The organism is Alteromonas sp. W12 (assembly GCF_001924945.1).
Taxonomy (GTDB): domain Bacteria; phylum Pseudomonadota; class Gammaproteobacteria; order Enterobacterales; family Alteromonadaceae; genus Alteromonas; species Alteromonas macleodii.
In genome coordinates this window covers 1-115,343 of the sequence record NZ_LQXH01000013.1, presented here as the reverse complement: position 1 = coordinate 115,343, position 115,343 = coordinate 1, and the positions used below count along the sequence as shown (strand labels likewise).

The 115,343-nt window shown below is 44.8% G+C and carries 98 protein-coding genes; 63 read left to right on the top strand and 35 right to left on the bottom strand.

The genetic code is table 11. The annotated features are described in order from the left end of the window. Positions 1–84 precede the first annotated feature (84 nt). Complete coding sequence (ppc, locus tag AWH61_RS19050; RefSeq protein ID WP_014950801.1) at positions 85–2,706, bottom strand: phosphoenolpyruvate carboxylase; 2,622 nt, start codon at positions 2,704–2,706, stop codon at positions 85–87. A 233-nt stretch (positions 2,707–2,939) separates the two neighbouring features. On the opposite strand from ppc, the gene bamJ reads away from it, so the two are divergent. The 14 genes from bamJ to AWH61_RS18980 all read left to right on the top strand — a co-directional run bounded on the left by bamJ (position 2,940) and on the right by AWH61_RS18980 (position 19,430). After that, on the top strand, positions 2,940–3,560 hold the full coding sequence (gene bamJ, locus AWH61_RS19045; RefSeq protein ID WP_014950800.1) for a BamJ family beta-barrel-assembly machinery protein: 621 nt from the start codon (positions 2,940–2,942) through the stop codon (positions 3,558–3,560). Positions 3,561–3,859: 299 nt separating this feature from the next. Then, entirely contained in the window at positions 3,860–5,038 is a 1,179-nt protein-coding gene (gene fabV / locus AWH61_RS19040; RefSeq protein ID WP_014950799.1) for an enoyl-ACP reductase FabV, read from the top strand. A gap of 512 nt (positions 5,039–5,550) precedes the next feature. Next, a complete protein-coding gene (locus AWH61_RS19035; RefSeq protein WP_075177952.1) occupies positions 5,551–6,891 on the top strand; it encodes a Na(+)-translocating NADH-quinone reductase subunit A in 1,341 nt (446 codons plus the stop codon). 3 nt (positions 6,892–6,894) lie between these two features. Beyond that, positions 6,895–8,097: an NADH:ubiquinone reductase (Na(+)-transporting) subunit B gene (locus AWH61_RS19030; protein WP_014950797.1), complete on the top strand. Its 1,203-nt coding sequence runs from the start codon at positions 6,895–6,897 to the stop codon at positions 8,095–8,097. Beyond that, on the top strand, positions 8,087–8,851 hold the full coding sequence (locus AWH61_RS19025) for a Na(+)-translocating NADH-quinone reductase subunit C (protein WP_014950796.1): 765 nt from the start codon (positions 8,087–8,089) through the stop codon (positions 8,849–8,851). Before AWH61_RS19030 ends, AWH61_RS19025 begins: the two co-directional genes overlap by 11 nt. Positions 8,852–8,861: 10 nt before the next feature. Then, entirely contained in the window at positions 8,862–9,494 is a 633-nt protein-coding gene (locus tag AWH61_RS19020; RefSeq protein ID WP_014950795.1) for an NADH:ubiquinone reductase (Na(+)-transporting) subunit D, read from the top strand. A 3-nt stretch (positions 9,495–9,497) separates the two neighbouring features. Beyond that, on the top strand, positions 9,498–10,106 hold the full coding sequence (gene nqrE / locus AWH61_RS19015) for an NADH:ubiquinone reductase (Na(+)-transporting) subunit E (RefSeq protein WP_014950794.1): 609 nt from the start codon (positions 9,498–9,500) through the stop codon (positions 10,104–10,106). A gap of 20 nt (positions 10,107–10,126) precedes the next feature. Beyond that, positions 10,127–11,359, top strand: a complete 1,233-nt coding sequence (gene nqrF / locus AWH61_RS19010) for an NADH:ubiquinone reductase (Na(+)-transporting) subunit F (protein WP_014950793.1) — start codon at positions 10,127–10,129, stop codon at positions 11,357–11,359. A gap of 135 nt (positions 11,360–11,494) precedes the next feature. Next, a complete protein-coding gene (locus tag AWH61_RS19005) occupies positions 11,495–12,520 on the top strand; it encodes an FAD:protein FMN transferase (protein WP_075177930.1) in 1,026 nt (341 codons plus the stop codon). 9 nt (positions 12,521–12,529) lie between these two features. Then, on the top strand, positions 12,530–12,763 hold the full coding sequence (gene nqrM / locus AWH61_RS19000; protein ID WP_014950791.1) for a (Na+)-NQR maturation NqrM: 234 nt from the start codon (positions 12,530–12,532) through the stop codon (positions 12,761–12,763). 302 nt (positions 12,764–13,065) lie between these two features. Then, complete coding sequence (locus AWH61_RS18995) at positions 13,066–16,656, top strand: FG-GAP repeat domain-containing protein (RefSeq protein WP_075177929.1); 3,591 nt, start codon at positions 13,066–13,068, stop codon at positions 16,654–16,656. 278 nt (positions 16,657–16,934) lie between these two features. Next, complete coding sequence (gene dinB, locus AWH61_RS18990) at positions 16,935–18,008, top strand: DNA polymerase IV (protein WP_014950790.1); 1,074 nt, start codon at positions 16,935–16,937, stop codon at positions 18,006–18,008. A 219-nt stretch (positions 18,009–18,227) separates the two neighbouring features. After that, complete coding sequence (locus tag AWH61_RS18985; protein WP_014950789.1) at positions 18,228–18,476, top strand: DUF1653 domain-containing protein; 249 nt, start codon at positions 18,228–18,230, stop codon at positions 18,474–18,476. Between the two features lie 63 nt (positions 18,477–18,539). Further along, positions 18,540–19,430 (top strand): MBL fold metallo-hydrolase, encoded by an 891-nt coding sequence (locus AWH61_RS18980; protein WP_014950788.1) that lies wholly within the window; start codon positions 18,540–18,542, stop codon positions 19,428–19,430. A 217-nt stretch (positions 19,431–19,647) separates the two neighbouring features. On the opposite strand, the gene AWH61_RS18975 is transcribed toward AWH61_RS18980, so the two are convergent. Continuing rightward, positions 19,648–20,655 (bottom strand): LacI family DNA-binding transcriptional regulator, encoded by a 1,008-nt coding sequence (locus tag AWH61_RS18975; protein ID WP_075177928.1) that lies wholly within the window; start codon positions 20,653–20,655, stop codon positions 19,648–19,650. A gap of 67 nt (positions 20,656–20,722) precedes the next feature. Then, entirely contained in the window at positions 20,723–21,256 is a 534-nt protein-coding gene (locus AWH61_RS18970) for a gluconokinase (RefSeq protein ID WP_249922688.1), read from the bottom strand. Positions 21,257–21,494: 238 nt separating this feature from the next. On the opposite strand from AWH61_RS18970, the gene AWH61_RS18965 reads away from it, so the two are divergent. The 3 genes from AWH61_RS18965 (at position 21,495) to AWH61_RS18955 (ending at position 27,531) form a co-directional block, all read left to right on the top strand. Continuing rightward, on the top strand, positions 21,495–22,835 hold the full coding sequence (locus AWH61_RS18965) for a GntP family permease (protein WP_075177926.1): 1,341 nt from the start codon (positions 21,495–21,497) through the stop codon (positions 22,833–22,835). Between the two features lie 92 nt (positions 22,836–22,927). Next, positions 22,928–24,562, top strand: a complete 1,635-nt coding sequence (locus AWH61_RS18960; RefSeq protein WP_083606001.1) for a trehalase family glycosidase — start codon at positions 22,928–22,930, stop codon at positions 24,560–24,562. Between the two features lie 65 nt (positions 24,563–24,627). Next, positions 24,628–27,531, top strand: a complete 2,904-nt coding sequence (locus AWH61_RS18955; RefSeq protein WP_075177925.1) for a TonB-dependent receptor — start codon at positions 24,628–24,630, stop codon at positions 27,529–27,531. Positions 27,532–27,622: 91 nt separating this feature from the next. On the opposite strand, the gene AWH61_RS18950 is transcribed toward AWH61_RS18955, so the two are convergent. Both AWH61_RS18950 and AWH61_RS18945 read right to left on the bottom strand, forming a co-directional pair. Beyond that, positions 27,623–27,862 (bottom strand): VF530 family protein, encoded by a 240-nt coding sequence (locus AWH61_RS18950; protein WP_075177924.1) that lies wholly within the window; start codon positions 27,860–27,862, stop codon positions 27,623–27,625. A gap of 69 nt (positions 27,863–27,931) precedes the next feature. Continuing rightward, on the bottom strand, positions 27,932–28,837 hold the full coding sequence (locus tag AWH61_RS18945; protein WP_075177923.1) for a sterol desaturase family protein: 906 nt from the start codon (positions 28,835–28,837) through the stop codon (positions 27,932–27,934). 87 nt (positions 28,838–28,924) lie between these two features. On the opposite strand from AWH61_RS18945, the gene AWH61_RS18940 reads away from it, so the two are divergent. Next, on the top strand, positions 28,925–29,596 hold the full coding sequence (locus tag AWH61_RS18940; protein WP_014977456.1) for a Crp/Fnr family transcriptional regulator: 672 nt from the start codon (positions 28,925–28,927) through the stop codon (positions 29,594–29,596). Between the two features lie 87 nt (positions 29,597–29,683). Here the strand turns inward: AWH61_RS18940 and rutR are convergent, their stop codons facing one another. After that, on the bottom strand, positions 29,684–30,358 hold the full coding sequence (rutR, locus tag AWH61_RS18935) for an HTH-type transcriptional regulator RutR (RefSeq protein WP_014950781.1): 675 nt from the start codon (positions 30,356–30,358) through the stop codon (positions 29,684–29,686). 309 nt (positions 30,359–30,667) lie between these two features. Here rutR and rutA point away from each other — a divergent pair, with 309 nt between their 5' ends. From rutA to AWH61_RS18890, 9 genes are all read left to right on the top strand, one after another. Next, on the top strand, positions 30,668–31,756 hold the full coding sequence (gene rutA, locus AWH61_RS18930) for a pyrimidine utilization protein A (RefSeq protein WP_014950780.1): 1,089 nt from the start codon (positions 30,668–30,670) through the stop codon (positions 31,754–31,756). After that, positions 31,756–32,490, top strand: coding sequence for a pyrimidine utilization protein B (gene rutB, locus AWH61_RS18925; RefSeq protein ID WP_039231260.1), 735 nt, complete (start codon positions 31,756–31,758; stop codon positions 32,488–32,490). The genes rutA and rutB overlap by 1 nt, the downstream gene beginning before the upstream one ends. 132 nt (positions 32,491–32,622) lie before the next feature. After that, positions 32,623–33,006, top strand: coding sequence for a pyrimidine utilization protein C (gene rutC, locus AWH61_RS18920; RefSeq protein ID WP_014950778.1), 384 nt, complete (start codon positions 32,623–32,625; stop codon positions 33,004–33,006). A 58-nt stretch (positions 33,007–33,064) separates the two neighbouring features. After that, positions 33,065–33,913: a pyrimidine utilization protein D gene (gene rutD, locus AWH61_RS18915; RefSeq protein ID WP_212667581.1), complete on the top strand. Its 849-nt coding sequence runs from the start codon at positions 33,065–33,067 to the stop codon at positions 33,911–33,913. Between the two features lie 175 nt (positions 33,914–34,088). After that, a complete protein-coding gene (locus AWH61_RS18910) occupies positions 34,089–34,709 on the top strand; it encodes a malonic semialdehyde reductase (protein WP_075177922.1) in 621 nt (206 codons plus the stop codon). 22 nt (positions 34,710–34,731) lie between these two features. Continuing rightward, positions 34,732–35,262 (top strand): flavin reductase, encoded by a 531-nt coding sequence (locus AWH61_RS18905; RefSeq protein WP_075177921.1) that lies wholly within the window; start codon positions 34,732–34,734, stop codon positions 35,260–35,262. A gap of 19 nt (positions 35,263–35,281) precedes the next feature. After that, the gene (locus AWH61_RS18900) at positions 35,282–36,772 is read left to right on the top strand and encodes a CoA-acylating methylmalonate-semialdehyde dehydrogenase (RefSeq protein ID WP_075177920.1); all 1,491 of its coding nucleotides are present in this window, start codon (positions 35,282–35,284) and stop codon (positions 36,770–36,772) included. Positions 36,773–37,083: 311 nt separating this feature from the next. Continuing rightward, positions 37,084–39,402 carry a TonB-dependent receptor gene (locus AWH61_RS18895; protein WP_075177919.1) on the top strand — a complete coding sequence of 773 codons (2,319 nt, stop codon included), beginning with the start codon at positions 37,084–37,086 and terminating at the stop codon, positions 39,400–39,402. 344 nt (positions 39,403–39,746) lie between these two features. Further along, complete coding sequence (locus tag AWH61_RS18890) at positions 39,747–41,249, top strand: NCS1 family nucleobase:cation symporter-1 (RefSeq protein WP_075177918.1); 1,503 nt, start codon at positions 39,747–39,749, stop codon at positions 41,247–41,249. A 127-nt stretch (positions 41,250–41,376) separates the two neighbouring features. On the opposite strand, the gene AWH61_RS18885 is transcribed toward AWH61_RS18890, so the two are convergent. Next, on the bottom strand, positions 41,377–42,111 hold the full coding sequence (locus AWH61_RS18885) for a helix-turn-helix domain-containing protein (protein ID WP_075177917.1): 735 nt from the start codon (positions 42,109–42,111) through the stop codon (positions 41,377–41,379). Between the two features lie 131 nt (positions 42,112–42,242). Between AWH61_RS18885 and AWH61_RS18880 the strand changes: the two genes are divergently transcribed. From AWH61_RS18880 to AWH61_RS18865, 4 genes are all read left to right on the top strand, one after another. Then, entirely contained in the window at positions 42,243–42,647 is a 405-nt protein-coding gene (locus tag AWH61_RS18880; RefSeq protein WP_075177916.1) for a hypothetical protein, read from the top strand. Positions 42,648–42,800: 153 nt separating this feature from the next. Then, positions 42,801–43,637, top strand: coding sequence for a DUF2145 domain-containing protein (locus AWH61_RS18875; protein WP_075177915.1), 837 nt, complete (start codon positions 42,801–42,803; stop codon positions 43,635–43,637). After that, positions 43,621–44,091, top strand: coding sequence for an inner membrane protein YiaA (gene yiaA / locus AWH61_RS18870; protein WP_075177914.1), 471 nt, complete (start codon positions 43,621–43,623; stop codon positions 44,089–44,091). The genes AWH61_RS18875 and yiaA overlap by 17 nt, the downstream gene beginning before the upstream one ends. A gap of 173 nt (positions 44,092–44,264) precedes the next feature. Next, entirely contained in the window at positions 44,265–45,356 is a 1,092-nt protein-coding gene (locus AWH61_RS18865; RefSeq protein ID WP_075177913.1) for a hypothetical protein, read from the top strand. A gap of 18 nt (positions 45,357–45,374) precedes the next feature. Here AWH61_RS18865 and AWH61_RS18860 read toward each other — a convergent pair whose 3' ends face one another. Then, entirely contained in the window at positions 45,375–46,235 is an 861-nt protein-coding gene (locus tag AWH61_RS18860) for a hypothetical protein (RefSeq protein WP_249922687.1), read from the bottom strand. Between the two features lie 435 nt (positions 46,236–46,670). On the opposite strand from AWH61_RS18860, the gene AWH61_RS18855 reads away from it, so the two are divergent. Continuing rightward, complete coding sequence (locus AWH61_RS18855) at positions 46,671–47,504, top strand: class II glutamine amidotransferase (protein WP_075177911.1); 834 nt, start codon at positions 46,671–46,673, stop codon at positions 47,502–47,504. A 237-nt stretch (positions 47,505–47,741) separates the two neighbouring features. Here AWH61_RS18855 and AWH61_RS18850 read toward each other — a convergent pair whose 3' ends face one another. Continuing rightward, positions 47,742–48,788, bottom strand: a complete 1,047-nt coding sequence (locus AWH61_RS18850) for a LysR family transcriptional regulator (RefSeq protein ID WP_075177910.1) — start codon at positions 48,786–48,788, stop codon at positions 47,742–47,744. A gap of 167 nt (positions 48,789–48,955) precedes the next feature. On the opposite strand from AWH61_RS18850, the gene AWH61_RS18845 reads away from it, so the two are divergent. Beyond that, positions 48,956–49,471 carry a lactoylglutathione lyase family protein gene (locus AWH61_RS18845; RefSeq protein ID WP_014950763.1) on the top strand — a complete coding sequence of 172 codons (516 nt, stop codon included), beginning with the start codon at positions 48,956–48,958 and terminating at the stop codon, positions 49,469–49,471. A 123-nt stretch (positions 49,472–49,594) separates the two neighbouring features. Here the strand turns inward: AWH61_RS18845 and AWH61_RS18840 are convergent, their stop codons facing one another. From AWH61_RS18840 to AWH61_RS18825, 4 genes are all read right to left on the bottom strand, one after another. After that, on the bottom strand, positions 49,595–50,236 hold the full coding sequence (locus AWH61_RS18840; RefSeq protein WP_075177909.1) for an MBL fold metallo-hydrolase: 642 nt from the start codon (positions 50,234–50,236) through the stop codon (positions 49,595–49,597). Positions 50,237–50,239: 3 nt separating this feature from the next. After that, entirely contained in the window at positions 50,240–51,652 is a 1,413-nt protein-coding gene (locus AWH61_RS18835) for an APC family permease (RefSeq protein WP_075177908.1), read from the bottom strand. Beyond that, positions 51,649–53,349, bottom strand: coding sequence for an amidohydrolase (locus tag AWH61_RS18830; protein ID WP_075177907.1), 1,701 nt, complete (start codon positions 53,347–53,349; stop codon positions 51,649–51,651). The genes AWH61_RS18835 and AWH61_RS18830 overlap by 4 nt, the downstream gene beginning before the upstream one ends. Positions 53,350–53,446: 97 nt before the next feature. Continuing rightward, entirely contained in the window at positions 53,447–54,487 is a 1,041-nt protein-coding gene (locus AWH61_RS18825) for a serine/threonine dehydratase (protein ID WP_075177906.1), read from the bottom strand. A 195-nt stretch (positions 54,488–54,682) separates the two neighbouring features. On the opposite strand from AWH61_RS18825, the gene AWH61_RS18820 reads away from it, so the two are divergent. Beyond that, positions 54,683–57,661, top strand: coding sequence for a putative bifunctional diguanylate cyclase/phosphodiesterase (locus tag AWH61_RS18820; RefSeq protein WP_075177905.1), 2,979 nt, complete (start codon positions 54,683–54,685; stop codon positions 57,659–57,661). Between the two features lie 11 nt (positions 57,662–57,672). Then, positions 57,673–58,047, top strand: coding sequence for a PH domain-containing protein (locus AWH61_RS18815; protein WP_039216362.1), 375 nt, complete (start codon positions 57,673–57,675; stop codon positions 58,045–58,047). Between the two features lie 236 nt (positions 58,048–58,283). On the opposite strand, the gene AWH61_RS18810 is transcribed toward AWH61_RS18815, so the two are convergent. Continuing rightward, entirely contained in the window at positions 58,284–60,497 is a 2,214-nt protein-coding gene (locus AWH61_RS18810) for a S9 family peptidase (protein ID WP_075177904.1), read from the bottom strand. A gap of 70 nt (positions 60,498–60,567) precedes the next feature. Here AWH61_RS18810 and AWH61_RS18805 point away from each other — a divergent pair, with 70 nt between their 5' ends. The 8 genes from AWH61_RS18805 to AWH61_RS18770 all read left to right on the top strand — a co-directional run bounded on the left by AWH61_RS18805 (position 60,568) and on the right by AWH61_RS18770 (position 71,515). Beyond that, positions 60,568–61,191: an NAD(P)H-binding protein gene (locus tag AWH61_RS18805; protein WP_014950755.1), complete on the top strand. Its 624-nt coding sequence runs from the start codon at positions 60,568–60,570 to the stop codon at positions 61,189–61,191. Between the two features lie 140 nt (positions 61,192–61,331). Continuing rightward, positions 61,332–62,150, top strand: a complete 819-nt coding sequence (locus AWH61_RS18800) for a tRNA1(Val) (adenine(37)-N6)-methyltransferase (RefSeq protein WP_075177903.1) — start codon at positions 61,332–61,334, stop codon at positions 62,148–62,150. A gap of 13 nt (positions 62,151–62,163) precedes the next feature. Then, complete coding sequence (locus AWH61_RS18795; RefSeq protein WP_014977436.1) at positions 62,164–62,652, top strand: YgjV family protein; 489 nt, start codon at positions 62,164–62,166, stop codon at positions 62,650–62,652. 294 nt (positions 62,653–62,946) lie between these two features. Next, entirely contained in the window at positions 62,947–63,519 is a 573-nt protein-coding gene (locus AWH61_RS18790; protein WP_014950752.1) for a hypothetical protein, read from the top strand. Next, positions 63,497–65,722, top strand: a complete 2,226-nt coding sequence (gene bcsA, locus AWH61_RS18785; protein ID WP_075177902.1) for a UDP-forming cellulose synthase catalytic subunit — start codon at positions 63,497–63,499, stop codon at positions 65,720–65,722. The genes AWH61_RS18790 and bcsA overlap by 23 nt, the downstream gene beginning before the upstream one ends. Continuing rightward, positions 65,719–67,995: a cellulose biosynthesis cyclic di-GMP-binding regulatory protein BcsB gene (locus AWH61_RS18780; protein ID WP_075177901.1), complete on the top strand. Its 2,277-nt coding sequence runs from the start codon at positions 65,719–65,721 to the stop codon at positions 67,993–67,995. Before bcsA ends, AWH61_RS18780 begins: the two co-directional genes overlap by 4 nt. 29 nt (positions 67,996–68,024) lie before the next feature. After that, a complete protein-coding gene (locus tag AWH61_RS18775; RefSeq protein WP_249922686.1) occupies positions 68,025–69,095 on the top strand; it encodes a family 8 glycosyl hydrolase in 1,071 nt (356 codons plus the stop codon). Next, positions 69,092–71,515, top strand: a complete 2,424-nt coding sequence (locus AWH61_RS18770; RefSeq protein ID WP_075177899.1) for a cellulose synthase subunit BcsC-related outer membrane protein — start codon at positions 69,092–69,094, stop codon at positions 71,513–71,515. Before AWH61_RS18775 ends, AWH61_RS18770 begins: the two co-directional genes overlap by 4 nt. A gap of 39 nt (positions 71,516–71,554) precedes the next feature. Here AWH61_RS18770 and AWH61_RS18765 read toward each other — a convergent pair whose 3' ends face one another. The 5 genes from AWH61_RS18765 to AWH61_RS18745 all read right to left on the bottom strand — a co-directional run bounded on the left by AWH61_RS18765 (position 71,555) and on the right by AWH61_RS18745 (position 76,935). Then, a complete protein-coding gene (locus tag AWH61_RS18765; protein ID WP_075177898.1) occupies positions 71,555–72,967 on the bottom strand; it encodes a collagen-binding domain-containing protein in 1,413 nt (470 codons plus the stop codon). 181 nt (positions 72,968–73,148) lie between these two features. Continuing rightward, a complete protein-coding gene (locus tag AWH61_RS18760; RefSeq protein WP_014950746.1) occupies positions 73,149–73,559 on the bottom strand; it encodes an ExbD/TolR family protein in 411 nt (136 codons plus the stop codon). 142 nt (positions 73,560–73,701) lie between these two features. After that, positions 73,702–74,490 carry a CLCA_X family protein gene (locus AWH61_RS18755; RefSeq protein ID WP_014977431.1) on the bottom strand — a complete coding sequence of 263 codons (789 nt, stop codon included), beginning with the start codon at positions 74,488–74,490 and terminating at the stop codon, positions 73,702–73,704. 25 nt (positions 74,491–74,515) lie between these two features. Continuing rightward, positions 74,516–75,052 (bottom strand): flavodoxin FldB, encoded by a 537-nt coding sequence (gene fldB, locus AWH61_RS18750; protein WP_014950744.1) that lies wholly within the window; start codon positions 75,050–75,052, stop codon positions 74,516–74,518. Positions 75,053–75,069: 17 nt separating this feature from the next. Then, a complete protein-coding gene (locus AWH61_RS18745; RefSeq protein ID WP_075177897.1) occupies positions 75,070–76,935 on the bottom strand; it encodes a metallophosphoesterase family protein in 1,866 nt (621 codons plus the stop codon). A 271-nt stretch (positions 76,936–77,206) separates the two neighbouring features. Here AWH61_RS18745 and AWH61_RS18740 point away from each other — a divergent pair, with 271 nt between their 5' ends. Continuing rightward, positions 77,207–78,328: a hypothetical protein gene (locus AWH61_RS18740; RefSeq protein WP_075177896.1), complete on the top strand. Its 1,122-nt coding sequence runs from the start codon at positions 77,207–77,209 to the stop codon at positions 78,326–78,328. A 101-nt stretch (positions 78,329–78,429) separates the two neighbouring features. Here AWH61_RS18740 and msrA read toward each other — a convergent pair whose 3' ends face one another. After that, complete coding sequence (gene msrA / locus AWH61_RS18735; protein WP_014950741.1) at positions 78,430–78,975, bottom strand: peptide-methionine (S)-S-oxide reductase MsrA; 546 nt, start codon at positions 78,973–78,975, stop codon at positions 78,430–78,432. 224 nt (positions 78,976–79,199) lie between these two features. Here msrA and AWH61_RS18730 point away from each other — a divergent pair, with 224 nt between their 5' ends. The 3 genes from AWH61_RS18730 (at position 79,200) to AWH61_RS18720 (ending at position 82,043) form a co-directional block, all read left to right on the top strand. Then, positions 79,200–79,595, top strand: a complete 396-nt coding sequence (locus AWH61_RS18730; protein ID WP_014977428.1) for a thiol-disulfide oxidoreductase DCC family protein — start codon at positions 79,200–79,202, stop codon at positions 79,593–79,595. Then, on the top strand, positions 79,585–80,310 hold the full coding sequence (locus AWH61_RS18725) for an SDR family NAD(P)-dependent oxidoreductase (RefSeq protein WP_075177895.1): 726 nt from the start codon (positions 79,585–79,587) through the stop codon (positions 80,308–80,310). The genes AWH61_RS18730 and AWH61_RS18725 overlap by 11 nt, the downstream gene beginning before the upstream one ends. Before the next feature lie 311 nt (positions 80,311–80,621). After that, positions 80,622–82,043, top strand: a complete 1,422-nt coding sequence (locus AWH61_RS18720; protein WP_014950738.1) for a sodium-dependent transporter — start codon at positions 80,622–80,624, stop codon at positions 82,041–82,043. 115 nt (positions 82,044–82,158) lie between these two features. Here AWH61_RS18720 and AWH61_RS18715 read toward each other — a convergent pair whose 3' ends face one another. Together AWH61_RS18715 and AWH61_RS18710 are read right to left on the bottom strand one after the other, a co-directional pair. Beyond that, positions 82,159–82,971, bottom strand: coding sequence for an NAD-dependent epimerase/dehydratase family protein (locus AWH61_RS18715; RefSeq protein ID WP_075177894.1), 813 nt, complete (start codon positions 82,969–82,971; stop codon positions 82,159–82,161). 166 nt (positions 82,972–83,137) lie between these two features. Beyond that, positions 83,138–83,968 (bottom strand): DUF2884 family protein, encoded by an 831-nt coding sequence (locus AWH61_RS18710; protein ID WP_075177893.1) that lies wholly within the window; start codon positions 83,966–83,968, stop codon positions 83,138–83,140. Positions 83,969–84,314: 346 nt separating this feature from the next. Here AWH61_RS18710 and AWH61_RS18705 point away from each other — a divergent pair, with 346 nt between their 5' ends. After that, positions 84,315–84,506 (top strand): hypothetical protein, encoded by a 192-nt coding sequence (locus AWH61_RS18705; protein WP_014950735.1) that lies wholly within the window; start codon positions 84,315–84,317, stop codon positions 84,504–84,506. Between the two features lie 76 nt (positions 84,507–84,582). Here AWH61_RS18705 and AWH61_RS18700 read toward each other — a convergent pair whose 3' ends face one another. From AWH61_RS18700 to yihG (AWH61_RS18690), 3 genes are read right to left on the bottom strand one after another with little or no spacing between them, the layout of a single operon-like run. Beyond that, entirely contained in the window at positions 84,583–85,920 is a 1,338-nt protein-coding gene (locus tag AWH61_RS18700) for a mechanosensitive ion channel family protein (protein WP_014950734.1), read from the bottom strand. Between the two features lie 3 nt (positions 85,921–85,923). After that, on the bottom strand, positions 85,924–86,817 hold the full coding sequence (gene yihG / locus AWH61_RS18695; protein ID WP_014950733.1) for a 1-acylglycerol-3-phosphate O-acyltransferase, YihG family: 894 nt from the start codon (positions 86,815–86,817) through the stop codon (positions 85,924–85,926). Further along, the gene (yihG, locus tag AWH61_RS18690) at positions 86,814–87,728 is read right to left on the bottom strand and encodes a 1-acylglycerol-3-phosphate O-acyltransferase, YihG family (protein ID WP_039231212.1); all 915 of its coding nucleotides are present in this window, start codon (positions 87,726–87,728) and stop codon (positions 86,814–86,816) included. Before yihG (AWH61_RS18690) ends, yihG (AWH61_RS18695) begins: the two co-directional genes overlap by 4 nt. A gap of 113 nt (positions 87,729–87,841) precedes the next feature. Here yihG (AWH61_RS18690) and fghA point away from each other — a divergent pair, with 113 nt between their 5' ends. Beyond that, positions 87,842–88,684 carry an S-formylglutathione hydrolase gene (gene fghA / locus AWH61_RS18685; protein ID WP_075177892.1) on the top strand — a complete coding sequence of 281 codons (843 nt, stop codon included), beginning with the start codon at positions 87,842–87,844 and terminating at the stop codon, positions 88,682–88,684. Positions 88,685–88,761: 77 nt separating this feature from the next. On the opposite strand, the gene AWH61_RS18680 is transcribed toward fghA, so the two are convergent. From AWH61_RS18680 to AWH61_RS18665, 4 genes are read right to left on the bottom strand one after another with little or no spacing between them, the layout of a single operon-like run. Further along, complete coding sequence (locus AWH61_RS18680) at positions 88,762–90,882, bottom strand: putative bifunctional diguanylate cyclase/phosphodiesterase (protein WP_014950730.1); 2,121 nt, start codon at positions 90,880–90,882, stop codon at positions 88,762–88,764. 9 nt (positions 90,883–90,891) lie between these two features. Continuing rightward, a complete protein-coding gene (locus tag AWH61_RS18675; protein WP_014950729.1) occupies positions 90,892–91,377 on the bottom strand; it encodes a Rab family GTPase in 486 nt (161 codons plus the stop codon). A gap of 12 nt (positions 91,378–91,389) precedes the next feature. Continuing rightward, positions 91,390–93,156: an OmpA family protein gene (locus AWH61_RS18670; RefSeq protein ID WP_075177891.1), complete on the bottom strand. Its 1,767-nt coding sequence runs from the start codon at positions 93,154–93,156 to the stop codon at positions 91,390–91,392. Between the two features lie 3 nt (positions 93,157–93,159). After that, positions 93,160–93,711 (bottom strand): hypothetical protein, encoded by a 552-nt coding sequence (locus AWH61_RS18665; RefSeq protein ID WP_075177890.1) that lies wholly within the window; start codon positions 93,709–93,711, stop codon positions 93,160–93,162. A gap of 414 nt (positions 93,712–94,125) precedes the next feature. On the opposite strand from AWH61_RS18665, the gene dusA reads away from it, so the two are divergent. The 10 genes from dusA (at position 94,126) to AWH61_RS18615 (ending at position 103,591) form a co-directional block, all read left to right on the top strand. Further along, positions 94,126–95,100: a tRNA dihydrouridine(20/20a) synthase DusA gene (gene dusA, locus AWH61_RS18660; protein ID WP_222936674.1), complete on the top strand. Its 975-nt coding sequence runs from the start codon at positions 94,126–94,128 to the stop codon at positions 95,098–95,100. 192 nt (positions 95,101–95,292) lie between these two features. Next, complete coding sequence (locus AWH61_RS18655) at positions 95,293–95,580, top strand: hypothetical protein (RefSeq protein WP_014950725.1); 288 nt, start codon at positions 95,293–95,295, stop codon at positions 95,578–95,580. Between the two features lie 332 nt (positions 95,581–95,912). Next, on the top strand, positions 95,913–96,581 hold the full coding sequence (gene pspA, locus AWH61_RS18650) for a phage shock protein PspA (RefSeq protein ID WP_014950724.1): 669 nt from the start codon (positions 95,913–95,915) through the stop codon (positions 96,579–96,581). Positions 96,582–96,642: 61 nt separating this feature from the next. Then, positions 96,643–96,843: a PspC domain-containing protein gene (locus AWH61_RS18645; protein WP_014950723.1), complete on the top strand. Its 201-nt coding sequence runs from the start codon at positions 96,643–96,645 to the stop codon at positions 96,841–96,843. Beyond that, complete coding sequence (locus AWH61_RS18640; RefSeq protein WP_075177888.1) at positions 96,843–97,205, top strand: hypothetical protein; 363 nt, start codon at positions 96,843–96,845, stop codon at positions 97,203–97,205. The genes AWH61_RS18645 and AWH61_RS18640 overlap by 1 nt, the downstream gene beginning before the upstream one ends. Before the next feature lie 154 nt (positions 97,206–97,359). Further along, positions 97,360–98,352, top strand: coding sequence for a DUF2333 family protein (locus tag AWH61_RS18635; protein WP_014950721.1), 993 nt, complete (start codon positions 97,360–97,362; stop codon positions 98,350–98,352). A gap of 3 nt (positions 98,353–98,355) precedes the next feature. Beyond that, positions 98,356–99,111 carry a TIGR04219 family outer membrane beta-barrel protein gene (locus AWH61_RS18630; RefSeq protein WP_014950720.1) on the top strand — a complete coding sequence of 252 codons (756 nt, stop codon included), beginning with the start codon at positions 98,356–98,358 and terminating at the stop codon, positions 99,109–99,111. 199 nt (positions 99,112–99,310) lie between these two features. Further along, complete coding sequence (locus AWH61_RS18625; protein ID WP_075177887.1) at positions 99,311–101,134, top strand: assimilatory sulfite reductase (NADPH) flavoprotein subunit; 1,824 nt, start codon at positions 99,311–99,313, stop codon at positions 101,132–101,134. Next, positions 101,134–102,855 (top strand): assimilatory sulfite reductase (NADPH) hemoprotein subunit, encoded by a 1,722-nt coding sequence (gene cysI / locus AWH61_RS18620; RefSeq protein WP_075177886.1) that lies wholly within the window; start codon positions 101,134–101,136, stop codon positions 102,853–102,855. The genes AWH61_RS18625 and cysI overlap by 1 nt, the downstream gene beginning before the upstream one ends. Then, positions 102,845–103,591, top strand: coding sequence for a phosphoadenylyl-sulfate reductase (locus AWH61_RS18615; protein WP_014950717.1), 747 nt, complete (start codon positions 102,845–102,847; stop codon positions 103,589–103,591). Before cysI ends, AWH61_RS18615 begins: the two co-directional genes overlap by 11 nt. Here AWH61_RS18615 and AWH61_RS18610 read toward each other — a convergent pair. Then, positions 103,588–104,424, bottom strand: a complete 837-nt coding sequence (locus tag AWH61_RS18610; protein WP_083606004.1) for a TIGR03899 family protein — start codon at positions 104,422–104,424, stop codon at positions 103,588–103,590. The genes AWH61_RS18615 and AWH61_RS18610 overlap by 4 nt on opposite strands. A 214-nt stretch (positions 104,425–104,638) precedes the next feature. Between AWH61_RS18610 and AWH61_RS18605 the strand changes: the two genes are divergently transcribed. Next, entirely contained in the window at positions 104,639–106,864 is a 2,226-nt protein-coding gene (locus AWH61_RS18605) for a bifunctional diguanylate cyclase/phosphodiesterase (RefSeq protein ID WP_014950715.1), read from the top strand. Here the strand turns inward: AWH61_RS18605 and AWH61_RS18600 are convergent. Then, positions 106,861–107,439 carry a uracil-DNA glycosylase family protein gene (locus AWH61_RS18600; RefSeq protein ID WP_014950714.1) on the bottom strand — a complete coding sequence of 193 codons (579 nt, stop codon included), beginning with the start codon at positions 107,437–107,439 and terminating at the stop codon, positions 106,861–106,863. The two genes, AWH61_RS18605 and AWH61_RS18600, sit on opposite strands and share 4 nt — an antisense overlap. A 114-nt stretch (positions 107,440–107,553) precedes the next feature. Between AWH61_RS18600 and AWH61_RS18595 the strand changes: the two genes are divergently transcribed. Next, entirely contained in the window at positions 107,554–107,859 is a 306-nt protein-coding gene (locus tag AWH61_RS18595) for a hypothetical protein (RefSeq protein WP_014950713.1), read from the top strand. Positions 107,860–107,915: 56 nt separating this feature from the next. Here the strand turns inward: AWH61_RS18595 and sthA are convergent, their stop codons facing one another. Both sthA and AWH61_RS18585 read right to left on the bottom strand, forming a co-directional pair. After that, positions 107,916–109,337 carry a Si-specific NAD(P)(+) transhydrogenase gene (gene sthA / locus AWH61_RS18590; protein ID WP_014950712.1) on the bottom strand — a complete coding sequence of 474 codons (1,422 nt, stop codon included), beginning with the start codon at positions 109,335–109,337 and terminating at the stop codon, positions 107,916–107,918. Between the two features lie 179 nt (positions 109,338–109,516). Then, a complete protein-coding gene (locus tag AWH61_RS18585; RefSeq protein WP_014950711.1) occupies positions 109,517–110,644 on the bottom strand; it encodes an acyl-CoA desaturase in 1,128 nt (375 codons plus the stop codon). 341 nt (positions 110,645–110,985) lie between these two features. Here AWH61_RS18585 and fabR point away from each other — a divergent pair, with 341 nt between their 5' ends. Then, positions 110,986–111,582: an HTH-type transcriptional repressor FabR gene (fabR, locus tag AWH61_RS18580; protein ID WP_014977408.1), complete on the top strand. Its 597-nt coding sequence runs from the start codon at positions 110,986–110,988 to the stop codon at positions 111,580–111,582. Positions 111,583–111,702: 120 nt separating this feature from the next. On the opposite strand, the gene trmA is transcribed toward fabR, so the two are convergent. After that, positions 111,703–112,800, bottom strand: coding sequence for a tRNA (uridine(54)-C5)-methyltransferase TrmA (trmA, locus tag AWH61_RS18575; protein WP_083605999.1), 1,098 nt, complete (start codon positions 112,798–112,800; stop codon positions 111,703–111,705). A gap of 176 nt (positions 112,801–112,976) precedes the next feature. Here trmA and AWH61_RS18570 point away from each other — a divergent pair, with 176 nt between their 5' ends. After that, the gene (locus tag AWH61_RS18570) at positions 112,977–114,290 is read left to right on the top strand and encodes a DUF5610 domain-containing protein (RefSeq protein ID WP_075177883.1); all 1,314 of its coding nucleotides are present in this window, start codon (positions 112,977–112,979) and stop codon (positions 114,288–114,290) included. Between the two features lie 79 nt (positions 114,291–114,369). Here AWH61_RS18570 and AWH61_RS18565 read toward each other — a convergent pair whose 3' ends face one another. Further along, positions 114,370–114,834: an RNA recognition motif domain-containing protein gene (locus AWH61_RS18565; protein WP_014950707.1), complete on the bottom strand. Its 465-nt coding sequence runs from the start codon at positions 114,832–114,834 to the stop codon at positions 114,370–114,372. Between the last annotated feature and the right edge of the window lie 509 nt (positions 114,835–115,343).

Genomic DNA, 115,343 nt, shown 5'->3' with positions numbered 1-115,343 from the left:
GCCTTTTTTGCATTTAAGACATTACAAAAAAAAGCCTGCTCAATGAGCAGGCTTTTCATTATAACGTTACGCGTTCATTGGGCTCTAGCCTGTATTACGCATACCAATTGCAATACCCGCGATGGTAACCATCATGGCACGCTCTAGGCTGGTGTTTTGTGCATCGTCACCGGCTTTACGGATACGATCCAGAAGCTCAATTTGCAGGTAGTGAAGGGGCTGAAGATATGCTGCGCGGATCTCCATAGACTCTTTACCCTGCGGGTCGTTTTTCATGATGTCGCCGTCACCGGTTATTGCCAACAGCGACGAGATGCTTTCTTTAAGCTCGCTACGCAATGCTTCTCCAAAGTGTTTAAGCTCTTTGGGTACCAAGCGCTCATCATAAGCTTCACTGATACGCGGATCGGCTTTATGGAACACCATGTCCAGCATTGAAAGACGTGAACGATAGAACGGCCATTCGCTGAACATCTCGTTAACCACTTTTTCATTTTCCGGTGTCTTCACGCTATCGATAGCGCGCATAACGCCTAACCAACTTGGCAGAACCAAACGGGTTTGTGCCCAGGCAAATATCCATGGAATCGCACGTAGGCTCTCAATACCACCTTGTGGCTTACGCTTCGCTGGGCGACTACCTAGTGGTAGTTTGCCTAACTCTTGCTCTGGCGTTGCAACACGGAAGTAAGGTACGAACTCTTTATCGTGACGCACGGTTGCACGGTAGTTATCGCGACCTTGGGCTGCCATTGCAGTTATAAGCTCTCGCCATTCTTCTTTTGGTGCCGGAGGCGGGAATAACATGGCTTCAATTATGGCGCTGGCGTAAATACCTAGGCTGCGTTTAGCCAGCTTAGGCATACCGAATTTATAGCGAATAGTTTCGCCTTGCTCAGTTACACGGAAGCCGCCGTCTAGCGAGCCAGGAGGCTGAGAGTAAATGGCAGCATGTGCTGGCAAGCCACCACGACCAATTGTACCGCCACGGCCGTGGAATAGCGTCAGGCTTACGTCAAACTCATCAGCAATCGCAACCAAGGCTTCTTGTGATTGGTATTGAGCCCAGCCCGCAGCAAGTGCACCTGCGTCTTTGGCTGAATCTGAATAACCAATCATAACGAATTGACGACCTTTAACGTAACCGCGATACCAGTCGATAGACAGAAGTTTGCGCATTACGTCAGGCGAGTTGTTTAAATCGTCTAGCGTCTCGAACAATGGCGCCACTGGCATTGGCCAATCTACACCACTTTCTTGAAGTAGCAGCTGAACGGCCATAACGTCCGATGGCTCACTGGCCATAGAGATAATATAGATACCAAAACCGTGTTTGCTGTGCTTCGCAATTACCTTACAGGTATCAAGCACTTCTTTCACGTCATCAGACGCATCCCATTGAGCAGGGAATAGCGGGCGTTTTGAGCCAAGCTCGCGCAATAAGAACGCTTGCTTGTCGGCTTCGCTCCACTGAGCATAATCACCAAGACCTAGGTAGCGTGTTAGTTCGCTGAAAACGTCTGCATGACGCTCAGAGTCCTGACGCACGTCAAGGCGCAGAAGGTGAATGCCAAATACACGAGCACGACGAATAGTGTCTAGCAGCAGACCGTTTGCTACAACTTGCATTCCACAGTCTAACAGTGACTGGTAGCAAAGCATCAGTGGTTCAATTAGCTCATCATCACTTTCAACCCAGTTTGAAGTATCTGGGTTTTTACCTGCTAAGTAGTCGCTAATGCCATCGCGGGTTGCGATGAACTTGTCCACAAGTGGACGAAGAAGGGCGCGGTATGGCTCGTTGGCGTCGCCGACTTTTTCGCGTAACGCGTCGTTGCAGTCGTACATTGAAAGCTCAACTTGCAAGCGATCAAGATCAATCGCGAAAAGCTTGGCCGCACGTTTTCTAGCAAGTAATAATACTTGCTCAGTCACTTTTGACGTTACAAATGGGTTGCCGTCTCTGTCGCCGCCCATCCAAGAGCTAAACTGAACGGGAGACGCATCTAGTGGCAGTGATACTTCGTAATCTTCATTTAGGCGACCATCAAGCTCGCGCATGAAGTCTGGCACTGCTTCCCATAATGAGTTTTCAATAACAGAGAAGCCCCAGCGTGCCTCATCAACAGGTGTTGGACGTACTGAACGAATTTCTTCAGTGTGCCAAGCCTGTGCAATAAGGTCAGCAATACGGGTTTCAATTTTCTTACGCTCAACATCATTAAGCGACTCTTGGTGAATAGCCTGAAGGCAGTTCGCCAATTCTTTATGTTTGTGAATAAGTGTACGGCGCGTAACCTCAGTTGGGTGCGCGGTCAGTACAAGATCGATGTTCAGTTTTGCAACCGCATCCTGCACTTTTTCAGCTGTTAATTCAGCTTTATCTAGGTGTTTAAATAGTGCATCAATAGACGCATCAACATTCATTGCCGCATTGTATTCTTGCTCAGCAATGTTGCCCAAATTCAAGAATTGTGCGAATGCACGGCCAACAGTAAGCAAATCGCTGTCAGACATTGTTTTGAAAGTTTCTTTCAGTTCTTCGCTACATGTAGCGTCTCCCTGATAAGAAGCTCGGCCGCCTTTACGAATCTTTTCAATACGGTCTAGCCACTCTTGACCCAATTGATTTTTGATTGTTTCACCTAAGGTTTTACCTAGGTATCGAACGGTATCTTTCAGTTCAGCATCGTAGTGTGTTTGCATGCTATCCTCCTAAATATATGGCCTTAACCATACTGTGTCCTTTGCGACTTGTCTAACCACTTTCGGTTATAATTTACAACATTTTGATACTTTTGCACCCTAGTTAACATTGCTCAAAGCAAGATATTTTGTGGTGTGATACACTCTTGCACCGGAAAATGCAGAAACATTCTCGCGTTATGCGTTTTGTTTGAAATTTGTACTGCATTTGTAATTTAATTTCAGGAGTTCTTGTGACTGATACATTCAATACAGTAGAAACCCAAGCAAGTTACGGCATTGGTTTTCAAATGGGTCAACAATTACAATCAAATCCGTTTGACGGACTAGCGATTGACGCTGTTGTAGCTGGCCTAAAAGACGCCTTCGCAGGTCAAGCGCCTCAGGTTGATAACGACACACTACGTGATGCGTTCGGCGAAATTCACAAGCGTATGCAAGCGGCTAAAGAAGAAGCTAGCAAAGCGGTTATTGAAGAAGGCACAAAGTACCTTGAAGAAAATGCGAAGCGTGACGAAGTAACCGTTACTGAATCTGGTCTTCAGTATGAAGTTATCGCTGAAGGTGACGGTGAAACACCAGTTGCGGCTAGCACTGTACGTGTTCACTACCACGGTACACTTATTAACGGTACCACTTTTGACAGCTCTTACGAGCGCGGCCAGCCAGCTGAATTCCCAGTAGGCGGCGTAATTAAAGGTTGGACTGAAGCACTTCAACTTATGAAAGTAGGTGCTAAGTACCGTTTATACGTGCCACATGATCTTGCTTACGGTGAGCAAGGTGCGGGCGCAGCTATTGCACCATACAGCACGCTTATCTTTGACGTAGAGCTTCTAGACGTTCTAGGTTAATGTGTTGTTTACAGGTGTGCAGTTCTGTACACCTGTGTTCCATCTTTTCTTATTCATAGTTCATAGCGTTTAAAAAATTAGCCCGCACTTCGTTAAATTTAGCGTTATGGCCTAATGTTTCTTTTTCCTATCTCTTTTCTTCTCTGTCTTTTCTCGTAAATACAAAGCAAACCTAAATTTGGCACGTTGTTTCATTGGTGTCGCCTTGCGTTTGCGATATGCTAGGTTTCATCTGCTCCGAGTTGTTATCAGTGGCTTCGGCATTACAATAGCCCCACGCTCAAATAAGGAAAATTATTATGGTTATCAAGCCTAAAGTGAGAGGCTTCATTTGTACAAACGCGCACCCTGTTGGCTGTGCAACGGCGGTTGACGAACAAATTGCTTATGTAGAAGCAAAAGGCGACTTAGGCGAAGGCCCTAAAAATGTATTGGTTATTGGTAGCTCTACGGGATACGGCCTAGCATCACGCATTACTTCTGCGTTCGGCTATGGCGCTAAAACGCTGGGTGTGTGTTTTGAAAAAGCACCAACGGAACGTAAAACGGGTACTGCCGGTTGGTACAACACCGCTGCATTCCACGAAAAAGCCAAAGCAAAAGGCTTGTATGCAGAAACTATTAATGGCGATGCGTTTTCCGATGAAATCAAAAATGAAACCATCGAAAAAATCAAAGCTGAAATGGGCAAGGTTGATTTGGTCATTTATAGCCTTGCATCCCCGCGTAGAACCGACCCAGAAACAGGCGTAACGTATAAATCTACGCTTAAGCCTGTAGGGCAGGCGTACACTACGAAAACCTACGATACTGATAAAGACAAAGTGCATGAAGTATCGCTAGAGCCAGCCAACGACGAAGAAATCCTTAACACCATCAAAGTGATGGGCGGTGAAGATTGGGAACGTTGGATGGACTTTTTACGTGAAGCCGATGTGCTTGCTGAAGGCTGTAAAACCACCGCATATACCTATATCGGTAAAGAACTAACATGGCCTATTTATGGTCAAGCGACGATTGGTAAAGCGAAAGAAGACCTAGATCGCGCTGCCGCAGCCATTATTGGTAAAAACAGTGATTTGCTTGTGCAAGCCAATGTGAGCTCGTTGAAAGCATTGGTAACGCAGGCAAGCTCAGCCATTCCTGTAATGCCTCTGTATATTTCACTTATTTACAAAGTGATGAAAGAGGAAGGCACCCACGAAGGGTGCATTGAGCAGATTCATGGCTTGTTCACACAGTGCCTGTTCGGCAATACACCAACGTTAGATGAAGCAAATCGCTATCGCATGGATGGCAAAGAAACTAACGACGCAACACAGGCAAAAATTAAGGCGCTATGGGATCAAGTGACACAAGAGAACTTTCATGACTTAAGTGACTACAAAGGTTACAACCATGAGTTCTTAAAACTGTTCGGTTTTGACATTTCAAGTGTTGATTACGACAGTGAAGTTGACCCAATGGTTAATTGGTAAAACCTAAACTTACCATTAATTAACCTAATGCTTATATGCGCAAAAGCCGTCTGATTTGACGGCTTTTTTGTACCTGATTACAAGTTGATACGGCGTATGGATTCGCAAAATGTAAATGAATAAGACCAAAGGTTTACATTAAATTGTAGAAAAATTTGCCTTTATCTTGAAATAGCGTGGCACAAACGTATGGGTTAATGCTAAAATCCCGAAATTAAGTAGGGGTCTTTTCTGCCTCTACCAAAACAGCAGTAGCGATTGCAGCTACACAACAACAATAATTAGTGTAAATTTCTGCTGGTGGTCTATAAAGAAAGGGCGAATTAAGCGTCCGCAAAAGGAATTATGCGTTACGGCTTCATAACAGGCTGACCGTAGCAATTGCAGCAAGTTCCATCAATCAACAACGAAAAGGTGTTCTACACCTGTTAATAGTGCGCTTTTGCATGCTGACAGGCAGGTTTTCTGCGGTCATGCAAAAGGGTATTTCTATTAGAGTAGTGCGATTACATATGATAAAAATCAAGAAAGGTCTCGACCTCCCAATTGAGGGAGCGCCAAAGCAGGAGATTGCTGATGCATCTGCTGCAACGCGCGTTGCCATTCTGGGAGAAGAATATGTGGGTATGCGCCCTACCATGCACGTCCAAGTTGGCGATGTAGTGAAGAAAGGTCAGGTTCTTTTTGAAGATAAAAAGAATCCTGGCGTTAAATTCACTGCCCCAGCAGCGGGTGAAGTGGTAGAGGTTAACCGTGGTGCAAAACGTGTTCTTCAGTCTGTAGTTATCAAGACGAACGGTAGCGATGCTGTGACATTTGATAAAATTGCAGCTGACCAGATCGCGAGCGCAACACGCGAGCAACTTCAGTCAATCCTTGTAGAGTCAGGCATGTGGACAGCGTTCCGTACACGTCCATTTAGCAAATCTCCTAAGCTAGACTCTGTTCCAAGTTCAATTTTCGTTACAGCAATGGATACCAATCCACTAGCAGCAGATCCTGCAGTGATTATTGCTGAACGCCAAGACGATTTCGTAAATGGTCTTAAAGCATTAACGCAATTGAGCGGTGGCAAGACTTACGTTTGTAAAGCGGCAGGTGCATCTGTTGCTACTGGCGATGCGGCAGTTGATGTTGAAGAATTTGGCGGTCCTCACCCTGCGGGCCTACCGGGCACTCACATCCACTTCCTTGATTCTGCTGGCATGAACAAAACGGTTTGGCACATCAACTACCAAGACGTTATGGCAATTGGTGCATTGCTGACCTCTGGCGAGCTAGATAACCGTCGTGTTATTTCACTTGCAGGTCCTGCAGCAACTAACCCACGCCTAGTGCGCACCGTAATGGGCGCAGACTTGACCGAGCTTACTGCTAACGAGCAAGTAGACGGTGAAGTACGTGTTATCTCTGGTTCTGTACTTAGCGGTACGACAGCGATGGGCGTTCACGGCTTCCTTGGTCGTTTCCACACCCAAGTTTCACTACTAAAAGAAGGTCGCGAGAAGAAATTGTTCGGTTGGATCCTACCTGGTTCAAACCAACACTCAGTGACTCGTGCTTACTTAGGTCACCTAAGTGGCAGCAAGAAATTTGATATGACAACAACTACCAATGGTTCTGAACGTTCTATGGTTCCAATTGGTAATTACGAACGCGTTATGCCCCTAGATATCATTCCTACGCTTCTGCTTAGGGACCTGATTTCTGGTGATACTGACGGTGCTCAGACGTTGGGTTGCTTAGAGTTGGACGAAGAAGATTTGGCATTGTGTACTTATGTATGCCCTGGCAAATACAACTACGCTCCTATCTTACGCGACTGTTTGACCACGATAGAGAAAGAGGGTTAAGTCATGGGTTTAAAAGCGTATTTAGAAAAGATCGAACCAAACTTCGAACCAGGTGGTAAGCATGAAAAGTGGTATGCGCTTTACGAAGCTGCGGCGACCATTTTCTACACCCCAGGTAAAGTAAATAAAGCTAACACGCACGTGCGTGACAGCATTGACCTTAAGCGCATCATGATCATGGTATGGATGGCAACATTCCCAGCTATGTTCTTCGGTATGTATAACATTGGTTTCCAAGCGCAAGAAGCTATTGCTGCTGGCGCAGGAACACTACCTGATACGTGGCAAGCAGGCCTATTCGCTGCCCTTGGCGGTGACTTGGCAAATGCGGGTACACTAGGTCTATTCTTCTATGGCGCATGTTTCTGGCTGCCAATCTACGCGGTAACGTTCGCGGTAGGTGGTTTCTGGGAAGTATTGTTCGCGTCTGTGCGCAAGCACGAAGTTAACGAAGGTTTCTTCGTTACATCGGTACTATTCGCACTAACACTTCCAGCTACTATTCCTCTATGGCAAGTTGCACTAGGTATTACCTTCGGTGTTGTAATTGCTAAAGAAGTATTCGGTGGTACAGGTCGTAACTTCCTTAACCCAGCATTGTCTGGTCGTGCATTCCTTTACTTTGCGTATCCTGCGCAAATTTCAGGTGACCAAGTATGGGTAGCGGCAGATGGTTATTCTGGTGCAACGTCTCTAAGCCAAGCGGCTTCAGGCAACCTTGATTACGCGAACATGGATCAGTGGATGAACAGCTTCATCGGTACTATCTCAGGTTCAGCGGGTGAGGTGTCTACCCTTGCTATTATTCTTGGTGGCTTGTTCATCATGTACATGCGTATAGCAAGCTGGCGCATTGTTGCTGGTGTAGCAATTGGTGTGGCGTTCTTCGCAACCTTGCTAAACCTAATCGGCAGCGATACGAACCCTATGTTTGCAATGCCTGCTCATTGGCACTTTGTTGTTGGTGGTCTTGCTTTTGGTATGTTCTTTATGGCGACAGACCCAGTTTCTGCGTCGTTCACAAACCAAGGTAAGTGGGCTTACGGTATCTTCATTGGTTTCATGACGGTACTAATCCGCGTCCTAAACCCAGCCTTCCCTGAAGGTGTAATGCTAGCAATTCTATTTGCTAACTTGTGGGCGCCACTGTTCGACTATTTCGTCGCACAAAGCAATATCAAGCGGAGGGTAGCACGTGTCGGCTAAGAAAGAATCTTTAGGCAAAACGGTAGGTATTGTTGTTGCCGTATGTTTAGTTTGTTCAATTGTTGTTTCTGGTGCGGCTGTTGGCCTTCGCTCTCTACAACAAACAAACGCAGCTCTAGATAAAAAGAGCAACATTCTTAATGCTGCAGGCCTTTATGAAATGGGCATGAGCAATAGCGCAATTGAAAGCACGTACAGCGAGCGAGTAGAACAGCGTTTTGTTAATCTTGACGAAGGTACTTTCGTAGAAGCGCCTAAGCCAGATTACGATATGTATAAAGCAGCCAAAGAAACTGAGTACAGCACAAAGGTAACTAACAGCAATGTTGGTTTCCAACGCCGCCCTAACGTGGCAAGTGTTTACTTAGTTCGCGACGACGCAGGTGATGTATCTCGTATCATCCTTCCTGTTCACGGCAGCGGCCTTTGGGATCTTATGTACGGTTTCTTAGCGGTAGACGCAGACGGCCAAACGGTTCGCGAGCTTATTTACTATCAGCAAAAAGAAACGCCAGGACTAGGTGGTGAAGTGCAAAACCCTGCTTGGCAGGACAAATGGGACGGCAAAGAGCTTTACGAGAATGGCGAAGTTGCTATTCGCGTAGTGAAAAATGCTAACCCTAGCAATCCTCACACTATCGATGCGCTTTCAGGTGCAACCCTAACCAGCAACGGTGTTGAAAACACTATTCGTTACTGGGTAGGCGAGCAAGGCTTCGGCCAGTTCCTGAAGAACCAAGCATGGCGTTCATAAGGGAAGTCTCATGGCAGATACTAAAGAAATGAAAAAGGCCCTCTTTGGGCCAATCCTGGACAACAACCCGATCGCCCTACAGGTATTGGGTATCTGTTCAGCACTGGCAATTACTACTAAGCTGGAAACAGCATTGGTAATGTCGCTTGCGCTTACAAGCGTTGTAGCGTTCTCAAACTTGTTTATTTCACTAATTCGTAACCAGATCCCATCTAGCGTTCGAATTATTATCCAGATGACTATCATTGCGTCGTTGGTAATCGTTGTTGACCAAATTCTGAAAGCGTATTCGTATGAAATATCGAAGCAGCTGTCGGTATTCGTTGGTCTGATTATTACTAACTGTATCGTAATGGGTCGTGCTGAAGCTTACGCCATGAAGAGCCCACCTCTGATGAGCTTCCTTGATGGTATTGGTAACGGCTTGGGTTACTCTTTCATTCTAATTGTTATTGGTACAATTAAAGAGCTATTTGGTTTCGGTACTATTTTAGGTTTCGAAATCCTTCCACTGGTTCAAAACGGTGGCTGGTATCAGGGTAACGGTTTGTTAATCCTACCATTCAGCTCATTCTTCTTAATCGGCGGTATGATTTGGTTTATCCGTACTATCCGTCCAGAGCAAGTAGAGCCTAAGGAGTAAGTCATGGAACATTATTTGTCGTTATTTGTTCGCTCAATTTTCGTTGAGAACATGGCGTTATCACTTTTCTTAGGTATGTGTACATTCCTAGCGGTATCTAAGAAAGTTAAAACTGCTATGGGTCTTGGTGTTGCAGTTATCGTGGTACTAGGTATCTCTGTACCCGTTAACCAAGTTATTTATGTAAACATTCTTGCTCCAGGCGCACTAGCATGGGCAGGTTTCCCAGAAGCTGACCTAAGCTTCCTTAACTTCCTAACGTTTATCGGTGTTATCGCGGCGTTGGTACAGATTCTAGAGATGAGCTTAGACAAGTTCTTCCCTGCGCTTTACAACGCACTAGGTATCTTCCTTCCGCTAATTACCGTTAACTGTGCAATCTTCGGTGGTGTGGCGTTTGCGGTACAGCGTGAATACAACTTCACTGAAAGCATCGTTTACGGCGTTGGTAGTGGTATGGGCTGGGCACTAGCAATTGTATTGCTAGCGGCAGTACGTGAAAAGCTGAAGTATGCTGATATGCCTGATGGTGTTCGTGGTCTTGGTTCTGTATTCATGATCGCTGGCCTAATGGCACTTGGCTTCCAGTCATTCACTGGTATTCAGCTGTAATAGAGCTCGGGAGCATATAAATGAATAACGTAGAAATATTTCTTGGCGTCGGCATGTTTATTGCCATCGTATTGGCGCTAGTATTTATCATTATGTTTGCCAAGTCTAAATTGGTACCAAGTGGTGATGTAACGATCACTATCAATGGTGACCCAGACAAGGCAATCAAAACTGCACCGGGTGGCAAACTTCTTGGTGCACTAGCTGACGCAGGTTACTTCGTATCGTCTGCGTGTGGTGGCGGTGGCTCATGTGGCCAGTGTCGTGTAGATGTACACTCAGGTGGTGGTGAAATCCTTCCAACTGAACTAGACCACATCACTAAAGGTGAAGCGCGCGAAGGCTGTCGTCTTTCATGTCAGGTTGCTATCAAGCAAGACATGGAAATTGAGCTGGAAGAGTCGGTATTTGGTGTTAAGAAGTGGGATTGTGAAGTTATCTCTAACGATAACAAAGCAACCTTTATCAAAGAACTTAAGCTTAAAATCCCTAACGGTGAAAGTGTACCTTTCCGTGCAGGTGGTTATATTCAGATTGAAGCGCCAGCGCACCACGTTAAGTACAAAGAGTTCGATATTCCTGAAGAATACCGCGGTGACTGGGAGCGTTTTGGCTTCTTCGACATCGAGTCTAAAGTAGACGAAGAGACTATTCGTGCATACTCAATGGCGAACTACCCAGAAGAAGAAGGCATTATTATGTTGAACGTGCGTATCGCTACGCCGCCACCTAATAACTTAAGCCTACCTGCGGGTAAAATGTCATCGTACATTTGGAGCCTGAAAGAGGGTGACAAAGCGACTATCTCTGGTCCATTCGGTGAATTCTTCGCGAAAGAAACTGAAAATGAAATGGTATTCGTAGGTGGTGGTGCAGGTATGGCCCCAATGCGTTCTCACATCTTCGATCAGCTTCGTCGCCTTAAGTCTAAGCGTAAGATGAGCTTCTGGTACGGTGCACGTTCACTTCGTGAAATGTTCTATACAGAAGACTTCGACGAGCTAGCAGCAGAAAACGATAACTTTGAGTGGCATGTAGCACTTTCTGATCCTCAGCCAGAGGACAACTGGGAAGGTTACACTGGGTTCATCCACCAAGTACTTCTTGAGAACTACTTGAAAGATCACCCTGCACCAGAAGACTGTGAGTTCTACATGTGTGGACCACCTATGATGAACGCGGCCGTAATCAACATGCTTAAAGATTTAGGTGTTGAGGACGAAAACATCATGCTAGATGACTTCGGTGGCTAAGGGTTTGATTTAAGAGCTACTCGCTTAAAAACTCAAGCATATTAAAAGGGGCGTAAGCCCCTTTTTCGTTGAAGCAAAACGCATAATGCACATAATAGCGATTGAGTAATGTGCATATTAGCTAAGGACAACATCGTGATTCGATTTGCTATTCGAATTTTCCTCGCCTTTGTTGCGGTAGGTATTCTACTTCTCGCAAGCTGTAGCGACGAAAAAACTCCTGTAGTACACCTGCAAGGGCAGACAATGGGCACAACCTACAATGTTAAGTACCTTGTAGGGGAGACACCGGTAGAAGGCTTACAAGCTGAAATAGATGCCCGTCTTGTTGAGGTTAACAAGATGATGTCTACTTACGACCCAACGTCAGAACTATCAAGGTTCAATCAATATCGCTACACCGACAATTTCGCCGTATCACCAGATACGCTAACCGTGGTTAACGAGGCACTACGCTTGGCTAACCTTAGTGGCGGAGTACTTGATGTTACCGTTGGCCCATTGGTTAATTTGTGGGGGTTTGGACCAACTAAGCGCCCTGAAAAAGTACCAAGCCAGACAGGCATTGACGATATTCGCGAATATGTGGGTTATAAGAAGCTGTCAACCACGCCTACAGGCTTAAAGAAAAGTCACCCAATGCTTTATGTCGACCTGTCGACTATTGCAAAAGGCTTTGGCGTTGATGAAGTGGCGGAGATCCTTGAAAACCACAACATTGAAAACTACCTTGTAGAAATAGGTGGTGAAATGCGTGTGAAAGGTGAGCGTGGTGATGGCAGTGAGTGGCTGATTGCCATTGAAAAGCCAGTTACCACTGAACGTGCTGTTCAAAAAGTTGTCTCAATAGGAGAAAACGCGGTTGCTACATCAGGTGACTATCGCAACTATTATGAAGAAGACGGCGTTCGTTATTCGCATCTAATCGACCCCACAACGGGCAAACCTATCTCACATAACCTGGTTTCGGTTACGGTAATTCATCCTTCTTCAATGACGTCTGATGGTTTGGCTACGGCGTTTAATGTAATGGGATGGGAACAAGCGATAGCGGTTGCTGAGCAAGAACAACTCGCTGTATTCCTCATTCGTCGCACAGAAGACGGATTTGAAGAGTATGCATCGCCAGAATTTGATAAACTGGTCACAGTTCATAATTAGGGGGTAGCAATGTCTACATTCATTCTTGCTTTTGGTTTCTTTCTAACAATGGTACTGGCTATGGCCGTAGGTTACCTTTTTCAGAAAAAATCAATCTCTGGAAGCTGTGGTGGCTTAGGTGCACTAGGCATAGAAAAGGCCTGTGACTGTCCAGAACCGTGTGACCGTAAAAAGTCACGCATGGAAAAAGAAGAAGCCCGCCAGAAAAAGCTAAACGAGTGGAAGCAGAACCAAATTTTGTAATGCTTGGTCTCTCGTTGGCTTAAGTTATAAAAGCGCTGTTTGAGTAATTCGACAGCGCTTTTTTGTATCTGTCAGCCAACGTACTTCACCTAATTTGGCCAGCATCATTCGATGTAACGTTAGGTTTGCTTAATGGGCTAATGATCACAGGGATAGTTATCTACACAGCGCGTCTATGACAGGCTTTTAAACTCGGAAACGTAATTTCGGTCACCCCAATTTCGTTGCTCTACATTTGTAATTAGGTTAACTTTAAGCCTCATAAAATACCTATACAAATAATAAAACATCAAGGAAGAGCTATGACACGCAGTGTACGTCTCGGGACCTTTAGTATAATCGCATTATCCCTCGCCGCATGTGGAGGCGGAGGTTCAGACTCTGAAGTGCCGGATAACGGAGGTTCCTCGCCGGTTTCATCCTCATCAATCATCTCGAACGCAAAAGACTACAACCAGTCTCGACTTAACACTGCTGCCAAAGCAATCGCAAACGCCCAATACAAAGGCGAAACAGTCAATGCGGAAGTGGACATAGAGCTGGTCCAAGAAGCATTCAATTTATTATTTAATGATTCCGTCATGACAGTGCCAGAACTGGCAGAACAGGATTTTTCTGATGACGTGAACAACGGCACGATTAAGAAAACGTATGCCTGTGATCTAGGCGGTAGTGTTGCTTATGACGGCAAAGTATCCGATACCTTAACAGGTACCATTGCCATGAATTACCAAAACTGTTGGTTGCATAGCAATGGCGTTGCTATTTCCGGGTCGACGGCTATTGCCATTGAAAGTGTGTCAGATAGCGCTGCGAAATACAGTATGTATTTCGACAGTCTTACATGGAATATCGAAGGTATACCTTATACTTTGTCAGGCGTTGTCTCAATCGATGAAGGCTACAACGAAACTAACGGTAACTATCACTTCCACGTAGATACCAACCAACATGTCGCGTTCACTATTGGCTCAGAGCAATATAAATTGGTGGGGAATTACAACATATCTGATTCACCCGGTGAAAGCGTTAACCATGCTGAATTAGACTTCTATGTAGGCTCTAAAGGTAAATTAGCGATTGAAGCAGAGGGCCCAGAGTATTTATCGCCGTACATGTATATGGGTGAAGTAGTGGTAGCGGCTGATAAAACTGCAACCTTACTTTTTGAAGAAGGCATTATTCGTTATTTAGAAGATACTGATAACGACGGTAACTACGATGTAGGTACATTTATAATTGATGCCTATGATTTAATTGGTGGTAACCTTGCAGACAGATCACTTGTCGCTATTGCTGACATGTCTATCCCACCCACTGTCTATGCACCTGAATTTTACACCTGGGACACAGTCGATACAACGACACCTATTACCGTTAGTCCCGGCTATTATAATGATAGCGATACAGACTACGAAGATTTATCTGTCAGTTTCCGCTGGTACATCAACGGTGTCCTAGTAGAGGACATATCAGGGGATACCTTACCGGCCTACCGCGCCGTATTTAACGATGTAGTAGAAGTATCTATGGTCGTCTCAGATAGCGCTAACGCTGTAGAGTCAGGTCGCACTTCAATCACTTTGTCGGATGCACCAGCACAAGTAGCGTTCGAAAATTTACCAGAGTCAGTGTCCCCTGGAGAATACATCGAATTCAGAGCAATTGTGTCTGACCCTGATCTTGGTGACAACCAAGGGGTACCCGCCTTAGTGTCAGCGCCTTCAGGTGCTACCATTAATGAAGATGGATTAATTTCATGGCAAGCGCCGAGTAATCAGTTGTTTAAAACCCAGCTTTACGCGTTTGGTTTTTCTACTGGCGAAGAAGGTGCTGAAGTAGTCAAAACTCATGTCTCAGTAACTAATAATGAGGTTCAAGAGTTAGCTCGCTCGGGTATTGAAGTGCCTAAAATGAACAATTCGATGGTAGTGGGTGATTTCGACCACGACGGTGACAATGAAGTTCTATCCACCGATTCTGCAAATCGCGTGTTTTTGCTGTCTTATCAAAACGGCAGCTATAACCAAACTTGGATGTACCCCTACAAAATCGAGCAAGGTGGAGCAGTAAAACAAGTTCTCAGTACTGATTTTGATAACGATGATTATCCCGATATTCTAGTGATATCTGAGCATGGCGTATCCGTTGTTACCGACATTGACGAAACGGCAACAACGATTTTTACCACCGATAATTACATACATAGTGCTGTTCTCGGTGACATAGATAATGATGGTGACGATGAACTGGCCTACTTGTATTTATCACGTGATTACGGCGAAGCCAGTGATATTGTGGTGGTAGATCTTAGTTCGCCCGAAACACCTTTATTTACGTTTACCGCTGAAGATACCTATGAAATTGCTCTGGGTAATGTGGATTCCGACACTCAGTTAGAACTGGTTACCAATTCAGGTTTGGTCTATGACCTTGGATCTGGTGAAAACCAGTGGTTTTTGAATTCAGGATTTAGTAGTAGCCACATTGCCGTTGCCGATATAAATGGCGACGGTATTGATGAAATCGTAGGCGCTGACAGTTGGTCTTACATCTATGTGTACTCAGCACAAAACAAATCTCAAATTACGAGTGTTGAGAATTTTAATACTTGCGACATTAGCGCAGGAAAACTGACTGACGATAGTAATCCTGTATTGCTTATAGGGGACTGCCAATGGGGCAATGTCCACGCCATGAAGCTGTCTAACAATACGCTCACTTCAGTATTTAGCATTGATATGGTTGATCATGGTTCGACTTCGCTAACTCTTGGCGATGCCGACAATGATGGCCTTAACGAACTGTTATGGGGCACTGGTACTACACATTCTGGTGAAGATTTGCTTGTAACGGCAGATGTCACAGCCACTTCTGCAACAATAAAAACGACAGCAACCACACATCAACTAGACAGCTTTAATGCGGCAGGCTGGGCAGATTTGTATCCTGGTGACGAACGTGCTGTTTTCTTCGTACCGAGTACGGGGAGCGGCTATGATGGCTCCAAAGTCTTACTAATGGAGAACACAGGGAATTACATTACGAGTGAAGAGATTTCATCTAACTGGGATAACTCTAGTATTGCTGTAACTACCGATTACAACAATGATGGTGCTGGTGATTTATTCCTACCTAGTGCAGAAACCTATGACGGCGCATTCGCTGTAATGCGATTGAATGATTTCTCTATTCAATACGAGATTACAGGCGATTATTCGAACGATGTCTCAGTTATCAAGGCATTCGACTTCAATAACGATGGTTTCGATGATGCAGTGTACGTTGATGGTCGCACATTAAAAGCGGTCGACGTGAACAATCAAGTTATGTTGGCTACTTACACCATGCCTCAATATTTCCGTGATTTTGATATTGTCGCGATGAATGGCAATGTGTATGTGGCGCTTTCTCAAGGCGACGACATAACGCAATTACTTAAGCCGACAGCATCAGGTTTCTCTATCCAGGCAAGCGCCGACATTTCTTGCGCGCGCCTTACCTTTATAAACGCTGATAGTGACGCTGAATCAGAGTTAGCTTGTTACAACGATCAGAACCAATCTCTGGTTATATTTGATGTTACTGACTCCAGTTTGTCTAAAACATCAGACGTTTCGGTAAACATGAGTATTGTCGACATGGCAGCCAATCCAGTAACCGCTACTGAACAGACACTTCTTGTGACGTCGGCGAGTGAGGATGATTGGGGTTACTACGGTTCTACTGAACTCAGCGAAATGACGGTTAAAGGCATCGGTATCTGGAAAAGCCCAGCGTTGATTGGTCCGGCCCGCAGTCACTCTTTACATGCGAGAAAATCTGCTGAGGGAAGCCTGGAAGTGATGATGGCGACATCACGGGTAATGTATTGGTTGGGCCGAGCGAAGTAGGTAACTCCGCATGAGTCAATTTTGATACTCTTCTAGGCGTTTATATGATTGAGCGGCGACACTTCCACATTGGAGTGTCGCCGTTTTTTATTGACTACTCTCGTTCTGTCAACCTCCCTTATAAAATGCATTCGTTTTAACGCCTGCCTTTTATAAGACACTAAGGACCAGTTAATCTTATTAATATTCCATAACGAGGTAGTGTAATTAAACGCTTTTAATAATATACTGTCTTTTTATACAGTTTTGCGTAAGCACGTAAAGAACAAAGGCAGGTAATGCGAAAAATTATCCACGTCGACATGGATTGTTTTTACGCCGCAGTTGAAATGCGCGACAACCCAGCCTTGCGCGATATTCCCATTGCGATAGGCGGCAGTGCCGACCGTCGAGGGGTTATTTCTACCTGTAACTATCCCGCCCGTAAATTTGGTGTGCGCTCAGCTATGGCTACAGCGTATGCTTTAAAGCTATGCCCAAACTTGACCCTCGTAAAAGGGCGCATGGATGTGTACGCTGCCGAGTCGCAAAAAATACGTAAGATATTTGCTGATTATACCGACCTCATTGAGCCTTTATCGTTAGATGAAGCCTACCTAGACGTGACTAACAGTGAATTTTGCGGTGGCAGCGCCACGTTAATTGCCGAAGAAATACGCGAGCGCATTAAAAATGAACTTGGGCTTACAGCTTCAGCAGGTGTTGCGCCTTGTAAGTTTGTTGCTAAAGTGGCGAGCGATGAAAATAAGCCCGATGGAATTTGTGTTATTACTCCTGATAAGCTCGATGAGTTTGTACGCGAAATGCCACTAAAGAAAATACCGGGCGTAGGCAAAGTCACCATGCAAAAGCTTCAGCGTATGGGGCTTAATACCTGCGACGATGTTCGCCAATACCCTTTTGAGCGCATTCAAAAAGAGCTGGGTAAATTTGGCAGTGTGCTGTGGGAGCGTGCTCACGGTATTGATGAGCGTGAACTATCGGTATCTCGTGAGCGAAAGTCTATCGGCGTAGAGCGCACGCTAAGCGAAGACATTCACACCTTCGAGCAATGCATAGATTTTTTGCCACATTTATTTGAAAAGCTTCAAGAGCGAATGGAAAATCACAAGAAGCGTACGGGTAAGCCGGTACGTATTCGCACGCAGGGCGTTAAGCTTAAGTTTAACGACTTCCAACTAACTACGGTAGAGCACCGCTGTGCCACGCTTGATGAAGCGTATTTTCGCACGTTAATGCAGGAAGCCTTCGAACGAGCAACAGGCCGGGGTATTCGTCTTGTTGGCGTTCACATAGGCCTTGCTGCCGACCAATCAACACAGCAATTGGTGTTGCCTTTTGAACCGATTTAGCCAATAAGCTCAGTACTTTTTAAGTACTAACATGCAGTAGCCTCAATCTAACCACTTGTTATACTTAACGCACTGATACTATGCGATAGACTGACGCTTTTGTATTACCCGATTAAAGGCCAATCCCACAGAGTTTAGTTTCTAAGACCATTTAATCTTTGGCAAATGAAAGCGGTTGGCTAACCCTTACTATTTTTTTCCACTTTAATGAAGGACGTTATGGACTCGAAAGAACTTAAAACCCCAGGTCGCTACAAGCATTACAAAGGTAATTTATACGATGTATACGAAGTGGCGACGCATTCAGAAGATGAAAGTAAGCTAGTGGTTTACCGCCCATGCTACGGCGAAAAAGCGCTTTGGGTTCGTCCACTAGATATGTTTGTTGAGTCGGTTGAAAAAGACGGAGAAACACTCCCCCGTTTTGCCTATGTTGGCAATATTCCAGATGATGAAAAAATGATCTAATTGTGAAATTAGGTCATAGTGTAAGAGGTCTTTAATAAACAGGCTTCTTACAAGGAAATAATAATGAAAACTGCACCTCGTTTTAGCGCACACATTTTGGCTGCGTTTATTGCTGCGAGCCCTTTGGTTTATTCAACGATTAATCCCGCAAATGCACAAGATAGATTTGCCGATGTCGAAGTTAAAGCGACAGCGATAAAAGGCTCAGTGCACATGCTTACAGGTGCAGGTGGAAATATCGGCGTATCTGCTGGGGAAGACGGTGTTTTGATCATCGACGATCAATTTGCGCCGCTTGCAGAAAAGATAGCGGCGCAGCTTGGTGAGCTCGGGAGTGACAAGCCAAAGTATGTGATAAACACGCACTATCACGGCGATCACACAGGCTCTAATGCGTTTTTCCACAGCCATAAAGGCGCGACCATTCTGGCGCACGAAAATGTGCGTGTTCGCCTAGCTAACGATGAAAAGATAAAACCGGAAGCGCTGCCAACTATCACCTATGAAGACGGAATAAAAATTTACTTCAATGGTGAAACCCTTCACGTGATGCACTTAGCGGTAGGCCACACCGACGGCGATAGCGTAGTGTGGTTCGAGCAACCCAACGTTATGCACACCGGCGACTTGTTCTTTAATGGTCGCTTTCCTTACATCGACCAAGGTGCTGGCGGTAATGTGGAAGGCTATATGGACTCAGTAAAACAGCTGCTTGCTAAAATAGACGATGAAACCGTTATTATTCCTGGCCACGGCGACATCAGTAACAAGCAAGAATACAGCGCATTTTTAGCTATGATCTCTGAAACGTTCAGCTACGTTAAGGCACTTAAGCAAGACGGCAAAACCCTCGATGAAGTTAAAGCGATGGGCTTAGACGATAAGTGGGCAGACTGGAGCTGGAATTTCATCAATGAAGAGAAGTGGATAACTACACTCTATACTGATGCTTAAAAAGCAACGTCGCGTTTAATAATGAATAAAGGAGCAGGGGAGTATCTCTTACTACCCTGCAATTTATTTAAAAGGGATTTTCACAAAGTTGTTAGGCAAAGGTTTTTGGCTACCACGCCCAAGGGACTAGGTTAGAAGAGCTAGACTAGAGGAGCTAGTTAGAGAGTACTAAGGCCAACGAGCACTAAATCTAAGGGCTGAAACTTTCAGATGTCCGCTACGCAGTTTCTCGTATTTTAAGCTCAAAGGGTAAAACTTGGCTCGCTTGTTCAACGTCTTCGCCTTCTATTAGCGCTAGCAATGATTCGGTTGCCATTTCTGCCATCTTTCGGCGCGGGACTGAAACCGTTGTTAGTGCTGGGTAAATTGAACGTGCAAAACTCAAGTCGTTGAAACCGCAGATATCGATATCTTTGCCAGGTTTAATACCTCGCCTATTACATTCCATGACCGCGCCGGCCGCAAGTTCGTCGCTCACAAAAAATAGCGCATCAGTATCGGGCCACTTATGCAGTGTTTCTGAGAGAAGCTCAGCACCAGCTTGAAATGAAGCGTCGGCTCTAGAGGAGACATATCGCGTTGCTGATAGCCCTGCATTGTCAAGCGCGGTTTCCCAGCCCTGTTTTCTCAATATTGCGCGCCAATCTAAAAACAAAGAGCAAAAAGCAATATTACGGCGCCCTTTGTCGATAAGATGCTGGGTCATAGATTGGGCTGCTAATTCGTTATTTACCCCATAGTTAATGTCAAAGGGCTCACTAGAAATATCCATAATTTCGGCTACAGGCGTCCCTGTGGCTAGCAGCATTTTTCTCGTTTCTTCAGTATGACGCGTAGAGGTAAGAATAAAGCCACTCACGTTCTGTTGAATGTAAGATTCGACAGTACGCTCCTCGCCAAGCTCGGTATAGGTCGAGTCGCCAATCATCAGTGCATAATTTGCCTTATCGGCAACGGCCTTCACACCTAACATCACATCGTTAAACACATTGTTTCCAAAGGATGGGAGTAGTAATGCAATGGTTCTATTGTTGTCTGCACATAGCGATTGGGCGGCGCGGTTCGGAATATAGTTTAGCTCTCGCGCTGCCTTTTTAATTTTGAGGGCTAACGATTTAGAAATGCCACTAGAATTATTTAGCGCCCGAGATACAGTAGTTTTGTGAACCCCTAAATGATTGGCTACATCTGATATTTTGGTGCGAGACTTTTTTACCTTACTCATTCTTCAATCTTTTAACGTGCCGCTAGTTCCGGTAATCAGCGCAGTAGACGAAATAACGTCGCCATTCTTATACTGATATTAAGGGGCGAATAAAGTCTTCGGCTTGTTTGGATACATGCTCGAAGGACTGCGCCACATCAATAATGAATGCGCTTTCTTTTGAAGGCAGCTCTAAGGCTGCAAACTGGCTTTCGAGCATAGCATCACCGTTAAAAAAATGCTCCCGTTGTTTTAATCGCGCGCTTAGCACTGACTGTGAAGCTTGAAGATAAATAAAATGGCAGTGAGACGAAATGTCTTTGGTTAGCACGTCACGATAGGCTGAGCGCAGCGCTGAACAGCTTATAACCACGTTGCGGCCAGCGTGAAGGTGCTGTTTGGCAATCATGTTTAGGGTAATTAGCCATTCCCATCTGTCTGCATCTTGTAGCGGTATGCCAGAAGACATCTTTTCTACGCTTGCTGCGCTGTGATAGCGATCTCCTTCTTCAAAAGGCATAGCAAACCGTTCAGCTAAATGTCGACTTAATGTTGATTTTCCCGTCCCTGAAACTCCCGAAACGAAAAATACATGGCGGTGGGTCATAAGTTTACTTCTCATAGTTTAGTTCAGGAGGATACGCAGAGATATTCTCACTATCAGCACTACCATAAATATTAGTTTGGAAACCGGTTGCGTTCAAGTGGTGATTATAATATTGTTATGAAAATACAATATTAATTAATAAATAATTAACATCGGCCGGGAAGTACTTAGGTCGATGTTGATAGCAAGCTAATGTTGGCTTGTGGCTTTGTCATACTATGATGAGGTCGTAATCAGGTACCAGAGAACACGTATGACCGATACCTTTTCACTTCTTTTTGTCGCCATTTGTAGCATTGTACTTCTAACTTATTTAGTGGTAGTTAGAAAAGTGCATGCTTTCATTGCTATTTTGGTGGCTGCAGCATTTGTCGGCCTTGGAACGGGAATGCAAGCGGCCGATGTGCTGGCATCCATGCAATCAGGCATGGGCAATACGCTGGGATTTGTGGCCACTATCGTTGGGCTGGGTGCTATGTTCGGGCAGTTCTTAGAAGAGTCTGGTGGTATCGATAGACTCGCGCAAACCATTAATACTAAGTTTGGTGAGAAGAACAGCCAGTGGGCGGTTGTGCTTACGGGGTTTTTGGTGGCAATTCCAGTTTTCTTTGAAGTCGGGCTCATTATCTTAATGCCACTAATTTATTCATTGGGGAAGAAGTCAGGGAAATCGCTCATTTACTACGGTATTCCGCTTACTGCTGGGCTTGCCGTAACCCATGCCTTCATACCTCCTACACCCGGTCCCGTCGCGGTAGCCTCAATTTTAGGGGCTGATATCGGCTTAGTCATATTATTCGGCTTTATTGTGGGCGTACCTTGCGCATGTTTAGCAGGTCCAATTTATGCGACGTTTTTGGCCAAGCGCTTGTATGTACCGGTTCCTGCTCACATTTTAGAGGCGTCGCACAATAAACCTGCGCACCTTCCCGGTTTTGCTTCAGTGGCTGCGCTACTGATATTTCCTCTGGTGGCTATTTTGATTGGAACGTTAGCGAAGTTCACACTACCCGATGGTTTCTTGAAAGAGGCTTTGCTATTTATTGGTCATCCCTTCATTGCCTTGACCATCGCCACCATCGCCTGTTTTAAAGTACTTGGGAAGAAGCAGGGCTTATCTAGCGAGCAAATTAGAAACATCGCATCGAGAGGGTTAGAACCGGTTGCCTTGGTCATTCTGGTAACAGGCGCGGGTGGCATGTTTAAACAAGTGCTCATCGATTCTGGGGCGGGGCAGGCCTTCGCCGATGTTGTCGCATTATCGCCGCTCCCACCATTGGCAGCCGGGTTTCTTATCGCAATTTCAGTCAGAATTATTCAGGGCTCGGCTACGGTGGCCATGTTAACGGCTGCTGGTTTAATGGGCCCTGTAGTGCAGGATTTGGCGTTTTCACCTGCCGTGCTTGCGCTGATGACCATCGCTATCGCAGCGGGGGCCACGGCCATGTCTCATGTGAACGATACGGGGTTTTGGATCATTAATCGTTATTTTGATATTTCGGTGAAAGACACCTTTGTTTCTTGGACGTGCATGGCGACCTTAATAGGGTTTATTGGGCTTTTTCTTGTGTTATTGCTCGGTTTATTTGTTTGATTTCTTAAAACGCTGAGCGAACTGTTTTTTTTAGTATTTTTTTAGCATGCTTGGAAACCGGTTTCCAAGTGGCGATGTTGGAGTACAAATCAATGGCTAATATTTTCGATACTGTGCGATTTCGCACAATCCCAAGAGTTGGAGCACTCTTGCTTTGTGTTATTGCTTTTGCAGGCTATGCCGAAGATGAGTTATCGAAAGAAAGCAGTATTTATTACCCTGAAGTCGAGCTTGAAGAACTGTTTATTGATGTTCAAGTATCTAAAGTTTTAGGTGACTACAAAACTTTTGTTGACGCTATCCCAAAAAGTTCTCCGCGAGAGGTGTTAAAGCGCTATAGAGCATTAAAGGGTACGCCAGAGTTTGATCTTAAGACCTTTATTCACTCGCAATTCATTCTTCCTGAAAGCCCGAGTATAAAGAGTGGCGCGCATGAGGCTCTCCTACAAAATCACTTAAATAATCACTGGAAGAATCTAGTCAGGCATCCTCGCAGAACATCTGAATATTCAAGTCTTATCGATTTACCTAACCCCTATATTGTTCCCGGTGGAAGATTTAGAGAGATGTTCTATTGGGATAGCTATTTTTCAATTGTAGGGCTGCTTGAATCTGGTGAAGACGAATTGGCGCTGGGAATGATTGATAACTTTGCGTATTTAGTTGATAGCTTCGGCTTCATACCAAATGGCAACCGCAGTTATTTTCTAAGCCGCTCTCAACCCCCTTTGTTTGCGGCAACACTCCTTGCTTACGCTGAAAAGCACGGGTTTGATGCCGTTATTCAATATCTGCCCCAGCTTGAAAAAGAATATCAATACTGGATGGATGGTAATGAATCTGTTCCACAGGAAGCTGTAGAAGGGGGGCACCTTATTGTGTTGGAGAATGGTGATTACTTAAATCGATACGCGGGCGCTAAAGAAGAGCCTCGAGCCGAAGCGTATGGTAAAGAGTTACGTTGGGCCTTAGCACTGCCAGAGCGCGAGCGAGGTACATACCACAAGCATCTAAGAGCAGTATGTGAATCAGGATGGGATTTTAGTAGTCGCTGGTTCAGCGATGGTATGAATAAGTCGACAACGTACGCGATGGACATAATCCCGGTAGACCTAACCAGTTTACTATTTCAAATTGAGCATACTCTAGCGGTACTTTTTGGTCACACCGAAAACAGCAAAAAGAGCGAGCATTATTTCGCTGCATCCGAGCGTCGAAAAGCTTTACTTCATAAGTACCACTTCGACGAGAAAACAGGAACCTACCAGGATTATGACTATGTTCAGGGAAAGTTAACTGGACGCATGTCAATGGCAATGGCTTATCCCTTATTTGTAGGAGCTGCAAGCGCGTCATCAGCGAACAGCGTTTCAAAGTACCTCAATCAGCATTTTTTAAAGCAGGGCGGTTTTGTTTCCACGTTGGTGGAGACAGGGGAGCAGTGGGATTATCCAAACGGATGGGCTCCTCTTCAGTATATCGGTGTTAAAGGCTTACTGACTTATAACAAACACGCGCTTGCGAATGACGCAATGAGCAGATGGTTAGCGCTAAATGAAAAAGTGTACCAAGCCGAAGGGAAAATGATGGAGAAGTACAACGTCGTCGACACCACGTTAAAAGCAGGTGGTGGAGAATACCCTACGCAAGATGGCTTCGGATGGACAAACGGAGTGGACCTCGCTTTTTACCGATTACTGGCCGAGCAGAATGTAGCGTCGAAGTAGCGATTAACAAAATTCACAAAAACAACAACACAACACAGTACACACCACACAATTAGGAGACTTGTATGAAGTTAAGGATGTTCAAAGCGAGTATGTTAGCGGTATCGGTTTCATCTGTTTTTGTATGCAATGGCGTGTTAGCCCAGCAGGAAGAGGGAGCAACTCAGCAAGATATAGAAGTCATTTCTGTAGCAGGGATTCGAGGTGCCTTGGCACGTTCGCAAGCTGTTAAAATGGACGCAGCTTCTATTATCGAGTCCATTTCGGCAGAAGATATTGGTAAATTGCCAGACTCTTCTATAGCAGAATCTTTAGCGCGGCTCCCTGGCTTATCGGGCGAGCGAAGTGGCGGACGCACATCAGGCATATCTATCCGCGGATTCAAAGAGGATTTCACGGGCACATCGTTAAACGGAAGAGAACTGATTGGAATCGGTGACAACCGCGGTGTGGAGTATGATCTATATCCTTCAGAGATAATGACCGGTGCTACGATATACAAGACCACTCAAGCAGACCTTATGGTTCAAGGTATTGGTGGTACTGTGGATTTACAAACTGTACGCCCTCTTCAAGCTGAAGAATCTTATACAATCAATACCAGCTATGAAGTAGGGGAGCGAGACTCTGATAACCCTGAATTCGATAATGAAGGGCACAGACTCGCGTTATCATTAAACAAGAAATTTGCTGATGACAAAGTGGGATTCGCTCTCGCACTTGCTACGACGACCTCTCCGAATAATCAAAGGAATTATGGAGTATGGGGCTACGGAACTAATTCGGCTGGCCAAATTTTACCTACCGGCATTAGCAGTCATGTGATCAGCACGGAACTTGAGCGAGATACGGTATCTGCTGTATTACAATATCAGCCCTCTGATAGCTTAGATATTGTCGTGGACATATTGTCTATCGACTATTCAGACTCAGGGGTACGACGAGGTATTATTGACCCGTTTACTGCAGTAAATGTTACTGGTTCTGGAGCTAACTCTACAGGAACGCAGATAAACGCCAATTCAGTTTTGCGAACCGATCCCCGACAAAAAGATGGGGAATTAGACACCTTCGGCTTCAATGCGACTTATTTCCTCAATGACAACTGGTCAGTAGAACTCGATGCCGCGCGAAGTGAGTCCAAAAAGCGTGATTTACGTGGCGAGTCTTATGCAGGTCTTGGGCGTTCAGGTGCTTTAGATCCTTCTCAATATGGCTCGCGAGAGTTCGTAATGTCACCTGATGGGATAGTATTTACCGACTCCAGTGGGTTAGATGTTTTTTCAGACCCAACTCTACTGCAATTGGCAGGGCCGCAAAGTTGGGGCGGCGGTATGGCAAGTTTGGCCGAACAGTTCGAAACCGATGTATTGCAAGCGAATGGTAATCCATTTTCATACCTTAATGGGCAAGACGGCTTCTTAAACTATGCCGACTTTGGCGAAGAACTTACTACTGTTAAATTAGAGCTTTCCGGCCTGTTAGATGGTGAGTTCTTTTCTAAATTTACAGCCGGTGTTAACTTCTCTGACCGCTATAAAGACAAAGTGAATAAAGGTTTCTTTGCGACCGCTGATTCCTATCCATTCAGCGATTCCATTCCGAGCGATTATGTATACGGCACGGCCGATTTGACGTGGATGGGGTTAGGTGAAGTAGTGGCATATGATGGATTCCGGCCTTACAGAGATGGGACCTACACGCAGAACGACGCAGGGTTTTTGGAACCAGATCGTTTAGGTGACACCTACGAGGTGGAAGAAGAGGTCTTAACCCTTTATGCAAAAACTGACTTCGAATTCAGCTTCAATGAAATGTTCTTGTCAGGGAACTTCGGCGTTCAATATGTAGATACGAAGCAGTCCTCTATTGGCACGATAGCAGTGATAGGTAGCAATTTTAAAGTGTGTGACGACAACAACGATGATGTCGTTGATGAATCATGCCTGGTAGATATGGGAGACAGCTATAGCCATCTGTTACCGAGTTTAAACCTTAGTTTAGAGTTCAAGACTGGGCAGTTTCTTAAATTTGCTGCGAACAAAACCATTAGCCGCGCTCGCATTGACCAAATGAAGGCCTCTGGGTTCGTCAAGTTCACCCAAAATATTGATCAAATTTCCATTCCTAATACTCAAGAGGCCGTCGAAAATTATGGTTCTCCTTGGTCTAAGTTTTCAGGTAACCCGCTTCTACGACCTTTGGAATCAAACAATTTCGATCTGTCATATGAAAATTATTTCAGTGACGAAGGTTATTTTGCGCTCGCTTACTTCTATAAGGATCTTGTGAATTGGACGCGTGATGGAAGCCAGTGGATTGACTTTACCAATGATGAAACGAATGGCGGAGCAAACTACTTTGTGCCTGGTTTTCACGATCGTGTTATTGAAGCTGACGGCATCTACGGGCCTGCAAACGTAGCCTATGAAGCAGGAGATATCGTCACTCCTCCTGATCTAGGAACTTACTCGTTCTTTGAAGACGGTTTAGAAGGAAAAGTAGAGGGTGTTGAAGTCACCCTGAATTTACCATTTAATGCGTTTACTACAGCACTAGACGGCTTTGGTACAGCTGCTTCATTTACGTATGTGGATGCCGAGCTAGAAGATGGTTCAAGAGTACCTGGGCAATCAGATAAATCTTACTCATTGACGGTTTATTATCAGTACGAAGGCTTTGAAGTTCGCCTAGCAACCACTCATCGAACCGACTTTTTAACTTACCAAAGGGGTGGGTCGAATAAAATCGAGGAAGCAACACGCAGTGATGTAACCTTGGTCGACGCGCAGATTAGCTATGACTTTGCTGACTCGGGAGTAGAATATCTAGAAGGCCTAAGAGTGTCCTTGTCGGGGACGAATCTTGCTGACGAAGATGAAGAAACGATTGATGATGCGACTGGTGTGGTATCTTCAAGGCGTCAATTCGGTCCTAGTTATTTGTTAAATCTAAACTACTCCTTCTAATCCACCCACCGTTCCTTAGATAAAAAAGGTAGCGCGAGTACATTTATCTCGCGCTACCCTTAATTTTGTTTCTTACCAACTACTCTAAAATCTACTCATCATCACGCTTAGAGACGTCATGGAATGTCTGAATATAAAGCTGCTCTACTTTATCTCGCGCCCATTGGGTTTTTCTAAGAAACTTAAGTGACGATTTAATCGAAGGATCGTTATTAAAGCAGTTCACTTTGATGCGGTAATACAATCCATCCCATCCGTAACGCTCGTAAAGTTGCGTGACGATTTTCTCTAGCGTTAAGCCATGTAAGGGGTTATTGGGTTGCTGATTCATAAAGTGCCGCTGCTTGTTCTAAATTAAGACCCTAGTCTAGCACGAACCCACTTGCTGCGTATCAATGCGCTAGGCTTTACTTTCAATTGTTTCACCCGTAGGTATTTGTTTTGTGTTCGGTATCAAAGATTGGCTAGCATCGTTCACTTTCGTCGATGGACTTTGCACTGCTTTAGGCTTTCGCGGCGTTTTATAAAGCGGCCAAATAAGCTGTTCTTTCCAGTTGGCGTAAAACATACCCTCAATACCGTATTGTGCAGGATATTGCCTGGTGATCTTAGCGGTTCCAAATAGTACATCCCAGAAGAACAACAGGTTTCCATAGTTACCTTTGTAGTTGGTCACGCCATCATCGGCTTTTAACCCATGATGCGCACTATGTGTAGAAGGCGTTGATATCGTGCGTTCAATTACCCAGGCCACAGGATGTAACCACCGAATACTGTACAGTGTTTTGTCCCATTTCCACTCCGCGTGGGCGCCGGTGATAACGGTAAGTTTAACCACCAAGTAAAAGGCATAGGTCCAACCCAAACCCAGGTAAATTAGTGCACCGGAAAACCATAGCGAAGGCATAAACAGGTAATAGAAAAAGTTATTTCTGTAAATAATGCGAACGCTCATGTACTTAGCGTTATGGTGGGCTCTATGTAAGTTGTAAAGAAATCGGGTGGAATGTGAAAGCCTATGCCACCAATATTGCATCATGTCATCGAAAATCAAAAGTAGCGCTATGTGCAAGAGAATAGGGGAATCTACAAGTATTCCCTGATATTGGGGAAATGCTAGTGCCATCATTGTTGCAGAACAAAATAGAACCAGTGGCTGGGTTACAATAAATAAGAGTAACGTACCTATCAGCTCTACTTTTCCATCATCGCTTACTTCTGTCGCTTTTTTAAATAGCTTACCATTCTTCGCTTCCAGCAAAGCAAACATGATAAAAACCGCTAAAATTGCCCATTGATAACCCATTGTAAAGACTCCCACCAAGAGATTGTTGAGAGTAAATTTACATTGCGTTAACATGCAAGAATATATACTTGTATAGATTTGAATGTCATGTCTTACATTCACGGCAAGCAGCAAACCATTATGCCTGACGACTACGTCGAGCTTTGTTTGCCTTTTGGAACGCTAAGAACCTATGCGGCTACCTCGACAATTCACGATAGGGGAAGTAAAAACAAAGGGCTGTCTGTTGTGGTATCAGGAGAAGTAAAGATTGGTAATTATGGCCTGGACGGCAGTTATCAAATTACTACTGTATTGCAACGAGGAGATACGTTTGGCGAGTTCACATTGTATGCATCACTTGCAAGAACGCATCACGCTGAAGCGCTAACGGAATGTAAGGTATTACAAATACCTGAACCTGCTTTTCGTTCTCTGACAAGCCAACATCCAGCGATTGCTGAATTCATCACCCGGTCACTGGCAATAAAGCTTCACTCGGCGCTGGAAAGGTTGGATGATATTCGACGCTTACCCACTCACGTCCAGTTAGCTAAGCTAATTTATCAATCGTATCTTACCTCTAAGCACGTCTTTATACCGTTAAGGCAAAGCGATTATGCTGAAAGATTGGGCGTTACCGTACTTACCGCACATAAATCATTAACGAAGCTGTATGATTTAAAGTTGATTGAAAAGCGCTATGGGGGCGTGGCAATTACCCAGGTCGAGCGACTGGAAGGTTTTTTGAAAGAAAGTTCGTCACTATTACCATTGTAAGAGCGGTTAATGCGCTCCACATGCGAGAGCGCCAAAAGACCCTCCCTCAAATTTATTCCACGCCCATGGCAACTCATGCATCAAGTATTACGCTGGCTTTAGCCCGCCTAAAATAATGTGCTGAATGTTGCTTAGCGTGCTCTCGAAGAAAGCGGGATCGCTTAAATCTTTACCGGTTACGGCTTTGATCTGCACGCTGAAATCGGCGTAATGCTGAGTAATGGCCCAAATGCTGAATATCAAGTGTATAGGGTCAACAGGCTTTAGCTTACCCGCTTCAATCCATTCGATAATGACGGCGCTTTTCGCGTCCAGCAGTGTTTTGAGCGGCGTTTCTAATTCCTTTATTAAAAGAGGGGCACCTTGTACCACTTCCATACAAAAAAGCTTAGATTCAGCTGGATTGTCCCTCGACATTTCAAGTTTTACTTTAATGTAGTCGCTCAGGGTTTCTATAGGGTCTTGTTCTGCTGAAAAGCTCTGAAGGGGCGTTAACCACACATCTAAAAGGTGGGTAATAACCGATAAGTACAAACCCTCTTTACTTTTAAAGTAATACAGTAAATTACTTTTTGAGACATTCGCTAGTTCCGATACTTGCTCTACAGTGGTGCCACTCACGCCGTTCTTTGAGAACAAGGAAAGGGCTGCATCCATAATGCGAGTACGCTTTTCTAGTAACGCTTTTTCTCTTCGCTTTTGCGTGGTCGGGCTAAATGCTCTCGCTGATTTCGTAATTGTTTGACCTTCAGATTTACTCACTACTTGTCTCTTCTTTACCGGAATTTCCGTGCTCAGGCGCTTAGTTTACGTGGAGTTCTCGTCGCTATAAACCCATTTGCACAAATATGCACCAATTAAGTTCAATTGCACTGGACTTGGTGTTCCAAATTGAACCAATAAGTCCAATTTGGGTTTCAGAATTTTGTAAGTTGCTGAAATTAATAGATTAAATAAATTGGCCTGCTTTATGCTGTTCACTAAGTATACCGCCACTTCAATGTTTTGAATTCGGCAACCTTAAAAAAAGCGGGATAAACCGCTTAAAACGCATACAAGCAGAGGTACAACATGGATATAGGTGTATTTATTCCGATTGGGAACAACGGCTGGCTAATTTCGAAAAATTCGCCTCAGTTCAAACCTTCCTTCGATCTCAACAAAGAGATTGTAATGAAGGCTGAAAAGTACGATATGGATTTTGCGCTCTCTATGATCAAACTGCGAGGGTTTGGCGGTGAAACCGAATTTTGGGACTACAACTTAGAGTCGTTTACGTTAATGGCAGGCCTTGCTGCTGTTACCTCAAAAATTCAACTATATGCCACGGCTGCCACACTAGTCTTGCCGCCTGCAATCATGGCGCGCATGGCCAGTACCATCGACTCTATCTCCAACGGACGTTTTGGCGTAAACCTAGTCACTGGCTGGCAACGCCCTGAATACTCGCAAATGGGTATGTGGCCGGGCGATGAATTTTTCGGTAACCGCTATGAGTATTTGGATGAATACATTCAGGTAGTCAAAGAATTATGGGAAACCGGAAAAAGCGATTTTAAAGGCGAGCATTTCCAAATGGATGATTGCCGAATGTTGCCCAAGCCACAGCGAAAAATTCCACTTATCTGTGCCGGTCAAAGCGCAGCAGGCATGGATTTCTCGGCGCGTCATGCCGACTATAATTTCTGCTTTGGTAAAGGCGTAAATACACCTACCGCTTTTGCACCAACCGCAGCGCGCTTAACTGAAGCGGCTGAAAAACACGGTCGCAGCGTAGGTTCAGCGGTACTTATCATGGTTATTGCCGATGAGACGGATGAAGCCGCTATGGCGAAATGGGAAAGCTATAAAGACGGCAAAGATCAGTCAGCGTTGGACTGGATGGCAACGCAAGGAGCTGCTGATAAGAAATCGGGTAAAGACACGAATATCCGCGATATGACCAACCCAACCTCAGCAGTAAACCTGAACATGGGAACGCTGGTGGGTTCCTATGAGTCGGTGGCCTCTATGCTTGATGAAATAGCCACAGTGCCGGGCTGTGAAGGTGTATTGCTGACCTTCGATGACTTCCTTAAAGGCATGGATGATTTCGGCACTAAAATTCAGCCGCTAATGAAATCCCGTCAGCATTTGCTTAGCACATCGGGAGCCGCCTAATGTCAGCAGGTGAAATATTTGAGGTCTCAGGGTGCTTTCAAGCGCGCCAGACGGGGCAGCCCGTACTGCCAGCTAAGCCTGAACCGTTGACGTTAAACCCTGCGGAAACTGCCGTTATTGTGGTGGATTTGCAAAACGCTTATGCCAGTAAAAACGGCTACTTAGACAAGGCGGGTTTTGATGTGTCCACTACGGCGCCAGTCATTGAAAACACCACTAAAGTGCTTGAAACAGCGCGGGCTGCAGGCATGCCTGTGGTGTTCTTACAAAATGGATGGGATGCCGACTACAAAGAGGCCGGCGGCCCTGGTTCGCCGAACTGGTATAAGTCTAATGCCCTTAAAACCATGCGCAAACAACCAGAGCTTAAGGGAAGTTTGCTGGCCAAAGGTACTTGGGATTACGCGCTTGTCGATGCGCTAAAGCCTCAAGATGGCGACATCATTATTCCTAAAACCCGTTACAGCGGTTTTTACAATACTAATTTAGACAGCATGCTGCGCGCACGCGGTATTCGCAACTTAGTGTTTACAGGCATTGCAACCAATGTCTGTGTGGAATCTACGCTGCGCGATGGCTTCCACCTGGAATATTTTGGTGTGGTGCTGGCCGATGCGGCATATCAAGCTGGCCCGCCAGACATTCACGAGGCCTCACTTTTCAACATTCAGACGTTTTTCGGGTGGGTGTCTACCACCGCGCAGTTCTGTGAAGTATTTGAAGGGACGAGTTAGGTGCTTTCTTCTTAGCATCTAGTAGCCACGCAGACAAAAACTACACGATAAATCAGTTAGCACGACTTGAAGTAAATCATTTATAGGCGCTAGGCAGCAATGCATAGAAAGCGCAACGGAAAGGATAAGAACATGCCAAAGAAAGCCATTATTCCAGCAGGTACATCAACGCCAATAGCTCCTTTTGTTCCAGGCTCTATGGCTGACAATATTTTATATGTGTCAGGTACCTTACCGTTTGACGAAAACAATGACGTAGTCCACGTCGGCGACGCCGAAGCACAAACGCGCCACGTTCTAGAAACCATTAAAAGTGTCATCGAAGAAGCGGGCGGCACTATGGATGACGTCACTTTCAACTCAATTTTTATTACCGATTGGGATGACTACGCCGCGGTAAACAAGGTGTACGCCGAATACTTTCCAGGTGAAAAGCCAGCGCGCTACTGCATTAAGGTTGGGCTGGTAAAGCCTGAAGCCTTAATTGAAATTGCGTCTGTAGCACACATTGGGTAGGTGATTATGTTTGGACTTCCCGCGAACTGCGCCCACTGGTTTTATATAGGTGAGCTTTATGCATTCTGATGTGCAGGCAAGCTACGCCCACATTAGCGGCGAAATGAACGGCGAAATGCGTAACAAGTTACATTACGAAATACACGGGCTGACGTCGCCCGACGCACCTACGATTGTGTTTAGTTCAGGGCTGGGCGGGGCAGCGAAATTTTGGCAGCCGCAACTGGGTGACTTTGCCCAAGACTACAGAGTGATCACTTACGATCACTATGGCACCAACAAAAGTGTGGGTGACTTGCCAGCGAATTACAGCATTTCAAATATGGCGGATGAACTCGCTGCACTTCTTAGAAAACTTGAAGTGCAAGCGTGCCATTTCGTCGGTCACGCGCTGGGTGGTTTGGTGGGGCTTCAGCTTGCGCTATCTAAACCTAAGCTTTTACAAAGTTTAGTGCTGATAAATACGTGGAGCAGTCCAAATCCGCACACATTGCGCTGCTTTAATATACGCAAAGCGTTATTGGCGGCAGGCAGAAAGGACATGTATTTGCAACTTCAGGCGCTGCTGCTGTTTCCGCCTGATTGGATATCCGCGAATGCCGCCCACTTGGCAGAGGAAGAGGCGCACTTACTCAACCATTTCCCTAACGAGGAAAACTTGCTCGCCCGCATTGGTGCCCTTAGTACGTTCAATATTGATAAGAGTTTGTACGCCATCACCACACCAACGTTAGCGCTTGCCAACAAAGACGACACCTTGGTGCCGTGGCAGCGTTCACAGATGTTGGCTGAAGCTATGCCCAACGCCGAATTGTCGGTCATGGAATACGGCGGGCATGCATCAAGCATTACAAACACAATTGCGTTTAATGAACTGCTGCGCAGCTATTTAGGGCAAGTGGCCTAACGTGAACATGACACTGCATCAGGCTTTGGGGTGTTTTCAGCTAAAGAGGCGAAAACTTTCTAAGCAAGCTGCAAGTACAGCGTCAACGCGAAAGCAGCTAAAAATGGGCTAAGCGCAAAAACCGAGAACATAGTGCAGTGTTTAAAAGATTTGATAAAACTGGAATGAATTTAAAATGACTGATACACAAAATACAGAGTTTAAAACAACTAGCCCGCTTGATGAGGTTGGACTAGCCCAACTCTTTACCGATGCGCATACCCATACCAAATGGCACGACAAACCTATTTCAGAAGCCGTGTTGAAACAGCTGTACGATTTAGTAAAAGTAGGCTCGACATCGGCGAATTGTAGCCCAGCGCGATTTGTTTTCATTACCTCAGATGAAGGGAGAGAAAAGCTCAAACCTTGCCTTTCAAGCGGTAATGTTGAGCAAACCATGACCGCACCCTGTACGGTTATAGTGGCCTACGACGAAGAGTTCTACGAAGAGCTTCCTACGTTATTCCCTTATGCAGATGCGAAAAGCTGGTTTACTTCAAGTCCAGAAGCGGCCTATGAGACCGCCATGCGCAATAGCTCTATGCAAGGGGCTTACTTAATAAGCGCCGTTCGCGCCCTAGGCCTTGACGCTGGCGCCATGTCTGGTTTCAACCCCACATTACTTAACGAAACTTTCTTTTCAGATAGCACGTGGAAGGTGAATTTCTTACTGAACATTGGCTACGGCGATAAAGAGAAAGTACATAAACGCTTACCTCGCTTAAGTTTCGAGCAAGCCTGCCACATCGTGTAACGCCAATTTAAAGGATATTTGTATGACTATTACAGCAATAAAAAACGCAGTAACAGAAGTGCTACCCCCGGTAACTCCCGAAGCTTATCGAGAAGGTATGTCGAGTTTAGCGGCAGCGGTAAACGTCGTTACAACCACTGGCCCAGAAGGGCATGCAGGCTTTACGGCGACCGCCGTATGTAGCGTAAGCGATAACCCTGCAACGCTGCTGGTTTGTTTAAATCGCGGTGCGTCTGTACATCAGGTTTTTAAAAACAGCACGCATTTGGTTATCAACACCCTTACTTCACAGCATCAGTTAATTTCAAACACATTTGGTGGCAAAGCGCCAATGAACGAACGCTTTGAAATTGGTGATTGGGTTGAATCGACGACCGGCTGCCCAAGACTTGCCGATGCTGCAGTCAGCTTCGATTGCATTATTACAGACGTTAAAAGTGTGGCCACTCACGACGTTATTTTTTGCCAGGTGGTGGATATCAAGCAAGACCCAGAAGCCGACGCGCTTTTATATTATCAGCGCGGCTATCACAGCGCATGTAAAGACGCATAACTAAAGGATTAGACAAATAATGAAAGTAGTAGGCCACTTTATTAACGGTGAAACCTGTACCCCAAAGGGGCGCATGCAAGATGTTTATAACCCTGCAACGGGGGAAGCAGAGAAGCTGGTTTTACTGGCGTCAAAAGCGACGGTAAACGATGCTATCGTCAGCGCGCAAAATGCGTTTGTTGAGTGGCGCAATACGCCAGTGAGTAAGCGCGCTCGCGTTATGTTCAAATTTAAAAGCTTACTTGAAGAGCATGCCGATGAAATTATTGCGTTAATTGGTGCGGAGCACGGCAAGATAAGCCACGACGCGGCAGGCGAATTACAGCGCGGTATCGAAAATGTTGAGTTTGCCTGTGGTGCACCCCAGTTGTTAAAGGGCGAGCACAGTAAAAATGTTGGGCCAAGCATAGACTCTTGGAGCGAGTTTCAGCCTCTTGGCGTGGTGGCGGGAATTACACCATTTAACTTTCCGGCCATGGTGCCCCTTTGGATGTTTCCGCTTGCCATTGTATGCGGCAATACCTTTGTTTTAAAACCCTCTGAGCGCGATCCAAGCTGCGCTATTTTCCTAGCCAAGCTACTTAAAGAAGCTGGGCTACCAGACGGCGTTTTCAACGTCATTAACGGCGACAAAGAAGCGGTTGATCAAATACTTGATGACGAGCGCATTAAAGCGGTGAGTTTTGTGGGTTCAACGCCCATCGCCCAATACATCTATTCGAAAGCCAATGCTAATGGCAAGCGCTGCCAAGCATTAGGTGGCGCTAAAAACCACGCTATTGTGATGCCCGATGCCGACATCGACAACGCAGTAAATCAGCTTTTAGGTGCTGCTTTTGGCTCGTCAGGCGAGCGCTGCATGGCATTATCGGTCGTGGTTGCCGTAGGTGACAAAGTGGCAGATGAAATTGTAGATAAAATGCAATCAGCCATGGAAAGCTTAAAAGTAGGGGCTTTTGACGATGCGACTAACGATTTCGGACCGCTTATTACACTTCAGCACAAAGAGAAAGTAGAAGGCTACATAACCAGTGCGGCTGAGCAAGGGGCTGATGTAGTCGTTGATGGCAGAGACCCTAGCGTAAAAGGCTACGAAACGGGGTTCTTCTTAGGTGCAACGCTTATCGACAAGGTTACGCCGGAAATGGCCAGCTACAAAGCTGAGATTTTTGGCCCTGTACTACAAGTTATGCGCGTTAAAAGCATGGAACAAGCTATGCAGCTCATTGACAGCCATGAATACGGCAATGGTACGTGTATTTTCACCCGAGATGGCGAGGCTGCCCGCTACTTCTCAGACAATATCCAAGTGGGCATGGTAGGCATAAACGTACCGCTGCCAGTGCCCGTGTCTTATCACAGCTTTGGTGGTTGGAAGCGCTCACTCTTTGGTGACCTTCACGCATACGGCCCAGATGGCGTACGCTTTTACACCAAACGCAAAACCATTACTCAACGTTGGCCTTCAAGCGGCATTCGAGAAGGAGTGAGCTTTTCATTTCCAAGTTAATGTCATGGCGTATTGACCTTGATTAACCATAAATGACCATAAGAACTTTGCCTTTGCGAAATAACGAAGCAGCCTTTATGGCGCAAAGTTGCTCGCAGCAGGTAAAAGGACAGAGATTTAGGCTCAGCCATGAGTCATCAATAATAACAATTTAAAACCGCAAGCCTTTGGCAGTTCCTCTCCAGTCCTGCCTTAGGTTTGCACCCCAGTGGCAATCGATATGCAGTTCACGTCGACCGTTACTCTTATAAAAATATCGGGACAACACCGCCGCAAGGCTTGTTAAAAAGAACTATAAACGAGAGTAAAACATGCATACGTTAAACACACACAAGCGTCTGCTGGCGTTAACCGTAGCTATGGCGTTAAGTACGCCAGCGGCCTTTGCTGCAGAGAATGTTTGGGAAAGTATTGAAGTTACCGCGCAAAAGCGCAACGAGAATATAAGCGATGTAGGGATCGCTATTACTGCGTTTTCTGGTGAACAATTAGAGGCACTTGGCCTTGAAAGCAGTACTGAGCTTATCGCGTTTACCCCTGGCGTATCGTTGGCCGGTGATATCGGTGGTCAGCGTGCTATTTTCAATATTCGAGGCGTGGTGCAAAACGATTACGCTGACTTGGCGGAAGCGCCGGTGGCGGTATACGTTGACGGTGGCTATTTAGCCAGTACCCAAGCACAAACCTTTGGTTTATTCGATGTGGCTCGCATCGAAATTCTTAAAGGCCCACAGGGAACATTATTCGGAAGAAATGCCACAGGCGGACTGGTTAATACGGTTACCGCCAAGCCCACTGCAGATACAGAAGGCTACGCGGAATTTACTGCCGCACGTTTCGAACAATACCGCTTCGAAGGGGCGATATCAGGCGAAATAGCAGACGGCATTTATGGTCGTTTTTCTGGGTTTACTAATCAGCAAGGTGAGATACTAGAGAATATTTATGAAGACGGTGCTGCACCCGATACCCGTTTAGGCTCTGTGGGAGGCGGGGAAGATGGGTACAACGATGATACTAAAGCGTTTCGTGCTCAGCTGCTTTTCGATATTGGTGAGCAAGGCTCGTTACTGCTAAGCGGAAACTGGTCAGATACAACCAAAAGTGAAGGCCCTTATCAGGTGGTGAATACCACCGAGATAAAAGATGCCGACGGCAATGTGATTGACGTTATTTACGCTGCTGACGACCCACTTGGCTGCGACACTATTCAGGCAGGCGTGTGCGTAGACGGCAACTTCAATGGCGATCCTTTCCGTCCTGTGCAAGGCGGCGACTTCAACGGTAACTTCGACCCTGATGGGTCGGGCAATAAAGTAAATAAAGACTTTGCCTTTGACGATCAAAACAAGATCAAGTCAAAAGGCCTCGCGGCAACACTAGACTATGCATTTGAAAGCTTCGATTTCTTCGCCATGTCTGATTACAAAGAGTTTAAACGTACCGTTGGCCTCGACTCCGACCAAACAGCGTCACCCGAACTCATTTTTCAATCTAACAGCACCATAGAACAGCTCAGCCAAGAGTTTCGATTCTCAGGTGAATCCGCAGACTTAAAGTGGGTTGGGGGGCTTTATTATCTGTCTATCGATACGGACTATAGCCAAGGCTTGGCGGGTTCACCCACCACCTTTTTCTTAGGCGGTGAAGAAAATAACACCTTGGTGTCTCTTGAAACCGAGTCTTATTCTGTATTTGGGCAAATAGACTATAGCCTGAGTGACGATCTTGTTCTGGTTGGTGGGTTGCGTTACACCCGTGAAGACAAAGACTTTGTAGGTAATGTGTATCAGAACGAGAATACTAACGACCGCGTTATCGAAATTGATACCACTACGACCTCTTTAGAAACTTTGGTCGATTCTAACGATCAAAACCTGTGGTCGGCCAAGCTACAGCTGGAATACAGTGTGGGTAATAGTTTGTACTATGCAGGCATCAATCGGGGCGTAAAAGCGGGGAGTTTCAATGCCCCGCTTCAAGGAGGTTTCAGCTTATACGAACCTGAAGAACTTACTGCGTATGAAGCGGGTTTAAAGCACAGTTTTATGCAGGGAAGCGGCGTTTTTAATGCCAATGTTTTTTATTATGACTACAGCGATTACCAGTCGTTTTCGTGGGTGAATAATGCGGGGGTGGTGTCAAACGAAGAAGCCTCATTTAGCGGCGTTGAATTAGAAGTGTTCTTAACCCCGACAGACAGCTTAGATGTTATGGTTAACTTTTCATATACCGATGCAGTGGTTGAAGACTTAGAAGTGGCCTCGGGGTACTTTGCTGATACAACACCGCCATTTACCCCAGAGTATCAAGCGTCTGCCATGCTTCGCTATAACTGGGACGCCTTCGACGGCAATATGGCAGCCCAACTGTCAGCCAATTATCAGTCGGAAACCTTTCACAATGCGCGGAATTTTACCGCTCATGAAATTGATAGCTATGCCACGGCTGATACTCGTTTAACCTGGGTAGACGCTGAGGACAAATGGCTAATAGCGGCTTATGTAGATAACCTGTTTGACTCAGACCATGAACTTATTGGCTTTGACGTAACTGGTTTTTATGGAACCAGCCAGATTTCCTATGCGAAGCCTAGGACGTATGGCGTAACGGTAAGACGTAATTTCTAATTAGCGTAGTTGCGCTTTGTTTAACAAAATAAAGCGTATCACCTACTTCTAAAAAGAAACGTGCGTCGCTAACCTAAATACCGACGTAGCAAAACGGTATTTAGGTTTTGCGTTAACAAAGCGCGCGAAGCGGCAGTATTTTTGCTTTTCTTTTTTGCCAAGGCCTTTTGACCTTTGTTGTACACCAAAGATCAGCAGGCCCAATAAAGGTTAGCAGCGAGCCTCTAATCTAATCGTTACGCCGTTGAGAGCGCTGATGCATTTTTTAACCTACCGCTTTGCCGAGCATGACGCTGTGTAAAAAGAAGCAACAAGTAATAGCAAACCCAATAAGGAAATAGATCGTGGATAACACCAACAATCAGACCATGACAAAACCTTCCCATTACGATGGCGATTTATGGAATGAAGATTTAGCGCCAACCAACGCGGAAACCAGAACCTGGGTGTGGAAAGACTATGCGGCATTATGGGTTGCGATGGTGGTTTGTGTACCTACTTACCTCTTATCTGCCGGTCTGGTATCAGAAGGCATGAATTGGTATCAAGCGGTTATCACCGTACTGTTGGGCAACATTATCGTGCTTGTACCTATGATGCTAATTGGTCATGCAGGTGCAAAATACGGCTTACCTTTTCCCGTATTATTACGTAGCGCATTTGGCACCAAAGGCGCGAAAATTCCTGCTTTGGCCCGTGGGCTTGTTGCATGTGGCTGGTTTGGAATTAACACATGGGTAGGCGGCAGTGCCATTTACGTTATTTTAAATAGCGTGAGCGGCGACGCATTTGTGGGACAGGCACTACCATTTTTAGGTATCGATATCACACAAACTCTGTGCTTCTTCGCTTTCTGGGCGATGCACTTGGTTTTTATAAAACACGGCACCGAATCTATTCGTTGGCTTGAAACTTTTGCTGCACCATTTTTGATCTTAATGGGCTTAGCGCTTCTTGGTTGGGCATACGTTAATGCTGGTGGGTTTGGCGAAATGTTGTCAACGCCGTCTCAGTTTGTTGAAGGTGGAGCCAAAGAAGGGCAGTTTTGGACAGCTTTCTTCGCGGGCTTGACTTCTATGGTGGGCTTCTGGGCAACCATGGCGTTGAACATTCCCGATTTCACGCGTTTTGCAAAATCACAAAAAGACCAAATGTTGGGCCAAGCTATTGGCTTGCCGTTACCTATGGCGCTGTTTGCCTTTATCGGTGTAGCGGTAACGTCAGCAACGGTCACCATTTATGGTGAGGCCATATGGGACCCTGTTGCGCTAGCCGGTCGAATGGGCGGCATGGGTGTAGTGCTGGCACTTGCTGCATTAGCACTTGCGACGTTAACCACAAATCTAGCCGCTAACATGGTAGCCCCAGCTTATGGCTTTTCGAATATGGCGCCTTCGAAAATAAGCTTCAAAATGGGCGGCTATATAACCGCTGGTATCGGCGTCGCTATCTTCCCCTGGAAGCTGCTTGAAACCGCGGGTGGCTATTTATTTACTTGGCTTACGGGATATTCTGCGCTACTAGGCCCTATCGCGGGTATTTTAATCGCCGACTATTTTATCTTGAGAAAATCGACGTTGAACGTTGATGCGCTATTTCAACACGCTGGCGAATATGGCGCGAACAACGGTTGGAACATGGCGGGTGTGACTGCGCTTGTTATAGGTATTTTACCCAATATCCCCGGTTTTCTTCACGCAGCTGGTTTTCTAGAAAGCGTGCCAGCCGTTTTCGATACGCTTTACGCCTACGCATGGTTTGTAGGGTTAATCATCGCCAGCATGGTTTATCTGCTGCTCTCCAACAGAGCACCCGTCACCATGCAGGCAAAAAGCGCCTCCCAATAATGGGGTCAGAGTACATTTCTGAGTAGCAAAAAATGGGGTCGGATTACTTTTCTGAGCAGGAAACTAATGGGGTCAGAGTACTTTTCTATTTAATGTACTCTGACCCCCCAAATATACTTCGACAGGGTTATTTTCGCTTCATGTTTTCAAAAAGTGAAGGCTCCCAAGGCCGCATCGCCATTAAAAGACCAATGTGCTGACGTTCTTCAATTGGTAGGGCATTATCTTCGCTGCTGAGTTTTGCGGCTTCTTGTCGCAGTTGTTCAAGACGGCGCTGAATAATCGAAACCGAGGTCTGAGAATAGCGGCCGCGTAAATAGAAACGGAACATCCATGGCTCGTTTTTCTTTGGATCCATAAACTTCACCATTACTTCCTGTTCCATAAACTTCTCTAGCGGGCCGCCAGGGATCCAGCGAAAGTTTTGCGCAATAAGTAGCTTGTAGCGGTTGTTCGGTAACAACTCTATAAGCTTAAGTTTATCTAAGGTTGTCATTAGCTTAATGCCCTCGACCTCAGAAATATTGTAGTGCTTGATGATTTCCGAGAATCGCCAGCCATCACGCACACATACGGCTGCAAGCAGTAGCTTGGGATTGGCAAGTAACTCCATTTCTTGTTGCTCAGATAGCTGGGAAATTTTTTCCTGCTGCTTTTGCGACAGGCTAAAAAGGTCGCTCAATGACAAATTTAGGCATTCACAAATCTGTTCCAGCTTGTCGAGGCTGAAAGCCTGTAAAGAGAAATTTCGTTTTACGCTGGCCTCGCTTACGTTCAGTTTCTGTGCGATCTGTTTGTAGGTAAATCGCTGCTCTCGTAAACATTGTTTAAGCGTGTCGTAAACAAGGTTAATTTGGCTCATGGTATTAAATATTTATACTTGTGGTGTAATTTAATACTACATCAGCGATTGTGGTTTACGAAATTTATTCTTGGTTCTAGTGTAGAACATGTTCAGGCACATCTCGCCTTTACATACTAGGAGCAAGTGATATGAAAAATTCGCGTTCAACATTGATGTTAACTGCACTATTAAGTAGTGCGCTTCTTACCCATTCTGTAATGGCAGATGATTCCATCGACCACAGTGGCAAAGCTAGTAAACATAGCGCGCTTGCAGCATCTGAAGGCTTAGCAACGACGGCGTCAGTAGCGAGTGCCGTAGTCGCTGTTCCGGTGATACTAACCGGCAGTGCTGTAGTGGCAGGTAGCGCAGTTGCTGAAAGTGTGATTGACGAGAGTAGCCGCAGTATTCACGGAGCTAGTCATCATTCCTCCGTTGATAATAACCAGCCGTTAGTGATTACCGAAACAATCATTACAGCAGACCCTGCGCCAAACAAAGTCGTTGCGACCACTAACACAACAACTACTACCACTACCACAACTAAACGCTAACGGTTAATTAATTGCTCGAACTTTGAAGCGCGACTGGAAGCTAAAAAAGTAGCTGTAGCTTGTTAAAAAACTGCTACAGCGAAGTGTTGTGCATCTAGCGCTTTAGGTGGCTCTTATTCAGTGCAAGTCGAGAGAATTTAAGCAGGGAAGAGTATGAAAACACTTTTGTATTCAATAGCTGTGGCTTTGGTACTACTTACTGCTAACGCTAATCACGCTTTGGCAGGTAGTCAGCAGCATGGAAAGCCTTCATTTTCATCTGAAGCCATTGCCATTTTTTCTAAAGAAGTAGAAAAGTATGCGGCAAGCCAAGGAGCTCGTGCCTTCATTATTGCAAGGCGAGGCAGACCGATTGAAGACATGCCGGAGGGCATTCGCTTCACGCACACTGCTATTGCTATCTACTCAAGCATTCAGCTAGATAATGGAGAGACTGCTAAAGGCTATGCAATCCATAATTTGTATCAAGATGCTGATGAACAAGACGTGAGTCATTTAGTTACAGATTATCCTGTAGATTTTTTCTGGAGTGCTTATGCGCTCGAGGCTGGCCTGATTATCCCATCGGTTGCCGTGCAGCAAGCGCTTCTAAGTATGTACAGCGAAGATAAAGCAAAATTGTTGCATAACCCACGCTATTCAGTCGTTGCTAACCCATTTAACAGTGAACGACAAAACTGTACCGAGTACACCCTAGATGTGCTCAATGCTGCGGTGTACTCCACCACAGATATAGCCCAGCTAAAAGCTAATGCAAAGGCATATTTTACGCCGCAAAAAGTAAACATGAGCCGCGCCAAACTTGGCTTGGCGAGTATGTTCAGCGACGGTGTGACGTTGTCCGATCACGGTCGTAAGGTGGAAACAACTACATTTGGAAGCCTTGCTCGTTACATGCAGAAATACGATTTATCGGAAAAGGCAGTTATTTTTGCGAGCAACGGTGAGACAACTATTATCGAGGAATTTAACAATGCAGACTCAGAATAAACCAACGAAAGCATTTCGAATAGCATCACTGGCAGCCCTAATTGTGGGTGTAGGCGCTTATTTTATCGGCCTTTACAATGCCCCAATGGCGCTTAATGAAAAAGGTTATTACTTCACTATTATGTTATTCGGCTTGTTTTCTGTAGTGAGCTTACAAAAAACGGTACGCGATAAAATGGAAGGTGTGCCAACTACCAAAGCGTATTTCCTTGCATCAGCTGTAGCTACTGCATCAGCCATCGTATTGTTAGTGGTTGGCTTATTAAATGCTGAGCTTTTATTAAGTGAAAAAGGCTTCTTCGGCATGGCCTTCACTCTAAGCCTCTTTGCCGCTATTACGGTGCAGAAGAACGTACGCGATAGCCAAACTGCAGATGAGTCACGCAACACAAAAAGCGATACTCAAAGCAGCGCTACTGAGCACGAAGACTCTCCCAAAGTGAAAGCCGCTTAAAAAATGGGGTCAGAGTACATTAAATTAATGGGGTCGGAATACATTTCTAAGTAATGTACTCCGACCCCATTAGTTTTACGATTTACGCTTTTGGTTTCAGCGAATTTTCAGTATGGTAGGTGTAACGCTGGTTCGGCATTCAGCCAGCTTGTTTAACGCATCAGGGATGAATTATGCGCAAACCCGTTAAATACCGGATAGCTTTTCTAATAGTTGCTGCTGCCTGCTTTTATGTGGGCATATTATTTTTACCTGAAACCCTTCCTGAAATAACCTTCTCCTTTGAAAGTATTTGGGCTAGCGCACATTGGCGAAATACCTTGCTTGTTACGTTGGCATATTTTGTCTTTTTGCCTGTACTTTACTATTTCTGGATCATTCAAATTGGCAATCAGGCTCTGTGGAAATTATTGTTAGTTCTTTCTTTAAGTAGTTTGGTCGCACGCTATAACTATCCAGAGCAGTTAGCCTATTACTTTGAATTCATTACCTATCTTAAATATCCAATTATTGCCGTATTGATGGTGATAGAAATTCTACTCCTGGTAACGATAGTTAAAGCATTGTGGGGGGCTCGAAAGCTCTCTGGCGACCCGCGAATTCATATGCTGGAACAATATGAAGGCGATAACATTTATGAAAAAGGGTCGAAAGAAGCAAAGAAGTTAGAGTTGGCACTTATGTTTGCTCATGAGCCCGCCAGTTGGTACTACGCCATACCTCGTTTTAGTAGAAACCATGTTCCCGCCATAGCCAATCTGCATTTATGGTCCGCACAGTGGTGGCATGTGTCACTGGTTTGTGTAGCGCTTGTAGTTGCGACGTATGCAAGTTATCTCGCCATAGCACTTTGGAGTGAAACGGTTGCCATTGTGGTGGCAACCTTGGTTTTTTACCTCATAGTGATGTTTATTGCTAACTACAGAGTCAGCAAGCATTACTCTGTTTACCTTATAAAAGATAAGCTTATGGTGAATAATTCGTGGTGGGGAATGACTGTTATTCCACTTTCCAATATTAAACAAGTAGAAACAGGCAGTTGGACGGCTGCTTCAACAAAAGAACAGTTCCATTTCGGTAGAGGCAACGCAAACGTTAAGCTTACCTTTGTGTCAGAACAAAAGTATTACTCGGGTTTAGCGACTTTTATTGAGCCGATGGACACACTTTATCTCAGTGTCGACGACCCGTCAGCATTACACGAGATTTGTCAGCTTAACACCGAACAAATGGGGTCAGAGTACATTACTAAAAAAGTACTCTGACCCCATGATCTCAAAATGCTAGTCGGTTTCGGCTTGCCATTCAGCTAATTGCTTAGCGATTTGTGCTGAGACTCGTTCGTCAACTATTGCGGCGCGTCGATTCATCTCGTGGTGCCACTGGCTGTTTTGTTTAATATGTGAAGGCACTGGCGCATGTCGGTCCAAAGGGCCTGGATAATAGTATGCGTCAGCAACGTCTGAGAGCTTTTGATTCGTGCCGTCTGCAAATCGTGCTGAAACGCTGGATAAAGGGGAGTTCAATTCACTCTTTTCGTTAAGCAAAACAAGCGTAGGAGGGGAAATGTCAGGTATTGTCGATGGGGAAAAGTGGGTCCATACTGTCGCAATATTTAGGTCCTTAAGCTTAGAAGTAAAGGGCACAAACTCATTGATTGCTTCACCCCGCTTTAACGACACCGGCTGCTTTAATGTATGCATTGCGCCAAACAGAAGAATCGCTTTATCGTTTTGTTCAGCTACCTGCTTCACAGTTTTCTCATAGTTCACAATGCGTGTTTTGGTGAGAGACTGCCATTGCTCTTTGCTCAATCCTTCCCATTTAAACTCTGGTTCGGCTAGAGCTATGCGAACTTTATGGTTTGACGATGCATTGAGTAATCTTAGTTTCTGCACAAAATGTCGGTAATGCTTATATTGCCACGCCATGAAATAAATACTGTCCTGCCACAAAGGCTCTAACTCTTGCAGTGAAACCTTTGTATTGGGGTTAAGCAGATAATCATCCAACTCGGGCTGGTAATGGCTATTACCGAACTCAGTCACAATAACGTCGACACTCTCAAAGATATCACGATCAGACAGAGCGTTGATTAAGAGCTCTGTCGGTGCTGAGGAGCCGTGTATATCACCAATTGCCACGATTTGGTGTTCGCTTAATAAATGCTTAAAGGTTTGATTTACCTCGTAGTTCCCAGTATTAGCGATGTGAGTTGAAGGCGAAACCTCGTTAGCAAAAGAAGTGTAGGGTAATAACACCGAACACATAACAATGACGAAAAGCGAATAAATCGAGAAAGAGTGGTAGCGCATTATATATATGAAAGAGTGGTTTGTTTGTAATTGATTATCATTATTATTTATTGCAAATGAAAGGGGAGGTAAACATAAAACGGACGTTTTTACGCAATTCAATTAAAATAAAGTGGTATGAAGGTCATTGGCTTTAAAAAGGTGAATGAGTTGTAAAGTCTGCTGCTTCTCCTTTATTACGGACCAATGTCGAATTGATTCGGCTCGAGTGCTTGCGTATTCTCGACATACTTAATGAAATAACTGCTATAGGTAACAAACGTTGTGTGTGAACTTTTAGGCATGAGTGCGAACACTCCTACTGACCTATGTTTTAGTTTTACCGGGCTGACTCGCCGCGGTGGTGAAACAGGGCCGCATAAAGACGGCTGGGGCGTTGCTTTTTATGAAGGGAAGGGCGTGCGTACGTTTCACGATCCCGAGCCTTGCGCCACATCACCCATCGCAGACTTTGTTTCGAAGTTGCCTATAAAAAGCAAGAGTGCGATTTGCCATATTCGTCAGGCTAATGTGGGTAACATTAACTTAGCTAACACGCATCCCTTTACTCGCGAACTGTGGGGGCGATATTGGGTGTTTGCGCACAACGGGCAACTACCTAACTTCTCACGTCGAATGGGTATTTACGAAGCAATTGGGGACACTGATAGCGAAGAGCTTTTCTGCGATATTATGAATAACGTTAGGCAAAACCTCCCTCGAGACGCTATGCCTGAGCAGTTAGCTGAAACGTTAGTTTCACTTGCAAAGGAGTACGCTCAGCAAGGTGTATTCAATTGCTTGCTGAGCAATGGCGACTGGTTATTTACGTTCTGTAGTACAAAGTTAGCTAGCATTACCCGCAGAGCACCTTTTGGCCCCGCTTGTTTGAGTGATGTAGAGGTGGAAATTGATTTTGCAGCTGAAACCACGCCAAAAGATGTAGTGAGCATTATTGCTACTGAACCGCTAACAAACGATGAACAGTGGGATATCTACGAACGGGGTGAGTGGAAGCTATGGCAGGAAGGCGAAGTCATAGCCTCGGGTAAAGTGGATGTCCCTGAACACAAAAAAGAAGCCGATATGGTTGCACCAGATCCATCGCTTCACGACTAATCACGAATTGTGGGGTCAGAGTAACTTTAATTGCCCCGCTCTCAAAAAGCTCGGCGCTGAGTTAGTAACCCAGCGTAATAATGTACTCTGACCCCATAACTCGAACTATGGGGTCAGAGTAACTTAAATAGCCCCACTCTCTAAAAGCTTAGCGCTCGGTTGGGAACCCAGGGGAATAATGTACTCTGACCCCAATATTCAGGTTGGCTAGATCGATAATGTACTCTGACCCCATTTTTAACCCAATACTTGCGTGATGGCTTGTTTTACTACTTGGTAGCGGGCGGGTAGAGCGCTGTGGGGTGTTTGAACACTGTATAGGGGCTCGGTTACTTCATTTTTAGCTTTGTAGACGGTAAGTTTGTCGGCAAAAGACACAAAGTCTAGTGTGCTGGTGGGCAGCACGGTGTAACCCAACCCTTCGCTTACCGGCAGTAGAATTTGCGAAAGCTGGTTTATGTAGCCGGCATGAGGCAACTTATTCGGATTAATGTTGGCTAACTCAGCTTCTCCGCAATCGTTAAAATAGCGCTGCAAGTAGTGCATAGCATCAGGGTGATTAATAAGCCCTAGATGCTTGATGACGGCTTTTAATGAACTAGCATCAACAGTTTTACTCTTTGCTTTTCCAGATACGCTTGCTACTTTTGCTACCGAACCCGAACCCGAACCCGAACCCGAACCCGAACCCGAACCCGAACCCGAATTAGAGATACAACCCTGCGTATTATCAGATAACTCAGGAACCTGCGCAGCAAGCGCGTCAGGTAGGCTACGCGGTAGAATAAGCCCCAATGCTTCTTCGCCTAAATACTCACTATGTATATCTTCACTCTCTGGCTGGTTTGTCACAATGCCAAGCTCCAGCGTATTGTTCGCAATGCCTGACAAAATAGTACGACGAGGTGCGACTTCCACGTGAACATTAAGCGCGCCATGCTGCTTTTGCAGTGCCAGCAGAGCAGGGTAAATACGCTGAGCAATCGCGCCTGAGCAGGCCACTACGCACTTACCTTCAAAAGGGGCGTCAAACTTTAAGCTGGCAATAAAATCTTGCTCTTTTTCCTGCTGCTCCTTGGCATAGTGGTACACACGTTGGCCCTGCTCAGTTAACTGAATGCCCTTGCCTAAACGGACGACTAATTCACACTGACATGCCTCTTCCAGTTTCTTAAGGTGCTGACTTACGCCCGGCTGCGTCATAAAACGTTGTTCAGCAGTGCGCGTAAAATTGCCCGTTTCTACTAACGTGATGAAGGTGTCGAGCCAAATAGGGTTGATCATTGCCATATAAATTTAAATTATCAAATTTAGAAAATATCATAATTTCATGTTTCATCTTTGTCTAGCTACTATGTATGCACATTCACTTAAGCGGTGTTCGAGTTGGCCTTCTTGACGAGGCAACCGCCTAAGCCATTTTGATAACTTGCACTACATAGGAGTAAGTAATGACTGAAGCAGTAAAAACACCGTATCCACGTACGTTTTCTCATATTGGAATTTCAGTACCTGACTTAGAAGCTGCCGTGAAATTTTATACCGAAGTACTTGGCTGGTACCTCATCATGAAGCCAACCGAGATTGTTGAAGATGACTCGGCGATTGGCGAAATGTGTACCGATGTATTTGGTCCAGGTTGGGGGAAATTCCGCATTGCGCACCTTTCAACAGGTGATCGTGTTGGCGTTGAAATTTTTGAGTTCAGCAACCAAGAGAACCCAGAAAACAACTTTGAATATTGGAAAACTGGTATCTTTCATTTCTGTGTTCAAGACCCAGATGTTGAAGGCTTGGCTGAAAAAATTGTCGCTGCTGGTGGCAAGAAGCGAATGAAGGCGCCGCGTTATTACTATCCGGGTGAAAAACCTTACCGCATGATTTATATGGAAGACCCGTTTGGCAATATCCTTGAGATTTATAGCCACAGCTATGAATTGCATTATGCTAGCGGCGCTTACGAATAGGCATTAATTGGTGAGGTCTGTTACTTATCGCTTCAAGCTTGTATGTAGCAGGCGTTAAATAAGCAAGAAGGCGAGGGCGTTAATAGCAATTAAACGTACCTCGCCTTTTTATTTTTAATTAGGCTAGCCGAACCTGCCAGATACATAAGGATTCGTGGCCTTTTCGGTGGCAATCGTAGTGGTTGGTCCATGACCCGGGTAAATCGTCATATCATCCGGCAGCACCATAATTTTCTGTTTAATCGAGTCGATTAATTGCTGATGATTACCTTGAGGGAAATCAGTTCTGCCAATAGAGCCTGCGAAAATTACATCACCCACAATAACGCGATTACTTGAGCGTTCTACCAGCACCACATGACCAGGTGTATGACCCGGGCAATGCAGCACGTCTAGCGTTAAATTGCCCACTGAAATGGTATCGTTGTCGTTTAACCACTCGTTGGGAGCAAAAGGCTGGGCGGGTGGAAAGCCAAACATCTGGCTTTGCTGCATAAGTGCATCTAGCCAGAATTTATCGCCAATATGCGGCCCAACAATAGGTACACCGTAATGTTCAGCAATGGCGACAGTGCCGCCTACATGATCTAAGTGCCCATGAGTGAGTATGATTTTTTCTATACTCACGCCTTTATTTGACGCAGCTTCAATCAGCGTTTCAACGTCGCCGCCCGGGTCGACAAACGCGCCTTTGTTAGTGGATGAATCCCAAATTAATGAGCAGTTTTGGGCAAAGGGCGTAACGGGTATAACTTGAATTTCCACGGTTTAACCTTTTGATTCTTTGTTGCTTGGAGCGAAATAAAAAAAATAAAGCAGTGCGCCAACCACTAATTCACCCAGTAAAAATAGCCACGCGTTGGTTGACGACTGTGCAATAGACCATGCGCAAACCGCTAGTGCGACAAAGGGTATCAGACGTCGAAACAGGTTTACAGGGCTGGCAAATGCGCCTGCAGAGCCGTTAAAATAAGCGTCATTCTCAGAATTATCTTGCTGCATGCTGCTTTGTGAAGAAGCGCTCTGCAAGGTAGCACCTTGCAATGAAGCCCGCTGTGCTTTCATCAACACACCTACACACACGGCGTAAACCACAAGCCGTGCAAGCACGCTTGAAATAGCTAACCACACAAAGCTGCCGCTCAGCGCCATAGTACCGGCAAATATTCCCAGTATTGATATGGAAACTGCTGGGGTAGCAAAGGATGTGTGAATCTCACCTAACTTCTGTCCCAGTTTACCTGGAATAAGTGACTGCTGCGCCATAGAGAACGTAAGTCGAGACGTAGATATCATATTCGCTAACAAGTTACCGGCAACCGACACTACGGCGGTAAGCGTCATTATGAGGGCCCCGGTTTCGCCAAATATCATATTGGCGAGTGCAATTAGCGGTGCGCTATCCGGCTCTGCAGGCCCTACTGTGTGCCAATAAAGCCACTGCACGCAAAAGTAAAATATGGCAATACCTGAAACCGTAAGCATTAGTGCACGAGGTATGGTTTTTTTCGGTGAATTGGTCTCGCCGCTCGTGACCACTACCGTTTCAAAACCAATAAAAGCGTAAAGCGTAAGTAGGGCGCCGGCAGATATGGTGTCAAATGCAGGCACAACGGATGTCGATGTACTTGTAAATGCAGCAGAAAAGTCGAGCTGCCAGTAGCCAACTCCAATAAGCGCCACGAAAGGCAGCAGTTTTAACACCGAGATAGTATCAAGCGAGCGCATGGCGGCCTTAAGGCCAACAATATTCACTACGATTAGTGCTGCGGTAAGCGCGATAATGGCGAATGACTTGCCTATTCCCGCATTCAGTTCGGGCCACACATAACCGGCGTACAGCAATAACACGTGCATGTTGGCGGCAATCGCAGTTGCGCGAGCCAAGTAGTAAATAAAGCCAGTTTGAAACGCCGCTGCGTCACCAAAGCCTTTCTGGGCGTACACCACAGGTCCACCGGTTTCTTGGTACAGCGTCGCTAGCTGCCCAAAACACCACACAATGGCCAGCATTAGCGCGCCAAAAATCAAAAAGATGTAAGGGCTGAAAGCGCCGAGCTCAGCGGCCATTTTAGCGGGCAGAGCAAAAATGCCCGCCCCAATAAGGCCATTTAACACCAAAAGGGCAGCGCCAATGCCGCCAATCCCTTTGGTTAACAGGCTTTTGTTTTTGCTACTCATTTAGAAAAAACTTCTTCTCCAGCCACATAAGTAGCGTGTACTTCGGTTTTCCAAATGTCTTTGGCATCAATGGTAAAAATATCTTGGTCGACCAAGATAAAGTCTGCCCATTTTCCAGGCGTTAGTGTGCCTAAGGTATCTTCCATGTGCCCTGCGTAGGCTGCATCTAACGTAAACCCTTTAAAGGCTTGTTCAATGGTTAATGCTTCGTGGGCGTACCAACCTTTTACGGGTTGATTATTTCTGTCTTGTCGCGTAACCGCAGCGTGAAGCCCGTAAAATGGGTTAGCAAGCTCAACAGGGAAATCAGAGCCTAAGGGCAGTGCAATGCCCGAATCGAGTAGCGTTTTCCACGCGTAAGCGCCTTTCATACGATCTTTGCCAAGGCGATCTTCCGCCATGTTCTTATCGCTGGTGGCGTGAGTAGGCTGCATGGAAGGTAAGACCTTTAGCGAAGCAAAGCGGGCTAGGTCGTCAGGCGCAATCACCTGTGCATGCTCAATACGGTTGCGCAGTTCGCTGCCGCCAATACTCTTAAACGTGGTTTCAAACTCGTTCAGTGCGACATGGTTAGCCTTATCACCAATGGCATGGTAGTTTAGCTGGAAGCCCGCACCAATTACCGTAGTAAACAGTTGGGTCATATCTTCTGGTTGAGTTAACAGCAAACCATGTTGATGCGGTGCATCTGAATAAGGTTCAAGCAATGCTGCGCCTCGGCTACCTAGTGCACCATCGCCATAGGCTTTTACCGAACGAATATATAAAAAGTCATCTTGGTCGCGAATAGTACCATTGCCCAGCATGGTGCTGAGGTCAGGGTCTGTCGCACTCACCATGGCATAAATACGCACAGGCAAGTCACCTTCTACCGCTTCTTTTAAATAGAAATCGTAAACGTCTCTGCCTACGCCAGCATCGTGCATTGACGTAACGCCATTTGCTAGTAAGTGCTCACCAGCTGCATGTAATTGTTGCTCGTAAATAGCGCTGCTTGCTTTAGGCAAATGCGCTTCAATTAATTGCGATGCATTATCAATAAAAACGCCGGTAGGATTACCGTCAGCGTCTTTAATGATTTCGCCCCCTGCAGGCGATGGGGTGTTTTTAGTTATACCCGCGATTTCCATCGCTTTACTGTTCACCCAGGTAGCGTGGCTGTCTACACGAGCTAGCGCCACAGGTCGGTCAGAAATTACTTTATCCAAGTCAGCCGCTGTTGGAAACGCTCTGTCAGACCACAATTCCTGGTTCCAACCGCGCCCGGTAATCCAAGCTTGTTGTCCATTCGCAAATGCGTATTCGGCAACTGTCTTGGCCGCGTCTTGTGCACTGCTACTTTCTCGCAAATCGACTTCCAACAAATTTGCGCCTAAGCCTAGCAAATGCCCATGAGCGTCGATAAGCCCGGGTAGCATAACTTTGCCTTTGCCATCAATGGTGCTGTCGACAGGCGTGTTGCCTTTGTCGATATCTAATGCAACCACTTTGCCTTCATCAATGACAAGGTTTTTAAACGTAATGAGTTTGCCACTTTCATTTAACGTATAGCCTTTTACGTTCTCAACAAGCGTTGCAGCATCCACCGTAAGCGTGGTGGTCATAGCGCCTAACGTTGCCGCTGTTGCAAACGTTGCGGTTAGCAATTTTGAAAGCGAGTGCTTTTTAAATGTCAGTGCCGACAATGTAGAGTTCATAGTGAGTTTCTGCCTTTTTTATTTCTGTTTTATTCTTTGTTTTTTTAGTTTTTATACCGAGCTGCTCAAGTTTCAATAGCTACGCACTAACGCAACGCTATGCCTCGACACTCTCGGTGTCTTCAAATTCGTCTTCGTCATCAAGGTCAAGAATGGGAGGCTGCAGCAAAAAATCTCTCTCCCAAATTTTAGCCATACTCGACTGGCTAATGTTGCCGCCACTCAATATAACAAGAGCGGTTTGCCCAGGTGGAGTGTTGGCAGCCCAAGCCGCTACTGCAGCCATGGTCATCGCGCACGTGGGCTCAATATGAAGCTTTAGTAAATGATGTAGCCATTGGGTCCAATAAGCAATTTGCAGCTCATCTACTTCGTAGAAATCATCTATTTCTTGCAGTATAGGAAACGTTACATCGCCAACAGAAGGCGTGGCTGCACCGTCTGCTAAGGTATTTGGAGCATAGTCTAAAGCAATGATCTCACCAGCTTGCAACGACATAGAGGCATCATTCGCTTCGGCGGGCTCAGCGCCAATGACCAATGCATTTGGCTGTAGTGCGCGAGTTGCCAGTAATGAGCCCGACAATAACCCTCCGCCACCACACGGCGCAAAGACAGCATCCACCTCACCAATTTCGTTAAGCGCTTCTAACGTTGCCGTGCCTTGTCCTGCCACAATATCTTTGTGGTTAAACGGCGGTATCCAGACCGTGTCTGGTGCTTTTGAGGCTTGCTCGACAGCCGCATCTGCTTCTGGACGGGTAGGAAATAGTTTTAATTCAGCACCATAGCTTTGCGTAGCGGCAGCTTTTATTGGCGAAATGGTCTCGCTCGCAAAAATAGTGGCCTTAATACCAAAGTGAGCTGCTGCATAGGCTACTGCCTGAGCATGATTTCCAGAACTATTGGCGACCACATGCTTCGGTAAACGACCTTCCTCTTTCAACCGGGCTAAAAAATTCATGGCGCCGCGAATTTTGAATGCCCCGATGGTCTGTAAGCACTCCGCTTTAAACAGAATGCGGTTGCCCATCCATTTGTTGAGCAACGAAGATTCAACAATCGGCGTTTTCTTTACGTCGCCTTTTATACGTTCATAGGCTTGTTTAATGTCTTCGAAATTTGGGGAAATACTCATTAAGTAACGCTCTTTTCATTTTGGTTTTTTTGTGGGGTAGCGCCGACAAGGGCCTTTACGCACTAAAAGGAAATCGGAAGCCTTACAGTGCCAGATACTATTAGATAACGCCAGAGCCTATACCACATAAGACAATTCATATTTATTTAATAATTCTACTTTAGTATACCGGCGCTAGTTACCGGAGACAGGCACATGTTAAGCAAACACAACCATCGTATTTACGCCTTACCTACGGTTTTGTTTCTTTTTCTCACCTTTTTATTTGTTTCTGCTGGTGTTTTTATTCAAAACGATGAACGCGCAGCACGTATTTCTAAAGCGCAGTCGGTTGCCGAGCAGGTAAAAATTAGTCTTGAAGTTTTCTCAAGCGAACGTATTCAAGCGCTGCACAACCTAATGCGAAACTGGCCCACCTTTGAGCCAAACCAAGTAGACTGGTTTAATGCGCAAGCCCTGTCATTGATGGGCATGCAGCGAGGCTTTTCATCGTTGGTATTTGTCGATGCGAGCGGTGAGATAGCGTGGGTGGCAACACCATCTTCCGGTATCAAAACCCGTATAGACAACAGCCTCATTGGCCATCCTATGGATGCGTTGGGCTTAAACATATCGCGTTTGTCCGAGGATTTGGAAAGCACGCTTTTGTATTCAGATGCTGCTCAACATCACTTTATCGTTGTGGGCAGGGCCATAAGCCCTCAAGAGCCTGAGCACGGATTTCTGGTGGCGGGGTTCGACGTACAAACCATATTAACCGTAATGTTAGGCGAGTTAGTAGGCCCACAGTTTAACTTTCAGCTTAACGCCGACAGTGCAACGCTTTTTCAAAGCGGTGAGTTAGTCAACGATGGCACCATTGTGTCGCTTTTGCCGTTCAGTTTTTTAGAACGCGATTTTTACCTTTCCATGCAGTCTCAGCTAAGCCCATATAACGCAGGCTTGTTAATTATTATGATTGGACTGTTGATGTCAGCGCTAGTTAGCTATGTGCTGCACAAGCAGCTTAAAGGCGCGGTTAATTTGTCTTTGAGTCAGCAGCGTTACCTCACCGCTAGCGAAGCCTCCCTTGATGCGCTTCTTATTTATCAGCCAACAGATGACGACTTTTCTCTAGTAGAAGCAAACTCATACAGTCGCTATCTATTTCGCGGTGCATGTGATGTATTGCGGTCCATGAGCTTAGCCGAGCAAACGCGTTATTTAGGTTTAAGCAGTGAATTTAAAAACGCCAAAAACGTTGCTGAACTTGGCGTGCCTTATGAAGCTCACCTTGCCATTCATAGTGATAAGATTGCGCCTCAATGGATAAAAGTTCAGGTGGTAAAAGCTGGTGACAATATTGCGGTGACCGTAAGGGACGTGACCGAACGTTTTCGTGCCCAGCACGATTTAAAGCGTAGCGAAGAAAAGTATCGCCGCTTAGTTGACGGCATGCACCGCCACTTTGTTTACACCAAGACCGTCGAGCACAACTTTATGTATGTGAGCGCGGGTATTGAAAAGATTTTAGGGTTTAGCGCAGAAGACTTCTGTGAAAACGAGTCGAGATACGTTCGCCAAGTACCTGACGAGACGTTTGAGATACGCCAAACCATTGCCCGTGGCGAAAAGCCCGAGCCTTATATTGTGCATTATCAAGGCAAGGTCGGCGAGCCGTTAGCGATTGAATTTTCAGACACGCCCATTGTCGACGAGCAAGGATTACTGGTTGCCGTTGAAGGCATAGCTCGCGATGTAACCAAAGAGCTGGCGCTGCAGGAAGAAGTGTATTTTCAAGCTAACCATGACCAGTTAACCGGGCTGTTTAATCGCTATGCATTTGATGAGAAACTGCGAACGATCCTTGATGAAACGCATAAAGCGGCTGGTCAGCAGGGCGAGAGCAAGACTTTAAACTACGTTGATTTTGAAAAAGTGGCGAGTATCAATTCGCCTCGCGCTTACCACAAGCAAAGCGTGATGTGCTTTATCGATATGGATCGATTCAAGTTAGTAAACGACAGCTGTGGTCATCCAGCCGGCGATAAGCTACTAAAAGAAATCTCCACCATATTTAGGCAATACGTGAATGGGCAAGATCTGCTTGCCCGAATAGGGGGAGACGAGTTCTGCATTATATTTCGCAATCAAAGTTTGGATGAGGTGACCAAGCGCCTAGACAAGCTTTTATTGGCGATTTCAAATTATCGTTTTGTTTATGACGACAAGTTGTTCTTTGTAGGGGCAAGCATTGGCGTTATCGAAATAAACGAGAGTACACAAAGTGCAGAAGCGTTAATTAAAGCTGCTGACAACGCGTGTTACAAAGCCAAACACTTGGGTCGAAACCGTTACTTTGTGTTTCATGATAATGACTCGCAAATGGCCATTGATGACAGTGAAAACCAGGTGTTACATGCCTTGCATCACGCATTACAAAACGACGGGTTTGAGTTGTATAGCCAAGCTATCATGCCGCTTAACGTGCCCAATCAAGAAGAGGCCGCCCCGCTTCAGCATTACGAGATTTTGCTGCGTCTACATGCAAAAAACAGTGGCCTTATAAGCCCGGGGCTTTTCATCCCGTTGGCAGAACGTCACGGTTTAATGAACAAAGTGGATATGTGGGTGGTAGATAACACCCTTAAAACCCTTGAACGTAACCCCGCTCACATCGATAACGTGGGCAAAGTCGCGATTAATTTATCGGGTATTACATTGGGTGATGAAATGGCGCTGCATAAGATTGCCAAGCGTATGCAAAGTACTTCTGTACCTGCTGAGAAAATTTGTTTTGAGATTACAGAAACAACAGCGGTAACTAACTTAAGCGCTGCTAAACATTTCATTTCTACACTACGAGATTTGGGGTGTAGCTTTGCCTTAGACGACTTTGGTGCTGGTATGTCCTCGTTCACCTACCTGAAAAACCTAGATGTTGATTACGTTAAGATCGACGGCTCCTTTGTGCGAAATATCGTTCACGATCCTATCGATCATGCTACAGTAACTGCGATAAATAATATCGCGCACAGTATGGGTAAACAGACCGTGGCAGAGTTTGTGGTCGATAACGCGACCGCCGAAGTTTTACGAGAGCTTAAAGTAGATTTCGGTCAAGGCTTTGCTTTGGATAAACCCAAGCCACTGGCGCATAGAGTTCAATGGCGAGTTAAACTTGCCTCTGCCTAAAAGGAAATGTCATGGGTTTATTTGATACCATCATGGGTAATGCAAGCGAGACTAGCGCTTCAGATGTTCAAGAAGAGCTTACGCCTATACTTGCTGTTAACGAAACCGTTACCTCTGCGTTTAAGCTAGTGCGCGATTTAAGTGTATTCACAAACAAGCGCCTAATCCTTATTGATAAGCAAGGCCTTACCGGGCGCAAAGTGAACTATCATTCAATACCTTATAAATCTATTACGCAGTTTATCGTTGAGACGGCAGGGCATTTTGATACTGACGCCGAGCTTAAAATTTGGCTGTCGGGCAAAGCCGATCCCATTGAGATTGAACTAAGTGCATCGTCTGCTCAGGCGGTACAGCAAAACCTAGCAACCCAGATGTTTAGCTAGTTTCTGCGTTTGTAATACTTGATAGATGCTTTGAAGTAGCAAGTAAAGAAAGTCTAATCACCCTACAAGTGCACAAAGCGCTACAACGCAAACATGCACAAAATAAGCGTTAATTAAACTGACCAAACAAAAAAGCGATGCTTTCATAAGCATCGCTTTTTGCTTTTCGCTCATTTCTAGGGCTTGTTGAGCTTAGATGTACAGGAGAGATCAACAGGCCCCAGGCTCTAACCGTATTAGTCTTTCAAGTTACGGTTAAAGAAGTTAGTAATAGTTTTATATAAGTGAATGCCCGTTTGCTTGCCTCGAATGCTGTGCTTCTTGCCCGGGTAATCCATAGTTTCAAATGGAATTGCCAAGTCTTGGAGGTGCTTGTAGAGCATCGTTGAATGGGTAAACAACACGTTGTCATCTGCCATGCCGTGGTAAATCAAAAGGTCGCCCTTCAGGTCTTTTGCGTAAGGGAATACTGAAGACGCAGTGTAAGCATCATCATCTGTATTTGGGTTGCCCATGTAGCGTTCAGTGTAGTGGGTATCGTATAGGCGCCAGTCAGTTACCGGCGCACCTGACACGCCCGCTGCGAAGTAATCGCCCGCTTTGAACATGGTCATTAGCGTCATGTAGCCGCCATAGCTGTGACCGTGGACACCAATACGCTCAGCATCAACGAAAGGAAGTGTGCGTAAGAACTCTACGCCAGCAACCTGATCGTCCACTTCAATAAAGCCCATTTTTTTATAAATAGGATCTTCAAAGCCTTTACCGCGATAATTAGAGCCGCGGTTATCTAACGTAAATACCACATAGCCTTGATCAACCCAGTGTTGGAATAGCAAACCACGGTTACCCGCCCAGCTGTTTGTTACCACTTGTGCGTGCGGGCCGCCGTAAAGGTAAACAATAACAGGGTGCTTCTGTTTAGGGTTTTGCTTGGCACTGTCAGGCGTGTAAATTCGATACTTAAGGGTAGCGCCATCCTTTGTGGTGATGTCACCAAACTCAGGTGCCGTCCAGCTATCCATGTAAGCGTGCAGAGGGTGGCCTTCTTCAACTTTATTTTCTTCAAGCCAGGTAATTCGCTCGCCGGTGGCGCTATTTAGGCTAACTTGTGCAGGAGAGTTAATCGTTGAGAAACGGTCAATAAAGATAGAGGCATCTTTGCTAAATGCCGCGCTGTGATACGCGCCTAGTTCAGTGATACGCGAAATCTCGCCGCCATCTAAGGGCACGCTGTAAACATGGCTTTCTAGTGGGGTGTCTTTGCGGCCAGAGAAGTACAAACGGTTGTTCGCTGTATCAATAGCTTCAACACTGTCTACAACCCAGTCACCTTTGGTTAACTGCTTAACCAACTTGCCTTTATTGTCGAAAAGGTAAAGGTGTTTAAAACCGTCGCGCTCAGACGCCCAAATAAATTGGCCTTTGTCTTTTAGGAAGTAAAGGTCGTTATGCAGATTTACCCAGGTATCGCTTGTTTCTGTAAGCAGTACGTTTTCTTTTTTACTGTTAAGGTCGAACGCGCGAAGCTCCAGTGTTTGCTGATCACGCGTTTGCCACTGGTAGGTAAAGGTGGTGTTGTTAGGCATCCACTTACCGCGAGCAAAATAAATGTCTTTATCTTCACCTAAATCCACCCAAGTGCGATCGCCAGAGTTGATGTCTTGAATAGCAAGTTCCACCAAGACGTTTGGCGTGCCCGCTTTCGGGTATTTCTGTTCGATAAGCTTGATGTCGTCAGCATAGATTTCAGAACGTGTGATCACATCTACCGGGCTTTCATCAACCTTGGTAAAGGCAATTTTAGTCTCATCTGGCGACCACCAGTATCCGGTCATACGGCCCATTTCTTCTTGCGCCACAAATTCGGCCATACCAAATTTAATGTTGTCGCCACCTTCTTTGGTAATTGCCGTTTCTTTACCTGATTCAATGTGTTTTACATAAAGGTTCTGGTCGCGAATGAAGGAAATGTAGTTACCTTTTGGTGATAATTTAATATCAGTTTCAAAAGCGTCAGTATCTAAAAGTTGCTTCGCCCCTTTTTCGCCCAGCTTGTGATAAAACACATCGCCACCTAATGGGAAAAGTAATGCTTTACCATCGTCCGACCACTGGTAGCTTACAATACCGCTGCCAGATAAACGCATACGCTCGCGTCGCGCTTTCTCTTCATCAGAAAGCACTTCTTCGCCGCTTTGTAAGTCGTTTGAGTCGAAAAGCATGCGAGTTTGGCCACTTTCAATATGGTATTCCCATAGATCTAGGCGCTCGTAGTCGGTTTGCTTACCTTTAAGAAATGTTACCCGTTGACCGTCAGGTGATACTTTTAACGAACGGGGTGCGTTGCCATCGAGTGAAGGAGAAGAGAAAATACGCTCAATAGTGAGCGTTTCAGCGTTTAAAGCAGTAGAGAGCATAGCGGCTCCAATTAAAAGGGCTTTTTTCATTTTTATCTGCATATTTGACTGTCGAAGGTTTGATTGTAGTTATATCAATTTATGATACAAGGTGCGACATATGAAATCCGCAATGGTGCTAGGAGCGACAGGTTTAGTGGGACGAACGCTTGTAAATATGCTGTTACAGGATAGACGGTACAATGAGGTAACCTGCTTAGTCAGAAAACCGCTCTCCTCCAGTATGTTTAACGACCCTCACAATCGCCTAAAACCTGTAGTTATCGACTTCGACAATCTACAGGACTATCAAGGCTACTTTAGCGTAAATCATGTGTACTGTTGTCTGGGCACCACGCTTAAAAAGGCGGGATCGAAACAAGCGTTTCGCCGCGTTGATTTTGAATATGTTCATGTTGCCGCACAGCTGACCCGAGCTCAGCGCGCGGACAGTTTTGTATGGATATCATCGGTAGGCGCTGATGCTAAAAGCAGTAACTTTTATTTACGAGTAAAAGGCGAGCTAGAAAACGCGATTATGCGAATGCCTCAGTTACCCCATGCCTCTGCCGTACGCCCTTCGTTATTGTTAGGCAATCGCGACGAGTCGCGGACGCTAGAAGATATAGCGCAGAAAACGGCGCCCATATGGCAAAGCATAATGAAAGGCCCGTTAAAGAAATACCGACCCGTTCATGCCGTTGACGTGGCCAGAAATATGATGTCGCTGCAGCGCTGGAAATAAGCGCTCACTGTAAATGTCACAACCTTAACGTGAAGCACAACCCGACTTGATATAGAATGCGCGCCTTTTAACGCACTAGGTAATACGACTTCCTTATGTTCCGCTGTAAACAATTCACCGTAGCACAGGACAAATGCGCGATGAAAGTGAATACCGACAGTCTGATTTTAGGAAGTTGGGCACAGTTTCGCGCAAACCTCAGCCATGCCCCACGCATCTTGGATATCGGCACCGGCAGTGGCATTTTAGCGTTGATGATGGCCCAAAAAGCAGCGCACTTTTGCAATCCGAACGGTGAAGAGCAGAATGTTCAAAGCAGTTCAATTGACATCAGCTCGTTCGATAATGGCGCAGCCAGAATTGACGCGATAGAAATAGATGAGCAAGCCGCAGCGCAGGCCGCTACCAACTTTAAAAATGCAAAATGGGCCAAACAGCTGTTTATTTACTGCTGTGATGTAACTGGCTACACCTCCCCCCACTTGTATGACCTAGTGATTTCTAATCCACCTTACTTTGACACGCCAGCTACACTTTCAAATGCGTACAGCAAGCAAAGCCAATCTCGCTCGGTGGCAAGGCAAACGTCTGCATTGGGCTCAGATGAACTTTTTAGTGCAAGCAGCAAGTTGTTAATAGAACAAGGGCAAATGTACTGTGTGTACCCAGCGTCGATGGAAGCCTCGGTTATCGAAACGGCTGAAGGTTATGGCCTATCGCTGGCAGATATTCTTTATGTAAAGCATACATCTAACAAATCGCCTTATCTTTGCGCGTTCCACTTTAAAAAAGTAATGGAGGGCGCAAGTGATAATCTTAAAAACGTTACTGCACATCGGGAATGGCCGAGCTTAATAGCGAAAAATGCAATCAAAAATGAGCTGATAATTAGGGATCAAAAGGGCGAATATACCAGTGAATACAAAGCCCTTTGTCAGCCTTTCTACCTTAAATTTTAATGAGCTTATATTAATGAACATAGTTGCAGAAGGCTTTGGCGCAATAGCCGTTGTTTTAAATTTTATTGGGTATCGCCAAACTAACGTAGACAAGTATCTGCTTATTTCTGCGTTTGCCTTAAGTGCACTTAGCGTGCATTTTTTTATGCTAGATGCCATGGCCGCAGGCATTGGAACACTGCTTGCCAGCGTTCGTAACTTTATTGCCATTAAACATAGAAGCAATGCCATTTTATTTTTCTTTGTTGCGGTGAATCTAGGCTTCCTCGCTTATGAGTGGTTTGTGCTAGAGCACAGCTGGATAATCTTCATTGCCTATGCGTCTTCACTTATTTTTACAGTGGGATCTTTGGTTATCCGCAATACGCACACTATTAGAAAGGTTTTTCTTGTTGCTGAAACTTTGGGGCTGTTATATGCCATTTCCGTGGGCAGTATTTTTGGAACGGTATTCAATGTAAGTAACTTGATCAGTATTTTAAGTAAGCTGCGCAAGCCCTAACGCTTTAGCAATAAAACTCACCTTATCAATTAGTCTAATTTGCCCACTTTAATCCCGTTTAGTTGGGCTGCTTTTCTGCGACTTACGCTACCTGCTATATGGCTTTTCATATAGTCTGCACACCCTTGTAGGCCTTGCCCTACATGACTTATACCAAAGTTCAATGAGCTAAAGTTCAATATCAATTTGCGTATGTAAGCGTATCATTATTAATCAGTAAGTATGGTTTCAGCAATTTTTCCTCTGAATGTACGGAAGTAGACTCAGTGTGTAGTAATGAGGGGAGTGTGCGCAGTGAAATTAGTAGATAACTCACAACAATTTGACCAATCACCTACGCTTGAACAATCGTTTCAGAGCGCTATTAATGAAGGCGCTGCGGTAAACGTGTTTGAGCTTGCTCAACAGTTTAAAAATACCAACCCTGCTTTTAAAAAACCTCAACTGGTTGAAGAACGCACGAGTTTAGAGACAGAGCAGCTGTGGAAGAAGCGTCTTTCGATGCTGCTTGATGCAGAAAATAAACTTATGAAAGTTATACGTTTTCGCAAAATTACTGGTATATTTACCGTTGCAAGTATGGCTATGTTTTTATTTTCCCTGTACATAGCGCCAACAATGTCGCCAGTATTGTTCTATGGCCTTATTGTTGTAGCTGCATTTGGAATGGCAACGTATCCGGCGTGGTTGTTAGCGTCTAAAAGCAATAAAAAGCAGAGAGATGACATTTCTCGTTTGTTTTATAAAAGTAATCACGAGATTGAAATGTCGGACGGTAAAATTACGTTAATTAACAGGGCGAACTATGCAAGTGTAACGCAAATACACGTATTGGATCGCAAACTTGGACTATTCGCAAACTCGTAGACAACACTACACCTCTCAGTTCATTATTGTTCTGTTAGTAGCATCCTTTATTCTTGGGGTGCTACTGCTGGCACCCATGGATGCATTGGGCCAGCTTCTCTCTTCAATCGTTATCCTCATTGCAATATCCTTGTGCAGCAAAGAAGCGCGACACACGCAAAAATACCAGCATTTATTTCGCATTTTAGCTCTGGTGCTAGCCATTGCGCTTAGCGTCAGGTATTTGCTGTGGCGTGGTATTTACACGCTAACCTACTCAGATTTTCTTTCAATGATTGCCGTCTGGCTATTATTTGGCGCTGAAATTTATGCGGGGATCACTTCAGTGTTAGGGGCGATCGTTAACGCGTTTCCGCTCAGTCGACCGCTTTTGTCCCTGGAAGGGGTAGATAAATCAACTCTGCCCAGCGTAGACGTCATGATCCCGAGTTATAACGAAGATGAAGGGATATTAGAAGTTACTATCCGCGCTGCAAAAATGCTCGATTACCCTAAAGAAAAGCTTCGTATTCATTTGCTTGACGATGGCGGAACCGACCAGAAAATTAACGCTGAAAACCCTGCGTCAGCGGCCACTGCAAAACAGCGGCGACAAGATTTGCAAGCACTGTGCAAACGCTTGGATATTACCTATCACACTCGAGCAAAAAATGAGTTTGCCAAGGCGGGTAATGTGAACAGTGCAATACAAAATACCACGGGTGATTTGATTGTTATCTTGGATGCTGATCATGTTCCTACTTCGGATTTTCTTGATAGAACCGTGCCGTGGATGCTTAAAAACGAGAAGGTCTTTCTCGTTCAAACCCCTCATTTTATGGCTAACCCAGATCCTGTTGAGCGTAACTACTTCTCTGCGTTTACTCGCATGCCTTCAGAAAACGACATGTTTTACGGCACTATACAGAAAGGCTTAGACTACTGGGGGAGTTCCTTCTTCTGTGGATCAGCCGCATTGATGAGAAGAAAGCACCTCGATTTGGTGGGGGGCATTTCCGGCGACTCTATCACTGAAGATGCAGAAACCGCGTTAGATCTTCACAAAATGGGCTACGAGTCTGTATATGTGGACAGACCTATGGTAAGCGGCCTTGCGCCAGAAACTTTTGATGCGTTTATTCAGCAGCGTATGCGCTGGGCACAAGGCATGACGCAAATTTTACTACTCAAAAAGCCTTTTAAAGCGCAAGGACTAAAATGGTATCAGCGAGTGGGCTACATGAGTTCAATCATGTTTTGGCTGTTCCCGTTTGCTCGCATCATCTTTTTGCTTATGCCACTGGCGTATTTGGTCTTTGGGCTTCAGGTTTACCATGCATCGATGCTGGAAATTTTTGCCTTCACCCTGCCTCACGTTATTGCCACTTACATGATATCCACCATGCTCTTTGGGCGAACCCGATGGCCCTTAGTGTCAGAGTTATATGAAATATTACAGTGCGCATTTACGCTAAATGCATTAATCAAGGTTTTCTTAAAGCCGCGGGCACCTTCATTTGTTGTGACGCCAAAAGGAGAGAGTCTTGACAGAACCTTTGTATCGCCACTATCGAGCGTGTTTTACTGGCTAATATTGGTAATCACATTCGCATTAGGGAGCGGTGTCTATAAGTTCATAACAGAGCCTCTTACACGCGAACTTACTGTGGTGGTCATGTTGTGGAATGTATTTAATTTGATTCTATTGTTGTCTGTTCTTAGTGTGTTATTAGAGCGGAAACAGGTGCGTAGTCAGGCACGTCTCCCAGCTACCAATAGTGTCGTTATTAAGACTACAAGCGATGAAGCTTGGGTTGGAGATTTGGTCGATCTTTCGCTTGGTGGAGCTCGGTTACGCTTGAAAGGTGAGGGAGCGTTAGTACCTGAAAATGCCACGCTCACATCGTGGAGTCACGCACTGAATAAGAACGTTCATTTGCCAATTAGCGTTCTGCATTACGACAATAGGTCAAAAATTCTTCGAGTACGCTTTATGCCTCAAACCGAAGAACAAGAAAACGAAGTCGTCGCCTATTCACTGTGTGATAGTCTGCGCTGGATGTCGTTTCAACGAAGAAGAACAAGGGCTATCTCATACTGGTTCGGCGCAAAACATGTGTTGAAAGTTGGGTTAAAGCCTGTTTTATTGCATATGCTTGTATTAATGGGGAAGTTCGCCGGGAAATTAGGTTTGCTTGCTAAACCGGCAAAGGAAAATCAATGATAAAAAAATACCTTATGTTCATCGTATGTTTGTGCATGCCTTTTACCCTAGCGGCGCAAACTGACACGTATCGATTAACCGACTTTTTTGGCGGTGAAAGTACCGTGCGCTTGCAGGGAAAATCTGCCTCCATTGATATTCCAATTCCCCTTAGTTCAGTCACTGATGTGGACAGCGCGCTACTTACATTAGAAGTGGTCAGCTCGCAGGCGTTAATCAAAAAACGTTCTCAGCTGTATGTGAGATTCAATAATGCGACCATTGGACAGATTGCGTTCGACCCAGACAGACCTTCTCTTGTATCTGAAATTGCGATCCCTACTTCATTGTGGCGAGCCGGGTTTAACTCTCTGACACTAGCGGTAAGTCAGCACTATGCCGAGCAATGTGTTGACGGCAGTGCGCCTGAATTGTGGAGCGAAATTAATGCATACAACTCAACGCTAAAAATTGCGACGTCGGTGAATGAAAAGCGCTTCACGTTAGATGAGCTGAGCGGATTCTTTAATCCAGGAATTGGCGGACAGCGAAACGTTCAGCTTTACACGGCGCGAGAAGCTGATGATCAAATTAAATATCAGACACTTCCCATTGTTGCTCAAGCACTGTCTCTTAGGAATCAATATCAGCCGCTTATTATCGAGCATGACAGCTTTGATGATGGTTACGTTTTGCCCCAGCTAGAAGACACAGAAAATAGTTTTTGGAACGACCAAAATGTTGCTCGCTACGAGCGTTCTGCATGGTATCTCAAAGCCAAGCAAAAGCAGCCTGTTCATGTTCTAGTTGGTACAGTCGACGCATTATCACCTGTGTTATCTGACGAAGTGATTAACGACATTGATGGCGCGTTTCTAAAAGCACAGCGCACACCAGCGTTCGTTAAGGATAGCAACGTGATTGTACCGGCTAGCTACCGCCTTATTGTCAGCGGTACTACGCAAGAAGAAGTACTTGAGGCAGCGAAAGCCTTGGCGGTAATGGACGATGCGATTAACCCTATTTCACAAGTCACCGTACTTTCACAGTCACAAATGCAGGCGGAAACGCTGCAGCGTCATCGCATTCTGAACCCTGACAATCACTACACATTCCAAGACTTTGGTGTGGCGACCACGCAGTTTAGGGATGAGGGGAACTTCACAAAACGGGTGTCATTCAGATTGCCTGCAGATTTTTATGTACCTGAAAACGCGAGCGTGAGCTTGCTCTTAGACTTTGGGTATGGCGCAGGTTTTGGGCCAGGTTCGGTTATGAATGTAAGCGTGAATGACGAACTTGTACACGGTTTGTCTCTTAATAATATTAACGGACAATCCTACCGAGACTATCAGTTAAGAATACCTGCACGGTTCTTCAAAGGCGGGACGAATAATTTAGACTTTGCGGTAACCATGAGAGCGCCGTTAGCAGGTGTGCCTTGTGATGATATTCCTGGTTCCCACCTCGTGTTCCAGCTTGATGATTCTTCGGCAATAAAGCTACCTGACGCAGGAAACGTGGCAGTTCAACCTAATCTCGTCTTGCTTTCAGAAACGGCTTACCCGTTTGCGCGCTTTAAGTCAGCACCATCGTCAACCATTGCTATTCCGTCAGATGACTATTTAGATACAGCGTTAACCCTTTCAGCGAAATTAGCGCAAGTAGCCCAAGTGCCTTTATTGAACGTGAAAATAGCAACTGGAAACGACATTACAACCGAAGGTTCTGTGATTGTTCTAGGTACCCCTGAAAGCTTAACGAATATTGAGCAGTCTGAATTCAGTACGGCCATTGAGGCAACGAAACGCTGGTCTTATCGGTTACAGAACAATCTGTACAATCGCGTAAGAAACCTGACTGACGACCAGTCTTTCAAAGAAATGCGCATAGACGGTCATACCGTTCAAGAAAGTGACTTAGGTGAGCAAGCAGTACTTACTGCACAGGCACACCCTGTTTCATCACAAACCGATACCTTGTTCATTGTTGCAGCGCAGACGCCGGAACTTCTTCAAGCTAGAGTCGAGGATCTGGTTAGTTTGTCGATGTGGGGGCAGATGGCAGGGGATTTCTTCGCATGGAAAGATGGTCTTTCGCCATCACTCATCATGCAGGTAAGCGATAAATATGAAGTGGGTGAAGCCGACGACAGCTGGCTGCATTTACGACTATGGCTGTCTAACAACCCGTGGTATTGGTTAATAGGCTTCATATTGGTTGTATTTGTTGTGAGCCTACTTATTTACCTGTTGCTTAAACGCAGAAATAAACAAGTGCAAGACTCATGGTAAAGCTGCATTACGCAACAAAAGCGACGCTAGTGATAGGTTTTTTGTTCCTGTTGGTGTCGTGCTCTACCAAGGAAGATAGCGAATTCAAGTCTCAGTACATAGCGTATAGGGCATTGTTTGTTGACGGCGGGCGCGTGGTAGACACAGGAAATGATGATGTGTCTCACAGCGAAGGGCAAGGATACGGTATGCTCTTTGCCGTCGCCGCCAACGACAAAGACACCTTTGATGCATTATGGCATTGGACCCAACGTACGCTCATGCGCGAAGACGGGCTATTTAGCTGGCGCTACCGACCTTGTGTGGATAATTCATCTTCTTGTATCGATGACCCTAATAATGCCTCTGATGGTGAGATTCTTATTGCGTGGGCATTATTGCGTGCAAGTGAAAAGTGGGGGGTTGGTAAGTATGAGGAGGACGCCAGGAATATTGTACGTGCTGTCGAGCAGAAACTTCTGGTGGTGAATAATAACAGTGTAGTGCTCTTGCCAGGGGAATACGGATTTGCATCTGACCAAACAGGAAATAGCAGCCTTCAGCTAAATCTGTCCTATTGGGTTTTTCCCGCCATAACTGACCTGTCTTCGCTGTCGGATACTCCGTCACGTTGGGAAAGCCTGTTCGAGTCGGGCTTGATCTTGCTGTCGAATATGCAGTTTTCTACCTACCAATTGCCCAGTGATTGGGTGCGTTTCACCCCTAATAGTGCTGAGTCCGATAACAGTAAAATTGGTGCGTTAAGTTTAGATAATGTGATATCGCCTGAGTTTGGTTTTAATGCGATCCGTATACCGCTTCAGCTAGCATGGTCCCCACGTTTTCGCCAAAACGCTAGATTAACTGAGAAGCTACTTTCTCCCTACTATGCATGGTGGGCGATAACGCCTACGCCAGCTACCATCAACCTGTTAAACGAGGAAACCGCTGAGTACGAAATGTCTAAGGGAATGCGTTCAGTGCAGATGGCGGTAAACAGCTTGATGAAATCAGAAGAAAAGCAAAGGCCAGAGTGGCCTGAGATCAATCGAAACATGGATTATTATTCGGCAAGTTTAACGCTGCTTTCTATGCTAGCAGTTTTGGATAACGCATCGTGAAAACCCGGTTTACTCGCACGTCTTTGTATCTGGCACTAGGCGCTTTGGCCACGTCACTTGTGTCGGTGCAGGCATACGGACAAGCTAAAACAACGTACAAAGAAAAAGATCTGGGTATATTACCTGCACAACAAGATCAGCCGGATTTAACAGGGCTTTGGTACCATATTAATGAGCGACAGATTCAGCAAGCCAATGAAGAGTTTACGCGCTTAAAAGCTCGTTACCCTACGTGGCAGGTGCCACAAGAAGTCGAAACCGAACTAAACAGAATAAACGGCCGCTTAAAAGGTACTATCAAGCCTGTAGTGTCAGAGCCAAGAGAATCGCTTCAGGCTTTAAAAAAGCAGCCTAATAAGCCCGCTTCTAAAGCCCTCCCGCTCGAACAATTTGCTCAGTTAACGCCGAAAGCCAGAGCAAATACGCCGAAGCAAAAAGTTGAAACGCTTATTGCATTGAGCAATCAAATTAAGCGTACTGATTTTTACTTGCTTATGGGTTGGACCGCCATTGATAAAGGCATGTTAGAAATGGCAACGCAGCAGTTCTCTCAGGCTCAACAATCGGCAGTTCGTGATATCGATAAACAATCCGCTCAACAAGGCCTTAACAGTGTCACTGGTATTAAGCTACAGCAGGCATTGTCTTTGCGCGATACGACAACGCTGGAGCAATTTCTCAAATCTGATAACAGTGGCTACGTGAAAGAAGTGCTGCAGGGCGCGGCATGGCAACAATACGACTTGAAAAATTACGACTTTGCCGACGCGCTATTTAGTTTGGTGAACGATAATGAAGGCAGGTATTTGTCACTTAGCGCGCAAAGTAGCGACACGGCCAAGCAAAGCGCGTTCGACCTAGCATGTAGTATCAATACTGAAGTTTTCATTCGACGCTGTGCTGATGGTCTGGCTAGCCGACAGGCTCAGTTTTACGATACACGGCGCTACAAGCAAAGTATTGAGTCGGGAGAAGCACTCGCCCGTTTGAGACCGTTAAGTGTAGATGAGCAAGCACTAATTGGGTGGGCTGCTAAAGAGATACAAGACACCACAACCGCCACCGCAGCGTTCGAGCGAGTGCTCGCGAAGACGCCAACCGATGCGGTAATTGCCAATGAATTGGTTACAATTAATCAAGACGACGAAGCCACACTGAACCGATTGGCGCTGAGATACAGTGCGGTAAAAAGCATATTGCAAGAACGCACCACACGTAACGCCTGGCCCAGAAAACAGTTTTGGCTAGCCTATCAAAATCGCGATGCGCGGGGAGTTACAGCACAAACTAAAGATGGCCTAAGTGCAGTCTACGGTATTAATACTCGCAGTCGAAGCGGAAGTGAGGGGCTCGGTAATTTCGATGTTCTGTCGCAATATATTGGTATTGGCAGCGGTTATGAAAACTGGCTGTGGCAAGTATCACTCGACTATAAGCAATTCTACAGCGGTCGCCCTCAAGTTGGCGACTGGTTTGGTAACAAACAATTGAGTGGAGCATTTTCGGGAATAAGCGGCTTCGAAGATAAGGGGCTTCGCGCCGAAGCGCATTATCAGGCACCTGATTTCAATTTTTACGCTAACCTTGAATATGCCATGTTCGATCAACCCGTTGGCGCTAAAGTAACCGGGCAGATATCTGCAACCAAATTTCTTACCAGTACAACGGTAGCTGCAACCTTGTTTAGAAAGGCAAAAGAAGACAGCTTATTAAGCCAAACCGGAACCTTCAATGCTGATCATGCGAAACCTTGGGGCTACGTGATAGAAAGTGGCATAAGAGGGTTAGTAGCGCATGCAGTGGCCGACAACTGGTCTGTTGCAGGTACTGCTCAGGTTAGTCGCTTAGAAGGCGAGCAGGTTGCCGATAATAGCGCGCTCTCCCTACGGGGAGATGTAAGTTACGATATTGCTACCATGATATCTCCCAAGCTTGACTATTGGCGTGTAGGGCCATTCTTGAGCTATACAAGCTACGATAAAAATTTAAGCGGCTTTACGGTCGGCAATGGTGGTTACTTTAGCCCCAGTCAGTTTGTCAGCATTGGGGGCTATTCAGAGCTGTTAACGCTTGAGGCGCTAAACTGGCAAGTTAAACTTCGAAGTTCACTTGCGCTTTCACGTGTTGAACAAGACGATGAACTGCGCTTTCCGATTGGAGGTGCATTTCCTACGGCAGACGAGAACGCGACCCTTGGTGAAAGCTCAGATACGGGTTTAAGCGGAAATTTTATGGCTGAAGGTCAGTATCGAATCAATCACAACTGGATTGTGGCTGGGTATATAGGAAAAGCATTTGCGGTTGAGTACCAAGCATTTGAAGCGGGTATTCAGATAAGGTGGCGAGAAGGGCGAGGTGCTGGTGTAACAAGCGATGAGCTTTTGCTGTCTTCGCCAAGATTAAGCGGCTTTGCACTATAAAGCCGCTTTTGCCTAAAGATTCACTCTCTTTTTAAAGCGTTAATTCGCTTTTCTACGTCTAGCTAGCATAAAGCAACCTGCGCCGAATAAAAGCGCGATTGAAGCTGGCTCACTGACATTGATAGCGCCAAAACGATAATTATTTACTTGGCCTGTTGGTGCATTGTAGTTTTGACCTTGGTCGTTAACCAATTGCACTAATGGAGTAGTTAGACTGTTAGCAATAACGTTGCCGTCTACATGACCATTATAAAAGCTTAGCTCTGCATATGGCGCCAGTACACTACCTTTAACACCCACACTATGTAGTGTAAGAAAATCAGCATCAACAAAGTTAAACAAGATGTTGTTGGTATAAAGGCCATCATGACGCTGACCTACATTGTTGTCATTGTCTCTGTACTGGCCATTTTCTCTGAAATATTCATTTTCCTGCGTAAAGGCCGTATTAAAGAAGCCAGTGTTAAATAACTCAACTGATTCACCGTACACATTGATGATGTTGTAGCTGGTGGTTGAGAAATCGTAAACAATGCCTTTATCAGCAGCGCTGAACCAACTAGCGTCAATATTGTAGATATTGATATCATCAGAGCCAGAGAAGGTAATGGTATTTAATACATCCTTGCTCGCGTCGGTACAAGCAACCGCTTGATCCGAATCGTTAGCGTCAGTGCACGACAATGTTGTTGTGCCATTCACCGACATCGACGCAAACTCCTGAGACTGCGCTGTTACTTCGGCAGCAATAGCATTAAAGTCAATATTGTTAACGTCAGCCTTACTCACGCTGCCCTGTTCAACAGATGTTGCTGTCGAACCGTTGATAGCGGTGTAATTGTTAACGTCGTTAAGCGTTACGGTACCGTTAACTTCGCTGCTATCAAGTTCAACGCTAGACTCAGCAAATACGTTTCCGTTTTCAACTTGGGAGCCATATAAAGTAGGGTTACTCACACTGTCGTAAACACTATTAGGCCCACCAAGTTTCACAGTATTGGCGTGCACATCACCTGATACAACATTTGAGTTACCTAGTTTGACATCACCTTTCGATGAGATACCGCCAGACTTCACCGTAGAATTAATGAGATTTACAGTCTGCTGAGCGTTAACCGCTTTATCGAATGTGAGTTCAGAGCCAAACAGCATACCTGACACGGTAGTTGAACCACCGTGAACATCACCGCGCGTGAAATGAAGGTTACCGCCTACGGCAAGAGCAGACTCAGACATATCTGGCGATAGCAGTAAGCCGACATTGAAATCGGATACGTTCATTTCGCCACCGACTGCTAGTCTTCCTTCAACATCGGAAGATTGGCCGGTAAAGCTATCGAAGATGAATGCGTTATATTCAAACGCTTCACTTAGTTCAATTTTGGCGGCAGACACTTGTGGTGCTGACATAACCGCTGCAAGTACAGCAGTGTAGAGTATTTTTTTTTGCATAATGGCTCCAGTGACATCAGAGTCTGGAACCGAGTTTCAACATGGATTTTCCAGACACACCGAATGGTACGATCTGAACAAAATTCATGCGATAGCACAAGAGATACTTTGGTATAAGGTCTTATACGAAAAAAGCCACCCGAAGGTGGCTTTCTTTAATTTGCGTGGTCAGAAAGGCGTTTTAGCTGCTCTTTTTAACCAAAACAGATACTTTATCAATACCTGCAATTTTAACTTGGTTCATAACTTCTACCACAGTACCGTGCTCACTGTCTTCGTGAGCCTGGATAGCAGCTGAATCCGTGTTGTTTTCCGCTAGGTATGTTTGCGTGTTTGCAACCACACGACGAATATCAACTTCGCGGCCGCCCATCATAATTGTGCCATCAGCATCAATACGGATAGAAAGCGCTTTTGAAGGCTTATCGTTTTTCGCTTGATTATCTTCAGGACGGTTTACATCCAAACCTTTCTCTTTCACGAACGAGGTCGTTACGATGAAGAAAATCAACATGATGAACACGATGTCCAACATGGGGGTCATATCAATCTGAGCCTCGTCTTCAGCCGAGGTATGCTTCTTTCTTTTCATCTCGTCTTCTTTCTTCTGTTACGTTCGAGCGCTTTAGTATACTGCTTGTTACAAAAATATACAGGGTTTTGTACAAAAACAGTGTGCTCATTAACACTTGTTGTTGAAAAAATACTCAGTTTCACAGTAATAAAACAACAAACTAGGTTTGTTTATGTGAAATAGCGACACCTAATTGGTAAAAATACAACATCAATGCCTGATTGAGTGATGTACGCAAGTTACCATGAGGATAAATGCCAAGTCTAGCTTCCGTTGATTTTTTTGTCCCCTGCACCAAAAATGCGTTTTTGATCTCGTGATCTTGAATACAGGCTTCAAATGCGCGGGCAGCCATCTCCTGAGGCATAGCATAATAATACATTTTTAACGCGCGATCAGCTTCTACGGATCGCACAAAGTACTCATTTGGTCTTTTTTGATCATTTAGGAACAATAGCGAGAAACAATCGCTCAATTTTTGATTCAACGGATGAGGATTCATCGGGGCATTGTCGAGCCAGGCCTGTGTGGCAAAGCTACCGACAGCAATACCGTCGAACATGCGCGGCGCAATATAGTGATCGAAAGCGTGAAACCACTCGTGGGCTAGCGCTCCGGCTCCTGCATTTTTTGCTAGCGCAAGCTGTCTTTTCGCACTGTTGTAGTGGGCACTGCTGTGTTTTTGACCGCCACTGCCAAAAGCCAGTGACAGGGATCCGTTTAACGATAACACCTGTTCATTGATATTTAAGATCGCGACCAGATCGTAAAGCGCATCGAAAAAGAGGTTGGCAGCGATCTGTTGTTCTTCTGCTGTTACCCATCTACCCACAGTGATCGTAGCGAAATTAAACAGTTTGCGAATATCTTGAAATGAAACATCAGCGCCGTCCCTGTGGCTTGGGCCGTTGCGATAAAACTGCTGATGAATACGGCCTTTACTTTCCAACACTGACATCCGAAATTTATAGGCGTTAAGCCATCGAGACCAATAACTGTTCGCACCATGCTTCGATGCGTGCGTCTGTTTTGTCGTATTGGTTTTCATCGTCAAGAGACAGGCCAACAAACTGAGTTTTGTCTTCGGTTAACGCTTTTGAGGCGGTAAACTCGTAGCCTTCGTTTGGCCAATAACCCACGATCTTACAGCCTGATGGCAATATTGCATCGTGAAGCATGCCTAGTGCATCTTGAAACCATTCACCGTAACCAAGTTGATCGCCAAGTCCGAATAAGGCGATGGTTTTCCCTGATAAATCCAAACCGTGCACTTCTTCCCAATGAGACTCCCAATCTTCCTGGAGCTCGCCAAAGTCCCACGTTGAAATACCAAAAATGATAATGTCGTATTCGGCCGTGCGCGTTAGGTTAACGTCTTTAATGTTGTGAAGGTCAACAATATCTTCGTCGAAAAGGCTATTGAGCTGCGCTTGGATTTTTTCTGCTGCCATTTCGGTATAGCAGGTTGTTGAGCCGTAAAATAATCCGATGGACAGTGCGCTATCACTCATTAGATACCTCTTTTGAACTAATCGTCTTTAGAAGCTGGGAATTCTACCTCTTTACCGTTGCTCAACAAAGCTTTGCACTGAACATCGGTGTTTTTCTGTGAAATTTTTAATACACCAATGGCGCAACCGTTGAATAATTCGCCATAGCCCAAACTTGGTTCTCTCGCTTTTACCGACATATTTCGGCGTCTTGTGAAAAGGTTGAGGGGCGATTTGGAGCGATAAAGCACGCGGTTTAATCTATCTAGCCATTTGATCAATCCATCCGGAAAGGCGTTTTTTAATCCGCTGCAGGTGAACTGGGTGATGTGAGGGCTGTTGCGCCTAAAGCGCAGGCGTACATCGTATACAAAGGAATAGTGCACATCGCCAGATAGAATGATGAAATCGGGGGGCGTTTTGTAATGCCTGAATATGTTTAATATAACGTTCGCGGTGCCTTTGTGGGCCATCCAGTTCTCAGCATCAACAGTAAGCGCTTTGCCAAAAAACGTAAACACCTTTTGAATGGCTTCGATAACCTTTACACCATAAATGGGAGCGGCAGAGACAACGATGACAGATTTTTTGCCTATTATCGAATGCTGAAAATCACACAGTGCTTCCCAGTCCATTAGCCCCGAGGGCTTATTCATATTAGATTCACTGCGCCAACGCTGCGTGCGGGTGTCTAAAACCTCAATAGGTGGTGTGGTATCTAAACGGTAATGCCACTGATCAAAATCCAAAAGATCATCAATGATTTCATCGTGCGAGTTTAAACCGCTTTCTCCCATTGATTCTTGTACTTTAGCAATTAATGGCGCTACTTTTTTTGGTGCATTTCCCCATCCTTGGCAAAGCAAGTAGCCGATAAGCGCATTGCCGATCATGCGTTTTGATAGAGGGTTTCCATAGACTTCTTGTTCCCAGCCCCGGGTTAAGTTCCAATCGTCGGTAACATCGTGATCGTCAAAGATCATATAGGTAGGAATATGTGCCAGAGCCCTACGTACCTGCGGTAGCTGTTTTACAAAGCCGTTAAGCGTCTCGTGTTCTTTGTCGAAAATGGCGTGGTATTTTGGGGGGATCCCATCTTTATCTATATTGATATCAGCCCAAAGCGTGTCGGACCACACCAGTAAATACATAGCGATGATCTCCGCACTGCCAATCAAATGGTTTTGCGCGTTTACTGATGTGAATACCGGTTTTTTCTTAGCACCAAAGAATATTGAAGACAGTACCGTATTGGTCGCAATTTGTGGCAGAAGCTGCTCTCGTTCGTAATACCCATGTTCATGTGTGGCAAGTTCATTAGTGTTGGTTACTACTGCCCCTTCCAGTGCTTCATGATAAAGACCTAAACGGTCAATCACGCTGTGTATGGCTTTAAGCATAGGACCTGCGACATCATCAGCGTAAATTTGATCGCCCGTCATCAACAGGAGATCGGGAAAATCATTTTGCTTTTTGAACGCATTTTTATGGAGTACATCTACTTGTGCTAGGGCATCATCACTGTGAAAGTGAGGCTTTCGGCATGAGCCGTGCAATATGGTCTCGGGAGTCTCGGTGTAGTGGAAACATAAGGAAGACTGTCCATCGTAAAGAAGCCCGCGTTGTTCATTTTCCCATGAAGCCTGCTGAGCATCGTCGCTAAAAGATAGCGAGTAACCTATCCGCGCAGTATCTTCGAAGGGCTCTGACGAAGTGAAAGAGAGCAAGTGTATAAATGCGTACTTACCTACGCGTATGGTTTCGCGTTGACAATTGCCGCTGACGACGACTTCATTTGCAGATAGATTTAGCGCAGGTGAATCGGCGTTACTGGTTACTACCCAAATATGACATTCTGTAGATGTCACCTTTCTTACTATTGGACCTGCAATAACTTGGGGCAAGTGCTGCGTAGAAATGACGCTCTCCTTTAATTTTCGTCAATATTAATACACGTAAGCGTGTTAACTAAATATGCTGCACATTAATCGAAAACATGATGACAGCACGACTATTTAACGTTGCCAAATCATATATGTACTCAGCAAACCTGATGTCTATCGCATAACCTTACTCTTTTTTGTGAATAAACGGTATGCTCGATATACTCCCTTACAATTTTTTCAGTTTTACCTTTTGCTCTCGTCTTAATAAACGGAGAGAGGACTTCACACTATGCTAAAATATTTAACCAGTGCTGTGCTAACCACTTTACTGATAAGCGCCTGTAGCGAGCCGAAAGACGTTGTTATTACTCCTGAACCTCAAGACTTAACAGAAGTCACTGTGGGTAAATGGATCCTTGATGAAAAAGGCAACGTTATGTTTGATCCTCAAACCTCAGGGTTAGTGGTGCTAGACGGTCAACTTGTCACTATCGCAGATGCTAGCGCTGATACCACTCAACAGTTGAAACTTCATAGCATTTCACCAGATTCCGCAACGCTGAGCGCATCGAGCGAACGCTTTTCATTTTCCAACACCGTGCGCCGAAGCTGTTTTTATAGCTATTTGAGTGAGCAGCCTGATTTAGAAGCGCTAGCCGTAGACCCCAGAGATACTAACGTAATTTATACGGTTACCGAAGATGCTACCCGTACCGGCGCATTAAGCCCTCGCTGTGAATCCAAATACGAGGAAACAGGGTCAACAGATTACCCTACCTTGTTGGTAAAATTGACACGAAAAGATAATGGCTCGGTTGAAATGTCGGATGTGCGACCTCTTCAGTTTCCCAACGATTTTGAAGTAGGTAATTTTCCTAACGACGGCATTGAAGGGTTGACGATGGCTGAAGACGGCACGTTATATCTGGCGCTAGAGAAAGATAAAGCAGGACAGCCAAGAATTTTTACATTGGCTGTTGATGAAGACTTTTTCTCGTCGAATGATTTTGCCACAGTGAGCGAGCCTAACCTTCAACTTCCTTCGTTTACTTCGGGTAATCACCCTATCAATGGACTGGCGTTATATACTCATTCAACGGGCGCATCCTATTTGTTTGGCGCAGCAAGAAACGACAATGAACTGTGGGTAATTGATGTGAGTGGCAGTAAGCCAACAAAGCGTATCCCTATTACTTTCGACGTTGCCGGAGACCAGAGTTGCGAACAGTACACAATGGATAATTCGTCGATGGAAGGATTAGTGACCATTGAAAATACCTTGTGGATCATTAACGATCCTTGGGAGAAAAACTACCTTAAAAACGCGACGTGTGAAGCGCATAAGAAGCGTTATGAAGACTTAGCGCCTTTATTATTTCCACTAGAAATTAACAGCGTTTGGTTTGAATAATAAGAAAACGAATAGATTGAAAAACAAAAGGGTTGCTTTTAAGCAACCCTTTTTATTGTTGGCTAACGCTATTGATAGCGCGCTTAATATCGCTGTTTTATTTATGCGTCGCTGCGAAGTCGAGAAGCGAAGGTTTTTTTGAACTTCGCAAGTTTAGGCGCCACCACCATAGAGCAATATTGGTTTTGTGGATTATTTTTGAAGTAATCTTGGTGGTAGTCTTCGGCGTCGTAGTAGTTATTTACTGCTACTATTTCAGTCACTACGGGATCGGGCCAAATCTCTTCTTCTGTGATTTCTGCGATAATTTTTTCTGCTTCAGCTTTTTGTGTATCGTCGTGATAGAAAACCGCGCTGCGATACTGTGTGCCTACATCATTGCCCTGTCTGTTAAGCTGTGTAGGGTTATGCAGCGCAAAGAAAATTTCTAGTATCTCTCGGTAGCTAATGCTGTCGGCATCAAACGTCACTTGTACCACTTCAGCATGGCCAGTATTTCCTTTGCATACCTCTTCATAGGTTGGATCGGCCTTTTCGCCTCCAGCATAGCCAGAAATTGCTTTTTCCACGCCTTCAACGCTATTAAACGCTGATTCGATACACCAAAAGCATCCGCCTGCCAACGTGGCGACTTGTAAATTTGCCATAGTAAAAACCTCTCTTAATCTTTGTCTGTAGTGTGGGTGCGGGTAGGTCACAACACAAGTCATCCAAGCGTGTTTTTTTATCGTATAAACGAATATTAAATAAGAATAATGTGCGAGCTGAGTGAAAGGTTTTAACATGTGAGGCTAGCTGCTTTCTTTCAAGCAGTTTGCAACTGGTAAGAATGCGTATAAACGTGTTCAAAATTTGGCAGAGGTATTCAGTCGTGATTATTTTCTATGACGGGTATTGTCCGTTGTGTATCGCTGAAATGCGTCATTTAAGAAAAAGAGACAAGCACAACAAATTAACATTGGTAGATATTCAGGCCCCCGATTTTTCGAACCGTTATCCAACCATGGATTGGCATGCACTCAATGCAAGAATTCACGGACTTCGTGAAGACGGGACGTTGATAACTGGCCTTGATGTCACTCATGAAGCATGGAAAGCCGTGGGCATGGGTTGGCTATATGCACCGCTTCGCTGGCCTGTTATTCGTCATGTAGCCGATGCTTTCTACAATGTATTCGCAAAGCATAGATACACCATTTCATACCTGTTAACAGGTAAAAAACGCCAGTGCGATCGCTGCATACCAGGAGAAGCCAGTGAAAAATAACGTCCTTATAGTGGGCGCGTCGGGCGGTATTGCGTCTGCGCTTATTGAGCAATATAGCAGTGATGGTGCTAGGGTGTTTGCGGTTAGTCGCGCCCCTTTATCTGACACCAATCATTCTGGGGAAGTTACCTATCATCAGCTGGCCGAACAGGACGATAGGCACATTAGCGAATTTGTTGAACAGCTGGCTGAACAGCAGGTTGTGTTAACTACGGTAGTTATCACAACAGGATTTCTACACCGCGAAAGCGATGGCATTCATCCTGAGAAACGTTTGGAAGATGTCAGCGAGCAGGCCTTAGCGGCTTATTTTTCGACTAACAGCATTATTCCCGCAATGTGGCTCAAGCATTTGGTGAATATTATGAGTAAAGAAGGCTCAACCCTTGTTTGCTTAAGCGCGAGAGTAGGGAGTATTTCAGATAATGGACTTGGCGGGTGGTACGGCTACCGCGCGTCGAAAGCGGCGCTCAACATGTTGGTTAAAACGGCGTCGGTAGAATACAAGCGCAGATTGAAAGACGTGATGCTTGTTTGTTATCACCCTGGGACGGTTGATACGGGGCTTTCTAAGCCTTTTCAAAAGAATGTCGCCGCCAAGAAACTGTTCACGCCTGAGTTTACCGCTAAACAGCTCATTCACCACCTTTCGGCGCTTAATCGAGACCAAGCTTGTCATTTTATCGACTGGAATGGCGAAGTGGTAACTTGGTGATACGGTCTAACATCATTTCAGCAAGTCCAACATCAAGACTTTTTATTTCACTGCTGTTACCATGCTATTTTTGGGAATGGTGCAGCGTATTGATAAGCCCATAGAGGTAGCAATACAACGCGTTGACGCCACACGTGAGTCATAACAACAAACGCCATCCTGATAATAAATAATACCAGTTCGCTCGGCTTGATTCTTACGAATAGTAAGTACCGACAACCAGCATAAATTGTGAGCTCACGACGTGTTTGTGCATCACAAGGCGTGATACGGCGAACTGCTATAACAATAACTCAACAAGAGGAAGGGATATGAGCGGGGCCAGAGAACAGTTCGGATCGCGCATAGGTTTTATTTTGGCTGCTGCAGGTTCTGCGGTAGGCATAGGTAATTTGGTAGGGTTTCCTGTCGGTGCAGCTAAAAATGGCGGTGGTGCATTTCTTTTAATGTACGCTATTTTCGTTTTTGCCATTTGTTTACCGGTAATGCTGGCGGAAATGTCAGTTGGTCGCCATGCTAAAAAAGACCCGCTTGGTGCATACAGTGATATAAGCGGTAATGAAAAGAAATGGAAAGTCGCGGGGTGGCTAGCTATTGCTACGCCGTTCATGATTGCCGTTTTCTACATGGTTATTACTGTGTGGCTTTTCGGCTATTTGTTCGAAGCAGTAAGCGGAAATCTAGACAAGTTAGCTAACCCAGAAACCTTTGGGCTGTTTATTAACTCAGAAGCCATCTTTTTATATATGGCGGCCGTTGTTGGTGTGGTCTACCTCATCCTTCAAGGCGGTGTAAAAGAAGGGATAGAAAAAGCGGCAAAGCTGCTCATGCCTGCGCTTTTCGTGATGCTTATCGGTCTCGTTATCTTCGTATTAACCCGCGAAAATGCGATGGCTGGCGTTGAGTTCTACATCGTTCCTGAGTTTTCAAAAATCACTGCTGAAGTGGTGAATGGTGCGCTATCGCAGGCCTTTTTCTCTCTATCGTTGGGTATGGGTATTCTTATTACCTATGGTAGCTACATTGATAAGCGTGCAGATGTACCGAGCGCTGCCAAGCTGGTGGCGTTAACAGACACGGCCGTGGCGTTCACCGCGGGTTTGATGATCCTTCCTGCCATCTTCTCTTTTAACCCAGACATTAACCCTGATGATTTAAGTGAATCGTCAGTGGGTATGATTTTTACTTATCTACCTAGTATCTTTCTAGCGTTACAAGATTCGATTGGATATATGGGCGCATCGATTGTCGCTAGCTTGTTCTTCTTATTAGTGTTCTTTGCGGCAATTACGTCGCTAGTGTCTATTTTTGAAGTACCTGTTGCGGCGCTTATGGATGAAAAAGGTGTAAGCCGTAAATGGGCGCTTGGGTCGCTAGGAAGTATTATGATTTTGCTAGCCATCCTAAGTGCGTTGTCATTCGGTAAAGTTGATATGCTTACGTCCTTTATGCACTACGCTGGCGCAGATAAATCACTGTTTGATGTCATTTACGATGTGTTCTACGACACGATTTTGCCTTTAAACGGCTTGCTAATTTGTTTGTTTGTTATTTATCGTTGGAAGAGTGCAAACTTCAATGCTTCTTTGGAAGAGGGCAGCAGTGGTTACAAAGGCAGCTGGTTTGAAAAGTACGTGGATATTTCGCTTAAAACCTTTATTCCGCTTATTTTACTCGTGATTTTTGTAAACACGGTAGCGGTAAAATACTTCGGGTTGAGCCTATTCGGATAGTCAGGTTTTACAAGAAATGACGTGAGCTAGCAGTGAGCTCAACTTAAAAACGGCAAGCCTAAAGCTTGCCGTTTTTGTTTGTGTCAGAGTGTGTATTTTACACTAAGTGTAAAGCCTAAAACATGCGATAGGGGTCGCTATACTCTGGTGTAATATTTAGCCTTGCCCAGCTTTGTGCGGCGTCAATCACTTTGCCAGCAGGTTCTGCTTCAGTATCAGAAAAGCGAGGAGCATCAATATCCATCGCCTTCGCTGCATCCACGTAATAAATACCGCGCTTAGGATGAGACAAGCTGCAAAGGTGAATAACATCGTTAAGCGGCTTGCCACAAATGATGGTCGTCAGCGCAGATACAATGTCGTACACATGTACAAGGTTTATTCGCTTATTTCCTGCATCTAACTGTTTTCCACTTAACGAGCGGGCGGGGTGACGGTCTGGGCCTACTAAACCGGCTAGGCGAACAATACTGATATCAACCTTACCTCGCTTAGACAATAAATAGTCTTCAATAGTCACGTGGGCTTTGGCCGAGGCTGTTTGCGGCTGTGTAGTGCTAACTTCGGACACTACCTCGTTTGTTGCATCGCCGTAAACCGACGTGGTGCTGATAAACACGATATGCGCCACCTTTACGCTGATGGCTGCGTCTATCAACTGCAGCATATTGTTGGTGTATGACGCGAGATCTGTGTTTCTCCTGCCAGGGGGAATATTTAGCAACAAGGTAGCGTTTGGCAAATGGTTACAAAGCGCTGATGTATCTTCGCCCAGGGCATATTCAATTGCGGTGATACCTTGGTCTTTTAACGCGAGACGTTTCTGTTGGCTTCGAGTGGTGCCAACAATATTGACCTTGCCTGAAAGTGCGTTGCCCACATAGCTGGCTAACCAGCCGTAGCCACTAATTACTACATTTTGAGTCATCGATTAAATACCCCTTTGTTTAGGGTTTAAGAGTACATTAATTGGAGGGCGGTTGTCGTTAACTGTAAAAATGAAAAACCGACTGGGTTACAGTCGGTTTTCTAAGGTGAGTGGTTAGAGTTGCAAGTCGTTTCGTTTTGCGCGTTTAGTTAGCTAAATGCTCCAACTACATTTTCATTTCGTCGTTGTGGTCATGGTGGTTGTCTTGATCAATATCTAGCAGGTTCAAGTCATCTAGCCCAGATATGGATGCCTGCATTTTGCCTTCGGCATAATCCGCTTTCTTCAGTACCTTACACAATGCATCGCCTTTTTCTTCTAGCGCAGCCGCTTGGCTTTCTAAGCGATATTCTAAATCTTCACCCCAGCGCTCCATCTTTTGCTCAAACTCAGACATATCACCGCCTTCCCACAACATTTGTGTTCCTACGGCAATAAGTATTCTACCCATAGACTCACTGATTAAAGACTCAATTTGCGCTTCGAATTCTTGCTCCCAGCTTTCGTCAAACCAACCTGGCTCATCGAATTTAGTTGAATCAACGCGAATATTGCCTGCGTCATCATAGAATGAAGTGTTTAGTTTGGTTTCAAGTGAGTCGAACAGTTCACGAAAATCGTCACCCATTTGATCGCCGCCTAACAGTTCAGTAAATACTTCAGTCACTGCCACGTTGGCAATTTGCAGCCCTTCACTGGCGATATTCAAGGTCATAGGGATGGCGATATCAATGTTGTTGTAATATTCACTTACCCAGCGCTGTTGTTCGCTGTCAAGCGATACTGGTTCGCCGTTAATGCTCATATTGTGATGGGAGTCAATCGTCATCACTGAGCCATTGTCCATCTGTACCGTTAGATCACCTTGGTAATATTGAATATGACCATCAAGCTCCATGTCACAACTGTTGTTTTGAAAGCTGCTGTCATGCGCAAATGCGTGGCCGCTCATTAAAGCACTGGTAAGGGCAACTGAAAGTAATAGTTTCTTAGACATTGTTCATTCCTTAATTTACGTGTGACGCGTTAACGAAAGTGCTCGAAGCAAACTGCAATGCGTTGTAGTGTCACTGTCAGATAGACGCTAACGATACTCGCTGTTATACCTAAGGTAGAGCAATGGCCTTGCCAATATTTAAAGTCTATATCTTTCAAATGGTTAGTAATATTTGATGATTTCTCTGTGCTCTGCTAAATACACTATTTAGTGAGATTACCAACTAATTAGTAGTTTTGACTAAGATCAATTAATACCGATAGCGGTACATTTAAGCCAATCCAAGCATGGTTAAATCTTATTTATTGGTGCATAATACCGCCAATATTTTTAAGGGGTTATCACAATGGCTGATTGGATTAATGCAATTATGTTTGGTGTTGCGCTAATTGCCTTTACGCTAGGGCTAAGCAGCATCGTTATGGGCTTTATGACTGCTAAAGCAGGTGCTGAAGGTATGCAGGAAAAAATCGAGTACGGTTTTTTTGGCGTTACTGGTTTAGTACTTTGCTTACTGATGGCCTACGCATTGGCTTAAGCGATAAGCATTAAAAAAAACCGGCTATCTCAGCCGGTTTTTTTTCGTCTTGAACAAGTCTTTATTCATCACTGCCTTATCGATTAGGTTCGCTCTTCTCCTGAGCATCCTCAGGCGCATTGTCGCTTTCGGGACTATTTCTATAAGCGCTTTGTTCGCGATGGGCAAGCAGCGACAAATGTCCATCACGTTGATAAGCGCGTAAATCGAACAAATCCAGCATAGCCATAACGTGGTCGAAAATATCCGCCTGTACTTTTTCGTACCTCACCCATTCCTTTTGTGCACTGAAGCAGTAAATTTCTAAAGGTAAACCAAGCTCATTAGGCGGTAGCTGCCTAACCATTAGGGTCAGTTCTTGGTTTATATCCGGGTGCTTGCGCAAGTATGCCTCTAAATAAGCTCTAAAAGTGCCGATGTTGGTAAGGCGACGGCTGTTTAGCAGATCCGACTCATCAATGGAGTAATCTCGGTGATAAGCGCGGAGCTCATTTTTCTTCTTATCGATATATTCGTTGATATAGCGAATTTTCGAAAAGCGCTCTAGCATATCGTTGTCACAGAGCTTAATAGAGTGCACATCAATATAAATGGCGCGCTTAATCCTGCGTCCGCCAGACTCTTGCATACCGCGCCAGTTCTTAACTGCTTCTGTAGTAAGGCTGTAAGTCGGCAGCGTAGAAATGGTTTTATCCCAGTTCTGTACTTTGACGTTGGTAAGGCCTATCTCGAGTATTTCACCATCTACTTCATACTTAGGCATGGCAATCCAGTCGCCCGTATTAAACATGCGGTTAGCGGCTATTTGAATGCCGGCAACAAAGCCCAGAATGGTGTCTCTGAATATCAATAGTAAAACAGCGGCAATGGCGGTTAAGCCAGACACAATAAGTAGCGGGCTTCTGTCTACAATTAAAGAGATACTTAATAGTATGGTGACAATAGCAAATGCCAATTTGGTAACTTGAATAAAGCCAGTGATAGGTGCGCGTTTAGCAAGCGCTGAGGCGTTATAAACGTCTTCCACTGTGCTCAACATGGCATATAAGGCAAGAAGGCCGCTATATAGCATGTATAGCTGAGCGCTCTTTATCACCATACCGTGCATCACGGCTTCATCGCTAATAAGTACCGGTGTGGTTAAGTAAATAAACAGGGCAGGAAACAGGTGCATTAAGCGACGGAAAAATCCGTGCTGCTGCAAGGCGTTGTCCCAGAGGTTATTGGATTTGTATACCCAACTGGCTATCTGGGGGCGCACCAATAGCCTTGCGATAATATAGATTACCGCCGACACCACTAAAATACTACTTAGTGCGATGACGTTATACAGCGGATCTTCAGTAGTAAGATTCGGGAAAATATCATTAACTATGTGAATAAAGTTATCGCGTACTGAAGCACTGACTTCCATTAATTACGACTCCAACATTTTCTTTATACGGTTGTCTTTATTTTCCCATAGACCGTTCAACCAGTTTTGGAAATAAAGACGAAACTCAGACTCAGTGCGTTCTGAATGCTGTTGTAATTCAGGTACCGGCGTAACGTTCACATCGATCACGATTTTTGTCATCTGACCGCTAAGCATTGCCATCATAGGATGACGCTTATTTTCCGGGTAAAGCAGCGAGATATCTAACACGTTGGTAAATAATTCGCCCATAGCTGAGAGCGTAAAGGAAACGCCGCCGGCTTTGGGGGGCAGGAGGTTTTCATAGGGACTTTGCTTTGACAGATGCTTCAATGAAGTAAATCGAGTTCCCTCTACAAAGTTAATGACCGTTGTGGGCACCGTTCTAAACTTCTCACAATACGCTTTGGTGGTTTCGAGATCCTTTCCTTTTTTCTCTGGGTGCTTTTCTAAATACGCACGGGTGTATCTGTGCATAAACGGCATATCAAGTGCCCAGGCACCCAGTCCGACAAATGGCAGCCAAATAAGCTCTTTCTTAAGGAAAAATTTGGGTGCAGGAATGCGGTTCGTTGCGAATTCAATGAGCAGAATAATGTCGAGGTAGCTTAAATGATTGGCAATAATCAGATACCAACGGTCTTTTGACAGTTCGCCGTGTACCGAACACTCAATATCGACGCGGTTAAACAAGCGTATCATGAGAACGCTGACCCGTCCGAAGCTAAACATTAGCCCGTGCATCACTTTATTCCATGCCGTTCTTATCTTTCCGTTAGGCATAATAAGTTTTACCAAACCCAGTAAGATAATTAAGCCTCCCCACAACGCAAGATTGAGGATTTGTAGTGAAGTATGTAATACGAAAATAAAAGGAGCGAGTACTGCGCGAATCATAATGGTTTCTGTGTTGCGTTTAGTGAATCTAAAAGTTGATCTTTGGCATGCCAGCGTTCATTCAACCACGTCTGAAAACGGGCTCGAACTTGCGGATCATCAAAATAATTGTCGCTGAAAATGCCGTTTTCCATAATGTCTTTGATGGGCATTACGTTGATATTCACACGAATATCACGAACCTTACCACTAACGAAGTCCCAGAAAGACGGTACGCCGTTCGGATAATCAATTGTGACATCAATAAGCTTATGCAAATGATCGCCCATCGCAGATAAAACGAATGCAATGCCGCCTGCTTTAGGCTTAAGTAAATGAGTGAAAGGCGAGGCCTGCTTGTCGTGCTTGGCTTGCGTAAAGCGGGTGCCTTCAACAAAATTCATAATACTTACAGGCTTATTCCTAAATTTCTCACACGCTTGACGCGTGGTTTCCATATCCTTTCCTTTCAAATGCGGGTTTTTAGCCAAAAATGATTTGGAATACCGGCGCATAAATGGAAAATCGAGTGCCCACCAAGCCAGACCTAAAATGGGAACATAGATAAGCTCTTTTTTGAGGAAAAATTTCAAAAATGGGATTCTTCGGTTAAATACACGTTGAAGAACTAAGATATCGACCCAAGATTGATGGTTAGCAACAACGAGATACCAATCATCTCGAGTGAGTTTTTCTAGTCCGTTTATTTGCCATTTGGTGCGTCCGCTGATGCGCTGATTCAGGTTATTAACGCCGATCCACGCAGTCGCGCATGCGTCGAGTAAATAAGAAATGAATCGTCGCCACGGCGCAATAGGTATAAGTTTAAAAATAGCCAATATGAAAATAGGCGTTGACCACACTACCGTATTGACGAAATAGCAGATGACCGAAATAGTGCCAACAATATGATGCAACAGTGCTTTTACCATTGTACTTACCTCAAAAATTAGGCGCTTAGTGTAAACGAACTTGATCTAAAATCCGATAGAGCCTTTACTGATTCCACAATAAAGGTGCAAATTTACGTATTTAAGGAGCTGAAATGGAGCTTATTGGCGAAAATAGAGCATTCGGGGGACGGCATTTACGCTATACCCATAAAGCTGAAACAACACAATGCGATATGACCTTCGCAATTTTTCTTCCCCCTTTCGCCTCGAAAGAAAAGCCAGTGCCCGTGCTTTACTGGCTGTCAGGGCTGACATGTACCGACCAGAACTTTATGCAAAAAGCCGGTGCAATGAAGCTAGCGGCGGAATTAGGTATGGCTATTGTAGCGCCCGATACATCTCCCCGTGGCGGAAACGTTCCAGATGACGAAGAAGGATCTTATGACTTTGGCCTTGGGGCAGGCTTCTACGTTGACGCTACGCAGGCGCCGTGGGATAAGCATTACAAAATGTATAGCTATATTGTGAACGAGCTACCTGCGCTTATTGAAAGCGAGTTCCCTGTAACCAAAGAGCGCGCTATTAGCGGTCACTCAATGGGCGGACACGGTGCTTTAGTTATTGGTATGCGTAATCCTAATAAGTTTGTATCGGTATCGGCCTTTAGCCCTATCTCAAATCCTTCAGATTGTCCGTGGGGCGAGAAAGCCTTGGGTCGATACTTAGGCGATGACAAGGCGGCATGGCAGGATTACGACGCCTCGTTGCTATTAGCAAGCAAAACACACAGCGTACCTCTGCTAGTAGAGCAAGGGACAAAAGATGAGTTCTTGCACGAGCAGCTGAAACCTCAGTCTCTTGTTCATGCTGCGCAACAGTCAGATACGCAACTTACGCTTAACATGCATGAAGGTTACGATCATAGTTACTTCTTTATTGCATCATTTATTGAAGAGCACTTGGAGTTCCATGCAGGACACATGGGGCTAATTTAAGCGTAAAATACAAGCTGTAAAAAAGCCGGATCGTACTCCGGCTTTTTTGTTTATGGCTGGTGAAGCTTTGCTTAAGCTTACTTTAGCTTTTGCGCTAAAGTTATAAATTCAGGTATGGCAACGGGGCGCTGATATAAGTAACCCTGACCATAAGCACACCGATGATTTTGCAAAAACTGTTGCTGCTGTTGGGTTTCAATACCTTCTGCAATAATCTTAATGTTTAAGTTGCTCGCCAGTCCAAGAATAGCCTGAACGATAGCTTGGTCGTCGGTGTTTTTCTCAAGTTCACTGACAAAGGAACGGTCAATCTTAAGCTCATCGATAGGCAGTTTCTTCAGATACACCAGTGAACTAAAACCTGTACCGAAATCGTCAATCGACACGGTGATCCCCATTGCTCGAAGCTCGTTGAGTAATACTGAAACGGTATCCAAGCTTTCCACAAACACGCTTTCGGTTAACTCGATAGATAAGTTTGAGCCGGGGAGTTGGTGATCTTCCAATGCGTTTTTAATTTGGTTTAGTAGTGCTAAATCTGACACTTGGCGGCCAGAGATATTAATGGCCAACCTAATGTCTAAATTAGAAGCCTTTAACGCTTCTATAGCATCACAAGCTTCATTGATAAGCCACTCGCCGAAAGGGAAAATGAGTTCACTTTTTTCAGCAAGAGGAATGAACACTTCTGGGGAAATAAACTTACCTTCCGGCGTTATCCATCTTGCCAATGCCTCGCATTTAACAATTTTGCCAGTCTCTAAATCGACAATAGGCTGCAAAAAGAGTTTGAGTTCATTGTTTTCGATGGCAGAACGTAGCTGACTCTCAAGCTCGCTAATTGCATGATGTTGTTTGTGTAGTTCTTCACTGTAGGTAAGTACCACATTGCGACCTTGGTATTTAGCGGCCTGCAAGGCGATGTCAGCACACTGAAGAAGTGATTCGGTTGACGGGCAGTGTCGGGGAAAGTTCGCTTCGCCAATATTTATGCCTAAATTCGGCTCGCTGCCATTGAGAACGGTATAGGTTTGAGTGAGCTTTTTGACTAGCTGCTCAATATACTCGGCACTGATAAGTTCGTTAAAGGTATCTTCACGTTTCACCAATGCAAACTCATTGCTGCCTATTCTCGCTATAAACCCGCTGTTGCCGACAAAGGTCTGCAGTCGCAGTGCGAACGATTTAAGGATCTCGTCACCCGACTGATAGCTAAGTGATTCATTTATCTTCTTAAAGTCGCATATATCTATGATGAACAACTTGAATGCGATTTCTTCCTGAACCAGTCTTCTTACTGTATCGGTAAACAAATTGCGATTGGCTACCTTTGTTAACGAGTCCATTCCACTGGCAGTTAATACGCTCTCTTCTTTATTGTGGATATGGGTAATATCGGTAAGTAGGTAAACCCAATGGGTTAACTCATCCCCTTGTAATACAGGGTGAATGGTAACCTGAAGCCACACACCATAATCGTCAACAGGTTGCCAATAAAGCTCCCCTTGCCAGGGGGCTTTTCGCTGCACCAGTGCGGGAAGAAACGTTGCCGGCGCATCAATATCAGTAAGAAGCTCGTTGACGCGAATAGAGCTTGGCGTTGTGCTATTACACAGCAGCAATCTATGAGACGCTTTGTTGTCCAATATCAATCCGCCTTTGTCGTCTAAAATGACAACGCCGGTTTCCAGGTTGTGAATAGCTTGCTGAATGGGCGGAACGAGCTTTTGAAGTCGGGTGTTCTTGCGTAAAACACCATTTAATTTGTGCCTAATATACTCATGCTGACCTACAATTTCGTGATGGCTTAGCAATAATTCCCGCGCGGCTTGCAGCGTTTTACGTTTTTCGTCAAATTGCTCTTCTACGTTTTTAACGACCAGATAGCGAGAACCCGATTCGCTATTAATCGCCAATGCTTCTAAGCGAAGTACTTGGCTCTCATTGTGCTCCGTCCAAAAGCCAGATGAAAGCGTAAATGACGTTTCGCCTTTCCATACCTCGTCGGCATCGAGAAAAAAGTCGTCTAAAAAAATGGAGGGGATATGCTTCTTTTGCAGTTTGTTGTTTTCGTCAATAGTCACAACATTTGCTAGCCATGGAAGTTCTGGCGTTAAGCATTCAATGTCGCTTTCGGAGTTACACCTAAATAGCGCGCAGTTAGTAATGCCTAATGCATTTAATAAATGAATATCCATGGCAATCTCCTACCAAAACGCAATTGTACTGAATAAATTCTCTACATTTTCACCGGTCTTTGCGCTGGTCTTCGTTAGTGAAGCGAATTTTTGAGCGTAAGAATTGAGTTCTTCCTCACTCCAGTGCCAACTTGTGGGGAGATCGGTTTTATTTACAACAAAAAATGCGGGGATATCGGGGTAGTGTTCGCGTGCGAGTTCTAGAATTTCCATGCCTTCAAGCAAGGATTGAGACCGAGTTTGGTCAACTACAATAATGTAGGCGCTTGCGCCGCGAAGGTAGCGAGGGTTGAAGCCACAGTATCTGTCGATACCTTCTAAATCCCAAAGTAGAAGCTGAACGCCGCGTCCGTCTTTATTGACTTGTTTCTTGTCTATTTTTACGCCAATAGTGGTCTTGTATTTTTCGGAGAAAATACCTTCAACGAACTGTTTTATCAGGCTTGTTTTGCCAACACCAGTGGGCCCTAAAATACATACTTTTTTCTGTATCACTGCAAAGCTTCCTTACTGCTGCTCACTGGATATTAAAACGTTTAACATGACTGAACGTCCCATTGATGCTTTCTGCAATGGTAGCTCTCCTAAGCTTACAGGTATAAGAATATCACTTTCTACGCCAAGTGAAATTAATGAATTCACAACATTCTCTGCTCGTTTTTGACTCAATGCGCGATTTCGTGCGCTTGAGCCTGAATTATCACTGGCACCCATTACAACAATACTGACAACAGTTTTTGTCTTGTCAGCAAGGGTTAACAATTGTTTTATGTCGTTTGCCAGAGGTTCTAATTTTGCTAACTGTACTTCAGAAAGCGCTTCTTGGTTAGTAGCAAAAAGTACATTTTGTGAGGAAACCTTATTAACTAGTCGGTTCAATGCAGCCTTCTGGAGCTCAGCATTGTCAATTTGATAGGCTGCTTTGACGTTTAGCGCGGTGGTATCAACGTTAACTGTCGAAATACCAGGAATAGCGTTTATTTGCTGAGTAAAGTTAATTGCGGTTGGGGTGAATACGGTTCCTGAAATAATAAAGCTATGGTCATCACCTTTTTTAATTAATAGGCTTTCTGATTCGCTGAGTGGATAGTCGCTCACGAGCTTTTCAAGTTTGCGTTCAACCACACTTGGTTTTAAAGAAACAAAGGGTTCTTCAATAACAGTAACTCTTTCTGCATCGATGTTATTATCGCTAAACCATTGTTCGATGCTGGTAGCGACTGGGTCGCGAAGGACTTTAGCGTGCACATTCCCATTGGAAACATAAGTATCAGTTACTATGATGCCAGGTGGAGGGGAAAGCTCGTGCAAGTCGCTTTTTAAGATGCTTAGCGACAAACGCATAAAAGACAGCACTGCAAGTGCGAAAAAAATCACCAGAAGCACTAGTGCACCTATTAATCGGTTTGATTTTTTTCCTTCACCCTCTTTTCTTTCGCTTATTAAGCAGTCTGAAAGAATGGTTTCGCAACCGTCGAAGGGCGCATTGTCACCTTCATAAGTGAGCAACGGTTGTTGATAGAACTGATGAAAGTCTTCCAACGCCTGTTGAAGTTTTCCGCGTACTTCTGGAGGAATACTGCCCGTAACCGCAGCAACAAGCAGCGCTTGTGGCCCAATTTTTATTAGCAGCGTAAAGTCTTCCGTTTTTATCTCGCCGAGCTCGTTTTCTGACTCGGTACTGGTAACGCCAAACGCATCTGCCACAAAGTCATTAATGGCCACTAGCATTGACGAAATTAAGTCTGCGTCTTTTTCTTTATCAGGATCTGAAGAAATGCTGTGAAGTAGCGTGCCGGTCTCTCGATGAATGACCAGCAGCTGTTGGACTTGGTATTGGTAAATTTGAGATGCGACAAATTCAGAATACCTGACTCCGGACTGCCAAGCTTTGAATCGCCAAGATACGCTTTTGGGACTTAAGCTGTTTTCGATAAGAGCGTTAGTGCGCTCGACAAACTCAACAAGAAATGAAGATACCGCCTTTCTTACAAGCGTGCCAACCAAGGGATAAAGTGTACCAACAATCTTGTCGCTATTAGCTTCTATAGAGCGGTGAAGCGACTTCTCTACAAGAGTAACAAGTACTTTGTTAACCGAGCCGTCCTTTGTTTCGCGTTCAAAGAGCGCTTCAGAAACGACGTTTGTCACGATGCCTTTCGCATCGCGATTCAACTTTTCTTGAACGAACTTGTCGTCCCTTCCAATGAGTAGCTCTCTGACTTTGTCTAGAGAGTTGTCAGATAGCTCCGACGGCGGCACTTTTTCAGTCATTAATTAATGATCTGTAGCGAGGTTGGTGGCCATAGTCGAAAGTAAGTTTGCCAACGTTTTTCTATCGGTTTTACTTTCTGAAAGCTCACTGGTAACCTGCTGAAGCTTCTCTAACAGCTCTTGGTGACGCCTACTAAATAAATTATCAAGCGACTCTAGTTCTTTAACCACATGAGCTTCCAATGCATCGTTGTCATTCTTTGCAGCAGTTTCCGCTATCTCCAATTCACTTTGCAATTTGTCAGTGGTGTTTTGAAGTTGCTCTTGCACGTTACTGTGGTTGTCGTTAGCACTGGCCAACTGATTCGATAATTCTGTGATCTGTTGGTCAATAAGCTTACGTATATCGTTAAACTGATTATCAAGATGCGTATTCAGTTTAGAGAAGCTGTCGTTAACCCGTGACTCCAACGCAGAAAGATCTGCACGGAATGCACGGTTTGTTTGACCAAACAAAATTTCTCTAAGTTGAGCAAGTTCGTCTGCTGGTTTGGGCGCGCCTTCAGTTTGAGTTACGTCTTGCGCTTGCTGATCCTTCGGCTTCTTGTCCGCCATAAAATGTCTCCGGAAGGCGCAGTTCTTTGCGTTGAACACGCTAATGAGCTGCAATCACATTTTTGTCTGTGCTAATAATTATGGTTATTACTTTATACAATAGCCGCTAATCGTGAACTTTGAAATACGCTAAAAGCATAATAGTGGCAAATACCTACTAAAATCCTTATACAAAAAACGCCATCTTTTCAGTAAGTTGAATAATCTATGAAGATTTACTTATGCGTTCTACGATTTGAGCTGTTTTTTAAGGCTGGAATAGGCCTATCAAATAATGGCAAGCGACATTGTTTTTTTATTGAACATAGGTACTATACGCCGCTCGCGCGTACGCGAGGTATATAAGTAATAACTGTGTCTGAGGTTCCTGTCGTGTCTATCACTCCGCTAAATCGTAAATTTTCTGTCGCTCCAATGCTGGATTGGACAGACCGCCATTGTCGCTACTTTTTACGATTAATGTCTAAGCACACACTTCTCTATACAGAAATGGTAACCACAGGCGCGATCATTTACGGCAAGGGTGACTATCTGGGTTACAACCAAGAGGAACATCCTGTTGCTGTTCAACTGGGCGGAAGCGATCCGTCTGACATGGCCAAGTGTGCTGAGCTATCACAAGCGCGCGGTTATGATGAAGTTAACATAAACGTAGGTTGTCCAAGTGATCGAGTTAAGAACGGTAGCTTCGGTGCCTGCTTGATGGCCCAGCCAGAGGTGGTAGCAAGTTGTGTCAAAGCCATGCAGGCTGCGGTAGATATTCCCGTTACGGTAAAGTGCCGCATTGGCATTGATGATATGGACGAAGATGAAGACTTCGCTCGTTTCATCGATACCGTGGCAGATGCCGGATGCGATACCTTTATTGTTCACGCAAGGAAAGCGTGGCTACAGGGATTGAGCCCAAAAGAAAATCGCGAAATTCCGCCGTTAAACTATCCGCGGGTTCATAGACTTAAACAGGCTCGCCCTGAATTATCAATTAGCATAAATGGTGGGGTTAAAACGCTAGAAGAAACCCAGCAACAGCTAGAACTTGTTGATGGCGTTATGGTAGGGCGTGAGGTTTACGCTAATCCTTACATTATGGCTACCGTAGATAAAGAGATTTTCGGAGATACTGAAGCTCAGAGCATGTCACGCCGAGAAATTGTGCTGAAAATGCAGCAGTATATTGAACGCCAAGACGATCCCTATTTCAAACCCTGGCATGCAGCTCGGCATATTTTGGGTCTTTATCAAGGGCAAGCGGGTGGACGTATTTGGCGTAGATACTTAAGCCAAAATGGAACAGGAAAAAATCCAGATCCCAATCTGCTGCTAAATGCGCTAGACGCTGTAGAAAGTGCACAAAAGGAAGTCGCCGCGTTTAATAGTCAAAAAGACTAACGATTTAGTAATTTTGACCAAAGTTTAATATTTGTTCAATTCTTAAAAGCTCGCTGTCTCGCGAGCTTTTTTATTTAAATTTATATATATCAATGCTTTAAGTGTTTTTAAAGGAGTTGGCACAGCTCTCGCAATCCTCTAAGTATCGCAACAACGGCTTGTTGTTGCACTGACTAACTTCAGAGGGAAATTATGAAAACTTCACTAATCGCAGCAACTTTACTGACAGCAAGCATGGCAAGCAGCGTAGCAAATGCAGAAGAGTCAGTGCTTCAAACGTTTTTAACTAATGTGGTTTCAAACGCAGTGGCTACCACATCACAGGAAATTAAGGCTGACGTATACCAAGCAGTAGCAAACGCAACGTATCACTTTGAGCTAAGCCCACAAGAAGTGCGCGGAAGTGGTAAGGTCAGCGTGACTGATTTAGTTGTCGCTACCCCGTCTGAAGGTAGTTCTACAGAACAAGATGCCGACTAATTCGATATTGGTATCTAGCAAAAGCGCCGAAAGGCGCTTTTTTTGTGCGTGTAGCACAGTGACTTAAACATTAAAAACGCAATAAACAGGGTTGGTCAAATTAACAAATTTGTTGGTTAAATACGCTAAAAAATTGTATTTGGTTGCTTGGTGAACAGTTGGTAGTTTCCGGAATTAAATTAAAATCATTTAAAAACAGTGTCTTAAATAAATGGCACGGTGATTGTAATAGTTAGAGTGTTGAGGAGAACTCAGTCAGCGGTAACCAGCGGTCAGCGTAACTAAGAATAAGTGCTGGAAACCACAACACTACTTTTAACGGAGAAATAATCATGGGTATGTTTTCGCGCATTAACGATATTGTTCAAGCAAACATCAACGCAATGTTAGATAAAGCGGAAGATCCTGAAAAAATCATTCGTTTGATTATTCAAGAAATGGAAGAAACCTTAGTTGAGGTTCGCACTGATGCAGCGCGCTTTATTGCTCAGCAGAAAACCCTTGCACGCCATATGGCATCAGCAAACAAAGAAGTGGAAGGGTGGCAGCACAAAGCACAGATCGCAATGAATAATGACAAAGAGTCATTGGCTAAAGCCGCACTAATCGAAAAACAAAAGTATGTTGCAAAGCTAGCTTCTCTTGAAGAACAAGAAGCGCATATTGCAGAAAGTATCGAAAAAATCCAAGGCGATACTGCGCGTCTGAACAGTAAGTTAGCCGAAGCAAAAGCCAAGCAAAAAACGCTGGTTCAACGCAAGCATTCAGCGCAAACACGCTTAAAAGTGAAGCAAGCTGATCACGAAGGAAAAATTGATGATGCCATGATGCGCTTTGAGAGTTACGAGCAGCGCATTGATCATCTAGAAGCGCAAGTTGATGCGTACGACCTAACAAAGTCGAATGAAGCAACGTCACTGCAGGCCGAGTTCGATGCAATGGAAGCAGATGAAGCTATCGAAAAGGAATTGGCTGAACTTAAGAAGAAGAAGGTCGCGTAGGCGACCTTGAGAGCCGCAGCCCGCATTGTAGATATCGAAGTAAGCATTTTTGGAGAAGATGATGAAAGTACCATCACAAAAACGAATTTATAGAGACCTTGATTCTGGAATCATTTCAGGTGTGTGTGCAGGAGTTGCACGTTATTTTGATATAGATGCAGTATGGGTTAGAGCGGCAGCTGTAGCAGGCTTGTTCATCGCTACGCCTATTACGCTAGTGGCTTATATTGCAGCCGTTATCTTATTACCGAGATTAGTGTAATGAAGAACTTTCTGATTGCATTGGTCATCGCCATTATTTTGGTGAATTGTTTAGGCAGCTTAGTAGATAGCTGGTTGGGTATGCACTTAATCGTGTCAGATGAATTGCTAAGTCCTTGGGAAAACGTAGCAGTGTTATCGCTAGTCGGCGTAGTCCTCGCTATCGTTGGTTTTGTTGTTGCTGTAAGCGTTATGGGCACAATTCTTTTAGCGCTAGGCGCAGGATTTTTAGCATTATTAGTGGTGGGAGTAAGTACATTTTGGCCAATTATACTTATCGCGATAGCGCTATATGCTTTGAAAAATCGAAACTCTGCCGCTTATAAGCAGCAAAATGACCGAAATATGCACCATAATGTATAATCATCATAATTTTATTTAAGTTGTGTTAACGTAGTAAAAGATGGTGATATAAAGACGACCGTCACAAAGGTTTCGCATTTTTCACATAGTATTAAGACTACAAATAGCTGACCTCCGTCGGCTATTTGTTATTTAAAAGGAAGGTTGGTGTTATATGAGACAATCTATTAACTCAAAACGGATAGCGATTGTCGCTGTAGTGATAGTTTTACTTTTCTGGCTAATAGGATGGTATTGGAGCCTATCCCCAGACACGTTTGATGTTAGACAACGTTTAAAGCAAAACTCGCCTGTTGAGAATCCAACTAATATTGCGGGATACACATTAACAACAACCATGATTGATGTGTCGGAAACCTTACTTGATAAGCCTGGTGGATATCTTTCTAACGACATTACGCCTCCTGGCATCTTTTTAGATAACATGCCCGCATGGGAATTCGGTGCGCTGGAAATGGTGCGAGACCTTGCACTCTCTATGCGTAAAGACTTCAGCCGCTCTCAATCCCAATCTATTGAAAATCCATACCTTACAAAAGCTCACCCTAAGTTTAATATGGATCACAAAAGCTGGGCGTTGCCTTCTTCTGAATCGAGTTACTCTGACGGTATAGAGCTTCTAAAAAAATACCGTGACGAGCTAGCGAATACCCGAAACACCGACAGTCAGTTTTATACTCGCGCAGACAACTTGCGCGAATGGTTGAAACAGGTAGAAAAACGGTTGGGCAGTTATTCACAAAGACTTAGTGCCAGCGTAGGATCGGCTAGATTGAACACTGATCTGGCGGGTGACTCGAATGCGAAGCAGTCTTCTCCTGTAGCCAGCCAGCGTGTAGTTAAAACGAGTTGGTGGAAACTAGACGATAATTTCTATGAGGCACGCGGTGCTACGTGGGCTTTACTTCACTTTCTAAAAGCCGTGGAAATTGAATTTTACGACGTATTGGAAGATAAGAATGCATTGGTTAGTCTTCAGCAAATTATTCGTGAACTGGAAGCGACACAGCAGTCGGTATTCAGTCCAATGATTTTAAATGGTAGTGGATTTGGCATGTTAGCGAACCATTCTTTGGTAATGGCAAACTATATTTCTCGTGCAAACGCTGCTTTAATTGAACTTTCAGAACTTCTTAATCAAGGATAATTAATGAAAAAGGGTCTTATAGCTGCCGCATTGGGATGCGCATTAGTTTCAGTTTCATCTCATGCAGACACTATCGCAGGCGTATATGTTGGAGCCCAAGTATGGCAAACCGACACGCAGGGCGGTTTTGCTGATAGCAACAACACCGCTGACTTTAACTTTGATGATGAGACCAATACGGCGCTATACATTGCCTTTGAGCATCCTGTACCGTTTTTACCTAATGTAAAAGTAAATCACACGACATTAGATAACTCGGGCACCACAACGCTTCAGTCTGAATTCACTTTCGACGGTGAGTTATTTACTGAAAGCACCACGGTTAATACAGATGTAGAGCTTGATGCTACAGATTTCATTTTGTACTACGAGTTATTCGATAACGATCTAGTGAGCTTTGACTTAGGTGTTAATGCAAAGTACATCGACGGCGCACTGTTCGTTGTGGATAGAGCGAGTGACACAAGCGGATCTGCAGAGTTCTCTGGTATTGTTCCAATGGCCTACTCGAAGGTTCAGCTAGGTTTACCGTTTACTGGTTTATCAGCATACTTTGAAGGAAGCTATTTGTCGTTCGACGACCATGAGCTTAGTGATTATCAAGCTGCAATTCAGTACTCGTTTATTGAAAGTTTAGCGGTTGATATGACGCTTCAGGTGGGTTACAGAAATGTAACGGTAGATATTGAAGACCTTGATGATGTGTACGCTGATATGGAATTCGATGGTGTATTCGCAGGGCTAGAACTTCACTTCTAAGCCTCAAATACGGATTTTAAAGGGCGAAGCTGCGATTGCAGCCTCGCCCTTTTTTGTTGCTTCTCGCCCAAATTCAATTGTGTTATTACCTATTCGCACAGTCATTAGCACTTTCAGTAATAAAAAAGTTTCATTTATTCTTTTCTCTTCTTGAAGAAAGCCGTTAGCCTTAGCGCCATTGATAAAAGGCTAAAAGACTATGTCACAAGATTCTAATTCGAACTCAGCGCCAGGCGCGGTATTAAACGAACAGCAGTGGAATGCAATAACGCAAGCCATTGCAGGCTTAAATCGTGATCAACTTACTTGGGTAAGTGGTTATGCTGCGGGCATGGCTGCTGCACAAGGTGGTTCGGTTGCACCAATGATGCAAGGCACTCCTGCAGTAGCGGGTGACGCGCCAACGCTTACTATTTTGTACGGTTCACAAACCGGTAATGCAAAAGGTGTTGCAGCGCAGTGTCAAGCGAAAGCAGAAGAAGCGGGCTTTAATAGCAAGCTGGTTAGCATGGCAGATTACAAGCCACGTAACTTGAAAGCAGAAACTCACGTTGCGGTATTTGTTAGTACCCATGGTGAAGGTGATGCACCAGACGATGCTATTGAGCTACATGAATTCTTGGCTGGCAAAAAAGCCCCGAAGCTTGCTGATACCAAATACGCAGTTTTGGGTTTAGGTGACAGTAGTTACGAGTTTTTCTGCCAAACGGGTAAAGACTTTGATGAACGCTTAGGTAAGCTTGGCGGTAAAGCTATTGTAGAGCGTCTGGACTGCGACGTTGATTATGAAGCGGAAGCCGAAGCATGGCTGAGCAAGCTCATCGACTCGCTAAAAGACGATTTTAGTGCAGCTCCGCAAGCAGCGGTAGCGGCGCAAACTGGCGCGGCAGTGCAGGGTGTAGCAGCGCAAACTTACACCAAGAAAGCGCCGTTTAAAGCGACCTTAATTGACGCACAAAAAATCACAGGTCGTGATTCTGTTAAAGATATACGCCATATTGAAATAAGCCTTGAAGATAGTGGAATTACCTATAAGCCAGGTGATGCGCTTGGTGTATGGTTTAAAAATGCAGGATCTCTAGTGTCGGAGCTTATTAGTATCTTGTCACTAAACGGCAATACAGAAGTGTCTGTGGCTGACGCGACCATGTCACTCACCGAAGCATTAACGTCGAAGCTTGAATTAACCTTAAGTTACCCTAATTTCATTAAGTCATACCAAGAGGCGACAGGCTCTGAATCATTGGCTACATTGATGGAAGATAAAGCGCAGCTGCGTACCTACATGGCCGAACGTCAAATTATTGATATTGTGCGCGACCATCCGGGTAAGTTGTCTGAACAACAGCTTGTAGATGCTTTGCGACCGCTAACGCCTCGCTTGTACTCGATAGCATCAAGCCAAGCCGAAGTGGAAGAAGAAGTACATTTAACCGTAGCTCACGTTGACTATGAAGCGTTTGGACATCGTCATCAAGGCGGCGCATCTGGCTTTTTGTGTGAATATCTAGAAGAAAATGGCGACGTAGAAGTGTTCGTAGAAAGTAACGATAACTTCCGTTTGCCCGCTGATCCAAATACGCCAGTGATCATGGTCGGCCCGGGTACGGGTATTGCACCGTTTAGATCGTTCATGCAAGAGCGTGACGTACAAGGTGCTGAAGGCAAAAACTGGTTGTTCTTTGGCAACCCACATTTCACGCAAGATTTTCTATATCAAGTGGAATGGCAAGGCTACGTTAAAGAAGGCCTGCTAGACAAAATTACGCTGGCATTTTCTCGTGACCAAGAAGAAAAAGTATATGTTCAGCACCGTTTACTAGAAAACGGTAAAGAGGTGTATGAATGGCTAGAGCAGGGCGCACACTTCTATGTGTGTGGCGATGCAATGCACATGGCGAAAGATGTAGAGAACGCCCTAATTAGTATTGTGCAAGAGCACGGCGGTAAATCTGAAGCCGATGCAAAAGCCTATGTTGTAGAGTTACGTAAAGCGAAACGTTATCAGAAGGATGTCTATTAATGAGTAACGAAAAATCACCATTTATCGTTGAGGGCAAACTGGCTGACAACGAGCGTTTAAAGCGTGAAAGTAATAATTTGCGCGGCACCATCACTACCGATCTTAAAGATGATCTTACTGGTGGTTTCACCGCTGATAACTTCCAGCTTATTCGCTTTCACGGTATGTACCAACAAGACGATCGTGATATTCGCGCTGAGCGTGCAAAGCAGAAACTTGAGCCGCTTCACAATGTGATGTTGCGTGCCCGTTTACCTGGTGGTGTTATTACGCCTGACCAATGGTTAGCGATTGATAAGTTTGCAGCCGATCACACCATGTACGGCAGCATTCGTTTAACAACCCGTCAAACTTTCCAGTTTCACGGTGTGTTAAAGCCTAAGATTAAGTCCATGCACCAAATGCTAAACAAGGTAGGCATCGACTCTATTGCTACGGCAGGCGATGTAAACCGAAACGTACTATGTACGTCAAATCCGGTTGAATCTGAGCTTCACCTTCAGGCATTTGAATGGGCGAAGAAGATAAGTGAACACTTACTACCTAAAACCCGCGCGTATGCTGAAATTTGGTTAGACGGTGAAAAAGTTGAAACGACTGAAAAACCTGTAGAGCCTATTTTGGGTGATAACTATTTACCGCGTAAATTTAAAACGACGGTGGTGATTCCTCCGCAAAACGATGTAGATGTTCACGCGAATGATCTTAACTTTGTTGCGATTGCTGAAAATGGACAGCTAGTTGGCTTTAACGTACTTGTCGGTGGTGGTCTTGCGATGACTCATGGCGACAAGAGCACGTACCCGCGTAAAGCCTCTGATTTCGGATTTATTCCGCTTGAAAGCACGCTAGACGTTGCCGCAGCGGTTGTAACAACTCAGCGTGATTGGGGGAACCGTGTTAATCGTAAGAACGCGAAAACCAAATATACGTTAGAGCGCGTTGGGGTAGACAACTTCAAGGCTGAAGTTGAAAAACGCGCAGGCGTGACTTTCCAAGAAAGCCGTTCGTATGAATTTACGGGCCGTGGCGATCGCTTTGGCTGGGTTGAAGGTATTGACGGTAAATATCACCTGACCGTATTTATTGAGAACGGCCGTATTTTAGATTACCCAAGTAAAACGCTAAAAACAGGCTGTGCCGAAATTGCGAAGATCCACAAAGGTGATTTCCGCTTAACGGCAAACCAGAATTTGATTATTGCCGGTGTAGCGCCGCAAGACAAAGACAAAATTGAAGCATTAGCCCGCGAACATGGCTTAATAGCGCCATCGATTTCTAACCAGCGACTTGACTCAATGGCCTGTGTTGCATTGCCAACCTGTCCGTTAGCCATGGCAGAAGCTGAGCGCTACTTGCCGGATGCCGTTACGGAGCTAGAAGGTTTGCTTGCCAAACACGGATTGGAAGAAGACAGCGTAATCTTCCGTGTAACAGGCTGCCCGAATGGCTGTGGTCGCGCGATGTTGTCTGAGGTTGGCTTAGTAGGTAAGGGCCCAGGCAAATACAATTTGCATTTGGGTGGAAACCGAGAAGGTACACGTATTCCACGTATGTATCGAGAAAACATAAGCGAACAGGAAATCATGGCAGAACTAGATTCACTGTTTGGCCAGTGGGCCAAAGATCGTGAAGCGGGTGAAGCCTTTGGTGATTATGTTGTTCGCGCTGGTGTTGTAAAACCAGTAGTAGACTCCGCACGGGATTTCTATGACGAATAATACAGCGATTAAGCAGCAACCACTAACGCTTGATATCAGTAAGGAAGCCCTTGCTGATATCAATGAAACGTTAGAGAAAATGACAGCGCAGGAGCGAGTCGCTTGGGCGCTGGACAACTTGCCTGATACTCATATTGTGTCTTCAAGCTTTGGAGCACAATCGGCGGTTATGCTGCATATGCTTACCCAAGCACAGCCGGATATTCCTGTTGTGCTTACCGACACAGGTTATCTTTTTCCTGAGACGTATAAGTTCATTGATGAGCTTGTAGAAAAGCTCAATTTAAATTTGCATGTGTACAGCGCAGAGATGTCTTCTGCGTGGCAGGAAGCGCGCTTTGGCAGACTTTGGGAACAAGGCATCGAAGGTATTGAGAAATACAATAAGATGAACAAAGTTGAGCCAATGCAGCGCGCCTTACGTGACCTGAAAGCAGGTACGTGGTTTGCAGGTTTGCGTAGAAGCCAATCAGATACCAGGGGAAAGCTTCCAGTTCTACAAAAAGTAGGGCAGCAGTTTAAACTTTACCCGATCATTGATTGGAGCAACAAAGACTTACATTACTACCTGAAAGATAACGACTTGTCTTATCATCCGCTTTGGGAGCAAGGGTATGTATCCATCGGTGATTGGCATACCACGCAGTCGCTCCAAGAAGGAATGAGTGAGCAAGACACGCGCTTCTTTGGTTTGAAACGTGAGTGTGGATTGCACGAGTTTGGTGACGGTATTTAACTTACGTTAAATACCTCGCCTAACACCGACTTAATGCTAGTTAAATACACTTCATTAGGCGACTTAGTCACTAATTTATACAGCTCACTGCCGACCGAAGTGAACTTGTAATACACCAAAGCAACCCCCGACGTTTTACTGGTTAATGAAATATTTTCATTTACGCATCGCCAGGTTACTTGCTGACCTTCATCGTATTCGGCGCTTTCAATTTCGCTGGTATAAATCAACTTCATCTCTTGCAAAGACAACAGATCAGGGTAACTCAACCCTACGTTGGCTAAGTTAATTTGCTCAGGAACAGGGCGTCTCAATAGTGAAAGCAAGCCTTTGCGTTTGTGATACCCCACAAGAATACGCGGGACCGCATCGTTATTTCTTCTACTCGCAACATTCACAGCCTTATTGAATACTTGTGCATCCCTATGCGTTAGCGTCTTTAATAGCTGCAATGTACGAAGGGAAAAACTGCCCGGGCGAGCCACCTCAACGGCAAAAATCTTTCCCCATAATTCCTGCATGGGCGGGCTGTAAATTTCCTCAGCCATGGTACTAAATGCGAAAAACCAGTCGGGATCAAGATTATCGCTAGTTTGTTCGTTGATCGTCACATTTAATGCTATATTTAATACAGCTTGAAGATTGCTCGCTTTTTGGGTTTCTAATATTTGTTTTCTTCTTTCTAGTGCATGCTTTTGCTTTTTAGGATCAGGGGACATCATAGAGGGGCTTATACCCACTCTGGCAAACCAGGAAAGCATGCGTTGGCGACTAGCATCGGTTTTCACTGCGTTGCTGGCCGCTTTTTCAGCCGCAGGCGATTCGGCTGTCACCTTTACAGTCTTCTCTTCCGTTTCCTGTGGTTTTTTTACCTCAGGGGAAAAGTGCTGGGATGTAATCTTCATAAATGCTTAAATGATCGAATGTAAAATGGCATGTAACATGAGAGCACTATTGCATTGCGTAACCCATTTATCAATGTAATCGTTGCCTTAATACAATGAGTAGCGCATTCTTGTTTTGTTTGTATCGAGGAAATGAGCGGTAATGTCGGCAATGGATTACGATAACGACGAATTAATTTTTTTAGATGATGATGGTTCAGTTGAAGAGCAAACCTTATTGGGCAAAGACTGGAACATTCTTATTGTCGATGACGATGAAGAGATTCACACCGTAACGCGTCTCGCGCTATCTGATCTCATCGTAAACGATCGCAAATTAAACTTCATCCACGCTTATTCAGCAAAACAAGCCAAAGAAATGCTGCACGAATATGGCAACAGCATTGCCATAATTTTACTTGATGTCGTTATGGAGACTGATGACGCGGGTTTTGATGTTGTTAAATACATCCGCGAAGACATGAAGTTAGTTGAACCTCGAATTATCTTACGTACGGGCCAGCCCGGCTACGCGCCTGAAGAGCAAGTCATTAAAGTTTACGATATCAATGACTACAAAACCAAAACAGAACTTACTCGCGCCAAATTACTAACTACTATCATTTCCTCACTACGCTCTTATCAGCAAATTGTAACGATTAGTCAAAGCCGTGCTGGTTTAGAGAAAATAATCACCTCTTCAGCGAACTTGTTTGAAGAACATTCGGTGAAAGAGTTTTGCGAAGGTGTAGTTACTCAGATTAGTTCGCTTATTGGTTTAGATTCCGAAGGTTTATTGTGCGCAAGAGCGGGTTCTTTGCTAGACCGAGAGGACGAAGAGGTTTACGTGCTTGGCGCTGCGGGGGAGTATGCGAAATTTATAAACCAGCCTGTGTTCACGCTTAAAAACCTTGAAATTGAAGAAAATATTAGTCGGTGCCTACGTCTTAAAAAGCACATTTTTGAGCCTAGTTGCTCTGTGCTGTATATCAGCCGCGCTGGTTTTGAAGCTGCCGTATTTGTTCGACAAACCCACGAGATTAGTGAGCTAGACAAGCACTTGCTTGAGGTTTTTCTATCCAGTATTTCAGTGGGATACGAAAACGTTAATCTTTTCCATGAATTAAGAAATGCGGCGTTCAGAGACTGGTTAACCCGTCTGCCAAACCGCAATGAATTTATCAATATGCTCGATAAACCTCATTTGTTTGCCGGAGAAAACTATAGCGTAGCTCTTATCGACGTAAATCACTTTTCCGATATAAATGATGGTTTAGGGCAAGAAGTCGGCAACGAATTGTTGCGAGCTATTAGCGATCGCTTTCAATCTTCTTTCGATAGCATAGTGAAAAAAGGCCGCATAGGTGCTGATGTATTTGGTCTTATTGGTCCTGACGATTTGGTATGCCCCAAGTCCATTAACAACATTTTCCAATCTTCATTTCAGGTAGGTGATCACACCCTTCCGGTGAATATAACACTTGGATTGTGCAAGTTAGACAATAAACGTCACATCGGCATTGAGATTTTAAAGCGCACGAATATTGCGTTAAACCGTGCTAAGAAAAATCTAACAGATAACTTCGAATATTACGCCAAAGATATTGAAGATCAGACGACTTGGCGCCTAGATATGATTCGCCAACTCCGAAGTGACTTTGCAGCAAGAAAGCTGGAGCTGTGGTTTCAGCCGCAAGTAGACTTACTGAATGAAAAAGTTGTTGGCATGGAAGGCTTACTACGCTGGCCCAATGGTGAAGGGGGATATATTTCTCCCGCCGTGTTTGTACCACTTGCTGAGTATTCAGGTCTTATCGTTGATATCGGTGAATGGGTGCTAGAAGAGTCATGCCGTCGTCTTCAGGAATTGAAAGAGAAAGGCTACGGCCATCTAAGAGTTGCCGTTAACATCTCTATTCCGCAGTTCCGCGACAGGTTATTTGTAGAAAAAGTTAAGCAGGCACTATCTAACGCCAACTGCGACCCAAGCCTGTTAGAGCTAGAAATAACAGAAAGCGTGGTGATGGATGAACCGCAAATTGTAATAGATGCATTGCGTTCGTTAAAAGAATTTGGGGTGAAAATAGCCATTGATGACTTTGGAACAGGCTTTTCCTCCATGAGTTATCTGCAGCAGCTGCCGTTAGATCGATTGAAGGTCGATCGTTCTTTTGTCAAAGACATTAAACCGGGTGCAAGCGCAGTGCTTGCTGAGACCATTGTGACTTTGGGGAACAAGCTAGGCTTATTGACTATTGCCGAAGGCGTAGAAAAAAGAGAGCAGGCGAGTTACATGATAAAGCTTGGATGTGACGAAGCACAGGGCTACTTGTACGCGAAGCCTATGCCGTTCGATGCGCTTTTAGCGTTTCTTGAAGAGCACGACTAAACTTTTAATACAGATTCGACAGTGTCTCGCAACTTGGGAAGGATATCTAATTCAAACCAAGGGTTTTTAGCGAGCCACCTGTTGTTTCTTCCTGACGGGTGGGGCAGTACGAAATGTGTTTCAGTCGGACTGCGTACAGCTTCAGTTAACGTTTTGTGTTGCGGTAAATAATACTGTTGCGAGTAACGTCCCACGTAAAGCGTTACTTCAGGTTTTAAATAAAGAAGAAAGTCATTATGCCAAGCGGGAGCACATTCTTTTCTTGGCGGGGCATCGGCTCCATTTTTATAACCTGGAAAGCAGAAGCCCATTGGCAGCACCGAAATTAAGCTAGGGTTATAAAAGGTCTCTCTCGAGACAGACAACCAATCGCGTAACCGATCTCCGCTGGGATCATCAAACGCAATGTTGCGTTCATGGGCTTTCAACCCCGGTGCTTGCCCAATAATAAGCACCTTAGTTGATGGTGCAGTGCTAAATATGGGGTTGGGTTGATGCGGTAGGTGAGGGGCACACAGTCTACAATTTCTCGCTTTAACCACCAGTGCATCGTGGCCTTTCACATTTTTCTCCAAATATTTCTCTTTGTCATACTTTTGTCACAAAACTATGATCTCAGTTTGACTATCTTATGTATATACAGTATGTTTAATAGTGACAGTAGTAGACTGTAACACAGGAGAAGAAACATGCGTAAAGTAGTACTAACCCTAGCTCTATCAGCGGCCTTTGGTATTGCGCATGCGGAATCTGGTGATAACCAGCTTTTCGATTGCATGGATGCGAAAACATTCGAAATGAATAACCAATGTATGTCTGACAAAATCGGCAATAACATTCGTTTCCGTGATGCACAAGCAAAGTTGATCGACATTGCAAGCGATAGTCAGGGTGACTACGCCATTGCAACAATGACGTTCGATCAAGAAAATATGCACATCGACATCGTAGCACATAAAGATTCGCTTAACGCGCTTGCTGCGAACCGTAACTAATTTCTTAGTTAACGCATATTAAGCCGGCGACAATCTCGCCGGCTTTTTTGTGTCCGTTAGAAAATTCTATTAAGTCCATTAATAGCAGCAACTCGATAAGCTTCTGCCATGGTTGGATAGTTAAACGTAGTGTTAACGAAGTAATCTATGGTATTGCCTTCGCCCTTTTGCTGCATGATCGCTTGGCCGATGTGAACAATCTCGGAGGCACGTTCACCGAAACAATGAATGCCCAAGATTTCTTTAGTTTCGCGATGAAACAAGATTTTCAGACTTCCTGTCTGCGTTGACGCGATTTGGGCTCTGGCCAAATGTTTGAACTGAGCTCTTCCCACTTCATAAGGCACTTTTGCTGCAGTAAGCTCTTGCTCTGTTTTACCAACAGAACTTATTTCTGGGATGGTGTATATGCCTGACGGAATATCTTCTACCAATGCCGAATGTGTTTTTATGCCAAGCATAGCTTCAGCGGCAAAGCGACCTTGGTTATAAGCCGCAGATGCTAAACTTGGATAGCCAATGACATCGCCGACTGCAAATACATTGTCTACGTCAGTTTGATAATTTTCGTTAACCTTGAGTTGGCCTCTGCCATCGGCTTTTAAACCAATATTCTCGAGTTTAAGTGTATCTGTATTACCCGTTCTTCCGTTAGCAAACAAGAGACAATCTGCGCGCATACGCTTGCCCGACTCTAAGTTTAAAATAACCGAGTCATCGGTAGCTTCAACCGAAGAATAGGCCTCATTGTGCCGGATGAGTACGCCATTGTTCCACAGGTGATAACTGAGTGCGTCTGATATCTCGTCATCAAGAAATGACAGTAAGCGATCGCGCATGTTAACGAGGTCAACTTTTACGCCTAGTCCTCTGAAAATACTGGCATATTCAGAGCCAATGACCCCAGCGCCATAGATAATTATTGATTTGGGATCGTGATCTAAAGATAGGATAGTGTCTGAGTTATAAATACGCGGGTGATTAAAGTCGATGTCTTTAGGACAATAAGGACGCGACCCTGTGGCAATAGCAATCTGGCCTGCAGTGACAGTATCTTTAGAGCCATCTTTACGGGTTATCTCTAACGTATGCGCATCTACGAAACTGGCTTCGCCGTGAAATAGCGTCACACGATTTCTGTCGTAGAAAGAAGAGCGAAGTCGAGTTTGGCTTTTTACCACACCGCTAGCATGGCGCATGATGTCAGAAAACGTAAGACTCTTACTTAAGTGGTTGTCGGCAAACAAGGGAGAAGAGTTATATTCAATAAGACGACTTACTGAGTGACGAAGCGCTTTCGATGGAATGGTTCCCCAATGGGTACAACCCCCTCCCACTGCCTCGTAGCGCTCAACAACCGCCACTTTTTTTCCGGCTTTGGCAAGCTGCATTGCAACGCCTTCTCCACCAGGACCTGTGCCAATAACGATAGCGTCGTAATGATACGACGGGGCTTTGGTTTTTTGCTTCGTTGCCATCTTACTTTCCCATGTTGTTACTTTTGTAATGCGATGTCACCACTAGGTTAGCCGTAATACAAAATGAATGATTCTGGTTTTAGTATAACGACCTTATCCAACTATAGAATAAAAAAAAACCACATAAGCAGACACTTATGTGGTTTTTAGCGTTCAAACGTATAAAAGAGGGCGTTAATTTACGCCATTTGCAATGACAAACTATGTAACTGTGTCCATTTCTCTTTCTGTACAGCAAATGCGTGTTTCAGCTCTTTGTACTTGTATGCAAGCTCAAGCCCTTCGATACTGCGCTTTAGAGTGCGTTGTTTAACGCGCATAACACGTTTTTTCGTGGCGTAGTATTCACTCATGCGCTGCATTAACAAGTCGTATTCTTCTTGAATGGTATGCATCATTTCTTCAGCATTAGGCAGTAGCGATACTTTTTCACTTGCTCTTTGCAGCTGCATTGCTGCTAACGCTTTCTCGATGCGCTCTTCTGGCACTTTGCGAAGGTTGGATGTCAGTCCTACCAGTGATAACCCCTTAATAAGCCATTTTGTAGGATCAAACTGATACCAGCGAATGCCATTGCGATAGTCGTACTCAAAGATGTGATGGTAATTGTGATAACCTTCACCAAAGGTAAAAAACGCAAGAATACCGTTATCTCGTGCTGTGTTCTTATCGGTGTAAGGCTGGCTACCCCAAAAATGAGCAAGAGAATTGATGAAGAAGGTTACGTGATGCACTAGCACCAGGCGAAGTACACCGGCTACCAAGATCATGCCTAATACGTCACCATTTAAATAGCCCAGAAGACCTGTGATACCAAAGTTGGCCGCCAGCACGATGGGCAAATAGTAGTTATGCTGCCACATCACCACTTTATCTTTTTGAAGATCTTTACAGTTACTGTAGTCATCGTAACGTTTGGCCTGATACTCACGCAACATCCAGCCGATATGCGCAAACCATAGCCCTTTCTTGGCAGAGTAGGGGTCTTTGTCGTTATCATCAACATGACGATGATGAACGCGATGATCTGACGACCAGTGCAAAATACTATTTTGCAGCGCCATAGCGCCACCAATCGCAAGGATCACACGAACTACCACATTGGCGTCGTAAGTTTTATGCGACCATAAGCGGTGATAGCCGGCAGTTATAGACATACCGGTAAAGTAAAAAAGGAATATAGCCGCACCGATTTCTGCCCAATCGATGCCTTGATACGCCACCCATAGCGGCACACCAATAAACGCAATTGCGCCAGATATAATAAATACCAGCACATTAGTAAGGATAAGAGGAGGTTTTTTCATTTTATACAACTTGGCTTACAACTGTTCGCTAATTTATCGTTTTACGAGGCTTCAGGCAAGCAAAACCCAGATTAGTTCTGCTTACATGTGTAAAGTTTAATTATAGTAAAGCTACGCTGAAGCGCTCGTTAATTGTGGCTTTTTCTGCTTAATGCTTGTTTATAAAAGAGATGATTCTGTTTCTCTTTCCCCACTGGTGTGTGTTGCGATAAACTACACATGCTAGTCTTTGATGTACGAAGTTTGATTGCGTTAATGGCTATACAGATGACGTAAGGGCTTCAACCCTAAGCGCTAAAAATCATCAAGCCGTTTAGAGCTAATCAACCTATGGTGCGAATGTGAGTCGACAAGAACAGAAATTAAAAACCCGCCAAAATATCATTCATGCTGCGTTTTCTTTGCTCGATGAAAACCGCAGCTTATCGGCAATCAGCTTGCGTGAAGTTGCCCGAGAGGCAGGTATAGCACCTACGTCTTTTTATCGACACTTCAAAGATATGGACGAATTAGGTTTAACGCTGGTGGATGAAGCCGGTTTAGCATTGCGGCAGCTTATGCGTCAGGCAAGGCGGCGTATAGCCTCTGGAGGTGGCGTAATACATACTTCTGTTGAAACCTTCATGGAATTTATTGCGGCAAATACAAACGTATTTCGTTTATTATTACGCGAGCATACTGGTACGTCGTCGGCTTATCGGTTGGCAGTATTTAGAGAGATTCAACACTTCATCGACGAGTTGACCGACTACATTATTGAACAGCAGGGCGTAGAATACGCATGCGCGCAGCTTCAAGCTGATGCTATGGTTAGGCTCGTATTCAGTGCAGGTGCTGAAGCACTAGAAGCTGATGATAAGCTTCGCCGCGAAATTGGTGAGAGAGTGAAAGCACAGCTTCGCTTCGTTCAAGTAGGTGCAACGCAAAAAAGCGTATAATTGAATTAGTGGCGATTGGCCTTTTAAGTCCACATCGTTTGCTCTAATCAAAGCCACCTTATTTTAATACGTCTTCATAGGCCTTTGTGACTCCAAAGGCCTTGTCAATTTGTACCAAAACTAGCTTTTGCGTGTAAGTAAAACGCCAGCCTCAATGTGATGAGTAAACGGGAATTGATCGAATAGTGCTGATTGAGCAACGTCGTGAGTTTCACTTAAAAGCTCAAGGTTTTGCGCCAATGTTTCAGGGTTACACGAGATATACACGATATTATCGTAATCCTGAATCATTCTAAGCGAGTCTTCATCTAACCCAGCTCTTGGTGGATCGACCAATACAGTTGTGAAATTATATGTACTTAGATCAATGCCTTCTAAGCGACTAAACGTACGTTCACCTTTCATAGCCTGAGTGAATTCTTCAGCGGCGAGTCTTACGATCTTCACATTATTAAGCTGATTTTGTTCAATATTAAACTGCGCAGCTTGTACAGAGGGCTTGGCTATTTCGGTCCCCACAACATTATCGAAGTGAAGCGCTAGCGGCAGTGAGAAGTTACCTGCACCGCAATACATCTCCAGTAAATCGCCAGAGAGCGGCTTTACGCAATCTAGTGCCCATTCAATCATGCTACAGTTCACTTCGGCATTGGGCTGAGTGAAGCTATTTTCGATATGCTTAAATATGAATTCTTTGCCATTAACGGGTAAGCGCTCAATAACAAAATCGTTGTCGATAATAAGCTTTTGTTTTCTCGCACGGCCTATGATGTTTACTTTTGGAAAGTGATCCTCTAGCGTCGCCTTTAATTCTCTTGCAGCCTCTTCCCACTTTTCATCTAATTGGCGATGGTATAAAAGGCTGATGACAAGCTCGCCAGATAGTGCAGAAAGATAATCGATTTGAAAAAGCTTCTTTCTTAGCGCCTCATTTGGTCTTACTTCTTCAAGCAACAAAGCCATAGCATGGTTTATTGCTTTACAAGCTGGAGGGAAACTATCTACGCGATACTTTTCTTTTGTTTCCTGGTTGAACATGATGTGAAATAAATCATCGCCCTCATGCCATACTCTAAATTCGGCGCGCATACGGTAGTGCGTTGGTTGCGATGGGAATACGGACAAGTCAGGCGCATTGAACGGAGAAAGTAACGCAGTAAGACGTTCTACTTTTTCGTCCAACTGAGCTTGATAGCGTTGTTGTTCGGTCGCGGTCATAAAATTCTCCATTCAATATTGAGGTCGCGAATTGTAGTCCCTTATAAAATAACTGCAACAAGCGCTATCTACTTCTGCATTATTATTAGGAACGACCCAGTAAAAAAAGCTGTATTAAAATTAAACAATACTGATTCTTTGCCGATAATAAGATTGAGGATAGTGAGGATCAAATTATGAACGTGGGTCAAATTAAGGCTTTTATGGGCGACCAGAAGGTCGATCAAAAAGCAGATCAAAAGGCATCAGTTCACCCGAACGAAATGTTGAAAAAGCAGTTACAGCAAGACGGATTGCAGCAAGCGGCTGAGTTTTCTAAACAACAAGCGGCATCAGTATCTGTTTCCAGTAGCCAAACTAGCATCGGCTTACGTGTGGTAAGTAGCAGCCTTAACCAAGCGTTAGTTATAGATGGCCAAAAGCCACAAGAAGCCAAAGAGAAAAGCATTGAAGATAAGTCGAACAGTTTGTTCGACTTTGAAAAAGTTGCCAGAAACGTACTTAAGTTCGTAGGTGGCGTTATTAGAGGTGCGGCAAACGGTGGTGCCAGCGAAGAAAAGCTTAATGGCTTATTTAGCCAAGCGAGAGAAGGCGTAAGCCGTGGATTCGCTATGGCTGAAAAAGACCTCGCTGGTTTTATGAATGAAGAGATTGAGCAAGGAATGACAAAAAGCCGCGATCTCATCGATACAGGAATAAACGATCTGGAAACTGACATATTTGGTCGCCAGCAGCCGAACGCTGTAACGCTTTCGTCCTTAAACGCGGTAGCTGCATCGGATGAGAAAAGCGGAAGCTTGCTGATTCGAACTAAAGATGGCGACGAAGTGAGTTTTAGTTTTGAGAGTCTTCGCTCGTTCCAAGCATCTCAACAACTTAATTTCCAAGCACAGGCATCTCAGGAGCAATCAGGCGGTAGTGGCGAGCAAGGTGAAAACAATTTTTCAGCGTCATACCAACAACAAACTTCGTACCAATACTATGAGCGAAGCGGTATTAGCTTTTCATTAAAAGGCGAGCTTGATGAAGATGAGTTAGAGTCGATAGCTGATTTGGTTGGTCAAGTTCAGGATCTCGCCGACACCTTTTACAGTGGTGACATCGACAAAGCATTTGAAGAAGCGTTAAGTTTAGGCTTTGACGATAAAGAGTTAGTTGGCTACGCGTTACAGTTAAATAGAACAACACAGACCGAAGTACTAAAGACGTATGAGAACATCCAACATTACAATGAAGACAAAAGCGATAATTCGAAGTTTGGAAATGTGGTTAGCCCTATAGCGCAATATCTAGAAAAGATGATGGATACTTTTGCTAATGCCGAAAGTACGTTAGAAAGTAACGAAGACTATAATACCTTAATAGGTGGGTTGATTAATGAGATCAAAGACGTGCAGGTGCCAGATCTTGTATCTGCTATAAATAGGTTTCACGCTTTTAATCAAACTTTACTTAATGGACTTCCTCAATCTGCTGAGACAAGTGAATAACTAACTATTTACTAATATAAAAGCCCGGTAGCGAAAGCTAACCGGGCTTTTTTATAGCCTATAAACCGTACTCACAAAATTATGCGTGTTCGACTTTGTCCTTTGCAGGGCGAACTTTTAGGGTTCGCTCCTGGAAGATTGAGTCGTTAGTTTTATCGATAACGCTGTTTAAGTCGTCAGTTACAACTTCGATAAAACCGTATCCTTTTCTTTTTCCAGTTTTACGATCCTTCATTAAGCGAACCGACTGTACTTCAATAAAGCTACTGAAGTATTCCTTTACTGCGTTCTCGTTTGCTCTATAAGGCAAATTACCCACATATAAAGTTTCTACTGATCCGTCATTAGAATGTGCTCTGGCATCTGAGGAAGATGGACTTTGAATAAGAGACGCTAGCCAAGGAGTAACGATACCGCTGATCAGCAGAGCTGCTGAGACGGTCAGTGGAACATGGACGTTTAAACTAGCAGAAGAAAATAACAAGTAACCTGCAATTGCAAAAATAGCGCTAATAACAGCGCATTGAATAAAGCCTACTTTCATATACCTACCTTTCTATTGTTTATTATGGTGTTGGAGGCTGTATATAGTTTACTCATTTGTAACAAATTGAACAATAAAATGTGAAAAAACTAGTCTAAAGATGGATTGAGTCGCTAGAAATGATGCAGAAATGAGCGGTTAACACCAAAAGTGGCTTAAAAAGCAAAAAAATCCAATTTAAGTGTTGATCTTTCACAAGAGGTATCTATAATGCGCTCCACGTTCTGAGGGGGCTTCGAGAAAAACAAAGCCTACTTAGCAACAAGTGCGAAACCAAGTTTTCAAACAAATAAAAAGTTTAAAAACATGGTTGACATCGAAAATAAACGATGTAAAATGCGCACCTCACTCGAACAGGGTGAGTCACTAAGAAGCAACGGCTTCTAGTGAATGTTCTTTAAAAATTTAGACAAGACAATCTGTGTGGGCACTCGTTAAGAGTGTCACAACGACGATTCATATTTCGATATATTTAATTGAAGAGTTTGATCATGGCTCAGATTGAACGC

Coding starts and splice junctions, on each gene's coding strand:
- nqrF (WP_014950793.1), top strand. CDS start 10,127: ATGAATAACGTAGAAATATTTCTTGGCGTCGGCATGTTTATTGCCATC.
- yihG (WP_014950733.1), bottom strand. CDS start 86,817: ATGATTCGCGCAGTACTCGCTCCTTTTATTTTCGTATTACATACTTCA.
- AWH61_RS18820 (WP_075177905.1), top strand. CDS start 54,683: ATGTTAAGCAAACACAACCATCGTATTTACGCCTTACCTACGGTTTTG.
- AWH61_RS18710 (WP_075177893.1), bottom strand. CDS start 83,968: ATGTCTAAGAAACTATTACTTTCAGTTGCCCTTACCAGTGCTTTAATG.
- AWH61_RS18940 (WP_014977456.1), top strand. CDS start 28,925: ATGTCTTACATTCACGGCAAGCAGCAAACCATTATGCCTGACGACTAC.
- AWH61_RS18565 (WP_014950707.1), bottom strand. CDS start 114,834: ATGAAAGTAGGCTTTATTCAATGCGCTGTTATTAGCGCTATTTTTGCA.
- AWH61_RS18625 (WP_075177887.1), top strand. CDS start 99,311: ATGTCACAAGATTCTAATTCGAACTCAGCGCCAGGCGCGGTATTAAAC.
- fabV (WP_014950799.1), top strand. CDS start 3,860: ATGGTTATCAAGCCTAAAGTGAGAGGCTTCATTTGTACAAACGCGCAC.
- AWH61_RS18965 (WP_075177926.1), top strand. CDS start 21,495: ATGACCGATACCTTTTCACTTCTTTTTGTCGCCATTTGTAGCATTGTA.
- AWH61_RS18830 (WP_075177907.1), bottom strand. CDS start 53,349: ATGAACTCTACATTGTCGGCACTGACATTTAAAAAGCACTCGCTTTCA.
- AWH61_RS18995 (WP_075177929.1), top strand. CDS start 13,066: ATGACACGCAGTGTACGTCTCGGGACCTTTAGTATAATCGCATTATCC.
- AWH61_RS18715 (WP_075177894.1), bottom strand. CDS start 82,971: ATGACTCAAAATGTAGTAATTAGTGGCTACGGCTGGTTAGCCAGCTAT.
- AWH61_RS18815 (WP_039216362.1), top strand. CDS start 57,673: ATGGGTTTATTTGATACCATCATGGGTAATGCAAGCGAGACTAGCGCT.
- AWH61_RS18880 (WP_075177916.1), top strand. CDS start 42,243: ATGAAAAATTCGCGTTCAACATTGATGTTAACTGCACTATTAAGTAGT.
- AWH61_RS18665 (WP_075177890.1), bottom strand. CDS start 93,711: ATGGCGGACAAGAAGCCGAAGGATCAGCAAGCGCAAGACGTAACTCAA.
- AWH61_RS18900 (WP_075177920.1), top strand. CDS start 35,282: ATGAAAGTAGTAGGCCACTTTATTAACGGTGAAACCTGTACCCCAAAG.
- AWH61_RS18765 (WP_075177898.1), bottom strand. CDS start 72,967: ATGCAAAAAAAAATACTCTACACTGCTGTACTTGCAGCGGTTATGTCA.
- AWH61_RS18605 (WP_014950715.1), top strand. CDS start 104,639: ATGTCGGCAATGGATTACGATAACGACGAATTAATTTTTTTAGATGAT.
- AWH61_RS18680 (WP_014950730.1), bottom strand. CDS start 90,882: ATGGATATTCATTTATTAAATGCATTAGGCATTACTAACTGCGCGCTA.
- pspA (WP_014950724.1), top strand. CDS start 95,913: ATGGGTATGTTTTCGCGCATTAACGATATTGTTCAAGCAAACATCAAC.
- AWH61_RS18810 (WP_075177904.1), bottom strand. CDS start 60,497: ATGAAAAAAGCCCTTTTAATTGGAGCCGCTATGCTCTCTACTGCTTTA.
- AWH61_RS18850 (WP_075177910.1), bottom strand. CDS start 48,788: ATGATCAACCCTATTTGGCTCGACACCTTCATCACGTTAGTAGAAACG.
- trmA (WP_083605999.1), bottom strand. CDS start 112,800: ATGACCGCGACCGAACAACAACGCTATCAAGCTCAGTTGGACGAAAAA.
- ppc (WP_014950801.1), bottom strand. CDS start 2,706: ATGCAAACACACTACGATGCTGAACTGAAAGATACCGTTCGATACCTA.
- AWH61_RS18955 (WP_075177925.1), top strand. CDS start 24,628: ATGAAGTTAAGGATGTTCAAAGCGAGTATGTTAGCGGTATCGGTTTCA.
- AWH61_RS18655 (WP_014950725.1), top strand. CDS start 95,293: ATGAAAACTTCACTAATCGCAGCAACTTTACTGACAGCAAGCATGGCA.
- AWH61_RS18910 (WP_075177922.1), top strand. CDS start 34,089: ATGACTGATACACAAAATACAGAGTTTAAAACAACTAGCCCGCTTGAT.
- AWH61_RS19030 (WP_014950797.1), top strand. CDS start 6,895: ATGGGTTTAAAAGCGTATTTAGAAAAGATCGAACCAAACTTCGAACCA.
- AWH61_RS18570 (WP_075177883.1), top strand. CDS start 112,977: ATGAACGTGGGTCAAATTAAGGCTTTTATGGGCGACCAGAAGGTCGAT.
- AWH61_RS18700 (WP_014950734.1), bottom strand. CDS start 85,920: ATGGAAGTCAGTGCTTCAGTACGCGATAACTTTATTCACATAGTTAAT.
- AWH61_RS18740 (WP_075177896.1), top strand. CDS start 77,207: ATGCTAAAATATTTAACCAGTGCTGTGCTAACCACTTTACTGATAAGC.
- AWH61_RS18905 (WP_075177921.1), top strand. CDS start 34,732: ATGACTATTACAGCAATAAAAAACGCAGTAACAGAAGTGCTACCCCCG.
- AWH61_RS18705 (WP_014950735.1), top strand. CDS start 84,315: ATGGCTGATTGGATTAATGCAATTATGTTTGGTGTTGCGCTAATTGCC.
- sthA (WP_014950712.1), bottom strand. CDS start 109,337: ATGGCAACGAAGCAAAAAACCAAAGCCCCGTCGTATCATTACGACGCT.
- AWH61_RS18975 (WP_075177928.1), bottom strand. CDS start 20,655: ATGAGTAAGGTAAAAAAGTCTCGCACCAAAATATCAGATGTAGCCAAT.
- rutD (WP_212667581.1), top strand. CDS start 33,065: ATGCATTCTGATGTGCAGGCAAGCTACGCCCACATTAGCGGCGAAATG.
- AWH61_RS18800 (WP_075177903.1), top strand. CDS start 61,332: ATGAAAGTGAATACCGACAGTCTGATTTTAGGAAGTTGGGCACAGTTT.
- AWH61_RS18865 (WP_075177913.1), top strand. CDS start 44,265: ATGCGCAAACCCGTTAAATACCGGATAGCTTTTCTAATAGTTGCTGCT.
- AWH61_RS18985 (WP_014950789.1), top strand. CDS start 18,228: ATGGACTCGAAAGAACTTAAAACCCCAGGTCGCTACAAGCATTACAAA.
- AWH61_RS18630 (WP_014950720.1), top strand. CDS start 98,356: ATGAAAAAGGGTCTTATAGCTGCCGCATTGGGATGCGCATTAGTTTCA.
- AWH61_RS18760 (WP_014950746.1), bottom strand. CDS start 73,559: ATGAAAAGAAAGAAGCATACCTCGGCTGAAGACGAGGCTCAGATTGAT.
- AWH61_RS18640 (WP_075177888.1), top strand. CDS start 96,843: ATGAAGAACTTTCTGATTGCATTGGTCATCGCCATTATTTTGGTGAAT.
- rutC (WP_014950778.1), top strand. CDS start 32,623: ATGCCAAAGAAAGCCATTATTCCAGCAGGTACATCAACGCCAATAGCT.
- AWH61_RS19020 (WP_014950795.1), top strand. CDS start 8,862: ATGGCAGATACTAAAGAAATGAAAAAGGCCCTCTTTGGGCCAATCCTG.
- dusA (WP_222936674.1), top strand. CDS start 94,126: ATGCTGGATTGGACAGACCGCCATTGTCGCTACTTTTTACGATTAATG.
- AWH61_RS18835 (WP_075177908.1), bottom strand. CDS start 51,652: ATGAGTAGCAAAAACAAAAGCCTGTTAACCAAAGGGATTGGCGGCATT.
- yihG (WP_039231212.1), bottom strand. CDS start 87,728: ATGGTAAAAGCACTGTTGCATCATATTGTTGGCACTATTTCGGTCATC.
- AWH61_RS19035 (WP_075177952.1), top strand. CDS start 5,551: ATGATAAAAATCAAGAAAGGTCTCGACCTCCCAATTGAGGGAGCGCCA.
- AWH61_RS18845 (WP_014950763.1), top strand. CDS start 48,956: ATGACTGAAGCAGTAAAAACACCGTATCCACGTACGTTTTCTCATATT.
- rutA (WP_014950780.1), top strand. CDS start 30,668: ATGGATATAGGTGTATTTATTCCGATTGGGAACAACGGCTGGCTAATT.
- nqrE (WP_014950794.1), top strand. CDS start 9,498: ATGGAACATTATTTGTCGTTATTTGTTCGCTCAATTTTCGTTGAGAAC.
- AWH61_RS18795 (WP_014977436.1), top strand. CDS start 62,164: ATGAACATAGTTGCAGAAGGCTTTGGCGCAATAGCCGTTGTTTTAAAT.
- AWH61_RS18825 (WP_075177906.1), bottom strand. CDS start 54,487: ATGAGTATTTCCCCAAATTTCGAAGACATTAAACAAGCCTATGAACGT.
- AWH61_RS18780 (WP_075177901.1), top strand. CDS start 65,719: ATGATAAAAAAATACCTTATGTTCATCGTATGTTTGTGCATGCCTTTT.
- dinB (WP_014950790.1), top strand. CDS start 16,935: ATGCGAAAAATTATCCACGTCGACATGGATTGTTTTTACGCCGCAGTT.
- AWH61_RS18645 (WP_014950723.1), top strand. CDS start 96,643: ATGAAAGTACCATCACAAAAACGAATTTATAGAGACCTTGATTCTGGA.
- AWH61_RS18970 (WP_249922688.1), bottom strand. CDS start 21,256: ATGAGAAGTAAACTTATGACCCACCGCCATGTATTTTTCGTTTCGGGA.
- AWH61_RS18615 (WP_014950717.1), top strand. CDS start 102,845: ATGACGAATAATACAGCGATTAAGCAGCAACCACTAACGCTTGATATC.
- AWH61_RS18720 (WP_014950738.1), top strand. CDS start 80,622: ATGAGCGGGGCCAGAGAACAGTTCGGATCGCGCATAGGTTTTATTTTG.
- AWH61_RS18980 (WP_014950788.1), top strand. CDS start 18,540: ATGAAAACTGCACCTCGTTTTAGCGCACACATTTTGGCTGCGTTTATT.
- rutB (WP_039231260.1), top strand. CDS start 31,756: ATGTCAGCAGGTGAAATATTTGAGGTCTCAGGGTGCTTTCAAGCGCGC.
- AWH61_RS18945 (WP_075177923.1), bottom strand. CDS start 28,837: ATGGGTTATCAATGGGCAATTTTAGCGGTTTTTATCATGTTTGCTTTG.
- AWH61_RS18950 (WP_075177924.1), bottom strand. CDS start 27,862: ATGAATCAGCAACCCAATAACCCCTTACATGGCTTAACGCTAGAGAAA.
- yiaA (WP_075177914.1), top strand. CDS start 43,621: ATGCAGACTCAGAATAAACCAACGAAAGCATTTCGAATAGCATCACTG.
- cysI (WP_075177886.1), top strand. CDS start 101,134: ATGAGTAACGAAAAATCACCATTTATCGTTGAGGGCAAACTGGCTGAC.
- AWH61_RS18805 (WP_014950755.1), top strand. CDS start 60,568: ATGAAATCCGCAATGGTGCTAGGAGCGACAGGTTTAGTGGGACGAACG.
- fldB (WP_014950744.1), bottom strand. CDS start 75,052: ATGAGTGATAGCGCACTGTCCATCGGATTATTTTACGGCTCAACAACC.
- AWH61_RS18585 (WP_014950711.1), bottom strand. CDS start 110,644: ATGAAAAAACCTCCTCTTATCCTTACTAATGTGCTGGTATTTATTATA.
- AWH61_RS18885 (WP_075177917.1), bottom strand. CDS start 42,111: ATGAGCCAAATTAACCTTGTTTACGACACGCTTAAACAATGTTTACGA.
- AWH61_RS18670 (WP_075177891.1), bottom strand. CDS start 93,156: ATGACTGAAAAAGTGCCGCCGTCGGAGCTATCTGACAACTCTCTAGAC.
- fghA (WP_075177892.1), top strand. CDS start 87,842: ATGGAGCTTATTGGCGAAAATAGAGCATTCGGGGGACGGCATTTACGC.
- AWH61_RS18895 (WP_075177919.1), top strand. CDS start 37,084: ATGCATACGTTAAACACACACAAGCGTCTGCTGGCGTTAACCGTAGCT.
- msrA (WP_014950741.1), bottom strand. CDS start 78,975: ATGGCAAATTTACAAGTCGCCACGTTGGCAGGCGGATGCTTTTGGTGT.
- nqrM (WP_014950791.1), top strand. CDS start 12,530: ATGTCTACATTCATTCTTGCTTTTGGTTTCTTTCTAACAATGGTACTG.
- AWH61_RS18635 (WP_014950721.1), top strand. CDS start 97,360: ATGAGACAATCTATTAACTCAAAACGGATAGCGATTGTCGCTGTAGTG.
- AWH61_RS18595 (WP_014950713.1), top strand. CDS start 107,554: ATGCGTAAAGTAGTACTAACCCTAGCTCTATCAGCGGCCTTTGGTATT.
- AWH61_RS18960 (WP_083606001.1), top strand. CDS start 22,928: ATGGCTAATATTTTCGATACTGTGCGATTTCGCACAATCCCAAGAGTT.
- AWH61_RS18875 (WP_075177915.1), top strand. CDS start 42,801: ATGAAAACACTTTTGTATTCAATAGCTGTGGCTTTGGTACTACTTACT.